The organism is Halobacterium sp. MBLA0001, from assembly GCF_049705385.1.
GTDB lineage: Archaea > Halobacteriota > Halobacteria > Halobacteriales > Halobacteriaceae > Halobacterium > Halobacterium salinarum.
Genome location: NZ_JBNAMQ010000007.1, coordinates 1,494,750 through 1,604,068, shown reverse-complemented (window position 1 = coordinate 1,604,068; position 109,319 = coordinate 1,494,750). Strand labels below are relative to the sequence as shown.

At 63.2% G+C, this 109,319-nt stretch carries 122 protein-coding genes and 2 tRNA genes (2 of these 124 cut by a window edge); 60 read left to right on the top strand and 64 right to left on the bottom strand.

Features of this window, described 5'->3' with window-relative positions:
• The 6 genes from ACOZ32_RS09570 to ACOZ32_RS09545 all read left to right on the top strand — a co-directional run.
• On the top strand, positions 1–736 hold the final stretch of the coding sequence (locus tag ACOZ32_RS09570; RefSeq protein ID WP_235158066.1) for a BCCT family transporter. It extends 899 nt beyond the left edge of the window; only the last 736 of its 1,635 coding nucleotides appear in the window; its start codon lies beyond the left edge, outside the window; it ends in the stop codon at positions 734–736.
• 56 nt (positions 737–792) lie between these two features.
• A complete protein-coding gene (locus ACOZ32_RS09565) occupies positions 793–1,728 on the top strand; it encodes a 1,4-dihydroxy-2-naphthoate polyprenyltransferase (protein ID WP_136361384.1) in 936 nt (311 codons plus the stop codon).
• Positions 1,725–2,720, top strand: a complete 996-nt coding sequence (locus tag ACOZ32_RS09560) for a mandelate racemase/muconate lactonizing enzyme family protein (RefSeq protein WP_424335182.1) — start codon at positions 1,725–1,727, stop codon at positions 2,718–2,720. The genes ACOZ32_RS09565 and ACOZ32_RS09560 overlap by 4 nt, the downstream gene beginning before the upstream one ends.
• Complete coding sequence (locus tag ACOZ32_RS09555) at positions 2,713–4,194, top strand: class I adenylate-forming enzyme family protein (protein ID WP_010902770.1); 1,482 nt, start codon at positions 2,713–2,715, stop codon at positions 4,192–4,194. Before ACOZ32_RS09560 ends, ACOZ32_RS09555 begins: the two co-directional genes overlap by 8 nt.
• A gap of 47 nt (positions 4,195–4,241) precedes the next feature.
• On the top strand, positions 4,242–4,598 hold the full coding sequence (locus ACOZ32_RS09550; protein WP_010902769.1) for a helix-turn-helix transcriptional regulator: 357 nt from the start codon (positions 4,242–4,244) through the stop codon (positions 4,596–4,598).
• Positions 4,599–4,682: 84 nt separating this feature from the next.
• The gene (locus ACOZ32_RS09545) at positions 4,683–5,894 is read left to right on the top strand and encodes an FAD-dependent oxidoreductase (RefSeq protein WP_424335181.1); all 1,212 of its coding nucleotides are present in this window, start codon (positions 4,683–4,685) and stop codon (positions 5,892–5,894) included.
• 20 nt (positions 5,895–5,914) lie between these two features.
• On the opposite strand, the gene ACOZ32_RS09540 is transcribed toward ACOZ32_RS09545, so the two are convergent.
• The gene (locus ACOZ32_RS09540; RefSeq protein WP_012289273.1) at positions 5,915–6,856 is read right to left on the bottom strand and encodes a DUF368 domain-containing protein; all 942 of its coding nucleotides are present in this window, start codon (positions 6,854–6,856) and stop codon (positions 5,915–5,917) included.
• 2 nt (positions 6,857–6,858) lie between these two features.
• Positions 6,859–10,122, bottom strand: a complete 3,264-nt coding sequence (locus ACOZ32_RS09535) for an oligosaccharyl transferase, archaeosortase A system-associated (RefSeq protein WP_424335180.1) — start codon at positions 10,120–10,122, stop codon at positions 6,859–6,861.
• A gap of 108 nt (positions 10,123–10,230) precedes the next feature.
• On the opposite strand from ACOZ32_RS09535, the gene aglG reads away from it, so the two are divergent.
• Positions 10,231–11,169, top strand: coding sequence for a glucosyl-dolichyl phosphate glucuronosyltransferase (aglG, locus tag ACOZ32_RS09530; protein ID WP_205252657.1), 939 nt, complete (start codon positions 10,231–10,233; stop codon positions 11,167–11,169).
• Here aglG and ACOZ32_RS09525 read toward each other — a convergent pair.
• Positions 11,159–12,070, bottom strand: coding sequence for a glycosyltransferase (locus ACOZ32_RS09525; RefSeq protein WP_235158072.1), 912 nt, complete (start codon positions 12,068–12,070; stop codon positions 11,159–11,161). The two genes, aglG and ACOZ32_RS09525, sit on opposite strands and share 11 nt — an antisense overlap.
• Positions 12,071–12,918: 848 nt before the next feature.
• The gene (locus ACOZ32_RS09520; RefSeq protein WP_424335064.1) at positions 12,919–14,085 is read right to left on the bottom strand and encodes an ISH3-like element ISH27-3 family transposase; all 1,167 of its coding nucleotides are present in this window, start codon (positions 14,083–14,085) and stop codon (positions 12,919–12,921) included.
• Between the two features lie 55 nt (positions 14,086–14,140).
• On the opposite strand from ACOZ32_RS09520, the gene ACOZ32_RS09515 reads away from it, so the two are divergent.
• Positions 14,141–14,590 (top strand): sulfatase-like hydrolase/transferase, encoded by a 450-nt coding sequence (locus tag ACOZ32_RS09515; RefSeq protein WP_424335261.1) that lies wholly within the window; start codon positions 14,141–14,143, stop codon positions 14,588–14,590.
• A 51-nt stretch (positions 14,591–14,641) separates the two neighbouring features.
• On the opposite strand, the gene ACOZ32_RS09510 is transcribed toward ACOZ32_RS09515, so the two are convergent.
• The 7 genes from ACOZ32_RS09510 to ACOZ32_RS09480 all read right to left on the bottom strand — a co-directional run bounded on the left by ACOZ32_RS09510 (position 14,642) and on the right by ACOZ32_RS09480 (position 22,949).
• Positions 14,642–16,075: a hypothetical protein gene (locus ACOZ32_RS09510; RefSeq protein WP_235158073.1), complete on the bottom strand. Its 1,434-nt coding sequence runs from the start codon at positions 16,073–16,075 to the stop codon at positions 14,642–14,644.
• Between the two features lie 72 nt (positions 16,076–16,147).
• Positions 16,148–17,161 (bottom strand): N-acetylneuraminate synthase family protein, encoded by a 1,014-nt coding sequence (locus tag ACOZ32_RS09505; RefSeq protein ID WP_285271046.1) that lies wholly within the window; start codon positions 17,159–17,161, stop codon positions 16,148–16,150.
• A gap of 12 nt (positions 17,162–17,173) precedes the next feature.
• Positions 17,174–18,418 carry a UDP-N-acetylglucosamine 2-epimerase gene (gene neuC / locus ACOZ32_RS09500; protein WP_424335179.1) on the bottom strand — a complete coding sequence of 415 codons (1,245 nt, stop codon included), beginning with the start codon at positions 18,416–18,418 and terminating at the stop codon, positions 17,174–17,176.
• A 28-nt stretch (positions 18,419–18,446) separates the two neighbouring features.
• Positions 18,447–19,148: a cytidylyltransferase domain-containing protein gene (locus tag ACOZ32_RS09495; protein ID WP_235158076.1), complete on the bottom strand. Its 702-nt coding sequence runs from the start codon at positions 19,146–19,148 to the stop codon at positions 18,447–18,449.
• A gap of 564 nt (positions 19,149–19,712) precedes the next feature.
• Positions 19,713–20,432, bottom strand: a complete 720-nt coding sequence (gene aglF, locus ACOZ32_RS09490) for a UTP--glucose-1-phosphate uridylyltransferase AglF (protein ID WP_235158077.1) — start codon at positions 20,430–20,432, stop codon at positions 19,713–19,715.
• A gap of 66 nt (positions 20,433–20,498) precedes the next feature.
• Positions 20,499–21,479, bottom strand: coding sequence for a sulfatase-like hydrolase/transferase (locus ACOZ32_RS09485; protein WP_235158078.1), 981 nt, complete (start codon positions 21,477–21,479; stop codon positions 20,499–20,501).
• A 42-nt stretch (positions 21,480–21,521) separates the two neighbouring features.
• A complete protein-coding gene (locus tag ACOZ32_RS09480; protein WP_268824184.1) occupies positions 21,522–22,949 on the bottom strand; it encodes an oligosaccharide flippase family protein in 1,428 nt (475 codons plus the stop codon).
• 114 nt (positions 22,950–23,063) lie between these two features.
• Between ACOZ32_RS09480 and aglJ the strand changes: the two genes are divergently transcribed.
• Positions 23,064–23,981, top strand: coding sequence for an S-layer glycoprotein N-glycosyltransferase AglJ (gene aglJ, locus ACOZ32_RS09475; protein WP_235158081.1), 918 nt, complete (start codon positions 23,064–23,066; stop codon positions 23,979–23,981).
• A 13-nt stretch (positions 23,982–23,994) separates the two neighbouring features.
• Here the strand turns inward: aglJ and ACOZ32_RS09470 are convergent, their stop codons facing one another.
• Positions 23,995–24,681 (bottom strand): hypothetical protein, encoded by a 687-nt coding sequence (locus ACOZ32_RS09470; RefSeq protein ID WP_235158082.1) that lies wholly within the window; start codon positions 24,679–24,681, stop codon positions 23,995–23,997.
• A 206-nt stretch (positions 24,682–24,887) separates the two neighbouring features.
• Between ACOZ32_RS09470 and ACOZ32_RS09465 the strand changes: the two genes are divergently transcribed.
• Positions 24,888–25,241, top strand: a complete 354-nt coding sequence (locus ACOZ32_RS09465; protein WP_235158083.1) for a TRAM domain-containing protein — start codon at positions 24,888–24,890, stop codon at positions 25,239–25,241.
• Between the two features lie 72 nt (positions 25,242–25,313).
• On the top strand, positions 25,314–26,594 hold the full coding sequence (gene aglM, locus ACOZ32_RS09460; RefSeq protein WP_424335178.1) for a UDP-glucose 6-dehydrogenase AglM: 1,281 nt from the start codon (positions 25,314–25,316) through the stop codon (positions 26,592–26,594).
• A gap of 13 nt (positions 26,595–26,607) precedes the next feature.
• Here the strand turns inward: aglM and ACOZ32_RS09455 are convergent, their stop codons facing one another.
• Positions 26,608–26,901 (bottom strand): DUF5779 family protein, encoded by a 294-nt coding sequence (locus tag ACOZ32_RS09455; RefSeq protein WP_010902748.1) that lies wholly within the window; start codon positions 26,899–26,901, stop codon positions 26,608–26,610.
• Between the two features lie 76 nt (positions 26,902–26,977).
• Between ACOZ32_RS09455 and ACOZ32_RS09450 the strand changes: the two genes are divergently transcribed.
• A complete protein-coding gene (locus ACOZ32_RS09450) occupies positions 26,978–27,124 on the top strand; it encodes a DUF7557 family protein (protein ID WP_012289271.1) in 147 nt (48 codons plus the stop codon).
• Between the two features lie 13 nt (positions 27,125–27,137).
• Here the strand turns inward: ACOZ32_RS09450 and ACOZ32_RS09445 are convergent, their stop codons facing one another.
• The 4 genes from ACOZ32_RS09445 to ACOZ32_RS09430 all read right to left on the bottom strand — a co-directional run bounded on the left by ACOZ32_RS09445 (position 27,138) and on the right by ACOZ32_RS09430 (position 29,775).
• Entirely contained in the window at positions 27,138–27,590 is a 453-nt protein-coding gene (locus tag ACOZ32_RS09445) for a DUF5799 family protein (protein WP_424335177.1), read from the bottom strand.
• 89 nt (positions 27,591–27,679) lie between these two features.
• Positions 27,680–28,075, bottom strand: coding sequence for an OsmC family protein (locus ACOZ32_RS09440; RefSeq protein ID WP_012289270.1), 396 nt, complete (start codon positions 28,073–28,075; stop codon positions 27,680–27,682).
• A 281-nt stretch (positions 28,076–28,356) separates the two neighbouring features.
• Complete coding sequence (locus ACOZ32_RS09435; protein WP_285254067.1) at positions 28,357–28,899, bottom strand: hypothetical protein; 543 nt, start codon at positions 28,897–28,899, stop codon at positions 28,357–28,359.
• A gap of 153 nt (positions 28,900–29,052) precedes the next feature.
• A complete protein-coding gene (locus ACOZ32_RS09430; protein ID WP_010902743.1) occupies positions 29,053–29,775 on the bottom strand; it encodes a metal-dependent hydrolase in 723 nt (240 codons plus the stop codon).
• A 103-nt stretch (positions 29,776–29,878) separates the two neighbouring features.
• Between ACOZ32_RS09430 and ACOZ32_RS09425 the strand changes: the two genes are divergently transcribed.
• From ACOZ32_RS09425 to ACOZ32_RS09415, 3 genes are read left to right on the top strand one after another with little or no spacing between them, the layout of a single operon-like run.
• On the top strand, positions 29,879–30,622 hold the full coding sequence (locus ACOZ32_RS09425) for a fumarylacetoacetate hydrolase family protein (protein WP_012289269.1): 744 nt from the start codon (positions 29,879–29,881) through the stop codon (positions 30,620–30,622).
• A 56-nt stretch (positions 30,623–30,678) separates the two neighbouring features.
• A complete protein-coding gene (locus ACOZ32_RS09420) occupies positions 30,679–31,197 on the top strand; it encodes a gluconate 2-dehydrogenase subunit 3 family protein (protein WP_285271049.1) in 519 nt (172 codons plus the stop codon).
• A complete protein-coding gene (locus ACOZ32_RS09415; protein ID WP_285271050.1) occupies positions 31,194–32,783 on the top strand; it encodes a GMC family oxidoreductase in 1,590 nt (529 codons plus the stop codon). The genes ACOZ32_RS09420 and ACOZ32_RS09415 overlap by 4 nt, the downstream gene beginning before the upstream one ends.
• A gap of 67 nt (positions 32,784–32,850) precedes the next feature.
• Here ACOZ32_RS09415 and ACOZ32_RS09410 read toward each other — a convergent pair whose 3' ends face one another.
• Positions 32,851–33,279 (bottom strand): hypothetical protein, encoded by a 429-nt coding sequence (locus tag ACOZ32_RS09410; RefSeq protein ID WP_012289268.1) that lies wholly within the window; start codon positions 33,277–33,279, stop codon positions 32,851–32,853.
• A 97-nt stretch (positions 33,280–33,376) separates the two neighbouring features.
• Here ACOZ32_RS09410 and hisC point away from each other — a divergent pair, with 97 nt between their 5' ends.
• From hisC to tpiA, 5 genes are read left to right on the top strand one after another with little or no spacing between them, the layout of a single operon-like run.
• A complete protein-coding gene (gene hisC / locus ACOZ32_RS09405; protein WP_424335176.1) occupies positions 33,377–34,477 on the top strand; it encodes a histidinol-phosphate transaminase in 1,101 nt (366 codons plus the stop codon).
• The gene (locus ACOZ32_RS09400; protein ID WP_010902737.1) at positions 34,474–34,983 is read left to right on the top strand and encodes an adenylate kinase family protein; all 510 of its coding nucleotides are present in this window, start codon (positions 34,474–34,476) and stop codon (positions 34,981–34,983) included. Before hisC ends, ACOZ32_RS09400 begins: the two co-directional genes overlap by 4 nt.
• Complete coding sequence (locus ACOZ32_RS09395) at positions 34,980–35,579, top strand: CDP-alcohol phosphatidyltransferase family protein (RefSeq protein WP_010902736.1); 600 nt, start codon at positions 34,980–34,982, stop codon at positions 35,577–35,579. The genes ACOZ32_RS09400 and ACOZ32_RS09395 overlap by 4 nt, the downstream gene beginning before the upstream one ends.
• Positions 35,580–35,621: 42 nt before the next feature.
• Positions 35,622–36,161 carry a multiprotein bridging factor aMBF1 gene (locus tag ACOZ32_RS09390; RefSeq protein ID WP_010902735.1) on the top strand — a complete coding sequence of 180 codons (540 nt, stop codon included), beginning with the start codon at positions 35,622–35,624 and terminating at the stop codon, positions 36,159–36,161.
• Between the two features lie 46 nt (positions 36,162–36,207).
• Entirely contained in the window at positions 36,208–36,852 is a 645-nt protein-coding gene (tpiA, locus tag ACOZ32_RS09385; protein WP_010902734.1) for a triose-phosphate isomerase, read from the top strand.
• Between the two features lie 3 nt (positions 36,853–36,855).
• On the opposite strand, the gene ACOZ32_RS09380 is transcribed toward tpiA, so the two are convergent.
• Genes ACOZ32_RS09380 through ACOZ32_RS09350 form a run of 7 tightly spaced genes read right to left on the bottom strand, consistent with a single transcriptional unit; the run spans position 36,856 to position 43,331 of the window.
• The gene (locus ACOZ32_RS09380; protein ID WP_010902733.1) at positions 36,856–37,410 is read right to left on the bottom strand and encodes a hypothetical protein; all 555 of its coding nucleotides are present in this window, start codon (positions 37,408–37,410) and stop codon (positions 36,856–36,858) included.
• A 9-nt stretch (positions 37,411–37,419) separates the two neighbouring features.
• Positions 37,420–38,265 (bottom strand): methyltransferase domain-containing protein, encoded by an 846-nt coding sequence (locus ACOZ32_RS09375; RefSeq protein WP_010902732.1) that lies wholly within the window; start codon positions 38,263–38,265, stop codon positions 37,420–37,422.
• Positions 38,262–38,669, bottom strand: a complete 408-nt coding sequence (locus tag ACOZ32_RS09370; RefSeq protein WP_285271604.1) for a 6-carboxytetrahydropterin synthase — start codon at positions 38,667–38,669, stop codon at positions 38,262–38,264. The genes ACOZ32_RS09375 and ACOZ32_RS09370 overlap by 4 nt, the downstream gene beginning before the upstream one ends.
• Positions 38,666–39,682 (bottom strand): zinc-dependent alcohol dehydrogenase, encoded by a 1,017-nt coding sequence (locus ACOZ32_RS09365; RefSeq protein ID WP_010902730.1) that lies wholly within the window; start codon positions 39,680–39,682, stop codon positions 38,666–38,668. The genes ACOZ32_RS09370 and ACOZ32_RS09365 overlap by 4 nt, the downstream gene beginning before the upstream one ends.
• A 4-nt stretch (positions 39,683–39,686) precedes the next feature.
• Positions 39,687–40,448, bottom strand: coding sequence for a GTP cyclohydrolase III (locus ACOZ32_RS09360; RefSeq protein WP_235158095.1), 762 nt, complete (start codon positions 40,446–40,448; stop codon positions 39,687–39,689).
• Positions 40,449–40,485: 37 nt separating this feature from the next.
• The gene (locus ACOZ32_RS09355; protein WP_205252636.1) at positions 40,486–41,337 is read right to left on the bottom strand and encodes a CDP-alcohol phosphatidyltransferase family protein; all 852 of its coding nucleotides are present in this window, start codon (positions 41,335–41,337) and stop codon (positions 40,486–40,488) included.
• Complete coding sequence (locus ACOZ32_RS09350; protein ID WP_424335175.1) at positions 41,334–43,331, bottom strand: aldo/keto reductase; 1,998 nt, start codon at positions 43,329–43,331, stop codon at positions 41,334–41,336. Before ACOZ32_RS09350 ends, ACOZ32_RS09355 begins: the two co-directional genes overlap by 4 nt.
• A 90-nt stretch (positions 43,332–43,421) precedes the next feature.
• On the opposite strand from ACOZ32_RS09350, the gene ACOZ32_RS09345 reads away from it, so the two are divergent.
• Both ACOZ32_RS09345 and ACOZ32_RS09340 read left to right on the top strand, forming a co-directional pair.
• Positions 43,422–44,525 (top strand): glycosyltransferase, encoded by a 1,104-nt coding sequence (locus tag ACOZ32_RS09345; RefSeq protein WP_424335174.1) that lies wholly within the window; start codon positions 43,422–43,424, stop codon positions 44,523–44,525.
• A gap of 36 nt (positions 44,526–44,561) precedes the next feature.
• Positions 44,562–44,936 (top strand): DUF7475 family protein, encoded by a 375-nt coding sequence (locus ACOZ32_RS09340; protein WP_205251714.1) that lies wholly within the window; start codon positions 44,562–44,564, stop codon positions 44,934–44,936.
• On the opposite strand, the gene dinB is transcribed toward ACOZ32_RS09340, so the two are convergent.
• Positions 44,929–46,140 (bottom strand): DNA polymerase IV, encoded by a 1,212-nt coding sequence (dinB, locus tag ACOZ32_RS09335; protein ID WP_424335173.1) that lies wholly within the window; start codon positions 46,138–46,140, stop codon positions 44,929–44,931. The genes ACOZ32_RS09340 and dinB overlap by 8 nt on opposite strands.
• Before the next feature lie 129 nt (positions 46,141–46,269).
• On the opposite strand from dinB, the gene ACOZ32_RS09330 reads away from it, so the two are divergent.
• Positions 46,270–46,953, top strand: coding sequence for a tyrosine-type recombinase/integrase (locus ACOZ32_RS09330; RefSeq protein ID WP_424335172.1), 684 nt, complete (start codon positions 46,270–46,272; stop codon positions 46,951–46,953).
• A gap of 130 nt (positions 46,954–47,083) precedes the next feature.
• Here ACOZ32_RS09330 and ACOZ32_RS09325 read toward each other — a convergent pair whose 3' ends face one another.
• On the bottom strand, positions 47,084–48,250 hold the full coding sequence (locus ACOZ32_RS09325; protein ID WP_424335064.1) for an ISH3-like element ISH27-3 family transposase: 1,167 nt from the start codon (positions 48,248–48,250) through the stop codon (positions 47,084–47,086).
• A 474-nt stretch (positions 48,251–48,724) separates the two neighbouring features.
• Positions 48,725–49,000 carry a hypothetical protein gene (locus ACOZ32_RS09320; RefSeq protein ID WP_285253960.1) on the bottom strand — a complete coding sequence of 92 codons (276 nt, stop codon included), beginning with the start codon at positions 48,998–49,000 and terminating at the stop codon, positions 48,725–48,727.
• Positions 49,001–49,851: 851 nt separating this feature from the next.
• Between ACOZ32_RS09320 and ACOZ32_RS09315 the strand changes: the two genes are divergently transcribed.
• The 8 genes from ACOZ32_RS09315 (at position 49,852) to ACOZ32_RS09280 (ending at position 53,944) form a co-directional block, all read left to right on the top strand.
• Entirely contained in the window at positions 49,852–50,025 is a 174-nt protein-coding gene (locus ACOZ32_RS09315; protein ID WP_424335171.1) for a hypothetical protein, read from the top strand.
• Positions 50,022–50,195 (top strand): hypothetical protein, encoded by a 174-nt coding sequence (locus tag ACOZ32_RS09310; RefSeq protein WP_285253546.1) that lies wholly within the window; start codon positions 50,022–50,024, stop codon positions 50,193–50,195. The genes ACOZ32_RS09315 and ACOZ32_RS09310 overlap by 4 nt, the downstream gene beginning before the upstream one ends.
• A 49-nt stretch (positions 50,196–50,244) precedes the next feature.
• Entirely contained in the window at positions 50,245–50,460 is a 216-nt protein-coding gene (locus tag ACOZ32_RS09305) for a hypothetical protein (protein ID WP_424335170.1), read from the top strand.
• Between the two features lies 1 nt (position 50,461).
• Positions 50,462–50,911 carry a hypothetical protein gene (locus ACOZ32_RS09300; RefSeq protein ID WP_424335169.1) on the top strand — a complete coding sequence of 150 codons (450 nt, stop codon included), beginning with the start codon at positions 50,462–50,464 and terminating at the stop codon, positions 50,909–50,911.
• A 359-nt stretch (positions 50,912–51,270) separates the two neighbouring features.
• The gene (locus tag ACOZ32_RS09295; RefSeq protein ID WP_424335168.1) at positions 51,271–51,588 is read left to right on the top strand and encodes a hypothetical protein; all 318 of its coding nucleotides are present in this window, start codon (positions 51,271–51,273) and stop codon (positions 51,586–51,588) included.
• A gap of 68 nt (positions 51,589–51,656) precedes the next feature.
• On the top strand, positions 51,657–52,466 hold the full coding sequence (locus ACOZ32_RS09290; protein WP_285253549.1) for a hypothetical protein: 810 nt from the start codon (positions 51,657–51,659) through the stop codon (positions 52,464–52,466).
• Positions 52,463–52,783: a hypothetical protein gene (locus ACOZ32_RS09285; protein WP_285253550.1), complete on the top strand. Its 321-nt coding sequence runs from the start codon at positions 52,463–52,465 to the stop codon at positions 52,781–52,783. The genes ACOZ32_RS09290 and ACOZ32_RS09285 overlap by 4 nt, the downstream gene beginning before the upstream one ends.
• A 411-nt stretch (positions 52,784–53,194) precedes the next feature.
• Complete coding sequence (locus ACOZ32_RS09280; RefSeq protein ID WP_285253551.1) at positions 53,195–53,944, top strand: hypothetical protein; 750 nt, start codon at positions 53,195–53,197, stop codon at positions 53,942–53,944.
• 73 nt (positions 53,945–54,017) lie between these two features.
• Here the strand turns inward: ACOZ32_RS09280 and ACOZ32_RS09275 are convergent, their stop codons facing one another.
• From ACOZ32_RS09275 to ACOZ32_RS09265, 3 genes are all read right to left on the bottom strand, one after another.
• The gene (locus tag ACOZ32_RS09275) at positions 54,018–54,647 is read right to left on the bottom strand and encodes a tyrosine-type recombinase/integrase (protein WP_285253552.1); all 630 of its coding nucleotides are present in this window, start codon (positions 54,645–54,647) and stop codon (positions 54,018–54,020) included.
• A 182-nt stretch (positions 54,648–54,829) separates the two neighbouring features.
• Positions 54,830–55,519 carry a hypothetical protein gene (locus tag ACOZ32_RS09270; RefSeq protein ID WP_285253553.1) on the bottom strand — a complete coding sequence of 230 codons (690 nt, stop codon included), beginning with the start codon at positions 55,517–55,519 and terminating at the stop codon, positions 54,830–54,832.
• A 250-nt stretch (positions 55,520–55,769) separates the two neighbouring features.
• Positions 55,770–55,979: a hypothetical protein gene (locus ACOZ32_RS09265; protein WP_424335167.1), complete on the bottom strand. Its 210-nt coding sequence runs from the start codon at positions 55,977–55,979 to the stop codon at positions 55,770–55,772.
• 89 nt (positions 55,980–56,068) lie between these two features.
• Here ACOZ32_RS09265 and ACOZ32_RS09260 point away from each other — a divergent pair, with 89 nt between their 5' ends.
• Both ACOZ32_RS09260 and htr13 read left to right on the top strand, forming a co-directional pair.
• Positions 56,069–57,397: an IS4 family transposase gene (locus tag ACOZ32_RS09260; RefSeq protein WP_285253942.1), complete on the top strand. Its 1,329-nt coding sequence runs from the start codon at positions 56,069–56,071 to the stop codon at positions 57,395–57,397.
• 257 nt (positions 57,398–57,654) lie between these two features.
• Complete coding sequence (gene htr13, locus ACOZ32_RS09255) at positions 57,655–58,926, top strand: chemotaxis signal transducer protein Htr13 (protein ID WP_205251712.1); 1,272 nt, start codon at positions 57,655–57,657, stop codon at positions 58,924–58,926.
• On the opposite strand, the gene ACOZ32_RS09250 is transcribed toward htr13, so the two are convergent.
• From ACOZ32_RS09250 to ACOZ32_RS09235, 4 genes are all read right to left on the bottom strand, one after another.
• Positions 58,923–59,168, bottom strand: a complete 246-nt coding sequence (locus ACOZ32_RS09250; protein ID WP_070807657.1) for a glutaredoxin family protein — start codon at positions 59,166–59,168, stop codon at positions 58,923–58,925. The genes htr13 and ACOZ32_RS09250 overlap by 4 nt on opposite strands.
• A 56-nt stretch (positions 59,169–59,224) precedes the next feature.
• Complete coding sequence (locus tag ACOZ32_RS09245; RefSeq protein ID WP_010902721.1) at positions 59,225–59,992, bottom strand: GTP cyclohydrolase III; 768 nt, start codon at positions 59,990–59,992, stop codon at positions 59,225–59,227.
• Between the two features lie 189 nt (positions 59,993–60,181).
• The gene (locus tag ACOZ32_RS09240; protein ID WP_424335166.1) at positions 60,182–60,766 is read right to left on the bottom strand and encodes an archaellin/type IV pilin N-terminal domain-containing protein; all 585 of its coding nucleotides are present in this window, start codon (positions 60,764–60,766) and stop codon (positions 60,182–60,184) included.
• Positions 60,767–60,777: 11 nt separating this feature from the next.
• On the bottom strand, positions 60,778–61,368 hold the full coding sequence (locus ACOZ32_RS09235; RefSeq protein WP_424335165.1) for an archaellin/type IV pilin N-terminal domain-containing protein: 591 nt from the start codon (positions 61,366–61,368) through the stop codon (positions 60,778–60,780).
• 595 nt (positions 61,369–61,963) lie between these two features.
• Between ACOZ32_RS09235 and ACOZ32_RS09230 the strand changes: the two genes are divergently transcribed.
• Positions 61,964–62,134, top strand: coding sequence for a hypothetical protein (locus ACOZ32_RS09230; protein ID WP_285271380.1), 171 nt, complete (start codon positions 61,964–61,966; stop codon positions 62,132–62,134).
• 792 nt (positions 62,135–62,926) lie between these two features.
• On the opposite strand, the gene ACOZ32_RS09225 is transcribed toward ACOZ32_RS09230, so the two are convergent.
• The gene (locus ACOZ32_RS09225; protein WP_285271381.1) at positions 62,927–63,973 is read right to left on the bottom strand and encodes a tyrosine-type recombinase/integrase; all 1,047 of its coding nucleotides are present in this window, start codon (positions 63,971–63,973) and stop codon (positions 62,927–62,929) included.
• Positions 63,974–64,385: 412 nt separating this feature from the next.
• Between ACOZ32_RS09225 and ACOZ32_RS09220 the strand changes: the two genes are divergently transcribed.
• Together ACOZ32_RS09220 and ACOZ32_RS09215 are read left to right on the top strand one after the other, a co-directional pair.
• Positions 64,386–64,754 (top strand): MarR family transcriptional regulator, encoded by a 369-nt coding sequence (locus ACOZ32_RS09220; protein WP_285253558.1) that lies wholly within the window; start codon positions 64,386–64,388, stop codon positions 64,752–64,754.
• 64 nt (positions 64,755–64,818) lie between these two features.
• Positions 64,819–64,998, top strand: a complete 180-nt coding sequence (locus tag ACOZ32_RS09215) for a hypothetical protein (protein ID WP_285253559.1) — start codon at positions 64,819–64,821, stop codon at positions 64,996–64,998.
• 51 nt (positions 64,999–65,049) lie between these two features.
• Here ACOZ32_RS09215 and ACOZ32_RS09210 read toward each other — a convergent pair whose 3' ends face one another.
• The 3 genes from ACOZ32_RS09210 to ACOZ32_RS09200 all read right to left on the bottom strand — a co-directional run bounded on the left by ACOZ32_RS09210 (position 65,050) and on the right by ACOZ32_RS09200 (position 66,852).
• Positions 65,050–65,694, bottom strand: a complete 645-nt coding sequence (locus tag ACOZ32_RS09210; protein WP_424335164.1) for a hypothetical protein — start codon at positions 65,692–65,694, stop codon at positions 65,050–65,052.
• Between the two features lie 15 nt (positions 65,695–65,709).
• Complete coding sequence (locus ACOZ32_RS09205; protein ID WP_424335163.1) at positions 65,710–66,033, bottom strand: hypothetical protein; 324 nt, start codon at positions 66,031–66,033, stop codon at positions 65,710–65,712.
• Positions 66,034–66,138: 105 nt separating this feature from the next.
• Positions 66,139–66,852 (bottom strand): recombinase family protein, encoded by a 714-nt coding sequence (locus ACOZ32_RS09200; protein ID WP_285271383.1) that lies wholly within the window; start codon positions 66,850–66,852, stop codon positions 66,139–66,141.
• Between the two features lie 497 nt (positions 66,853–67,349).
• Here ACOZ32_RS09200 and tnpC point away from each other — a divergent pair, with 497 nt between their 5' ends.
• Entirely contained in the window at positions 67,350–68,747 is a 1,398-nt protein-coding gene (gene tnpC, locus ACOZ32_RS09195) for an IS66 family transposase (protein ID WP_424335162.1), read from the top strand.
• Positions 68,748–68,762: 15 nt separating this feature from the next.
• On the opposite strand, the gene ACOZ32_RS09190 is transcribed toward tnpC, so the two are convergent.
• A complete protein-coding gene (locus ACOZ32_RS09190) occupies positions 68,763–70,295 on the bottom strand; it encodes a hypothetical protein (protein ID WP_285253562.1) in 1,533 nt (510 codons plus the stop codon).
• Positions 70,296–70,481: 186 nt separating this feature from the next.
• Between ACOZ32_RS09190 and ACOZ32_RS09185 the strand changes: the two genes are divergently transcribed.
• Positions 70,482–70,781 carry a hypothetical protein gene (locus ACOZ32_RS09185; RefSeq protein WP_285253563.1) on the top strand — a complete coding sequence of 100 codons (300 nt, stop codon included), beginning with the start codon at positions 70,482–70,484 and terminating at the stop codon, positions 70,779–70,781.
• A gap of 23 nt (positions 70,782–70,804) precedes the next feature.
• Here ACOZ32_RS09185 and ACOZ32_RS09180 read toward each other — a convergent pair whose 3' ends face one another.
• The 6 genes from ACOZ32_RS09180 to ACOZ32_RS09155 all read right to left on the bottom strand — a co-directional run bounded on the left by ACOZ32_RS09180 (position 70,805) and on the right by ACOZ32_RS09155 (position 74,145).
• Positions 70,805–71,152 carry a MarR family transcriptional regulator gene (locus ACOZ32_RS09180; RefSeq protein WP_285253564.1) on the bottom strand — a complete coding sequence of 116 codons (348 nt, stop codon included), beginning with the start codon at positions 71,150–71,152 and terminating at the stop codon, positions 70,805–70,807.
• A gap of 40 nt (positions 71,153–71,192) precedes the next feature.
• On the bottom strand, positions 71,193–71,885 hold the full coding sequence (locus ACOZ32_RS09175) for a hypothetical protein (RefSeq protein ID WP_285253565.1): 693 nt from the start codon (positions 71,883–71,885) through the stop codon (positions 71,193–71,195).
• A gap of 12 nt (positions 71,886–71,897) precedes the next feature.
• On the bottom strand, positions 71,898–72,158 hold the full coding sequence (locus tag ACOZ32_RS09170; RefSeq protein WP_285253566.1) for a hypothetical protein: 261 nt from the start codon (positions 72,156–72,158) through the stop codon (positions 71,898–71,900).
• 279 nt (positions 72,159–72,437) lie between these two features.
• On the bottom strand, positions 72,438–73,157 hold the full coding sequence (locus tag ACOZ32_RS09165) for a HEAT repeat domain-containing protein (protein WP_285253567.1): 720 nt from the start codon (positions 73,155–73,157) through the stop codon (positions 72,438–72,440).
• Positions 73,158–73,451: 294 nt separating this feature from the next.
• Positions 73,452–73,901, bottom strand: a complete 450-nt coding sequence (locus tag ACOZ32_RS09160) for a hypothetical protein (protein ID WP_285253568.1) — start codon at positions 73,899–73,901, stop codon at positions 73,452–73,454.
• A 68-nt stretch (positions 73,902–73,969) separates the two neighbouring features.
• A tRNA-Trp gene (locus tag ACOZ32_RS09155) sits at positions 73,970–74,145 on the bottom strand.
• Positions 74,146–74,254: 109 nt separating this feature from the next.
• On the opposite strand from ACOZ32_RS09155, the gene ACOZ32_RS09150 reads away from it, so the two are divergent.
• Entirely contained in the window at positions 74,255–74,467 is a 213-nt protein-coding gene (locus ACOZ32_RS09150; RefSeq protein ID WP_010902717.1) for a hypothetical protein, read from the top strand.
• A gap of 4 nt (positions 74,468–74,471) precedes the next feature.
• On the opposite strand, the gene ACOZ32_RS09145 is transcribed toward ACOZ32_RS09150, so the two are convergent.
• Together ACOZ32_RS09145 and ACOZ32_RS09140 are read right to left on the bottom strand one after the other, a co-directional pair.
• Positions 74,472–74,696: a DUF5795 family protein gene (locus ACOZ32_RS09145; protein WP_010902716.1), complete on the bottom strand. Its 225-nt coding sequence runs from the start codon at positions 74,694–74,696 to the stop codon at positions 74,472–74,474.
• Positions 74,697–74,776: 80 nt separating this feature from the next.
• Entirely contained in the window at positions 74,777–75,694 is a 918-nt protein-coding gene (locus tag ACOZ32_RS09140; RefSeq protein ID WP_136361314.1) for a DUF5794 domain-containing protein, read from the bottom strand.
• A gap of 510 nt (positions 75,695–76,204) precedes the next feature.
• Between ACOZ32_RS09140 and guaB the strand changes: the two genes are divergently transcribed.
• Positions 76,205–77,704, top strand: a complete 1,500-nt coding sequence (guaB, locus tag ACOZ32_RS09135) for an IMP dehydrogenase (protein WP_012289261.1) — start codon at positions 76,205–76,207, stop codon at positions 77,702–77,704.
• 142 nt (positions 77,705–77,846) lie between these two features.
• Here guaB and ACOZ32_RS09130 read toward each other — a convergent pair whose 3' ends face one another.
• Both ACOZ32_RS09130 and ACOZ32_RS09125 read right to left on the bottom strand, forming a co-directional pair.
• Entirely contained in the window at positions 77,847–78,056 is a 210-nt protein-coding gene (locus ACOZ32_RS09130; protein WP_010902713.1) for a DUF2061 domain-containing protein, read from the bottom strand.
• Positions 78,057–78,063: 7 nt separating this feature from the next.
• Positions 78,064–78,264 carry a hypothetical protein gene (locus ACOZ32_RS09125; protein WP_049892500.1) on the bottom strand — a complete coding sequence of 67 codons (201 nt, stop codon included), beginning with the start codon at positions 78,262–78,264 and terminating at the stop codon, positions 78,064–78,066.
• 377 nt (positions 78,265–78,641) lie between these two features.
• Here ACOZ32_RS09125 and ACOZ32_RS09120 point away from each other — a divergent pair, with 377 nt between their 5' ends.
• Both ACOZ32_RS09120 and ACOZ32_RS09115 read left to right on the top strand, forming a co-directional pair.
• Entirely contained in the window at positions 78,642–78,884 is a 243-nt protein-coding gene (locus ACOZ32_RS09120; RefSeq protein WP_227970929.1) for a hypothetical protein, read from the top strand.
• A 144-nt stretch (positions 78,885–79,028) separates the two neighbouring features.
• Complete coding sequence (locus tag ACOZ32_RS09115) at positions 79,029–80,039, top strand: aldo/keto reductase (protein ID WP_205251703.1); 1,011 nt, start codon at positions 79,029–79,031, stop codon at positions 80,037–80,039.
• Between the two features lie 6 nt (positions 80,040–80,045).
• Here the strand turns inward: ACOZ32_RS09115 and acs are convergent, their stop codons facing one another.
• From acs to ACOZ32_RS09100, 3 genes are all read right to left on the bottom strand, one after another.
• Positions 80,046–82,049 (bottom strand): acetate--CoA ligase, encoded by a 2,004-nt coding sequence (gene acs / locus ACOZ32_RS09110; RefSeq protein ID WP_424335161.1) that lies wholly within the window; start codon positions 82,047–82,049, stop codon positions 80,046–80,048.
• A 121-nt stretch (positions 82,050–82,170) separates the two neighbouring features.
• Complete coding sequence (locus ACOZ32_RS09105; RefSeq protein ID WP_424335160.1) at positions 82,171–83,976, bottom strand: bacterio-opsin activator domain-containing protein; 1,806 nt, start codon at positions 83,974–83,976, stop codon at positions 82,171–82,173.
• 128 nt (positions 83,977–84,104) lie between these two features.
• A complete protein-coding gene (locus tag ACOZ32_RS09100) occupies positions 84,105–84,293 on the bottom strand; it encodes a hypothetical protein (RefSeq protein WP_205251701.1) in 189 nt (62 codons plus the stop codon).
• Positions 84,294–84,505: 212 nt separating this feature from the next.
• Between ACOZ32_RS09100 and ACOZ32_RS09095 the strand changes: the two genes are divergently transcribed.
• Entirely contained in the window at positions 84,506–84,778 is a 273-nt protein-coding gene (locus tag ACOZ32_RS09095; protein ID WP_424335159.1) for a winged helix-turn-helix domain-containing protein, read from the top strand.
• A gap of 90 nt (positions 84,779–84,868) precedes the next feature.
• Here the strand turns inward: ACOZ32_RS09095 and ACOZ32_RS09090 are convergent, their stop codons facing one another.
• Positions 84,869–85,807, bottom strand: a complete 939-nt coding sequence (locus ACOZ32_RS09090) for a hypothetical protein (protein WP_424335158.1) — start codon at positions 85,805–85,807, stop codon at positions 84,869–84,871.
• 534 nt (positions 85,808–86,341) lie between these two features.
• On the opposite strand from ACOZ32_RS09090, the gene ACOZ32_RS09085 reads away from it, so the two are divergent.
• Entirely contained in the window at positions 86,342–87,052 is a 711-nt protein-coding gene (locus tag ACOZ32_RS09085; RefSeq protein ID WP_424335157.1) for a hypothetical protein, read from the top strand.
• Positions 87,053–87,883: 831 nt separating this feature from the next.
• Here the strand turns inward: ACOZ32_RS09085 and ACOZ32_RS09080 are convergent.
• Complete coding sequence (locus ACOZ32_RS09080) at positions 87,884–88,057, bottom strand: hypothetical protein (RefSeq protein WP_168731186.1); 174 nt, start codon at positions 88,055–88,057, stop codon at positions 87,884–87,886.
• A gap of 416 nt (positions 88,058–88,473) precedes the next feature.
• Positions 88,474–88,547, bottom strand: a tRNA-Lys gene (locus tag ACOZ32_RS09075).
• Between the two features lie 172 nt (positions 88,548–88,719).
• Here ACOZ32_RS09075 and ACOZ32_RS09070 point away from each other — a divergent pair.
• Positions 88,720–90,174: a DHH family phosphoesterase gene (locus tag ACOZ32_RS09070; RefSeq protein ID WP_205251696.1), complete on the top strand. Its 1,455-nt coding sequence runs from the start codon at positions 88,720–88,722 to the stop codon at positions 90,172–90,174.
• Positions 90,175–90,191: 17 nt separating this feature from the next.
• Here the strand turns inward: ACOZ32_RS09070 and ACOZ32_RS09065 are convergent, their stop codons facing one another.
• From ACOZ32_RS09065 to ACOZ32_RS09055, 3 genes are all read right to left on the bottom strand, one after another.
• Entirely contained in the window at positions 90,192–90,482 is a 291-nt protein-coding gene (locus ACOZ32_RS09065; RefSeq protein ID WP_010902697.1) for a PRC-barrel domain-containing protein, read from the bottom strand.
• A gap of 79 nt (positions 90,483–90,561) precedes the next feature.
• Positions 90,562–91,677, bottom strand: coding sequence for a pyridoxal phosphate-dependent aminotransferase (locus ACOZ32_RS09060; RefSeq protein ID WP_010902696.1), 1,116 nt, complete (start codon positions 91,675–91,677; stop codon positions 90,562–90,564).
• A 136-nt stretch (positions 91,678–91,813) separates the two neighbouring features.
• Positions 91,814–92,719: a DUF7544 domain-containing protein gene (locus tag ACOZ32_RS09055; protein WP_424335156.1), complete on the bottom strand. Its 906-nt coding sequence runs from the start codon at positions 92,717–92,719 to the stop codon at positions 91,814–91,816.
• A 116-nt stretch (positions 92,720–92,835) separates the two neighbouring features.
• On the opposite strand from ACOZ32_RS09055, the gene ACOZ32_RS09050 reads away from it, so the two are divergent.
• From ACOZ32_RS09050 to cheF2, 10 genes are all read left to right on the top strand, one after another.
• The gene (locus tag ACOZ32_RS09050; protein WP_136361303.1) at positions 92,836–93,429 is read left to right on the top strand and encodes a DUF7500 family protein; all 594 of its coding nucleotides are present in this window, start codon (positions 92,836–92,838) and stop codon (positions 93,427–93,429) included.
• 64 nt (positions 93,430–93,493) lie between these two features.
• Positions 93,494–94,030 (top strand): chemotaxis protein CheW, encoded by a 537-nt coding sequence (locus ACOZ32_RS09045; RefSeq protein WP_010902693.1) that lies wholly within the window; start codon positions 93,494–93,496, stop codon positions 94,028–94,030.
• Positions 94,031–94,076: 46 nt separating this feature from the next.
• Positions 94,077–94,439 carry a chemotaxis protein CheY gene (cheY, locus tag ACOZ32_RS09040; RefSeq protein ID WP_010902692.1) on the top strand — a complete coding sequence of 121 codons (363 nt, stop codon included), beginning with the start codon at positions 94,077–94,079 and terminating at the stop codon, positions 94,437–94,439.
• Complete coding sequence (gene cheB, locus ACOZ32_RS09035) at positions 94,436–95,479, top strand: protein-glutamate methylesterase CheB (RefSeq protein ID WP_136361302.1); 1,044 nt, start codon at positions 94,436–94,438, stop codon at positions 95,477–95,479. Before cheY ends, cheB begins: the two co-directional genes overlap by 4 nt.
• Before the next feature lies 1 nt (position 95,480).
• Entirely contained in the window at positions 95,481–97,487 is a 2,007-nt protein-coding gene (gene cheA / locus ACOZ32_RS09030) for a chemotaxis protein CheA (RefSeq protein WP_424335155.1), read from the top strand.
• A gap of 2 nt (positions 97,488–97,489) precedes the next feature.
• Entirely contained in the window at positions 97,490–98,077 is a 588-nt protein-coding gene (locus ACOZ32_RS09025) for a chemotaxis protein CheC (protein ID WP_010902689.1), read from the top strand.
• 1 nt (position 98,078) lies between these two features.
• Positions 98,079–99,218, top strand: a complete 1,140-nt coding sequence (locus tag ACOZ32_RS09020; protein WP_136361300.1) for a chemotaxis protein CheC — start codon at positions 98,079–98,081, stop codon at positions 99,216–99,218.
• On the top strand, positions 99,215–99,682 hold the full coding sequence (locus ACOZ32_RS09015; protein WP_136361299.1) for a chemotaxis protein CheD: 468 nt from the start codon (positions 99,215–99,217) through the stop codon (positions 99,680–99,682). The genes ACOZ32_RS09020 and ACOZ32_RS09015 overlap by 4 nt, the downstream gene beginning before the upstream one ends.
• Positions 99,679–100,485, top strand: coding sequence for a protein-glutamate O-methyltransferase CheR (gene cheR / locus ACOZ32_RS09010; protein ID WP_012289253.1), 807 nt, complete (start codon positions 99,679–99,681; stop codon positions 100,483–100,485). Before ACOZ32_RS09015 ends, cheR begins: the two co-directional genes overlap by 4 nt.
• A 66-nt stretch (positions 100,486–100,551) precedes the next feature.
• Positions 100,552–101,415, top strand: coding sequence for a chemotaxis protein CheF2 (gene cheF2, locus ACOZ32_RS09005; protein ID WP_010902685.1), 864 nt, complete (start codon positions 100,552–100,554; stop codon positions 101,413–101,415).
• 28 nt (positions 101,416–101,443) lie between these two features.
• On the opposite strand, the gene cheF1 is transcribed toward cheF2, so the two are convergent.
• The 4 genes from cheF1 to ACOZ32_RS08985 all read right to left on the bottom strand — a co-directional run bounded on the left by cheF1 (position 101,444) and on the right by ACOZ32_RS08985 (position 104,933).
• Positions 101,444–102,316, bottom strand: coding sequence for a chemotaxis protein CheF1 (gene cheF1, locus ACOZ32_RS09000; RefSeq protein WP_010902684.1), 873 nt, complete (start codon positions 102,314–102,316; stop codon positions 101,444–101,446).
• Between the two features lie 143 nt (positions 102,317–102,459).
• Positions 102,460–103,680, bottom strand: a complete 1,221-nt coding sequence (locus ACOZ32_RS08995; protein ID WP_012289252.1) for a HEAT repeat domain-containing protein — start codon at positions 103,678–103,680, stop codon at positions 102,460–102,462.
• A gap of 69 nt (positions 103,681–103,749) precedes the next feature.
• Entirely contained in the window at positions 103,750–104,331 is a 582-nt protein-coding gene (locus ACOZ32_RS08990) for an archaellin/type IV pilin N-terminal domain-containing protein (RefSeq protein ID WP_285271035.1), read from the bottom strand.
• Positions 104,332–104,342: 11 nt separating this feature from the next.
• Positions 104,343–104,933 (bottom strand): archaellin/type IV pilin N-terminal domain-containing protein, encoded by a 591-nt coding sequence (locus ACOZ32_RS08985; protein ID WP_285271036.1) that lies wholly within the window; start codon positions 104,931–104,933, stop codon positions 104,343–104,345.
• 164 nt (positions 104,934–105,097) lie between these two features.
• On the opposite strand from ACOZ32_RS08985, the gene ACOZ32_RS08980 reads away from it, so the two are divergent.
• The 3 genes from ACOZ32_RS08980 to ACOZ32_RS08970 are packed head-to-tail and all read left to right on the top strand — an operon-like array spanning position 105,098 to position 107,449.
• Positions 105,098–105,337: a DUF7385 family protein gene (locus ACOZ32_RS08980; RefSeq protein ID WP_010902679.1), complete on the top strand. Its 240-nt coding sequence runs from the start codon at positions 105,098–105,100 to the stop codon at positions 105,335–105,337.
• A gap of 55 nt (positions 105,338–105,392) precedes the next feature.
• Positions 105,393–107,303 carry a methyl-accepting chemotaxis protein gene (locus tag ACOZ32_RS08975; RefSeq protein ID WP_424335154.1) on the top strand — a complete coding sequence of 637 codons (1,911 nt, stop codon included), beginning with the start codon at positions 105,393–105,395 and terminating at the stop codon, positions 107,301–107,303.
• Positions 107,300–107,449 (top strand): hypothetical protein, encoded by a 150-nt coding sequence (locus tag ACOZ32_RS08970; RefSeq protein ID WP_424335153.1) that lies wholly within the window; start codon positions 107,300–107,302, stop codon positions 107,447–107,449. The genes ACOZ32_RS08975 and ACOZ32_RS08970 overlap by 4 nt, the downstream gene beginning before the upstream one ends.
• On the opposite strand, the gene ACOZ32_RS08965 is transcribed toward ACOZ32_RS08970, so the two are convergent.
• The gene (locus ACOZ32_RS08965; protein ID WP_424335260.1) at positions 107,446–108,720 is read right to left on the bottom strand and encodes an IS4-like element ISH8A family transposase; all 1,275 of its coding nucleotides are present in this window, start codon (positions 108,718–108,720) and stop codon (positions 107,446–107,448) included. The genes ACOZ32_RS08970 and ACOZ32_RS08965 overlap by 4 nt on opposite strands.
• 117 nt (positions 108,721–108,837) lie before the next feature.
• Between ACOZ32_RS08965 and ACOZ32_RS08960 the strand changes: the two genes are divergently transcribed.
• Positions 108,838–109,182 carry a FlaD/FlaE family flagellar protein gene (locus ACOZ32_RS08960; RefSeq protein ID WP_424335152.1) on the top strand — a complete coding sequence of 115 codons (345 nt, stop codon included), beginning with the start codon at positions 108,838–108,840 and terminating at the stop codon, positions 109,180–109,182.
• Positions 109,183–109,286: 104 nt separating this feature from the next.
• A protein-coding gene (locus ACOZ32_RS08955; RefSeq protein ID WP_424335151.1) for a FlaD/FlaE family flagellar protein crosses the window boundary here: on the top strand, positions 109,287–109,319 show its beginning. Its footprint extends 1,485 nt past the window's final position; the window shows 33 of its 1,518 coding nt (coding positions 1–33); the start codon lies at positions 109,287–109,289; the stop codon falls past the right edge of the window.

Genomic DNA, 109,319 nt, shown 5'->3' with positions numbered 1-109,319 from the left:
CGTCTGGCTGAACAACGTCGTTCGACTGATGCTGTACACCGACCCCACCGCGGCCGGCCACTGGGCGGCGAACTGGACGGGCTTCTGGTGGGCGTGGTGGGCGGCCTGGAGCATCTTCGTCGGGAGCTTCGTCGCGCGCGTCTCGAAAGGCCGGACCGTCCGCGAGATGTTCATCGTGCTCGTGGTCGCGCCCGGCGTCCTGAGCTGGGTGCAACACACCCTCATCGGCGGCTGGGTGTTGGCCCCCGACTACGTCGGCCCGGTCGGCAACGCGCTGTCCGCCAACGGCATCCCCGCGGCCATCGCCCGCGCCCTGTCGATCACGCCCTACGGGTCGGTGCTCGCGTTGCTGTTCGTGTTGGTGATCGCGGGCTACATCATCACCTCCCTGGATTCGGCGGTGTTCATGATCGCCGCCATCACGCTCGGCGACGAGGACCCCAATCCCCGCAACCGCGCCTGCTGGGGGCTGTTGCTCGCCGCGTTCGGCGTGATGAGCCTGGAGCTGTCCAGCTTCGAAGCCATCGAGGCGCTGTCGCCAGTGCTCGCGTTGCCGTTCACGCTGTTCCTGCTGGTGATCGTGTACGCCAGCTACGTCGCCGCCCGGGAGTACGCGCGTGACCGCGACGACGTTGCGGTCTCGCCCGGCGGGTTGTTGTCCTCCCGATCGTCGGCGTCGGACACCGACCCGGAAGCAGGGAGCGGCACGGACGCCGCGCCCACCGGCGACGACTGACCGCCTGGCTGCCCCAATCGCCACCCCTTAGACGACCCTCCCCGTACTGAAGGGCGATGACACAGACGGCCGACGTTTCACGGCAGCGCGCGTGGCTGATGGCGGCCCGCCCGCACACGCTGCCGGCGGCCGCCGCCCCGGTGGTTGTCGGCACCGCGCTGGCGGTCCACACCGGCGTGCTTGCGGTGTGGCCCGCGGTGGCTGCGCTCGTCGGGGCGGCGCTCATTCAGATCGCCACGAACTTCGCCAACGACTACTACGACGCCGTTCGCGGCGCGGACACCGAGGACCGAGAGGGGTTCACCCGTGTAACCGCTGGCGGCCTGATCCAGCCGGCCCGCGTGAAGCAGGCGATGTACGTGACGTTCGCGGCGGCGATCCTCGACGGCGTCTACCTCGTCTTCGTCGGCGGGGTGCCGATCCTGGTGATCGGGCTGGCCAGCGTCGCGTCCGGCATCGCGTACACGGGCGGTCCGTACCCGCTCGGCTACCACGGGCTCGGGGACGCGTTCGTCTTCCTGTTTTTCGGCGTGATCGCGGTGACGGGCACCTACTACGTGCAGGCCGCCGCCCACCTCGCCGGGGCGTTCCCCGTGGCGATCCCGCCGGGAACGGTGCCCCTCGCGGCCGTCGTGGCCAGCCTCCCGGTGGCCGCCATCTCCACGAACATCATCGTCGTGAACAACATCCGTGACAAAGACGAGGACGAGACCACCGGCAAGCGCACGCTGGCGGTGCGGTTCGGCTACCGGTTCTCCCGCCTGGAGTACGCCGGCCTGCTGGTGGTCGCGTACGCCGCGCCGCTGTGGTTTTACGCCACGGGGTACGGCGCGTCGGTGTTCCTGCCGCTGGTGACACTGCCCCTCGCGGTGTCGGTCACCAAGACCGTATTCGAGCGCACCGAGGGCGCGGCGTTGAACCCCGCGCTCTCCCGGACGGGACAGCTGCTGGCGGCGTACTCGGCGCTGTTCGCGGTGGGGGTGGCGGTGTGATTCGGGCGTTCTCGCTGGCGTTGGCGGAGCCGCTGGCGACCGCGAACGGAACCATCGGGGAGCGCACGGGGTTCCTGTTCGAGCGCGACGGCGGTGTCGGTGAAGCCACGCCGCTTGCGGGGTGGACGGAACCCCACGACGCGTGTATGGCGGCGCTCCGGGCGGCCGACGACGCCGACAGCTGGGAGCGAGCGCTCGACGCGTGCATGGACGCGCCAGCCGCCCGCCACGCGGTTTCGCTCGCCCGCATGGACGCGGACTCGTGTGCCGCCGGACGGCCGCTTGCGAGCGCGCTCAGCGACGGGGCGGCGGCCGATTCGGTGCCCGTGAACGCGACTGTCGGCGACGGGACCGCGGCCGCCACGAGCGCCGCAGTGGCGGACGCCGCGGCCGACGGCTTCGACACGGTGAAAGTGAAAGTCGGCAGCCGGTCGGTTCGGGCCGACCTCGACCGGCTGCGCGCCGCCAGTGACACCGCGCCCGCAGGGCTGTCACTGCGTGCCGACGCCAACGGCGCGTGGGACCTCGACGCGGCCCGCCAGGCCGCCGACGCCTGCGGGTCGCTGCCCATCGAGTACATCGAACAGCCCCTGGCACCCACGCGGTTGGACGCCACCCGGAGCATCGGCGGCGTCCCGATCGCGCTCGACGAAGCCCTGCACCAGCATCCGCTCGACGCCGCGTTGGCGGTGGCCGACTACGTGGTGCTCAAGCCGATGGTGCTCGGCGGCATCGACCGGGCGCGCGACGCCGCCCGGACCGCCCGACAGGCCGGCGTCGAGCCCGTCGCCTCGACCACCATCGACGGCGTCGTGGCGCGGACCGCGGCCGTCCATTTGGCCGCCAGCATCCCCGACGTGCCGGCGTGCGGGCTGGCAACCGCCGACCGGCTCGCGGACGCGCTGGCTCCGGATCCCGCGCCGGTCGCCGGCGGCCGCATCCAGGTGCCTGCCGACCCCGGGCACGGCGTGGAGGTGACCGCCGATGCGTGACGAGGTCACGCTCCAGGCGACCACCAACCCCGACCGGCCCGCGCTCGTGGACGCTGCGACCGACCGAACGTGGACGTACGATGCCCTCGACAGTGCCGTCGATGCGACCGCCGGCAGCCTGGCCGCGCTCGGCGTTACGCCCGGCGACCGGGTCGCCGTGTTGCTCGAAACCCGGCCGGCGTTCGCCACCCTCGTGTTCGCCGCCGCGCGCCTCGGAGCCGTCCTCGTGCCGCTGAACGCGCGCCTCTCGCAGCCGGAGCTCGCCACACAGGCCGACGCCGTCGCCCCCGTCGCCGTGATCTGCGGCCGCGACACGGCGACCGCCGCCGACCGCCTCGACGCGCCCGCCGTGCGCGTCGCCGACGACGCCACCGTGCGCCCGCTGTCCGGCACCGACCCGGACGCCGTCACCCCCGTCGACTCGGCGTGGGACGACACCCGGCTGCTGTTGTTCACCTCGGGCACCACCGGCGACCCCACGGCCGTCCGGCTGACGTACCGCAATCTCGCCGCCAGCGCCGCCGCGTCGGCGGCCCGCCTGGGCGTGCTCCCCGACGACCGCTGGCTGTGCCCGCTGTCGATGTACCACACCGGCGGCGTCTCGGTCGTCCTCCGGACGGCGCTCTACGGCACCACTGCGGTCCTGACCCGGACGCCCGGCTTCGACGCCGCCGCGGTCGGGGACGCCCTGGAGACCCACGACTGCACCGGTGTCTCGCTCGTCCCGCCGATGCTCGACCGGCTCGTTGAGGCCGACGCCGTCCCCGACTCGCTGCGGTTCGCACTGGTCGGTGGCGCGCCCACGCCGCCCGAGCTGGTCGAGCGTGCGTGTGCGGCCGGGGTTCCGGTCTGCCCGACGTACGGCGCGACCGAAACCGCCTCGCAGGCGGCGACCCTGCACGCCAGCGACGCCCCAGCCCACCCCGAGAGCGTCGGCCGCCCACTGCTCGGCACCACTGTCACCGTCGTCGAGCCGGACACCCACACGCCGGTGCCGGACGGACAGGCCGGGCTGCTCGCCGTGTCAGGGCCGACGGTCACGCCCGGCTACGCCGGCGAGGGGACCGCGCCGCGCTGCGAGCACGGGCTCCTCACGGGCGACCGCGGCTGGATCGACGCCGACGGCTTCCTGCACGTCGGCGGCCGGGCCAGCGACGAGATCATCACCGGCGGCGAGAACGTCCGTCCCGAAGCGGTCGCCGCGGTGCTCCGCGAGCATCCCGCCATCGAGGCTGTCGCCGTCGTCGGTGTGCCGGACGACGCGTGGGGCGACCGCGTCGGCGCGCTCGTGGTGCCCGCCGACGACACCGCGGACGTCTCCGTCGCCTCACTGCGCGCGTTCTGTGACGGGCGGCTGGCGGGCTACAAACACCCCCGCGTGGTTGCGGCCGTCGACGCGCTCCCACGGACCGCGTCGGGCACCGTCGACCGGCAGGCTGCAGTCGCCGAACTCCGCGACGACGCCGCGCCGTAGACCCGTGAACGACCAAGTTTAAACCGGTCGCGGACGGTGTGACGTACATGAGCGCCGAAGCCACGGAGGCCGACCTCTCCGAGGACGAACGCCGCGGTCTCGAACTCGTCCACGAAGAACTCGGCATCCACCAAAGCGAATTCTGGAAGGCCCTGGACGTCTCCTCCCGGAAGGGCAGCCGGATCGCCTCCACCCTCGAAGAACACGGCCTCGTCGAACGCGAGGAAACCGTCTACGGCGGGAACACCACCTACTACATCACGCCGGTTGTCGACGAACGCAACCTGGAGTTCATGCTGCTGATGGCTGGGGACATGCTGTCGCCGTTCGTCGGCGAGGAGGAAGTCGACCCACAGGGCGACGCGTTCTCCCAGTGGATCATGAACCTCGCCTACGAGGAGTAACCCGGCTGGCCGGCGTCGACACCCCCCGACACGTAGCTCTCCGCCACGACAACCCCCAAGTGCTGGCGCGCCTAACGCCGGATCGTGACCCACCAGACAGACGTGCTCGTGGTCGGCGGCGGCGCAACCGGGGTCGGCGTCGCCCGCGACCTCGCGCTCCGCGGCGTCGACGTGACCCTCGTCGACCGCGGCGGCCTCGGGAGCGGCACCACCGGCCGCTCGCACGGTCTCCTGCACAGCAGTGCCCGGTACGCCGACTCGACGCCGGCCGACGCCCGCGAATGCATCCGGGAAAACGAAGTCCTCCGGGACATCGCCGGCGCGTGCATCCGGGACACCGACGGCTTCTTCGTCCAGCACGCCCGCGACGACCCCGCCTACTTCGACACGAAAGTCGCGGCCTGCCGTGACGCCGACATCCCCGTGTCTGTCATCGACGGTGCCACTGCCAGAGCCCGCGAACCAGCCCTCACGCCCGCCGCCGAGCGCGTCGCGGTCGTTCCCGACGGCGTCGTCTTGCCGTCCCGACTGGTCGCTGCGACCGCCGCGGACGCCCGCGACCACGGCGCGACGATCCGCCTCCACGAGCCGATCACGGCGCTCACCACGGACGCCGGCCGCGTCACCGGCGCCAGAACCGCCGACGGGACGACGCTGTCGGCCACCCACGTGGTGAACGCGGCCGGCGCGTGGGCCGGCGACCTCGCCGCAACCGCCGGCGTCGACGTCGATATGCATCCCGCCAGCGGAGTCATGGTGACCGTCGAAACGCCGGAGACCGACACGGTGTTCAACCGCTGCCGGCCCGCCGCTGACGGCGACATCGTGGTGCCACACGGCTCCACCGCGGTCCTGGGCACCACCAGCGTCGACGTCGACGATGCCGACGAGTTCGCCACCCCCGACGCCGCCGTCGAGCGCGTCATCGACGAATGCAGCGCCCTGCTGCCGGCGGCCAGCGACGCCCCGATCCGGACCACCTACTGGGGCGTCCGCCCGCTGTACAGCCCAAGCGACTACGGCGACGACGCCCGCGCGATCTCCCGCGGGTTCTACGTGCTCGATCACGCCAACCGCGACGACACCGCCGGACTCACCACAGTCGTCGGCGGGAAACTCACCACCCACCGGCTGATGGCGGAGGCGACCGCGGATCTCGTGGCCGACCGGCTCGGCGTCACTGAGCCCAGCCGGACCGCGAACGAACCGCTCCCCGGCCACGACGACCCCGAACGACTCGACGCGCTCGTCGATACGTTCGATGCCGCCAGTCCGGCCGACGCCGACGCGCGCTGACGCCGCGCGGAAACGGTCGCTCAGTAATCGAGGTCGTCGGTCGTCGCGTCCAACACCAGCACCGCAGCCGCACCCACGACGCCGGCGGCCACCAGCGGCGCAACGCTTCCGACCGTCCACGCCGCCGTCGCGTCGGCGATCCTGACCGCCGGCGCCCGTAGCGCGCCCGCCATCAACGCGACCAGGAACGTCACCGTCGCCGCCCGGTACTCCGCCAGCGCCCACTGCACGACGCGCGCGAACGTCAGAACGCCGGCGAGCGCCCCCAAACTGAACGCCGCGAGCGTCGCCACCGGCGCGACGGCGTCACCCAGAGCCCCCGCAGCCACGGCGTCCACTGCGGTGCTGACGGCGCTCGTCATCGTCTCGTACTTCCCGAGGGTCAACAGGATGAGCGACCCCGAGACGCCCGGCAACACCATCGCACAGATCGCCACCGCGCCGGTGACGACCATCACCGCCAGCCCGTCGGGCAGCGTGCCCGCGGTCGCCTGCGCGCTCACCGCGAACGCGAGCGCGAACCCACCCAGCGCTGCGCCGATGCGGCCCGGCGTGTCCACGGCCACCTCACCGATCAACACGACGACCGACGCCGCGATGAGCCCGAAGAAGAACGCGAACGTCAGGCCCGGATACTGGGTGTACGCCACGTCGACGACGCTGGCCACCGTCACCACTGCGGACACCACGCCAGCGCCCAACACGGCCAGAAACGGCACGTCCAACGCGCGCAGCGTCTCGGCGACCGTTGCCCGGCCGTCCCGACTGCCCAGCCGCGGCACGAGCGCCACCACTGTTGCTACGTCAGCCACCGAGAGGCCGGCGAGCGCGCTCACCAGCCGCTCGTAGATCCCCACGATGAGCGCGATCGTGCCCCCGGAGACCCCGGGCACTGCGTCCGCAGCCCCCATCGCCGCGCCCTTCGCGTAGACGGCCAGCCACGCACGCAGTGTCGACGCCACGATCAGTGTCCGCGGTGGGTCAACTCAGCGCCAACACGCGCCGGCAGCGCGCCGGCCGTGCTGTTCGTCGTGTCGGCGTCCGTGCCGTCGCCGTCAGCCGACTCGCCGTCGGCTGTGGGCGTCGCCACTGATCCGTTCGTTGCAGTCTCGTTCCCGGCCGCCCCGCCAGTGGGGTCCAACGACACCGTCACGGGTGTCGCCCCGTCGGAGACGACCTGCGACTCGGAAACGCTGGCCGTGTCCGCGGCCACTGCACTCGCGTTGCCCGCCTGGTCTCCCGCGGTGAACGTGTACGGTCCGGTCGCACGCACCGACACGTTCGTGTGGCCGTTGGCCGGCCCGAGCTCATCGTAGCCCGTCGTGGAGTACGGCAGCCTCATCGTGAACTCGCCGTCAGCGTCCGTGTCCGCGTACTGTGTGTACGTGAACGAGGGATGTGTCCCCTCGTTCGACTCCATCTGCGTGAGGTTCAGCTCCACGGACGCCTTCACCGTGGTGTTCGCCGGGCCGGTGCCCGTGACGGCCGCCCCGTCAACGCGCTCGAACAGCTTCACCGACGTCGGATAATACTCGGTGCTCAGCTCGCCGCCGAGATACCACAGGTTCGCGGGCGCGGTGTGGTTCGCGCTCACACCGACCAGCCGGTAATGCTCCAGCGCAGCCACGTCAGCCTCCGGCAGGCTGCCCGTGCCGCCGATCTGCGCGGTCGAATCGTTGCGGACGTACGCCTTCGCGTCGGCCATCGAATCGAACTGCTTGGTGTTGTTCGTCGCCGCGTCGAAGGCCGCCGCCGTCCCCTGTCCGGTGTTGACGCTGCGGCGCCAGTCAGCCACGACCGGCTCGGCCTGCTTTGCCGACCCGTGGTAGCGGTACAGCCGCACCATCATCGACTCGTAGTACGCCTGCTTTTTGAGCAGCGGCGACTGCCGGAAGAACCGCGCGTTCGAGATCCGGTTCTCCTCCCAGTCGGCGTTGTACGCCTGCTGGTAGAAGTCACCCTGTGAGAGGTCTCGGGGCCCATCGTAGAAGACGACCGGCGCGCTGAACTTCGACTGCCCCGAACTGAGGTACGGCAGCGGCGGCATCACCATCTTCCAGTCGACCGCGACGTAGCGGTTCTTGGCGTCGTCCTCCTCGATGTCCGCGAGCACGGACTCGGACTGTTGCTCGTCGTCAGCCAACAGGAAGTTCGCCGCCGATGTTGCCCCCTGCTGGAACGGGTTCGCGTGCGGGATGGCGTGCCCCTGGACGGTCATCCAGTGGCCGTAGTCCCACCACGACAACACGCCGAACGACCCCGCCGGATAATCGAAGTCCTCGGTCTGACTGTACGTCCCGTTGTAATCAAGGGCGTCGGCGTTGTCGGCCCCGCCGTACGTCCCCTGCTTTGGCGTATGGGACTGATACCAGTCCATCGCGTCGTCCCACGCCACCACACCACCCGGACCTTGGCCCTGTCCTGCGGTGATCGCTGACTGCAAGGGCACCGGCTGGTTCTGGTTGTTCGAGAGCTTGATCGGTGACACCGGCCCCGACGCGGAGTCGTTGTTCGTGGCTTCGGCCACAGCGGGTGCCGCCACCGGCACCAACACGATCAACGCGACGATGACAACCGTCCCGACCTGGTACCAGGAGACGCCCTCGATCGCCGCCACCGGACGGTCGAGGTCGACCGCCGCAAGCACCGCCCGCAGGACGTACGCGTTCAACACGACGACCGGCACCACCAGGTAGTAGTTGAACCGCACCTGTGTGAACGCCGCCGACGTGACGAACGCCCCCCACACCACCAACAGTAGCTTGTCGGCGTCGTACTGCCCGGTCGCCGCGATCGCCGCCAGCACGACCGCGGCGATGAGGAGCGCGGTGAGCTGCCCGCCAAGGCCGACCACACCGCCGATCGCCGCCGGCACCGCCGGCGACACGGCAACGATCGCCAGCACGGCGGTCGCCCCCGCCACCCCGACGATCCGCCGCACCGACCCGCTGGTCAGGTGGGGCTTCAACAGGATCGCGCCGGCACCCACGAGCGCCGAGAAGAACGCAGTCCCGTATTCGAGGAACACCACGCCGAACATCCCCAGGCCGTACCGCCCGGTGCGGAACAGGAACGGCTGCGCCTCCCCGATCGTGCGCGTGTCCGCGGTCGAACTCAGCCCGATGTAGTTCAGGAGATTCGACTGCAACGACGACCAGAACCCCGGCGCAACCAGGGCGAGCGCACCGACGACGACCACGAGCGTGCCCGCGACCGTGGCGACGTACGCTGCCGGGCTGAGCGAGCGCTCATCGAACACCCGTGCGAGCCACGCAAGCACCACACAGCCGACCGCGACGCCCAGCGCGAACACCGGCTGGAGGAACGAGAACCCCGACACGCCGAACCCGCTCTCGCCCAGCGGTGCGAACATCAACAGTGCCGTTGTCGTCATGCTCACTGCGCCAACCACTGCGACGTGATCGGGGCTCGTTCCAGTGACGTAATCGCCGACGAGCTTCACCAGGAAGAACGCGCCGAAGATCCCGACCAACAGCACGCCCGGCGGCCACACCCACATGTACACCGCGGTCGCCACACCGGCCAGCACGCTCCACCCAACCACGTCACGGAGGCCCGTGGCGTCCCACGCGCGGAACTGCTCGAACACCGGTTTCTCGCGCTCGGCGACCGACAGCGCGACCATCAGCCCAACCACCGCGAGGGTCATGAACAGCGGCTCCGCGCCGTTGTGGTCGGCGGCCCCGGCGAGCGTCCGCTGCAGGAAATACCCCGGCAGCAGACCCAGAATGACCGCTCCAAAGAGGCCGCCGAGCCGGCCGGCAATCCGCCGCCCCATCACGTACGTCGGCACCACCAGCAGTGCCCCAAACACCGGCGGCGCGAGCAGCAGCGTCATCGCGATGGTGTGCTCCGACGGCGACCCCATCCCGACCACCAGCGCGACGGCCGCGAGGATCTGGTCGAACAGCGTCCCGAACTGTCCGGCAAGCGTGCCGTGCGGGAAGTTCGTCCACGGGTCGAACGGCATCGTCTCCGGGAAATGATGGACAGTGTACGTCACCTGCCGCAGATGATAGTAGGCGTCGTTTCCGGAGAGATACACTTCCCCGTTCTGTAGGAAGTTGTCCCACGACTGCACGCGCACCCAGAACATGAACGCGAGCACCGCACCCAGCACGGGTACGTGGTACCAGTCTTTGAGCGCGCCGAGGGCCCGGGACGGCAACCCCGCGGACAGCCCTGACGCGTCAGTCGTCTCGCTCATTGTGGAAACGGACAAAAAGAACGCGAATAAGCCTTGTGAACTCGCGGCCGGTCGGACCGGATGCCCCAAAGCACAATCCTTATTCAAGCACCGGTCACATTCCCGATGATGAAGGTTTCAGTCGTCGTCTGCACGTACTCGATGGACCGCTACGGTCCGTTCGCCGACGCCGTCGAGAGCGTGCTCGCCCAGACCCACGACGACCTCGAAGTCGTTCTCGTCGTCGACGGCAACGACGACGTCTTCGAGCGTGTCCGCGCGGACTTCGGTGACGAGGAGCACGTCGTCCTCCACTGTAACGACGAAAATCAGGGCATCTCGTACAGCCGCACGAAGGGTGCCAAAATCGCGAGCGGCGACATCGTCGCGTTCATCGACGACGACGCGACCGCCGAAGACGACTGGATCGAACAGCTCCTCGGTGTCTACGCGGAGACCGACGCCATCGCCGTCGGCGGCGACGTTGTCCCTGACTGGCAGACCCAGAAACCCGACTTCTTCCCCGCCGAGTTCTACTGGCTGGTCGGCTGCGTCGAACCCGGGTTCGCCGACGACGGCGAGGAAGTCCGGAACACGTACGGGTCGAACATCTCCTACCGGCGCGACCAGTTCCTCGACGTCGGCGGCTACGACCCCAACACGGGCCGGAAAGGCGACAAACACCTCCAGGCCCACGAGGCCCCCGTCGGCATTCGGCTGCGCGAGGAGTACGGCCGCGGAATGGTGTTCACGCGGGACGCACGGGTCCACCACAAGCTGTTCGACTACCGCGGCGAGTTCGGATGGCTCGTTTTCCGGTCGTTCTGGCAGGGGTACTCCAAGCGCGTCATGGACCTGCTGTACCCCGACGCTGAGGACAACAAGAGCAGCTATCTGACCCAGCTGCTGACGCGTTTCGTCCCGACGCGCGCCCGAAACCTGGTCCAGTCACCGTCGGTGCAGCGCCTCCAACAGCTCGTGGCGATTTTCGTGTTCACCGCAGCGGTCGGCCTCGGATACGTGTACGCGATCGCGACGCCGAACCTCGTGGCGCACGCTAACTCGTAGGCGCGGGGATGTCGTCGTTTTCCTCGCCGACGACGAACTCGTAGTAGTATCCCACGCCGCGACAGGCGAGCATCGCGATCGAGAGGAGCGCGAACGCAAGCCGAGTCAGGCTGGCATCCGGTTCGTCCCCGTCGTCGCCGCCACTCGGACCGCTCGGTGTTGGGGGGATGCCTGGTTTGCCGTAGCGCTCCGGGTAGTACCGTTGTTTTTGACAGAATCCACGCCCCACGCGGAAGTTCTTCTTCGCGAGAGATTCGAGGGACGTTCTGGCCGGATGGTAGACGGTCGCGTTCTCGGCGTAGCCCTGTTCGTAGCCGGCGTCGTGGACGCGATCGCCGAACTCCCGATCGCCACCGGAGATGAGTCGGGCGTCGAAGGGACCGACGTCCTCGAACACCTTACGACGGACAAGCAGTGCACACGTCGGCGCATAGTTCTGATCTTCGAGATACTGCTCGACCGGGAAGCCAGCACGGGCATTGTACCTGCCGACGAGGGTGTCTTCAGGAAGAGTGATTTCGACGTTACAACCAAGATAGTCTATGTCTCTCGTCTGCATCTCAACTAGTGCTTTCTCCAACCAGTCGTCACCAACTGTCTCGTCGGAATCAAGAAACGCGACCACAGTGTGGTCTTCATTGGTTTCTTTTATTCCCTTATTACGTGCAGCATATGAGCTTTGAATCTCGACTTCTCTCGATAGTACAACACTATTGGCAGGCTTGTGATTCCGTACCACCTCTTTAGTGTTGTCCGTTGAGGCGTTGTCGACAACTCTTACTTCTGTGAGAGTTGGCGTGTTGTGTTTGGTGATCGATTGGAGAGTTTGCTTAATCCCGTCTGGATCGTTGTATACTGGGATGACGATAGAAACATCTAGACTCTGAGCGTGATCTTCCATGGTTATGCCATCATTTTAGACACCACTGAGGCACTTATCGTCGTCCATGTTTCACGCCCGTGACGTCGCTAGTTAGATTAACTAGATTAGAGTTGATAAACATTTCTCTACAACTATCTGAGGATACATCGCTTACAAAAGATCAGGAAGCAAGTACGAGATGTTATATTTTACCATGCACTGTTACGTCCTAATGGGACTTGCGAACTGGATACGGAACACCTATCGAGACATGAGGCACAGAGATACAAGAGAGGCGACCCGGGACGCTACTCGAGAGTTATGGTATGGGGTATTAAGACGACTAAACCCCGTCTTCCCCTCTGGAACAGCCGTTTGGGAAAGAGACTGGGACATCCTGGTAGTCGCGGATGCATGTAGAGTTGATCTGCTGCAATCGACTGAAAAGTTCGACGGTGTCCCGCACATTCGGAGTGTCGGATCCAAGTCCCCAGAATGGATGGCTAACACGTTTACTCCTGAGTACTCCGACGAGATGCGACGCACCGCGTACATAACTGGGAACCCATACTCCAAACGATACCGCGATTCTAAATTCGGACTCTTAGACGAGTTATGGAGAAGTCATTGGCAGGAGGCGAAGATATCCACGATGCCTCCTCGCCCGTTGACTGACAGGGTGATAGGAGTTTGGCAAAACAAAGACGAGTATCAGTACCTCACAAAGCGTCCTCAGTTGAGTCAGTCTGAGGTCTGATTTCTGTTGCGGAGTGCAGTGACCGACCGCGATCTCCTCACAGATCGACGGGAAGCTGTCGCTGTCGGCGGCGCTTAGCCGCCGACGCGACAGCGTCGCCACTCAGTGCGGGGGCTGTCCCGGTCAGTGGTTAGCGGTGGAATCGGTCGTCAGGTGGTCGGTTCGCGGGGACGGCCCGACGCACCGCAAGGGCCGTCCACGCAGCCCGTCGAACCATATTCACGAACTCCTTGTACGGCCACCACCAGAGGCGACGCCCGCCTCGGCGCGGCGTCGCCACGTATTCGTAGTGGAGATACCGCCAAACATTCTGTAGCAGCAGACTCACTACGACGTACAGCAGTCTCACCGTCGCGTCTCGTGTCGTTGTCGTCGCTATCGCTTGCTCGGACAAGCGATAGCTCGATTCGATACCGAAGCGTTTGCTGTAGTGGTATCGCGCTTCGCGTGGCGTCTCGATGAACGGCGCGTCAGCGGCGTAGCCGTGACGCGCTACACCGTTCTCGTCATATCGTCCGTTCAGGTACGTACAGTCGATGTAGACGGGAAACTCGACGGTCCAGCTGTGACCGTCGAGTTTCCCTGTCAGGTTGTGTTGAATAATGCGACTCCATCCTTCCGAGAGTTCCTGCTGAATCGCCTCACCCCACTGAATGATTGGGACCACGTAGGCGTAGTTGTGCGCCTGAAGCAGCGTGAGACACTTGCTGTCGTAGAATCCGCGATCAAGGTAGACGGCCTTGACCTCGGTGTTAAGGCCGTCGAGTACACCAAGGAACTCAGCGAGGACGCTGCTGGCGGTGTCGCCGTCTTCGAGACGGCGCACCGCCAGCGTGTAGCGTTTGTTCTTCACACGCGCGTAGAGTGTGGCGTAGGCGTGGAATGCGGTGGTTCCACGCTTGGCTTCCGAGTGATAGAGGTTCTCCGTGTCGTCTTCATCACCGTAGTAGGGCCGCAGGTGGAGGTCTGCGCAGACCTCCACCTGCTCGGGAAGCAGTTCGACGATGTCTCGGCGAAGAAGCGTGTTAGCGACTCGTTCGAGCCGTTCGGGCTCGAACTTCGTCCGTAGATGATAGAGAACTGTGTTCGCCGATGGCGAGTCTTCACTGGAGTTGCACAGCGTCGAGATCGAGGTCCCGTCGGCGGTCGCGCCGACGAGGACCTCGTAGATGTCCTCTGCACCGATTTCAGCGTTGTTGGCGAGGTTGAGAGAAACTTCCTCGTCAAGGCAGTTGACGAGGAAGTTAAGGAGCTGGTCCTCGTGAATCTCACTGTCTGCTTGCTGGGTCGTAGACACACCTTCAGCAAGCAGACGTTCTAACTAAGCGGCTTTGTGATGTACTGAGTATCACATAGACCAAATTGTAGTCCACTACATGCAGCCTCATGCACCGTTCTTTGATCATGCTGAGCTCTACGATGGTTACGATCAGGGTTTCGGAGATGGCGGTACTCCGGACCAGTCCAAGGACGTATGGGATCAGATCAGATACGGGGACGCTAGTCGGAAAGAAATCTGGACCGCATACAGACACAACTTAGAGGTACTGCTTGAGGAGGTTGATTTACTGAAGCGCTCCTGTGACGCAGACATTGTCCTAACATCAGATCACGGGAACGGATTAGGTGAATCTGGAGTGTATGGCCACCCTCGCGGGATCCCTACCGGCGAAGTCCGCAACGTTCCGTGGGTTAGGATTGATGGAAAAGGGAATAGTGATTACACTCCGAAAGAAGACTTTGCTGAGCGTAGTCATAGTGCTAACGCGAGGGATAGGCTCTCTGCCCTGGGTTACAAATAGCCCCAATCTGTTGGTGAAGATCGTCGTGGTCGGTCATGTATTTGCGACTGATCACTCACTATCTCGCTCTTGATTTAGAATGGAGCGTAGTTTTTGCTTGACGTTGTTAGCTGAGTTACTCTTGAAGAATCGGCTTGGATCATACTCTGCAGTTGCTCCTTCTTTTAATTCGACATAGAATGATTCTGGAGAAGAAACAGAAGTAACAACTCCCTCATTAATCAAATCTTCAATATTATGGACGCCTCCAGTATTGACTACGTACGTGTCAAGTTCAAAGTAGAGTCCCTCGTAAACTGCCGTTGAGTAAACTCCCACTTGGATGTCTGCTTTCGCGAATAGCTCATAAAGGGAGTCGGATTCAGGCCCACGGACTTCGATTGGCGAGTTGATCAGCCACGGATACTTCGTTTCCCAGGTGGAGTACTCATCCGGGTGTAGTTTATAAATAATCGAATACTCGTCTCCTACTAGCTCGGATGTCTCTGCTGCAAATTTTGATAATTTTGCGCCAATAGTTTCTTGTGAAATAAACAGTATCTGCGGACCAATGTCTGATATAATATCTTCTTGGTCCTGGACTTTATCCGCTTCTCTCTCCAAATATGGATACCCAACGTCGTAGACGTTTTCAGAGTCCAATGGTAGATCAAACCGATTACGCCAGAACGGGCCAAAAGTAAAAAAATAGTCCGGGAACGCCACTTTTTGTCTGTTGTTCGGCAACGAATATCCAAAGTGATACTTAGAGATTGAGCCGTGCTGTAGCTCTACAACAGGAACGCCTCGCCTCTGACACGCTTCAATAAACGATTCTTTTCCATAGCTGACTACCAGAACAGCCACCTCTGGGTCTACTCGCCGCAAAAGGGCGTCGTAGAGCGGCAGGAGCGCTTGTCGCTCAGCAAGCTCATCCCGAACTGTCCCAACGAGATCAACTGCAACACCGAACTGCTCTTTGAACTCTTGCTCAGCGTTTTTCAAATAATCCACTTCTGTCTCCGGGATGGAGTAGCGGGATACCATCTTATACAGAGTACCCAGGTACTCAATGAAGTCAGTGTACCGAAGAAGAGAGGTAGACGGCGGAGTATAATGGTTCAACTTGTGGTCATACTCCACTGAGACTGCATCAAGATTGCTGCCTTCCAACACTGGATCTGTATACAAATCAAACCATGTGCCGTCATCTCGCTGCTTTCTCCGGGGATGTGCATAAAAGAGAAAGTCGTGGTCGCCAGTAACGTATGGGTTCTTCACGAGTACATTACGGAAAAGCAGGTAAAGGCCCCGAAATCGATCTTTCCAAGAGCTTCCCAGCTCTGGGCCGGCCTCCTCAAAAATGCCCAGTGAAAGACAAACGTTGTCGTAAATGTCGTTTCGGACACGCTCCCAGTATTGGACACCCGCGACTGTTCGATCAAATAATCCGAACTTTGACTCGATGTCGTTGAATGTTTCGTGGACCTCTGGAACCGTACGCATTATATCATTTAACTAGGTGTTTGGGACGCGTTGTCTGTCTGTGACGTAACCTCTCTTTCATTTTCTGAGTGTTCACTCGTCTGCCAGATCGTCCTCCCTGAGGACAGCTCCGGAAGGGAGGTTCGCATTTACAACTCGTCCAACGACCTCGTAAAATCGGTCTGCGCTTACACCAGTACCCGGACGTTTCGTAGTCAGGTCATTTTCCGTAAGCTTCTGCCCATTCTCGACATCGTGCTTTAGCACCACACTATGCCGGGCCCATGCCTTGACATCCGTTTCCTCCTCAGTGATGAACTTCTCGTGGCCTCGTGTGCTGTCAATGAGCTCGGCGTAGTTCCCTAGGGTCTCTAGTTGCTCGGGGTCGATAGAAACTTCTTGGTCTGGACCTGGGAGCCGCCGATCAATAGTGAAGTGCTTCTCGACGAAATCTGCACCCCTCGCCATCGCAATCACGGAAGCTTCCACACCTTTTGAATGGTCGGAGAAACCAACCGGTACGTTGTATCTCGACTTCATCTCCCGAATAGTGTCTATCTGGAAGTCTTCCGGGTCGGTAGGGTACTCCGAGACACAGTAGAGCAACGAGAACTCAGCACCTCGCTCTCGAAGGAAATCCACGGTATCACTGATGGTCTCGTAGTCGCTCATTCCCGTAGAGACCAACAGTGGCACGCCTACCTCTGCTGCTCGACCGAGCAGATGGTAATTCGTCAGCTCTCCAGACCCGATCTTGATCGCGGAGACGTCAAGCTCTTCCAGCCAGTCAACTGCTTCCACGGAAAATGGGGTTGACAAATACTCGACTCCAGTGCGCTTACAGTGGGACTGTAACGCTCGGTGCTCACCCCTCGAAAACGAACTACCCGAGACGTCCTCGTAGACTTCACCAGCACCGATTTTCTCCATCTCCTCTGCAACCATCTCTTCCCCGGGGAGATGTGTTTGGAATTTCACCGCGTCCGCGCCGGCGTTTGCAGCCACCTCGATAAAACGCTTCGCCAGTTCGAGATCATCGCCTGCGTTGATTCCGACCTCAGCTATTACGAACGGTGCTTCGTCGGTACCGATTTGGATTCCGTTCATGCCTAGCATGGGCTACCTCGCCGAGCTATCTTTTACTTCCGGTTGTATCCCGATCTGCTCGGGACTCATCGGATCTTTTCGTTCAAATGTGATCGAAGATAGAACATCAATTATCTTGCTGGACGCTTCTCCGGATCCGTAAATGAAGCTGGAGTCGTACTCACCGTGTTCAATCTGGGATCTGAGCGCTTCTTTGATTGCCAACATTTCACACTCAACGTCCACAACGTTCGGCCCGCGTTCTCTATTCGATTGGCGACTTCCCACGTTTACAACAGGGGTTCCGAAGTACGAACATTCTCTTATTCCGACACTTGAATTTCCGACGACACAAGCCGCGTTACTGACAAGTGTTAGGTAGTCTTCGGGTTCGAGGTTGATGAAGAACCGTACACCATCTGGAGACTCCGCCTCTCGGTACTCTCGTATGGCCTTAGAAACCTGATCTGTCCCGGCGTCCATATTTGGCCAGAACCAAAATACATTTACATCGGATTTATCCACCGCGTTAACCAGTGATCTCGTTTTTTCGTAATTACTCTGGTACTTGGTTGGTATCGGATGGTACTGTACAACGATATATGGCTCATCTACGTTAACTCGATCGCCGACTCCTCCATATTCTTCTTGGGGATCGTAGTTGTCCGCACGATTTTGTTCGATCTCTGCAGCAATGTCAATTGAGGGGCACCCGGTTCGATAAATCGTATCTGGGTGTTCACCGAGACTTCGTACGATTTTCTCGCTCCGTTCGGTCGATACGAAGTGGTAATCCGACATTTTTGTCGTTGCATGCCGGACTTTGTCGTCGACTGAACCAGTAATCTCGCCGCCCTCAAAGTGACAGACAGGAACGTTTTGGTAAGACGCTGCTAAGGTCGCTGCCATCGTCTCGAATCGGTCCCCAGTCAGTATCAACGCGTCAGCATCAGATCTGTTGATAACGCTCGAATATTCTATTAATTCAAGACCTGTTGTTTTCGCTTGAGCAACGGGAGAGCCACCGTCAAGCAGATTGGTCAATTCGTGGTCGATATCTACCCCGTCGCCCTCAAGAACCGGTCTAAGATCTCCGTAGTCGTGTACGGTTGCTCCGCCAGATAACACAACTTCCAAACTGAACTCAGGCGACCTTTGAAGTCCCAATAGTACGGTTTTGATTCGGGCGTACTGCGCCCTTGTAGTCAGAAAGGTGACTAGCTTTTTCACCATGTGTTGCTGATTTGCGCTTGTACTCATATACTTATTGTTGGTCATGGTGATACCCTCCAAACTGCAGGCGATTTCAATGCGTGACGAACGCGTCCACCAGCTCTAGTTCCCACTCTTCGTCGATTTGCAGCGACCGTCTCGGTGGCATTTTGAATGCCTCTGTTTTGCTGCTGTAGAACGTCTTATTCTCCCGCCAGGAGTCCACTGAGGACACAAATATTGCGCCGTTCGGATATAGTAGATCGTTGATATCTTGCTCACGTACGTACGAGTCGGAGAACAGCAGCGTTGGATCATATCGCTCCTCAAGATATCCTGCTCCGTTTCTTTGAACGGCATACTGGGGCGGTTCTGTAAACTCACTAACACTTAGTAGGGTATGCGCATCCGACTGGTGGAATTTACGCATTGATTGATCAATGTCAGTTGCTGACCTCAGTGGCGATGTTGGCTGCAGTAGACAAATCGAGTCGAACTCTTCGCCATGGCCTTCGAGTTGGTCGAGTGCATGTGTGACTACTGACGCGCTTGATGCGGTATCTGTTGCAAACTCTGTGGGGCGGATGAACGGAGTGTCACCACCATACTCTCGAGCTACCCTTGCTATCTCTTCGTTATCAGTAGACACGACAGTCCGTGATATGGTCTCGGACTTCTGGGCTTGTTCAATAGTGTGGGCAATGAGTGGTTTCCCTCCTACGTCGCGGATATTCTTTCGCTCTACTCGACTTGACCCTCCTCTTGCGGGAACCAATCCCAGAATATCAGCCTCCATCTTACTAAGATAGAGTACACCCCGCAATATTATTTCGGGGTTATAACCGATCTTGCGCTTAACCTACTGTGATTTCATTTGTCGTATTACGCGGCTTGTTAATGTTCTGCCCGAGCGCATCAACACGTTACACGGGAACGACAGAAGATACACCTTCGTCTAGCCGATTTCTCGCCTCCAATTGTGGGGCTTCGGAGCCGAGTTCAAGAGCTCGATTGGCGTCACTGAGCGCGGAAACGCCGACTACGGGTGCCCGACCCGACTTTGCTCACGTTTGCAGCACCTCCTGTGTGGGTTCGACATCCGTGAGCGCGGAAATCACGGGCGTTTTGAGTTATCAATGCAAGCATATCGTGATTGAGTTCGCCACCGAAGATCCCTGATCGGTGCATGACTATACGTCCTCTGCCGGAGCCGGCGACGGGTTCGACCCTATTCACCACACCGCGGCCCGCCGCCGTGACGTGCTCCACGAGTGGCCGGCCAGCCACTGGGACTAACGGCTTCGCCCGGGTTTTCCCTATTCGAGTCGCGTCTCTTCACCGACCGTGAGGACGACTGCTGTCACGCCTCGGCCTCCTGCAGCCGACTTTCTGCTTCGTCCCTGTCTTCCGGATATCCGACGTCGATCCGCCAGCCTTCCATCGGGATCGCGTCGATGGTCCGCCCGCTTTTGATCAGCAGATCGATCGCGTCTGAGAGCTCGTACTCCGCTCGATCCGACGGCTGCACGAGCTTACACGCCTGAAAGATCGCCGGAGAGAACGTGTAGAACCCCGTCATCACGAGGTTTGACGGCGGGTCGTCTGGCTTTTCGACGACTTCCTGGATTTCACCGTAATCGTTGGTGTCACACACGCCGTATCGGCTGGCCTCGTCCCAGTCGACTTCCTCGACAAGGAACGCTGCGTCCGCCCGCTCCTCTTGTTGGCGGCTCACAACGTCCTCCAGGTTCGCCCTGAAGATGTTGTCCCCGAGCATCAGCATGAAGTCCTCGTTGACGTGTTCTTCGGCTTTGAGCAGGGCGTGCGCTAGTCCGTTCTGCTCGCGCTGGTGCGCGTAGGTGATCGGAACCCCCTCGAACTCGTCGCCGTAATGGCTGATGATGTTCTGCTTCCGATAGCCAACGATGGCGACGATCTTCTCAGCACCCAACGCAACGAGCCGTTCGAAACAGTGCGTGAGGATCGGTTTCCCGGCTATCTCTACCATCCCCTTTGGTTTGTCTTCTGTCAGCGGACGGAGTCGGGTTCCTTCACCCGCAGCGAGCACGACTGCTTGCATGAATCGCGGTTACAGACGAATGTTTAAATACGTTCGTACGTGAGGCCGCCAATAAGATCGGTCGAATCAACGATAGCCGAGATCCTCAAGATGCTCCTCGACATCGATTTGATCAGTCTGAGACGACTCCACGTCGGGTTCTCTAGAGTGTTCGTCAGTCGCTGTCGTCTCCACCCAAGGGACCTTCTTTACGATCGGATAGGGGAACCCTTCCGGGTGACCATAGGCCCCACACGCACCAAATGATTCACCGTGGTCTGCAGTGATCGCGACGGTTTCGGCGTCGAGGTTCTCCAGCAGCTCCTCGATATCGTCGAGGACGAACCTGAGTGTATCCCGGTACATGTCGTAGACTACGTCTCTGTCGGCTTCACCAGTTTCGAGTTGTTCGTACCCCTCTTGCTCTAGTTCGGTCGGAGGCCTGCCCTCGCGTATCGCGTGCCCGATGTACGGTCGGTGGGGCTGCATGTAGTGGACCATCAGTCGGTCCGGGTTGTTATCCCGAGACGCCTGAATGGCGTGATCGGTCATGCTTCGCGGGAGCGCTACCCCGTACGTCTCGTCGTGATGGTCCTGCCACACCATGTCGACGGCGTCGAAGGTCGAGAGATCTTCGAGGTTCCATCGGGAGACGTCGAGCGGAGTCGTGTTGTTCTTCGGCGGAAGGCTATGGCGCTCAAATAGTTGGCTGACGTGGCCGTTCCCAGTCACGTAGTGTGTTTTCTCGATCTCTGACCGATACTCCTCTGTGAACGTGTTCGCCATCCATTCGTCTGACTGACTCCCAACCGACCACATTGTCTCCACGTCCTCAATGAATTCGTACTCGTCGGCGACCTCTCGGAGCGTGTCGATACGGCAAGCGTCGAGAATCAGGAGCACGTCCCAGTCTCGCTCGTAAACGTTGGTTCCGAGTGACATCCGTGAAGTCACTGCGTACCATATCACTAGGTACCACGTGTACACGACGTAGAGTGGGGCGCGGACGGGGTTCTCACGGAACCGTCGTCGCATCTCCGCGAGCCACTCCCGAACGTTCGTCCTCATATACCCTTTCGTAGCAGGATCGAGAGTGATGAAGTGACCGGTCTACCGTGGTCCGATCGTGGGGAACTGGAAGGGGAGGTTATCCTCAACAGTCGTGCGGAACTCTTGAGAGAGAGCGAGTAAGGACGCGAAGTAAGCACAAGCGCCGATTCCGACGAGTACGACCGCAACTGGCAGTGATTCGGCGGTATTGAGTCGGCCGACACTCACGATGGCAGCCATAATAACCGCCGACAGACACTGCTTTCCGACTTCGATAAGTGGGATGGTGACGTCGATCACCTGTTTCGCGTAGTAGTAGCCCAGTATCAAGCCCATACCCGCCGACGTTGTCGTCGCTGCTGCTGCCCCGTACCAGCCGAACTGCCACGTGAGAGTGAGGTTCAGTGTGAGGTTCACCACGACGAAGACAGCGTTGATGTTGAACGTCCGGCCCGGATAGTCGAGTGCGTTGATGGTAGAGAGGAACTGCCCCATATACCCATACAAGAGGCGGGCAAACGTGAGAACGATGAGAACGTAGTAGCCAGTGTCGAACCCGGGGCCGTAGATGGTGAGAACGAGGTCGCCGAGGAGCGCGGCGCCAACTAGCCCCGGAATAATGAAGAGCCCGGAATACGCCAAACTGACGCGGAGAAGCCCTGCGATTTCGTCTTCCGTCCCTTCGTTGGACGAGATCTCGCTCATCTCCGGGAACAGCGTCCTTGAGATGGAGATGCCGAATATGGCGAACAGTGATGCCAAATTCCACGCCACCTCGTAGACCGCAATGAAACTGTTGGAAACGAACACTGCGAGAACGATGGTGTCCATTGAGAGGAACGTTCGTCCTTTGATGGAGCCGAGCCAGGAGAACTGCGCATAGGACTTGAGACGAGAGAATTCGCGGCGAGAGGGCAGTTTCTCGGGAATCGATACGAAGTACGCACCAATGATAACCGCCACGATGGCGCCCACAATGTAACCAGCAAAGGCACCCGCAATGCCGGACCCAGACAGAACGAGCGCGACCTGTACGGCGCTCCGGCTCGTCCACTCGACTGGCGAAAGGACGCTTGAGACGTGAACAAGATGCTGCCCCTCGAGGACAGTTCGTACGAAGCCGAGAGCGAGTCGAACTGCGAGCATCAAAACGAGCACCCAGGTCACGCTGAGGCCCATGAAGTCGTTCAGGTAGGGACGTGTGATCCAGATGCAAGTGGCCACTACTGCGTACAGGCCGACTTGTGCCAGCGCCCCAGAAACGACGTAATTTCCACCGTCTGCTTCGCTGACTCGCTTCCGAACCGCCTGTGGGAGCCCGAGTTTCCCCCCGATAACGACCCAGGACAGAACCGATAGTACGACCACGTACGTGCCGTACTGCTCTTGGCCGAGCGTCCGAGTCAAAACCACTGTCGCGATGAACCCCGAGAACGACATGACGAGCTTCGAGAGAAAGTGAATGATCGACGTTCGACCGTATCTCATAGGTAACTCACGGGTTGTTCGTCGGCGTCAGGTTTGCCTCGGCTACGTATCAATACGGCGTTTCTTCGCAGTCGAAGAAAACGTTTTTGCGGTCACCCCGTCCACGCCAACGTAATGAGCGAGGAGTACGAGGAGGTGTGCGCGCTCGTTCCGACGCGGAACGAAGCGGCGACCATCGCCGACGTGATCGACGGGCTTTTCGAGGTCGGCGTGGGCCACGTCCTCGTCGTGGACGGGAACTCGGCCGACGACACGGCGGCCGTCGCGGCCGAACACGGCGCGGAAGTCGTCCAGCAGTCCGGCGACGGGAAGGGGCAGGCCGTCCGCGAGGGCGTGAGTCTGATCGAGGCGTCGTATGTGCTGCTGTTGGACGGCGACGGCACGAACCCGCCCGCGCAGGCGTCACGCCTCCTCGATCCACTCGTCGCTGGGGAAGCCGAACACGTTGTCGGCGATCGCACGGCGGACATGCGACCGGGCGCGATGAGCACCCTCAACCAGATCGGGAACCGCCTCATCAATCGCGCGTTCCACCGCATCCACGGCGAAGACTACGGCGACATTCTCTCCGGCTACCGGGCGTTCACGGCTGAATCGTTCGACCGAATGTTTCTCTCGGCGGAGGGGTTCGGTATCGAGACGGAGATGGCCGTGGAGTGTTCGCGGCACAACATCACGACCCGGGTCGTGCCGACGACCTACCGGGCGCGGCCCGACGACTCGGAAACCAACCTGCATCCAATCTCGGATGGGGCGCGCATCATCCTAACACTGTACAGTCTCGCGAAAACGTCCAACCCGCTGTTCTACTTCGGGAGCATCGGCGCGGGGTTCGGCACGCTCGGCGTGGCGCTTGCGGGATACGTGGCGTACGACTGGCTGTTGCACGGGGTCAGCCACGAGGTGATCGCACTCGTCGCGGGGGTGAGCGTGCTGTTCGGGGTGCAGTTGTTGATGTTCGGACTGCTGTCGGATCTGATTGTGACCCTGCACCGCGAGCAGACCCGCCGCATCGAGCGCCTGAACAAGTGACCGATGCCGACGCCTACGACAGCATCGAGGACAGGCTGTTCAGCCACGCCTTCGGTGCGCGACGGCGCGCGCCGTCGGCGGCGTATTCGAGGTCGCGGGCGGCGGCCTGCATGATTCCGTCACCGTGCCCGGTGAGGATGCGGTCGGGCGTGAAGTCGGTCAGCGGCGACGGCGGCGCGATCCGGAGCATCGGGTGGACGCCGACGTGCTCGCGGCCAGTCAGGAAGTAGTCGACCGTGCCGACGAGGTCCCCGACGACGAGCGTTTCGCCGTCGTAGAGCGCGGCTTCATCCCAGATCGGCCAGTCGACGGTGCGCACGAGCTCGAAGTCGGTGCCGGGCAGCGATCCGGTGATGGGTTGGGTGGGGGCGTCGATCTCGGGGTCGACGTACGAGGGCACGTAGATCGGAACGTCGTGGCGGTCGGCGACGGCTTCGGCGTCCCGGGCGTGGCGGTCCATCAGCACGACGACGCCGGTGACGGTTCCCAGCTCCGCGAGCAGCTCGTCGACACCGTCGCCGTCGACCGGATCGATCACCCAGACGTCGGCCTCGGCGTCCTCGTCGTCGGTTGACGGGACAGCGAGCGCGTGGCTCGCGCGCTGCATGGTCTCCTCTGGGTACGCGATCCAGCCGACACCGCCCTCGAAGCGGTCGATCTCCGTGATCGCGTCCGCACGCCCGGTTTGTTTGAGTGGCATACCCGTAGTACGCACACCACGGTCTTAAAACGGGGCACGCCGATGGTCGTTGCCGCATTCTAGGCAGGACGCTCGCGTTACCGCCTGCACTCGGGGTCGAAGTCGCGCTGTTCGGTCTCGCGGCCGAGTTGTCGCGGTTCGTGTCGGGGCTGAGGCGGCGGCGCTGAGTCGATGGCTTGTAGGGCGCGCGCTGGGATGCTGGCAGCATGAACACGATCATGATCGGTGCCGGGGCGGCGGCGGTGCTCTGTCTGCTCGCCGTCGGGGTTGGGTGGCGGCGTCGCAGCGGGTCGTCGGCCGGGCAGTCCCAGCGCGCACACCGGGACGCCCAGCAACGCACACCGCCGGTGTCGCTGGGCGAGACCTACGAGTTCGGGGTGACGGAGTTCACTGATCATCACTCCGGTGACCGTGTCGCCGTCGGGAAGGTCGAGGGATTCGTCGTGTTCACCACCGACGTGCCGGCCGGCGTTTCCCCCGGGGACGTGATCCAGGCGACGATCACGTCGTTCAACCGGAACGAGACGTCGGCGGACGCGATCTTCGCGGGGCGACCCTGACGACACCCCCCTGCAGTGTGGCGAATCAACTTTGTGTAGCCGCTGAGTACCGGTGCGTATGGTGACCACTGGATGGACGTGAGCATCGTTGGGAGTGGGTACGTCGGCACGACGATCGCGGCGTGTTTCGCCGAGCTCGGACACACTGTCGTGAACGTCGACGTGGACGCGGACGTCGTCGCGGCGATCAACGACGGCGACGCACCGATCCACGAGCCCGGGCTCGCCGAGCGGATCGACGCACACGCTGGGACGCGACTGCGCGCCACCACGGACTACGAGGCGGTTCGTGACACGGACGTGACGTTCCTCGCGCTCCCCACGCCGGCGCGTGAGGACGGGAGCATCGACACGTCCATCATGGAATCCGGGGCGGCGTCGCTCGGCGAGGCGCTGGCCGGAGCCGACGACCACATGGTCGTGGTCAAGAGCACGGTTGTTCCCGGGACGACCGAGGACGTGGTCGAATCCGCGCTCGTGAGCGCCGGATTCGACGACCCGTTGCTCGCGATGAATCCGGAGTTCCTGCGGATGGGGTCTGCTGTGGACGATTTCCGCCACCCGGATAAGGTGGTGTTCGGCGCGCTCCGTGACGCCGCCTACGACCAGTTGCACGCGGTCTTCGAGCCACTGCTCGCGGAGGCCGGCGATGCGACCGTGGTGGAGACGGGGCTGCGGGAGGCCGAGATGATCAAGTACGCCAACAACGCGTTTCTGGCGTCGAAGGTGAGCCTCATCAACGATCTGGGGAACATCTGCAAGGAGCTCGGGGTCGACGCCTACGAGGTTGCCGACGCGATCGCCGAGGACGACCGCATCAGCGGCCAGTTCCTCCGGTCCGGGGTCGGCTGGGGGGGAAGCTGCTTCCCGAAAGACGTTGCGGCCATCATGGCGGCTGCCAAGGACGCGGGCTACGAGCCGGCGATGTTGGAGGCCGCCGTCGAGGTCAACGACCGCCAGCCCGAACGCCTGCTTTCGCTTTTGGACGGTCACGTCGACGTTGCCGGCGAGCGCGTCGCCGTCCTGGGGCTGTCGTTCAAGCCGGGCACCGACGACATCCGCGGCACGCGCGCGGTCCCGGTCATCGACGGGCTCCAGGACCGGGGGGCTGACGTGGTCGCGTACGACCCCGTGGCGGCCGAGAAGATGGCCGAGCAGCGCCCCGAGGTCACGTACGCCGACAGCGCGGCGGGCGCACTCGCCGACGCGGTCGGGGCCGTCGTGGTCACCGACTGGGACGAGTTCGCGGCCCTCGACGACGAGTTCGACGCCATGGCCGAGCGCGTCGTCGTCGACGGCCGGCGCGTCGTGGACCCGCAGGCGGACGTGACCTACGACGGGCTCACCTGGTAGCCGGCTGGTCGTCCTACAGGCGGCCGGCGTCGACGTCCACGTCCGGCGGTGACACGACCAGGAACTCCCGGAAATGTACGAGGGAGCCGCCGGCGTCTTTGACCGTGCCCGCAAACCCCTCGGCGAGCGCGTTCAGGTCGCCATCAACGGCCAAGAAGAGTACGTTCCCACGGGTGACCTCCTCGACCCATTCTTCGTCGGGTGTGGTGCCGTCGAGCACACCCAGGGTGACATTGCCGTCGAAGTCAGCCGGGGTGTCGAGTTCGTCCTCGGCGCGCCGGAGGTCGAGGTTGAAGCCGTCACTCATGGGTGGTCGATCGGCGCGCACTGGCAAAAACCTTCCCGCCCCCGGATTTATGGTGTGTCACAGCCTACAGATGCGTATGCCGAAGGTCATACTCAGCGAGGAGACCGTGCAGCGACTCGAGGCTCTGCAGTCCGACGACGAGTCCTACGACGAACTCGTCGCGGAGCTGTTGACCGCTCACGACGCCGAAGAGTTGTCGCTGTTCGGTGCCGACGCCGAGTGATCCGGCGACCCGACTATTCGGCGTCAGCGGCCGCCTGGCGCACCGCATCGAATCGGCCTTCGTCTTCGAGATGCGCCTGGAGTTCGTCGGCGTAGGCGCTTGCGAGCGTTTCGGCCTCGGTGGCGAGTGCCTCGTGGTCCCCACCGCCGTCATCGCCGAGGCCGAGCGCGTTCTTGATGCCGTCAACGACCCCCGAACTGGTTCCGGACCCGCCACCGGCCGGCCCGCCGGGTGCCATCTGTCTGTCGACCGTCTCCATCTCCGGCAACACGTGCTCGAGGCCGGACGTGTCGGCGACGATCCGGGCGGCAGCCGGGTCGTCGGGGTCTTGGAACTCGAATTCCACGGCCGTCATCACGAGCCCCCACTGTGGGCGGGAGAGATCAGAGGCCTGCACGCGGTCGGCGAACGCGTCGTCCACGCTCATGCGAGTGCCGACGATGCGGTCCTGCCAATCGGCAGTCATACCCACGGCTACGATGGGGACGTGTTTGTATGCTGCGACGCCCGCGCAAAGAACAAGCTGGTGTGTCGGCTGCCGCTCGGATCGCGCGCTCAGAACGCGCCGGTCTCGGCGGACAGCTCCGCGTGGAGGTCCGCACGGAGCGCGCTGTGCACGTGGCAGATGTCCTCGGCGCGGTCCGCGATGGCGTCGAACGCCTCGTCGTCGAGGTCCTCCTCGACGAGCAGGTGGAACCGGATCGCGGTGAGGTCGTCGTGGTCGTCGAGGTCACCCTCCACGTCGATGTCGATGCGGCCGAGGTCGTCGAAGCCTTCCTTCTGGCCGCCGACGCGGAACGCCGGGATGAAACACGACGCGTAGTCCGCCAGCAGCGTCGCGTTCGGGTTCGGGCCGTCCTCGTCCGTGGCGTCGATGGTTAGTTCGAAGTCCCCGATTCGGGACTGAGTCGTGTAGCCGTCCGCCGAGGTGCTGGTTACTTCGATGGTCATTGCGTTTCGATGATCGCCCGCCGCCAGTGTAAGCGTTGTTCTTCCGGCGGGATCGGTTCCGAGAGCTGCGGTCGTGGCAGCGACGGATGTCCCTCGTACGTGGTCACGCGGCCCCTCCAGCAACGCTGTTCGGGGCATATGCTTCGTCGGGCGGCACAACCCCGCCGCGCTTGCCCGCTGTGATTTCTCGCGGTCGTCGAGTCCAGCCCAACGATCCACTGCCAACGACCGCGTACGGGTCGGAGCAGGCCGAGTGCCTCGGGGCTTGGCCCCGAGGCAGTTCACTGATCGGAGCTGAAATACGAACTCAAATCGTTCAGGGCGCTGTACTTGTACTGCTGGGTGTTGTCCCCTGAGGACCCGTAATAATGTGTCACCAACTCACCCGCTGCTGGATGAACACCCGCGACGACGGCACCGCTGCCACCCTCAGTGGCGTACGGGAGACACTGACGGGCATTTCCTTCGTCGAGGGTTGCCCCCAGCTGCTTGCCCGCCTCGGATCCGACAAACGCAATCAGCGATCCACCACAGACGGCATCAACGAGTTTCCGGTCGCTCAACGACGTCTCGGGGGATACGAAAACGAGACTGGCATCCGCTAGTTCGTCGACGGTGTTTGCGTCTTCTTCTACCGAGAGCGGGAACGAGTCACCCACGAACGTCGGCTTTGAATGCGTCTCAACCGCGTGTTCAGTGTCGCTCGGTTCGTTAGTTGTGGCTGCCGCCCGTTCTGACGACGGGCGAGCGATCCTCGCACAGCCGGACAGCGAGAGGGTCGTCCCTACTGCAGCCAGGGCCTTCCGACGGGTGCACGCCATCATATCATAATACAAAAGACAGGAACTAAAAACATGGCTGTGTCCGGCTGGGGAGACCAACGGAACCGTGAGGGGAGCCAATAGCGGAGTGAAGCCGATGCCGCTGTTGATTCGGTCATACACGTCAAAATACGCCGGTGGGAGTGCAGCCTGGTTTTACAGCGCGTCCGAGAGGTCGACCGTTTCGTCGCCGTCGAGCACGTGAACGTCGGCCTGGCTGCCGGTGGCGTTCACCTCGCGTTCGAAGTCCGCGGTGTCGACCTCGATGGGCGGGAAGGTGTCGTAATGCATCGGGAACGCGACATCAACGTCCAGCCAGTCGACGGCGACAGCGGCCTGCATCGGCCCCATTGTGAAGTGGTCGCCGACCGGGACGGCGGCGGCGTCCGGGTCGAGGTAGGGACCGATAACGTCTTTCATCTCGGATTGGAGGCTGGTGTCGCCGGCGTGGTAGAACGTCGTGGCGTCGCCGTCGCCGGTCTGCGTGGGCGCGGCGTCCGAGATGACGTAGCCGACGGGCGTTCCGCCGGAGTATTCGTAGCCGGTTTCCAGGCCGTTGGTGTGGTCGGCCCGCACCATCGTCACGAACGCGTCGCCGAGCTCGACGGTCCCCCCGAGGTTCATGCCGGTGGTGTCTTCGACGCCGGTTTCGTCGGCCACGTAGCCGGTCACTTCGGGGGTGCCGACGGTGTGGGTGTCGGCGAACGCGCCGACGTGTGCGATGTGGTCGGCGTGGCCGTGTGTGAGCAGGACGTGGTCGACAGCGACCTCGCTGGGGGCGGTGTCAGTGTGGGGGTTGTCGAAGAAGGGGTCGACGAGGAGATCGGTGGTGCCGACTGTTACGCGCCACGTCGAGTGTCCGAACCAAGTAAGCTCCATAACATCCCCCTGTACGCCGGAACGGTCCTTAAATGTGCGCGCTGCGGTGTTCGGGGCTGCCGGTGCCACAACCCTGAAGCGACCACCGCCGGAACACGGGAGCGTGCACCGAATGCGCTTTCGCACGCCGGCCGGCGCTGTGCGGGTCGGCGAGTACGACCCCGATGCGGAGGTCGTCGCCGCCGCCGGGCGTGCGTTCGACCGAGCGAGTGTGGACGTGTTGCCGCCGTGTGACCCGTCGAAGGTCGTCTGCGTGGGCCGCAACTACGCGGCGCACGCCGACGAGCGGGACGCCGACGTTCCGGACCGCCCGCTGCTGTTTTTGAAGCCACCCACTGCGGTCGCGGGTCACGGCGACGCCACGCCGCTCCCGCCGAACACACGCGTCGAACACGAGGCGGAGCTCGCGGTCGTCATCGGCACCCAGGCCCGCAACCTCGACGCCGGGGCTGCGATGGCGGCCGTCGAGGGGTACACTGTCGCCAACGACGTGTCCAACCGCACCGACCAGGACCGCGAGCAGAACTGGGTCCGCGGCAAGGCGTTCGACGGATCGTGTCCGCTCGGGCCGGTGGTCGCAACTCCCGATGAGGTGCCCGACGATGCGACCGTGGCGTTGGACGTCAACGGCGAGCGCCGCCAGTCCGGGTCGATCTCGCAGTTCGTCTTCGACGTGCCCACGCTGCTGGCCGAGATCACGGCGTTCGTGACGCTGCAGCCGGGCGACGTGGTATTGACTGGGACGCCGCCGGGCGTGGGCGAGCTCACCGACGGCGACCGCGTTGCGGCGTCCGTCGAGGGCGTCGGCACGCTCGAACACACGGTTGTGCGCGAGCCGCCCGCGTAGTGGGCGGCGTGCCGGGAACGCAATCCTGAAGTTTAGGCTCGCCTAATACACGGTGAATGGAGCTAACGCGCCGAGACGTGCTCGCGGCGCTGGCCGCTGGTGGCGTCGCAGCCGGCGCAGGTGTCACCCTTTCGAACGACTCCGGTGGTCCCCTCATCGACGACCACGTGGGCGACACGCTCGTCGCCGTCGCCGCCGTCGTCTACCCGAGCCAACTCGACGGCGTCGAGTCGTTCGTCAGGGAGTACAGCGGCGCCCGTGTGCGCGAGCACCGCTCGTACGCCAGCGGCGTCGCCGACGCCGTCGACGCGCTTGACGCGTACTGCCAGTCGTGGGCAGACGCCGACTTCGCGGCCTTGGACCCGGAGCGCGCCGACGACCTGCTGTCCGGGTTCGGCGTCGACACCGCTGACCCGGACCCCGACGGGAGCGACCGCGAGCGCGTCCGATACTACCTCGTGAACGAACTCCTGTACGCGCTGTTCACCACGCCCACCGGCGGCGAGCTCGTCGGCATCGAGAACCCGCCGGGACACCCCGGTGGCACTGCGTCCTACCAGCGAGGCCCACAATGAACCGGCGACCGTCCTCGAACGCCGACGTGTGTGTCATTGGGGCCGGGCCGGCCGGAGGGCTGATCGCCGACCGCCTTGCCAGCGACGGCCACAGCGTGGTCGTCCTGGAAGCCGGACCCCGGTTCGACGCCGCCGACCGCGAGCGCCGCATGGAGCGCTCGATCCGCCCCGCACACGGCCCGGCGTCGGTGTGGGAAATGGGCGGCCCGCGGGACGCCTACGCGTCCACCGGCGACCGATACTACCCGCTGAACGCGGCGCGCGTGAAAGGCGTCGGTGGGTCGACGCTGCACTGGCAGGGCATGGTGATGCGCCTCCACGAGCAGGACTTCCGCCTGGCGTCGGCCACCGGCGTCGGCGCGGACTGGCCGTTCGACTACGACACCCTCAAGCCGTATTACGCCGCCGCGGAGTCAGCGCTGGGGGTGTCGGGGGCGAGCGACAACCCCTTCGCGCCGCCCCGCGAGCAGCCACACCCTCAGCCGGCGTTCCCGCCGAGCTACTCTGATTCGCTGTTCGCCGACGCCTGTGAGTCCCTGGGCATCGCGACGCATTCGGTGCCGAACGCGCGACTGTCCGCCGGCCGCGAGACGCGGCGCGCGTGTGTCGGGTACGGGACCTGCCAGCCGGTCTGCCCGTCGGGCGCGAAATACGATGCGACCGTTCACGTCGACCGTGCCACCGACGCCGGCGCGCGCGTCATCGACGAGGCACCGGTCCAGCGCCTCGAACACGACGCCGCTGGGGATCGCGTGACTGGGGCCGTGTACGCGACCCCCGACGGCACCACCCACCGCCAGTCTGCCACCGAGTTCGTGCTCGCGGCGGGCGGGATCGAGACGCCGCGGCTGTTGTTGCTGTCCGACAGCGACCGCTACCCCGACGGGTTGGCGAACTCCTCGGGGCTGGTCGGCCGGTACTTCATGGACCACCTGTTCGCGGGCGCCGGCGGCACCCTCGACGAGCCGACTCGCCAGAACCACGTGGGCTTCAACACGACCGAGAGCCACCAGTACTACGACCGGCCGGACGGCTCGCGGGGCGCGATCAAACTGGAGTTCCTGAACTACGCCGGCCCCAGCCCGGCCGAGATGGCGCTGTCGGGCGACGACTGGGGGGACGCGATGTGCGACCGCATCCGGGACGCCTCCGGCACGCACATCGCGGTCGGCGGACTCGTCGAACAGCAACCCAGGCCGGAGAACCGGGTTCGACTCCACCCCGAGCGCACTGACGTCCACGGCAACCCGGTTCCGGACGTGGTGTGGTCGCTGTCGGCGTACGAGCGCCGCACCATCGAGCGCGCCAACGAGATCCAGCGCGAGATCCTCACCGAACTCGGGGCCGACATCGAGTGGACGGTCGGCCCCGAGGACACCGGGCCGGCGTTCCACCACATGGGCACGACGCGGATGGGCACCGACCCCGCCGAGAGCGTGGTGGACCCGCGGTTGCGCACGCACGACCTTTCGAATCTCAGCGTGGCGTCGTCCAGCGTGTTCCCGACGGCGGGCGCGATGAACCCGACGCTGACGATCGCGGCGCTGGCGTTGAAGGCTGCCGATCACATCGCCGCCCGCCTGTGAGCGCGCGGCGGCCGGCGACCACACCGCAGAAACACGACTGCAGGCCGATGCTCCTCTGGTGGCGGCCTCAGAGGTAGGGGTAGCCGACGATCCAGCCGGCGTCGAGCAGCAACGCGACCGCGAGGACCGCCCCGCCGTAGAGGAACGTGGTGGCGTCGTCGCCGCGCTCGATGCGGCTGCCCGCGACCTCAGTGAGCCCGGTCAGCAGGAACCACAGCACGACCATGCCGATGACGGCGTGGCCGGTGCCCGTGCTCGTGAGCTTGCCGCCGTCGGTGTAGCCGGCGATCGTGAACATGTAGCCGCCCGTCAGAACCAGCAGGGTCGCGGAGCCCCGGGAGATGTACTTCAGCGTTCCGGCGATGGTTTCCCGGACGCTCGTGGAGATGTTGTCAGCGATCCGCGGCACCGTCAGTGCCGTAAACAACACGCTGCCGGTTAGCAGCCCGGCGAACACCATGTGAACAGCATAGACGACTGTCTCGATAACTGCCATAGCGGACTGCATGCGGACCACACACCTAAACCCGATGATACCCGAGCGCCGGCCGCGTGAGGGCATGCTTAAGGATGGGCCGGCCGTCACCCCGAGCATGGAACTACGGGACCTCTCCGACCACGTCGAATACCGCGCTGGTCGGGGTATCGAGGAGGTCGCCCGGGAGCTCGGCCGTGACCCCTCGGAGTTCGTGAAGCTCTCGTCGAACGAGAACCCCCACGGGCCGAGCCCGAAGGCAACCATCGCCATTCGGGAGGCGGCAACCGGGGTCCACCGCTATCCGAAAGCGGTGCACGCCGACCTGACGGGCGCGCTCGCGGACCGCTGGGACGTGGACGACGACCAGGTGTGGGTGGCCAACGGCGGGGATGGCGCGCTCGACTACCTGGCGCGGGCAACCCTCGATCCCGGCGACAGCGTGTTGGTGCCGTCGCCGGGGTTCACCTACTACGGGATGAGCGCGCGCTTCCACCATGGGAACGTCGCGGAGTACGACGTCACCGAGGGCGCGGACGGCTTCGAGATGACCGCCGACGCGGTGGTAGACGCCTACGACGGCGAGCGCGTGGTCTACCTGACGACGCCGCACAACCCGACGGGCGCGCGGTTCACGCTCGACGAGATCGTGGCGGTGGCCGACCGCACGGACGAGGACACGCTCGTGCTCGTTGACGAGGCGTACGGCGAGTTCACGGAGACGCCGTCGGCGGTCACGCTGTTCGACGGCCAGCCGGCGGGCGGGCACGCGCCACGGGACGACATCGCGGTGTTGCGGACGTTCTCGAAGGCGTACGGGCTGGCGGGCATCCGCCTGGGGTACGCCGTCGTGCCGGACTCGTGGGCGGACGCCTACGCCCGGGTTCAGACGCCGTTCGCCGCCAGCGTCATCGCGTGTCAGGCCGGGGTTGCGGCGCTGGACGACGACGACCACGTCGAGGCCACCACCGACAGCGTCGCGTGGGGCCGCGACTACATCCACGACGAGCTCGCGGCCCGCACCTACGAGAGCCACGGGAACTTCGTGCTCGCGAACGTGGGTGACGCCAGCCGGGTCGCCGAGGCCGCGAAGCGCGAGGGCGTGCTGGTGCGGGACTGCACCAGCTTCGGGCTGCCCGAGCACGTCCGCATCACGACCGGCACGCGGTCGGAGACCGAGCGCGCGGTGGCGGTGCTCAACGAGGTGTGTGACACATGAGAGTGGCGGTCACCGGAACCCCCGGGACGGGCAAGACGACCGCCACCGGCCGGCTGGACACCGCGCTGGATGTCGCACACCTGAACGACCTCGTCGGCACCGAAGGGCTCTACGACGGCGTGGACGCCGACCGCGGCAGCAAGATCGTGGACGTCGATGCCGTTCGCGACCATTTCGCGGGCCGCGAGGACGTGCTCGTCGAATCGCATCTCGCACACCGCCTCGACGACCTCGACGCCGTGGTGGTGTTGCGGTGTGCGCCGGAGACGCTTGCCACCCGGCTCCAGGATCGGGGTGACTCACCGGAGAAAGCCGCCGAGAACGCCGACAGCGAGGCGCTGGCGATCATCCTCTCGGAGGCAGTCCGCGGCCACGGTGCCGACGCGGTCTACGAGATCGACACCACCGACCGCAGCCCCGACGCGGTCGCGGCGGCCATCCAAGCGGTCCTCGACGGGGACCGCGAGCCGTCGGCGGGCACCGTGGACTACACCGACTACGTATGACCCTCGATCAGTTCCGGCCGCTTGCGAACCGGCTGCTCGATCCCTGGGTGCGGGCCGCAAAGACCGTCGGTGCAACGCCAAACACGGTCAGCGTTGCGGCGTTCGGGCTGGCCGTGGTGGCCGCCGCCGCGTTCTACGTCGGCACCCCAGCCGCGTACGCCGTGGGCGCGGTCTGCGTGTTCTTCAACGGGTGGCTCGACCTGCTCGACGGCGCACTCGCGCGGGAGGTCGGGACCGCCTCGGAGGCGGGTGACCTCCTCGATCACGTGCTCGATCGGTACGCCGACGTGGTGGTGGTCACCGGGGCCGCAGCCGGCGTTGACGCCTTCGGCCTCGGGCTCGCGGCGGTGACCGGCGTGTTGCTCACGTCGTATCTCGGCACGCAGGCTCAGGCCGTCGGGTTGGACCGCGTGTACGGCGGCCTGCTGGGGCGGGCCGACCGGCTCGCACTCGTCGGCGTGACCGCCGGTGTCGCCGCCATCACGCCGACTGTCGCCGGCTACTCGCCGGTCGTGGCGTTGCTCGTCGTGTTCGCTGTCGTGGGCCATCTCACCGCCATCCAGCGGTTCGTCTCCGCGTGGCGGCAACTCGCATAGGCGGGCGTGCGTTTTAACCGTCGGCCACGGCTACCACCACGCATGGCCCAGTGCGAGATGTGTGGAACGGAGGTCTCGAGCCCGAAGACGGTGAAAGTCGAGGGCGCGGAGATCGACGTCTGTGACGACTGCGCCGAGTTCGGCACGGAAGTCACGACCCAGTCCTCCTCGTCCACCAGCACGAAGTATTCGACGTCGTCCTCGTCCAGTCAGTCCGCCGGCTCCAGCGGCGGGTCCTCGGGCACCAACAGCGGCGGGCGGCGCCGCAGAGACATGTTCGACGAGATGGACGAGTTGGCCGGGGATTACGACACCCGGATCCGGTCGGCCCGCGAGCAGGCCGGCCTCAGCCAGGAGGAGCTCGCCGACGAACTCAACGAGAAGGCGAGCGTCATCCGGAAGCTCGAACACGGGGACAGTCTGCCCAGCGACGACGTGCGCGAGGAACTCGAAGACTACCTCGGGATCCTGCTCACCGAGTCGGGCGCCGAGGACGCCAGCGACACCGACTGGTCGTCGGGCGGCGACAGCGCCGGGCTGACCCTCGGCGACAAGGTCCGCCGCAAAAGCGACGACAGCTAGCGCTGCGATAGCTACTTTTTTCCGGTGTGGAGCCCCCTCGTCGTGTATGTTCGTTCTCGTCAACCTCAAGGCGTACCCCTGTGATCCGGTCGCCATCGCGGAGGCGGCTGCCGACGTCGCTGAGACGACCCCAGCCACGATCGCGGTCGCACCCCAGCCCGCGGACATCGGTCGCGTCGCGGACACGGGTGCCACCACGTACGCCCAACACGTCAGCCCGACCGAGCACGGCAGCCACACCGGCAGCGTGCTCGCGGAGTCGGTCGCGGACAACGGCGCTGTGGGCACGCTGCTGAACCACTCCGAGCACCGCCGCCGGCTCGCCGACATCGACGGCAGCGTCGCGGCCGCCGAGCGCGCCGGCCTCGACACGGTGGTGTGCGCGAACAACCCCGCACAGGTCGCCGCCGCCGCCGCGCTCGGCCCCGACGCGGTGGCCGTCGAGCCACCGGCGCTGATCGGCACCGGCACGCCGGTCTCGCAGGCCGATCCGGACATCGTCTCCGACGCCGTCGCCGCGGCGGAAGCGGTCGATCCGAGCGTGGACGTCTACTGCGGCGCGGGCATCACCACCGGCGAGGACGTCGTGTCGGCCGGCGACCTCGGCGCCAGCGGCGTCCTGCTCGCCAGCGGGGTGGCGAAGGCCGACGACCCGCGCGCGGCGCTGGCGGACCTCGTCGCGCCGCTGTAGCGGTCAGACGACGCGCTCGAAGTACGGGACGAGGCGGCGACGCAACAGGCTGTACACCGCGCCGAGCGCGAGCAGCGCCGCCAGCAGCCACCGCACCACGCCGTCGTAGACGACCAGCGCCGGCGCCGCCGCCGCGGCCGCGACCGCGAGGTCGGCCGGCGACCCGTCGTAGGGGATGACGTATCGGGCGCGCCACCACCGGCCGGCGTGGTGGTCGTATACGGCCGCCGTCGTGGTGCGCTCCCAGGGCCGCAGTTCGTCGCCCGCACCGAGCACGTCGCTGGTGCTGTGGACGGCTGCGGCGGCCGCGCCGACTCCGACGAACACGGTGAGCGCGGTCGGCGTGACCGCGGCGATCACGGCCGCGGGAACCGCACCCACCCAGCCGAGCACCGGGTAGTGCAGCGTCCGCCGGTGGGTGCCCACCAGGAGGTCGATGTCGGGTGCGCCGCCGCCGACGAGCGCGCCCGCGGCGGCGGGCACCCCGAGGGCCGGCTGTGCGGCCGCGACCGGCGCGGCAAGCAGGAACCCGACCGCGATGTGGGTGAGCACCATCATGGCGGCGTCTCAGGCGCGCCACAGCAGGTCGTAGCCGTGCGCGACGTACGTGAGATCGCCGGCCGCGAGCTGCTGGCGGCGCGTGGCCAGCCAGTCGGTCGCGTCCGGGACGGCGTCCGCGATGAACGACAGGATGCACGCCAGGAAGTACTGCTCGTCGGCGCGGTACTCGCCGTCCACGGGGCGCACGATCCAGTCGGAGGCGCCCACGGCGAGCAGTGTCTCCGCCGGGCGCTCGCGGAGCACGTCGAGCAGCCGGCGGCCGGCGCGGCTGGTCCGGCCGTCGGCCGCGTCGATGGCGTCGTGGTAGGCCGCACGCACGCGGTCGTCGGCCGGATGCGATGGCTGCAACACGGTCACGCCGTCGAAGGTCAGCGGGGCGTACGCGAGCCCGCCGGGCGCCAGGGCGTCGGCGAACGCGTCCAGGGCGTCCGCCGGCGGCACGAGATCGAGAAACGACTGCGCCACCAGGAGGTCGGCGGTGGCGTCGGTGAGTCGCGCGAGCGCGTCCCCGGTGTCGAACCTGATCGGCGCGTCTCCGACCCGGCAGCCGTCCGGCGTGGCCGCGATTCGGGTTTCGGCGGGCATGCGCCGCCGCAACACCCGCGGCACGACGGCGTTCGCGAACGCGACGACGCGCTCGGCAGCGTCGACGCCCAGGTAGGCGGCGGGCGTGACCTCCCAGTCGGCGTACAGCATCGGGACCGTCGGCCCGGTGCCACAGCCGGCTTCGACCACACGAGGGTGGCTGGGGAGGGCTGCCCGCAGGCGGTCGCGGACGCGCCGATCACGGGCGCGCTCGTCGACGCTCTGTTTCGCCGTGAGATAGCGCGTCTGCGCGTGCGTCTGGGTCATTCGAGTGCGCGCTCGTGGCTCGCCCACGCGAGGTCGTCCTCCCAGAGCTGGACGGTCAGCCGCGTCGGCGCGGCCGCCCCGAGGCCGTCCGCGATCCGGTCGCCGATCAGCTCCGCGAACCGTTCGAGGCTCGGGTTGGCGTCGCCGAACTCGGCGTGATCGTTCAGCAGGGTGTCCTGGTATCGGGCTTCGATGTCGTCGAGAACGGCGTCGACGGCGTCGATGTCGACGAGGTAGCCGTGCTCGTCGAGCTCCCCGCCGGCGAAGGTCACGTCGGCCGTGAACCGGTGGCTGTGCACCTCGCCCTCCGGCCCGGGGTTCGGAACCGTGAGGTAGTGCTGTGCGATGAACTCGCGGCGGACGGTGAGCGCGCGGGTGGCGTCGGTGTGAGTGGTGGGCGTCATTGGTAGGTGAGGATGATGTGGCGGGCTTCGTCGGGGTGGTCGTCGAGGAGGGCGTAGGCGTCGGCGGCCCGATCGAGGGGGAGTTCGTGCGTGATCAGCGCGTCCGCGTCCATGGCGTCCAGGCGGTCGAACGCCACGTCGAAGCGGCGGTCGGTGTCCCAGCGCCCCCGCAACTCGGGGCTGAGCGTGCTGACCTGGCTGGACACGATGTCCACGCGGTCGCGGTGAAACGACCCACCGAGATCGATGGGCGCGCGCTTCGCGCCGTACCACGACCCCACGATCACGCGGCTGTCGTAGCCCGCGGCCGCGATGGCGTCGTCGAGGGTCTCCGGGCGGCCCGAGAGTTCGAACACGACGTCCGCGCCGGCGGGCTCGGCGTCGGCGAACGGCGGCGCGTCCGCGATGGCAGTCGACCCGGGGTCGATGGTGCGGTCGGCACCGACCGCGGCGGCGGTGGCGCGGCGGGACGCCAGGGGCTCCACGACGACGACCTCCGACAGCGGGAACGACGCCAGCAGCTGCGTCGTGGCGAGGCCGACCGCGCCCGCACCGAACACCACGGCGCGCTCGCCGATCCGGGGTTGCGCGTCGAGCACGAGGTTCGTCGCCGTTTCAACCGTCGGCAGGAGCGTCGCCGCCTGCGTGGCGATGTCGTCGGGGAGTTCGACGACCGCGTCGGGCGTCGTCCGGAAGCGCGTGGCGTGGGGTTCGAACGCGAACACGCGGCGGTCGAGCCACTCGGTGCTGTCCGGGCCGGTGGCGGTGACCGTGCCGACGCTGGCGTATCCGTACGCGAGCGGGTAGTCGAACTCGCCGTCGAGGGCGTCGATGGTGGCGTCCACGGGCAGGGACTCGGGGAACTCGCCGCGGTAGACCAACAGCTCCGATCCGGCGCTGATGCCCGAGGCCTGCGTCTCCACCACGACCTCGTCGTCGACGGGGTCGCTGACCGTCCCCGTGCGCACCGCGACGGAGCCGGGGCCGGTGAAGTACAGTGTGCGTGCGTCCATCACGCTAGTCGTCGGCGGTGGTCCACGGGCCGTGCACCCGGGCACCGGTCGCACGACACGTTTCGAGGGCGTGTTTGGCGTCGGCTCCGGCGTCGTGGGGGGTGTCCCCGTGCCCGACGCCGACCTGGAAGTCGACGCCGGCTGCCTCACGGACGTGGGCGGTCGCGTCGTCGACGATCCCCGCGTCGATCCCGGGACACACCGCGATGGCGTTGTCCCCGCCCACGAACTGCGTGACCGCGTCGTGGGTGTCGTAGAGGTACTCCGCCAGCGTCGTCACTGCGCCCTGGATCTCGGTGCCGGCCCGCACCGGTGACACGGTGTCGGTGTACGTGCCGGTGGCGTCGACAACGTCGAAGTGTGCGATCGTCACCGCACCGGGTGTGCCGGCGAACCCGGGCGGCGAACGGTGGGACAGGGCTTCCCGTCGGTTCTCGTCCTGCGCGCTGCCGGCGTCCCGCAGCGCCGTTCCGGCGGCGTCGAGGGCGTCCGCCGGCGTTCGAGCAGTCCCAATGCCGACGCTCACAGTCACCGGATACCGGTTCCGGATGCGCTCCTGGAGGCGTTCGAACGCCGCCGGCGCGATGCCGGTCGCGGCCCCAACCATGTTGTCGAAGCGGCCCGCGAACGCGTAGCCGTCCCGCCCACCCAGGAAATCCGCGACGTCGGCGAACAGCCGGGCCTGGAGCGCCTGTAGGTCCGTTTCCCGGCGGGGCGCAGGCTCCGTCGTCCACGGCCCGTAGTCGTCGATCTGCACAGCCGCCATACGAGACCCGGTAGTCTGTGACTGGCTCACGCGGCGTTCATCGGAGCGAGCCGCCTTCAGCGTTGCCCCCAGTTTCGCTCGTGTCCTCAACCGCGTCGCCCTCGTCGCGGACGCCGAAATATCCCGCCACGGCACAGTAATCACGGCCGAACACGACCAGCGATGGAACCAACACGATCCCGGCGATCGGCGTGACGACCGCCGCCGGGAGCACGGGCACCAGCGCCACCGTGATGAACAGCATCTGCATGCCGGCCAGCAGCCGGCGGCTCCGGCTCGGTGGCAGGTCACCCACGTGGCGACCCCGGCGGCGGCGCACCCAGCACGCGAGCTTGAAGACGTATCGCGCCAGGGACAGCGACAGATACCAGACCGGCAGCCGCCCCCAGGCCACCGCCACCAGCGGCGCGCACAGGAACCCCAGGGTGTCAGTCGCCAGGTCGAGGCGCGCCCCCAGGACGGTCCGCCGGCCGACGCGGCGGGCGAGCGCGCCGTCGACGGTGTCGAGCACGACCCCGCTCCCGTACCACGCCGCGGGCAGCCAGCGCCACCAACTCCCCACCGGCGGACTCACCGCCACGAACCCGAACACGGCCGCGTACAGCCAGCCCCGCGTCGCCGTGACCGCGTTCGCCACGCCGACCGTCCCGCGCACGGGCTGGCCGCCGTCCGCGGACGCGACCCCCGACGGCCGGTGGTTGGCGTCGAGGTGTCGACCCAGGAACCCCACCACGTACGCCAGCGGCACGGCCGCCGCCACCACCCACCGCAGCGCGCCGGCGTGGCCGAGCGCGGCGCTGAGACCCCACGCCGTGCCGACACCGCCGACCGCGAACCCGGCGACGAGCAGCCAGTACTGCGCTCGCAGCGCCCTCGGAACGCGTGTCATCGCTGGAACGCCGGATCAGCGAGCCCGGCCATCCGGTCGCGTTGGTCGTCGGTGAGCGGGTGGCGGGGTGCCGCGAGGTTCGCCACCACGTGCTCGCGCGTGGTCGTCGACGGGATCGGCACCACGCCACGCGTACAGTGCCACGCCAGCACCGCCGTCGCCGGCGACACGCCGTGCTCGTCGGCGACCGCGTGCACGACCGGCTCGTCGAGCAGCCCCGGTGCCGACAGCGGCGAGTGTGCAACCACGCGAACGCCGTGCCGGTGACACCACGACACGAGCGCGTCCCGCGGCCGGTAGGGATGACACTCCACTTGCACGAGCGCCGGCCGGACGCGCGCCGCGTCGGTGAGCCCCGCCAACTGCGGGAGCGTGACGTTGCACACGCCCAGGCTGCGCGCGAGCCCGTCGTCGTGGAGCGCCTCCATGCGCCGCCAGGTCTCGACGAGGCCGTGGGGCGCACGCGCCGGCGTGCCGTCGGCGGCGGTCGGCATCGTCAGTCGCTCTTGCTCCTCGACGGGGCGCTCCGAGAGCCGCGTGAGCGCGCCGCGGTGCGCCCACGCGCCCGGCCAGTGCAGCGCGTAGCAGTCGAACGCTGCGACGCCGAGTTCGTCCAGCGACCCGGTGCACGCCTCCCGGAGGTCGCCGGGCCCGTGGTTCGTCCGCCACGGCTTCCCGACGAGGAACACGGACTCCCGGTCGGGGCCGCCGGGCGCGGCCACCAGATCGCCCAGTCGCCACTCGTTGCCGTACAGCTCCGCCGTGTCGAACAGCCGGTAGCCGGCATCGACCGCCGCCCCCATGGCCGGCGTGACGTACGTGCCGTCCCGGTAGCGCGAGCAGCCGAACCCCACGGGCGGCAGGCGAAGCGCGCGCCCGCCGGGCTGGAACCCGCTGGGGGCTGCGGCAACCGGCGCGGGCCGCCGCTGCCCGGGGCGCGCCAGTGACACGCCGGGCTCGGGAACCGCAACGGGGCCGCCGTCGGTGGCGGCGCACTCGATGGCGTTGCACACCGCCACGACGTGTGCGCCGCGGCGCGCGCTCGCCCGCGCCGACGACCCACAGCCGCCAGCGACCCGGTCGGCGAGGCGTTCCGGGCCGGCGGCGTACGCGCGGCTACAGCGGGGCTGGGGCTGGGGGGCGACAGTCGGCTCCCGGTCGCCGCCCCGCACGGTCACCGCGTCCCGGGGAGCGCCGAGCGCGCCCGTGTCACGGAGGTACAGCGTGCCGTCGTCGCCGTGCAGTTCCAGCCCATAGAACTCCCGGCTGCGGTGGTCGACGTAGAAGCTCGCGCGCAGCGACACCACCGGGCCGTCCGAGAACGACAGCGTCGCCTCCACGTGGGGGAGCCCGTCGGGAGCGTCGTCGCCGTCGCGCTGCGCTGGCGGCCACGCCGCGACCGCGTCGGCGGTCCTGACCTCGGTGACGCGTCCGAACCACGCCACCAGCAGGGCCAGCGGATAGACCGCGCCGTCGTACAGCGGCCCGACATCCAGGAACGACGCCGGGCGGTCGTGCCACTCGTCGACGCGCCCGACGTTCGCCGTTGCGGCCGCGAACTGGACGCCGCCCAGCCGACCGTCGGCCGCCAGCGCCCGGGCGTGGCGCTGGGCGTCACACCCGGGCGTGATCGGCGCACACCCCAGGCCGAGATCGTGGCGCTCGGCGGCCGCCACCAGGTCGGCGGCGCGGGCCGCGTCCATCGCCAGCGGCTTCTCGGAGAACACGTGTCGGCCGGCGGCCAGGCACGCCTCGGTGACGTCGGCGTGGGCGGCGTGGCTGGTGAGGTTGATGACCATCGGTGCGGGGTCAGCGGCCAGCGCGTCGGCCAGGTCGGTGTACACGGCCGGACCGCTGGGGTGGGCGGCCGCCAGCGCGTCGGCGCGCTCGGGGTGTAGATCACAGACGCCGGTCACGCGCAGCGCTGTCGACGCCGCGAGTCCGTCTGCGTACGCTTCGGCGACCGAGCCGGCACCGACGAGCAGGCAGTCCACAGTCGTTCGTTTGACGCGGGGTGTACAAAGCAGTGAGTGGTATCCTGTCACGTGGTGGGGTTGAAGTGACGACGCGACACACCACCACGCATGGCACGCGTCGCCGTGTTACACAACACGCTCGACTTCCGGGGCGGCGCCGACGCCGTCTGCGTCCACACGTGCGCCGCGCTGGCGGCCGCCCACGACGTGGCGCTGTTCACGATCTCCGAAACCACCCCTGACGCCGTCGGCGCGCAGTTCGATGTCGATGTGTCCGTGCCGGTCGTGGCACCCCCGGGCGCGTCCAACGTCGCGGCCGCACTCTCCGCGGCCGCACCCACCGTCGGCCCGCAGCTCGCGGCGCGCTCGGTCCTGCTGCGGGCGTTCTTCCGGAGACACGCGTCGGCCTATGACGTCGCAGTGAGCACCGCCAACGAGCTCGCAGTGCCGCTGCCGTCCGTCCAGTACGTCCACTTCCCCCAGTTCCGCTGCGACACCACGCCGACCGCCGACCCCGGGCGACTGAACGGCGTCTGGTCCCGGCTCGCCGCGCCCGCCGCCGATCGCCCGGACACCCGCTACCTCGCGAACTCCGCGTGGACCGCCGACGCCTTCGAAGCCAGCTACGACCGCCGACCGACCGTCTGTCACCCGCCGGTCGATCCCATCGACGGCGCGCCCTGGGGCGCCCGCGCGGACCGCATCGTGGTGCTCGGGCGGATCGCCCCCGACAAGCGAACCCTGGACGCCATCGACGTGATCGACGCGCTGCGCGCCCGCGGCCACGACCTCACGTGCATGATCGTCGGCGCCGCCCCCGCAGCCTACCGCGACTACGTCGCCGACGTGCGGGCGGCCGCGGACTCACGGCCGTACGTCACCGTCGAAACCGACGTTCCACGCGGCCGCATCACCGAACTCCTGGGACGCAGCCGGTACGGCCTCAACCTCAAGCCCATCGAACACTTCGGCATGGCGGTCGCGGAGTACGTCGCCAGCGGCATGCTCGCGTTCGCCCCCGACAGCGGCGGGCAGGTCGACGTTCTCGACGGCGACGACGACGTGCTCTTCGAGGGCGTGGCCGGCGCTGTCGACGCGATCGCGGCCGCCATCGACGACGGACTGCAGCCGTCACTCCCCAGGGACCGCTTCGGCCGTGACCGCTTCGCGGACGCGATCCGCCGGCAGGTCGCGGCCGTCTGCCCCGACTGACCCCAGATTCAAGACCGTCGCTGCCAACCAGCACGTATGACAGCAGCCAGCACATCGCGTTCGGGGATCGGGCTCGCAACTGACTCGCTGACGCCGCTGCACTGGCTGGGCATCGTACTCGCAGTGGCCACCGGCGTGCTCCACCTCGTCTTGGGGGTCTCCCTCGGCCTGCCCGGGCTCGGCGGCTCGTTGTTCGTCGCCGGGGTCGGCTACCTCGGCGGCACCGCCGCGATCCTGGTTGGCGTCCGCCGACGGCTCGTGTACCTGCTCGGCATCCCGTTCACCATCGGGCAGATCGCCGCCTGGTACGTCGTCAACGCGCCGTCGTTTTCGGCGCTCGGCATCGCCGACAAGATCGTGCAGGTGGCGCTCATCGCGGTGCTCGCGGTGCTCTACGCGCGCGCTACGTGAACTCGTCGAGGGTCGTTTGGCCGCCACACGCCCCACGGCCTGCGCCACCACACGCGCCGCCTCTGTGACCGCCGCCGTCGCCGGTCTCGTCGCCGCTGAACCCCGCCAACGTGGCCTGCTCGCGCTCGGAGAACACCAGATTCGACACCCGGACGCCGACCTTCCGGACGGCCGCCCCCTCGAACTCGTCGAGCAACGACTGCGACACCGCCTCCAGGAGCGCCGGGTCGTCGACCGGCCCCGGCAGTGACTCGGCGCGCGTCTGCACGTCGTAGGGCGGCGTCACGACCTTCACGCCGATGGTGCGGTAGGACGCGTTCGTCCGGCTGGCGCGGTCCGCGACGGCCCCGCCCAGCGCCGCCGCCTGCTCGCGCACCCGATCGAAGGACTCGGTCGCACCGTCGAACGAGGACTCCCGCGACAGGCTCTTGGGCTTCCCGCGGGGCTCGACGGGACGGCTGTCCGCCCCGCGGGCGCGGCGGTGGAACTCGCGACCACGCTCGCCGAACGCCGCCTCCAACACGTACGGGTCGGCGTCCGCCAACCCCCCCACTGTCTCGATGCCGCGCTCCCGCAGCGCACGCGCGTGCACCGGCCCCACACCGTGCAGGTCCGCGACATCGAGGGGCGCAAGGAACGACTGGACTGACTCCGGCGGCACGACCACCAGCCCGTCGGGCTTCTCGTGGTCGCTGGCGAGTTTCGCCGTGCTCATGTCCGGCGCGATCCCGACGCTGGCGGGGACGCCAACCGAGCGCGCGATGCGCTGCTTGATGTGCCGGCCGAACCCCGCCGCCACGTCCCAGGCGGTCCGATCGGTCACGTCCAGATACGCCTCGTCGATGCTGACCTCCCGCACCGGATCGCCGAGCCCGTGCAGGATCTCGGACACCGACTCGCTCACCGACTCGTAATACGCCATGTCCACCGGCCGGTAATACCCCGCAGCCGACGCATCCGGCGCGTCCGCCTTCCGGGGCAGGCGCTCCAGCGCCGCCGAGATCGCCTGCGCGCTCTCGACGCCGTACTCGCGGGCCTCGTAGCTCGCGGTCGCCACCGCACCGACCGTCTGCTCCGGCTCGTACCCCATCCCGACGACGACGGGCGCACCACGCAACGCGGGCTCACGCCGGCGCTCACAGGACGCGTAAAAACAGTCCATGTCCACGTGGACGACGATGCGCTCCTCGCGGGCTGCACTCACGTTGTGAGTGTATTCGTCCAAAGTCACGGCGAATCGCCCCGCTTTGGCGTGACCCACGGCGGTGTGTCCACTCGCGGCGTGCGCAGACACGTATTGGACCGAACGGCGTTCGGGCTTCGGAAATCAACGATGACCGAACTCGAACCCATCACTCCGAGTGAAGCGTTAGAACTGTATTGTGAAGACATTGACGGGGAGTTATCGCCCAATTCAGTCCGCGCGAAACGGTATCAACTCGGGAAGTTCGTAGACTGGTGCGAAGGCGTAGACGCGGACGAAACGCGGGTGGAGAATCTAAACAAAATCACGGGGCGAGATTTTACTCGGTTCAAGAACTGGCGTAGTGAGGGCATCAACAAGGTGACGTTGCGGACGAACCTCTCCGCCCTACGGTCGTTTATGCGGTTCTGCGTCTCTATTGATGCGGTCCCACACGCAATCCCCGAGAAAATCAACGTCCCGAATCTCGACAGCGGTGAGAACCACAACGACGAACATATAGACGAATCCGAAGCGCGAGCGATACTCGACTACCTCAGTCAGTTCGAGTACGCTAGCATGGACCACGTATTATTCAAACTCCAGTGGACCACCGCTATGCGGATGAGCGGGCTTCACAGTCTCGACGTAGGTGGCTTTGACGCGGAGGACGGGACGCTATCCGTCAGTCACCGCCCCGACCAAGGAACGCGCTTGAAAAACTGTGAGGACGGTGAGCGTGTCGTCACGCTTGACGCGGAGACGGCGGGTGTCGTCAGTGACTATATTCAGTACCTCACAAAGCGTCCTCAGTTGAGTCAGTCTGAGGTCTGATTTCTGTTGCGGAGTGCAGTGACCGACCGCGATCTCCTCACAGATCGACGGGAAGCTGTCGCTGTCGGCGGCGCTTAGCCGCCGACGCGACAGCGTCGCCACTCAGTGCGGGGGCTGTCCCGGTCAGTGGTTAGCGGTGGAATCGGTCGTCAGGTGGTCGGTTCGCGGGGACGGCCCGACGCACCGCAAGGGCCGTCCACGCAGCCCGTCGAACCATATTCACGAACTCCTTGTACGGCCACCACCAGAGGCGACGCCCGCCTCGGCGCGGCGTCGCCACGTATTCGTAGTGGAGATACCGCCAAACATTCTGTAGCAGCAGACTCACTACGACGTACAGCAGTCTCACCGTCGCGTCTCGTGTCGTTGTCGTCGCTATCGCTTGCTCGGACAAGCGATAGCTCGATTCGATACCGAAGCGTTTGCTGTAGTGGTATCGCGCTTCGCGTGGCGTCTCGATGAACGGCGCGTCAGCGGCGTAGCCGTGACGCGCTACACCGTTCTCGTCATATCGTCCGTTCAGGTACGTACAGTCGATGTAGACGGGAAACTCGACGGTCCAGCTGTGACCGTCGAGTTTCCCTGTCAGGTTGTGTTGAATAATGCGACTCCATCCTTCCGAGAGTTCCTGCTGAATCGCCTCACCCCACTGAATGATTGGGACCACGTAGGCGTAGTTGTGCGCCTGAAGCAGCGTGAGACACTTGCTGTCGTAGAATCCGCGATCAAGGTAGACGGCCTTGACCTCGGTGTTAAGGCCGTCGAGTACACCAAGGAACTCAGCGAGGACGCTGCTGGCGGTGTCGCCGTCTTCGAGACGGCGCACCGCCAGCGTGTAGCGTTTGTTCTTCACACGCGCGTAGAGTGTGGCGTAGGCGTGGAATGCGGTGGTTCCACGCTTGGCTTCCGAGTGATAGAGGTTCTCCGTGTCGTCTTCATCACCGTAGTAGGGCCGCAGGTGGAGGTCTGCGCAGACCTCCACCTGCTCGGGAAGCAGTTCGACGATGTCTCGGCGAAGAAGCGTGTTAGCGACTCGTTCGAGCCGTTCGGGCTCGAACTTCGTCCGTAGATGATAGAGAACTGTGTTCGCCGATGGCGAGTCTTCACTGGAGTTGCACAGCGTCGAGATCGAGGTCCCGTCGGCGGTCGCGCCGACGAGGACCTCGTAGATGTCCTCTGCACCGATTTCAGCGTTGTTGGCGAGGTTGAGAGAAACTTCCTCGTCAAGGCAGTTGACGAGGAAGTTAAGGAGCTGGTCCTCGTGAATCTCACTGTCTGCTTGCTGGGTCGTAGACACACCTTCAGCAAGCAGACGTTCTAACTAAGCGGCTTTGTGATGTACTGATATTGAGTATCAACGTGTCGCTATTGACGACGACTACGGTCGCCGCCCACTGTTCAGTTCCAAGTACGGGCGCATGAGTAAACAGAACCTCAACAAGCGTATCTATCGCGTGACTGCGCCGTGCTATACCTCACGCGGATGTCCCGCAGATAAGGACCCGCTTGAGTGCGAGCATACGGGGTCGTATGATAACTACGTCACTTGCCCGTACAATACGCGCCCCCATGCGATTAGGGGTGGGAGTATAACGTATTGGCTACGGAACGACGTTCCGAAGAAAGCCGTTGGCGACCGCGTGAACGCTTCGATGAAAACGCTCGACCGCCACTATGACGAGCGGAGTGAGGAGGAAAAGGCGGAACAGCGGAGGGATTTCTTCGACGGGTCAAACTAACTTCGCGCGCCGCCTACTGACTACAGTTCTTTCTACTCCGCTATATCTCGAATCTCGTCTTCCGTTCCTTCTGTGACGAATACCTCACCGTCGGGACCCATTTTGTCGGTCCCGTATTCGTTCCGAACGGTGGTTAGGTCCTCCGCAGTCAGTTTATCAGTGTCACCCCAGTAGACTTGATACCCGTCGTCGGTTTCAACGATGGTGAACCGATTATCGTAGTCGTCGCCTTCGAGATATGCGCGGACGGCGTTGACCGCCTCACTTGCGCGCTCATTTTCGGGCGATAAGTGACGAAAGTCAACCATACGGACGCCTCTCAACGAGGGAGGAAATAATCAACGCCCGTCACACTTTGGGGTTTAAGTGGGACCTTTTGCGCCCGTTAGTATAGGGCGCGAGATTTGTCACTGATGACCGCCCATCGTTGTCTTCCTTATTTCTGTGGGGCGACTGCTCATAGGTCGGTGGCGTGGGACCCACCGATTTCCTCACGCTTTTTCAATAATTCAAAGTCAGATAGCAACGGCTACCCAGTTTTGAATACAGTAAAAGAATTAGCGTAAGAAAACGAACGCCCATTTGTAGGCGGGCGTGGTAATCCGCGCCACGCTAATGACCTACAAATCCCTTTCTTCAACGGACAAGTCCTCGAACCGTCCGTTCGGGTTCCGCCTCGTTGTGGTCCCGCAACCTCACGGTGGTTCTCCCACTATCTCACCGCCACCACTCTCCTACTCCCCCTATACTACTAACGTTGAAGGTGGGTACATAAAGGGAGGGGGGTAGTGTGGGGAGGACCGCGGGCCGTCGTTCACTCTGACTACGGTAGAAATGGGGCGGGCGTTGAGCGCAACAACAATTTGCCCGAGTATTTGCTGTCCAATATCCAGAAAATCACCAGACGGCGGCTGGATTAAATTCACATAGATATTCGGGATATGCCCATGAATCATAGCCTTACCTTCTCGTCTGGTTTGATTCGTTCAGTTCTCAAAATCCCACTCGTCAGTACCCTTAGAGTGAAGGCGGGGCGTTGAACGCTACGACGAACCTCAAAACACGGGAACCGCTGTACCGCCCGAAATCGGGCGTCTCCTAATGTGTCAGTATGTTCTATGTGAGGGGAGAAGTTGAACGCCCCGTTCAACGAGAAGATATGACCGACGAAACCAGAGAACACGCTATTCGCGTGAACGAAACGGACGCACAGATGTTGAAGACCGCGAAAACCGAGTTTGAGGCGGATGTCCCACTCGGTTTCGTTGCGCGGGTTGGGGCGCGAAAGATTATCGAGGACAGCGACGACAGCGACGAGGTAACTATCGCATGAGTGAGAACACTTGTTTCGAGGACGAGTGTCGCGTTTGGTATCCGCCGTTTCCCGATACGGAGGGATGGCGCTACTGTAAACAGCATTATCCCGCCCCGAACGACGGTGAGTTTACTCACGTCCCTGACGAGGAACGGCGCAACGAACTTCTTGAGATGTACGATGAGTAGCGAAATCCGAGTTATTGACCGACAAGTTAGCGCGTTCGACCGAGTTGAAGTGTCTGAATCAGCGACGCCGACCTACGACCGCGACGACGGACGCCTTCGAGCGGCGTATCCCGCTAACAGCGACGACGAGCAGGATTACGTGTTTAGCATTTACCGCTACGGTGACGCGGACACGTTCGAGGTGGCGGACGGCGCGAAGGTTCTTGACTACGGTGAAGGCGTCGCCCACGTTCTGACGCCCGCGGACGCCTACGAGGGTGAGTAAGATGTACGACATTGAGAACGCCCGACAGCGCGACGGTGACGCCGCGGAGGACCGTAGCGACCGAGTAGATGAGATACTGTCCCGCCCACGCCTCGGCTACGGTGAAAGCGACCCGTTGCCCGAATCGTTCGAGGACTACGACGGCTATCCTGAACAGCCCGACGACTTGACGACGCCAGACGCCCGCCAGTTCGTCACTGAACTGTTCGCGTCTCCGCTCGTCACTTCGATTGACGACGCAATTGAGGAGACGACGCCCGCGGCAAACGACCGAATGATTCGCCGTGAGTGGCGTGAGGCGTTCATCAAGGCGGTCGAACTGTTTGGGGGAGAAAGCCCCGAAGGTGACGACGAGCGCGACGAGAACGACGCTGATAGCCGTCTCGCGGAACTGACGGGTGACTACCCCGACGACAGAGGGTGTCATAGAAGAGTTCTCATGGTTTGCTGAATCAGCTCTAACGAATTGAAAGCGCCGTACACTTGGTGCACGCTATTTTTAGCTTGTCGTAGCTATGGCAAAAGAGAAATTCGGAGTCGCTGTTGACGAGGAAATTGTGCGAGAAGTGGACGAACTGGTCGCTGAGTGTGACGATCTCGGAGCCAGCCGCTCCGAGATCGTCGAGGCCATCCTCACAGCGTTCGTTCAATCTGAGTCAAACCACGCTGAGCGAGTGAGAGAGATCATAATTCGGAAACGAAAGGGCACTCTCTAAGCATCTCAACATACCGTGCACCAAGTGCACGACTTTCTAAGCTAGTAACTCTCTATAACAGTCAGAAACTCTATCATAGTGTGTGAAGACTTCTATGACACCCTCCGACGACATGGTGACGCCCTCGAACCCGCTCGTCGTCTCCGCGCTGTATGCGGGACACGGGCTTTCGAGTGAAGAAATCGCGGAGATATTCAGCGACGACGGGCGGAACGTCAAGCCCGACGAGATTCGCGCCACGCTCCGCAACGCGGGACTGATTACGGCGACTGAGAGTGAGGACAGCGAGCCGTCACACCGCCTCGGTGGAACGAGCATGAGTTTCCGTGACAGCGGGAATACGGGCGTCAATATCAACAGTGAAGCGGTCGCCCGCGACCCCTCTATCTCGGTCGAACGCGCCGACGAATAGACAACTGACTAGCCGATTCTGAACGACGCCCCGCCTTCCCATCGGGGCGTCCCTTTCGATTCAAATTCATGAGCAGTACCCCGACCGACATCAACAGTAGTACCGAGCAGCGACCGAACCCGTGGCTTGACGACGGACTAGACCGTAGTCCCGCCAGCGCGTCACCGTTCGCCCGACCGAACGAGAACAGCGGGACAAAAGTCCGCGGACGGGAGTACGACGCGAGTACGACCGACGGACGGAAACTCTCGACCCGTGACAGCGCGAAACGTGGCGACGAGAGTGGGCGGAAACTCGGGTCGCAAATCAGCAAGAGCGATTGCGACACCGAACAGTGGGAACGTCTCCGCAAACGCGACGAGGAAATCCTGACGTTCGACAGCGACCGTTACGACGCGGAGGGCGACGACTACTTAGACCTACACCGCGGCGCTGGTGTCGAGACGAACGGGAACGACCGCATACGGAGTATGACACTTATGGCAGTCGTCTCGAACGTCGCGGAGGAACTGAACGCCGACGGCGCGACGGAAAACGAAGCGCGGACTCTCGTCGCCTCACTTGACGAAAGCGAAACGAACGGGCGAAAGTTCGAGGCGACCGCGACGGCGGCGCTTGTCCTCGCCAGAGACGAGTTTGTGGCGACGAGAATCCACAACATTAGCGCCGAAAGCGCGGAGATTCAGCAGATACAGAGTACGCTTGAACGCGCCACGTCGCCCGCTGAACGATTCCGCGTTCTGAACAACCTACACCACGTCACCGACGACGAACGCATACAGCGCGCCCTACAGCGCCGTCTTGACGCGGAGAACGTCGCGGACGAACACGGGTTCGTTCTCAAGACCGCGGTCGAAAATGTCGAGTGGTCGAAATGACGGAATACTCCGCGGAGGACCACAAATACGACTGTGACGTTCCGAGCGACGAAATCACGAAACTGTTAGTCGAATTAGATAACCCGTGGAAATCAAAACGAGTCCTCCAATATTTCCACGAGGAACTGAAATATTCGACCCGAGAGATAGCCGACCTGTTTGGTGTCGCCCGACAGACACTTCAAAATGTGGTCCGACCAATGGATGGGTTCGCGTTCCACCAACGGAATGGGAGAATGACGGCGATGGACTTGGAGCAACGCGAACTTGGAGACTACGACGACAAAGAGGACACGGGGCTTTCCGACTTCTTGTGACGTAAGTCCCACCACCCCTCCCTTTATGTACCCACCTTCAACGTTAGTAGTATAGGGGGAGTAGGAGAGTGGTGGCGGTGAGATAGTGGGAGAACCACCGTGAGGTTGCGGGACCACAACGAGGCGGAACCCGAACGGACGGTTCGAGGACTTGTCCGTTGGAGAAAGGGACTTTGCTGGCGATTTATCGGCGTGGGGAGAATTACCACACCCATCCATAAACGGGTGTTCAGTCTGTCCTACGCCGATTCTCTCCTATTTACGTGACCTTTGGCGTACTATTGATATGACGACTTCTTTCGAGCGAATCGTTCAGATAGTCCGCTGTCCGTCCGCGACGTGGCGGACTGGCGTTGAACGACTCACGTACAACGTAGATGGGGGAGAATGGGATTGCGAGAACGGTCAAAAATGCACGGAGTCGTCGTTTTCTACGGCGATTTGTCCGACAATTACGTGATGGATATGAACAGGTGTCCGACTTGTGGCGACCGATTCGAGGAACTTGGAACACATTTCCGTTACCACGGCGACCACCGTCCCGAACTATCCGACCGCCAGCGCGGAATCGTAGACTATCTGATACTCCGCGGGGCGACCGTCCGCCGTGAAACGCGAAATTCCAGATTAGAGGTATATTCAACGTCAGAGGCGTGGATTCGGGGCGTTTCGGGAACCCTTGGGTGGATTGCGGGCGACCCTCGGGTTCAGCAATCCGCCAGCGACGTAGCCGACCGTTCGAGTCGTCGGTACAACACCGACGTAGCGGTGTCCGACTGTAGCGACTTGTGGGCGTTCACGACGGTCCCACACCCGTCTTTGGACTACGAGGGACCAACGGACGTTGACCACCTCGAACCTCTCACACTCCGCTTACTCGTCGCTACGGTCGGGACGTGGGTTGGGGTACTGTTCGGGTCGCTCCACATTGACGTTCGAGGGTGGGACGTGTCTGGCGACCACCTCCGCGGGCTACTCTCGAACCGTGGCGTTGCGACCGCGGAATACGACGGTGACGGCTACGCGGAGGACAGCCCGACGTGTCGCTATCACTACGACGACGACGTGGTGGTGGTCCCACACTACGACGCGCTCGAACTACTCAACGGCGTTGGGCTGTCGCTGTCGGACGTTGCCGAACCTATCAAATTCCAAAAATAGCGGTTAATGCGCGTAGTCCGAATGCGGACAGCGAGGGACCGAAGGGACCGCCTCCCCACGCGGTCGCTGTCGCTTACACTCGGTCCAAGTGGTCGTAGACGCGTTCCGTCGTCTGAATCGAACGGTGGCGAAGGCGATTCCGAACGTCGTACAAGGTGTTTCCGCCCGCTCGGTTCATCATCCTATAAGCGACACTGTGGCGTAGTGCGTGCGGGCTAACGTCCGTAGGGTCGCCAAGCCCTTCAACGGTGTAGGGTTCTATGTCGGCGTCAGTGGCGGCGTCTCGAACGACGTTGCGAACACTCTCGGTAGTCATGCGGTCGGACTGACGGGAGGGAAAGAGCGCGTCAGAGTCTTTCCAGCGATTCGAGAGATACGTCCGTAGGGTGCGAAGCGTCTCACCCGCTAGTTCAATCTCGGTGTAGGTTGGGCTGTTATCGTTCGGGTAGTCCTTCTGAATGTCCGCGGGTAACATGAGTACGCCGTCCTCGAAGTCAATCATACTCACGTCGACGGCGACCGCCTCACCAACGCGAAGCCCCGTATCCGCCAAGAGGGCTATCAGCGCGTCGTTTCGCGTGGCGAGGTAGTCCGCACTGTTCTCCACTGTGGCGTTCCGCATGGCGTCTATCTGTTCGGGCTTGAGCCAAACACGGGCTTTCGGGTCGGACTCTTGAGTTTGGGAATCTGTTGAGGCGGGCATTTGGGTCACGTCCGTACATAAACGAATACGCTCCATCTCCTAGTGAGTTTGGGTTTCTGCAAACAGACTCCAAAACTCAATGATGCCCGCCCGTCGTCTTTAGATTCGGGACGGGTCCCATACTCCACTGGGGAGGGGGTGGATTGTCGCGGGCGGCTTATTTAGATTAATTCAGAATTCTTCTATTGGTGTCGCCAGTAAAAGGCAAAAATGGGGAATCCAGCAGATAGTGATAACATCAATATGCTTCCTGTGGTAGACCCAAGACCCAATTGTGAATAAATGACATTTCCTACAATTCCCCCTATAACGAGTATCCCGAGATACATACTAACTTTCCGAGAACGTGCCGACTGTCGCTTGCTCCACAGATACACCCCAGTTAATGAACCTATGATTAATCCAGAAGAAGTCCCGCCAAAAACCAAAGTGAAATAGAACAACCCAATAAATCCGCCGACGATTACTGATAGAGGATAGCCAATAGCCCCGAGAAAGACATCACCCGATGACTGGGGTGGAGAGAAGTCCCACGAGTTTTTGTCAACTTCTGCTGTCGGATTCGTCCGAACAGCATCCAACGCATCTAAAAATTGGCGCTTGTATTTCTGTGGAGAAGCAGTTATGTTTGTCCAGATGGATTTTTCGGCACTCACCTCTATAGGAATTTCTCCCTCGTCAGTCGGGTCAGAGAAGTCAACGTATATGTTCTCCCCATAACTCCACAGGACTCTCGGAAAAGAGATACCCGTCTTACCAACTATCTGGCGACGGCTTTCCTCAATACTCTTGATGCCCTCAGTTCTCCAAAAGGCTTCCTTGACTACTTCTTGTGCCTGCTCTAAAGTGCAGTCAAGTAATAATCGTGTCACATTCCACCGTCTACCCCCTAGCTTCAAATACATTCTGGTGGTGTCGGTCCATCTCGTACCCCCATCTCTTGGTCAAAGTCTACTCACGTTGCGACGGGGAAAGATTCTAGGCGGTCGAAACGGTAGACACACATGAAGCCCAGTACGGCGTTGGTCTAAGACAGGAACACGCACGCCGCGCATGGACTCATACCCTCGTGTTGTAGATTACGACGGTAGAAAACACCAGACGTAGCGGGGATAACGCTCGTCAGACTGAACCGACAGGCATGGGGAAGCAGTCCATGTCCACGTGGACGACGATGCGCTCCTCGCGGGCTGGGGCCCCGGGCAGTCGCTCACCGGCCGACATCACCGGTGGTTCACCGTCCGCACGGAAAAGCGACCGGACGGTGCGGCCGCCGCCCGCGTGCACTCTCCTCGTTCCGGCGAGCAGCCACGCGTTGCGACCATTTATCATGCAGTGCTCCCATCCGTTCTAGTTTAGCGCATCGAGGCACCTGGAGAGGCCGAGCTAGAATCGTCAGTAACTAGGAGTGTGAGAATCCGGTGGAGAGTGTGTACAACCCACCGGATTCAGTAGTTGTGAACCGAATTCAAAGAGCCTTTCCATCTGATGAGTTGCGCGAGCGGGCTCGCGCAACGAATCTCATCCAGCGAGAGCGAAAGCTCGACATCGTCGCGTTGTTTTACACGCTCTCACTCGGCTTTGCTGCCGGATCTGATCGATCCATTCAGGCGTTTCTCGAACGCTACGTCGAAATGGCTGACTGTGACGAACTCTCGTATGCGACGTTTCACGGCTGGTTCAAACCAGGGTTCGTCGCACTCCTTCGAGAGATTCTCGATGATGCCATCGAGAATCTCGACACGGGCCAAACCGAGCTTACCGGACGCCTCGAACGATTTCGAGACGTCCTCATCGTCGACGCTACGATCATCTCGCTCTATCAAGACGCCAGAGACGTCTACGCGCTCGATGACGACCGAGCCGGGGCGAAGCTCCATCTCACCGAATCGCTCTCAACGGGGCTTCCGACACGATTCCAGACAACCGACGCGAGCACCCATGAACGGAGCCAGCTACCCACCGGCGAGTGGGTAGCTGGCGCCCTCATTCTGTTCGATCTTGGCTACTACGATTTCTGGCTGTTCGACCGCATTGACGCCAATGACGGCTGGTTCGTCTCTCGCGTCAAAGAAAACGCAGACTTCGAGATCGTTGAAGAACTCCGTACGTGGCGAGGGAACAGCATTCCGCTGGAGGGCCAGTCGCTGCAGGCCGTCCTCGACGACCTGCAGCGACGGGAAATCGACGTGCAAATCACGCTCTCGTTTGACCGTAAACGAGGGTCGGGCGCCAGCACGACCCGAACCTTCCGATTGGTCGGGGTTCGCAACGATGACAGCGGCGAGTACCATCTGTACCTGACGAATCTGGACAGAGACGACTACCGCGCGCCCGATATCGCACAGCTCTATCGGGCGCGCTGGGAGATCGAACTGCTGTTCAAAGAACTGAAATCGCGGTTTGGCCTCGACGAGATCAACACGACTGACGCCTACATCATTGAGGCACTGATCATCATGGCAGCACTCTCGTTGCTGATGAGTCGGGCTATTGTCGACGAACTCCAGAAACTGGACGCAAAACAACGAGACTGCGCCGACGACGCCGGGGCGTCGTCGACGCGGCTTCCTCGACGACGCTGTTCACACGCGGTCGAACGGCACGCACATCTGATCCAGTTGTACCTAATGCTTGATCTGGGGTACGAGCTACCGGATCTCGATTCGTTGTTGCTGTGGTCGTCACGAGATCCAAATCCACACCGTCCGAGGTTACGTGAACAGGTAGAGTCAGGCGAGTTCTGGTAACGAACTCGCCTGACGAGACGGGCTGGTTCGCCCGGACTGATCAGCGACCGCTCTGGAACGGCAGCGCACTCACGACCGCGAGTGCGCCGCCTTCGACGGGAGACATGACTAAGAACCGGCAGGGTTGCTGGAACAGCTACTATCTCGGCATGATAACGGTCAGACTCGACGCAATTTCGACGTGATCACCGTCTCAGTCAGTCGCTAAGCTAGAACGGATGGCAGTGCTCCCATTAGATGTGGGCATAGGCAGTCCAATGACCGGGCCCGACAACTCACTCACCGATCCCTCGGCGTCACCGTCGACGCCGGTCGCGTCGCTGCGACCGACAGCCGAACAGCTGCTTCCACAGCAGCGCGACCAACTGCACGCGTTCATCGAGCGCGTGCTGGCCGACCACCCAGACCACATCGTGGACTGTTGTGTGGAGTATTACACCAACACGCTCCCGAACGGAACGGCCGCGTACGGCGATCTGCTGGCGCTGCTGGCGGCCACCAGCGCCGACGCCGACGCGTTCACCGCGGCGGTAACGGCCATCCAATCCCCGCTGCTCTCCGGTGACGGTCCGACCGACGGGCCGCCCGCCCAGGAGTCCGTCACCGCCCACGCCCGCGTTGTCGCGGAAGACATGAGCGCGCTCCGCGGCCGTGTCGCCCCCGACGACGCCACAGCCACGGGCTCCGAGGCCACCGCCGACGAGGCCGCTGCGGTCGCCGAGCTCATCGAACGCGCCCGGGAGATGAACCAGAACATGGAGGAGATCGACCGGCTGGCGGCCCAGCAGTCGGACAACACGGACAACCTCAAGGCGGAGATCAGCGACATCAGCTCGGCGATCGAACAGATCGCCGCGTCGGCCACCGAGGTCAACGACCGCAGCGACGAGGCCCAGTCACTCGCGACCGACGGCTACGAGCGCGCGGTCGCGGTCGTCGAGCAGGTCGAAGCCATCCACGACGGCGTCACCGAGGTGCGACACCAAACCGCCACGCTGCAGGATCACACCGAGGCCATCGACGACATCGTGGAAGTCATCAACGACATCGCCGACCAGACCAACCTGCTGGCGCTGAACGCGTCCATCGAGGCGGCGCGCGCCGACGCCGGCGGCGAGGGGTTCGCGGTCGTCGCCGACGAGGTCAAATCGCTGGCCGAGGAGAGCAAAACTCAGGCCGAAGAGATCGAAGAACGCGTCGAGAACATCCAGGTCGAAACCCGGAACGCGGCGGACACGCTCGTCGAACTGGAGACCGAGACCGAGGACAGCCTCGAAGCGAGCACGTCCTCGCTTGACACCTTCGAGGAGATCAAAGACCTGGTCACGGGGGTGTCCACGTCCCTGGACGAAATCAAATCCGGGACCGAACGCCAGACCGAGAGCAGCGAGGAGCTCACGATGATGATCGACGAGGCGGCCCGAAAGGCGGACACGATCTCCGACGAGGTGGCGTCGATGGCCGACGCCAACCACGCACAACTCCAGAAGCTCGAAGCCTACCAGTCGGAATCCGACCAGTCGCGCTAGGCGTACTGGGTTTCGAGGTGGGTGATGATCTCCTGGGTGTCAGCCAGGAACGACGGCTCCATGTGGTCGTCGATGACGACCGGAACACCGGTCTGTCCGGTCACGTCTTCGACGGTCGTGCGGTCGGTGTGGGCGTCAGGCACGAGTGTCTCCTCGTACGCCACGTCGAGTGCGTCGAGTTTCGAGCGAACCTTCTGGGAGTACGGGCAGTCTTCCCGGGCGTAGAACGTGACCTGTGACATACCCATCGGTACGGTCGACACGCGCATAAGTGTCCCTCCAGAAGCGGACCCCGCCCCTACTGGCGGCCGGATCGCTCGACGATCGTGTCGTGTTCGCGGGCGACCTCTAGGGCGTGTTTGGCCCCCATACCGGCGTCGTGTGCCGACGCGCCGCGGCCGACGCCCACGCGAAGCGCAACGTCGGCCGTGTCCTGGACGTGTGCGATCGCGTCCTCGTAGTCGCCGTCCGAGAGCCCGGGGCAGACGGCGATGATGTTGTCGCCGCCGACGAAAAACGACAGCGAGTCGTGGGCGTCGTGCATGTGGCGCATGAGCGCGGCGTAGCCGGCCTCGATATGCGTGAACGACGCGAACGCGTCGAGTTCGTCGGTGTACGTGCCGGTGGCGTCGATCACGTCGAAGTGCGCGATCTGGACGTCGTCGTCGGTGCGCTCGGCGTCGGGGATCGGCTGTCCGAGCAGTGTCTCGCGGCGGTCGGCGTCCTGTGCGCTGCCCTGCTGCTGGAGTGCCCCGGTGGCCCCAACGAGTGCGTCGGCCGGCGTGCTGCCGGTGCCGATCGAGAGGCTCGCCGTGATCGGGTACCGGTTCCGGATCGACTCCTGGACGCGTGCGTGCGCTTCGAGATCCAGGCCGTTCGTGACCGCGATCATGTTGTCGAAGCGCGTGAAGAAAACGTATCCGTCACGCGTCCCGATCGCCTGCGAGAGATCCGCGTACAGTCGCGACTGCAGCGTCTGGAGGTCCACCTCACGCCGTGGCGACGGTGTCACGGTCCACGGCCCGTAGTTGTCCAACTGGACGAGTGTTACCTGCGTGTTCGTCACGATACTGCATCCTCCACGCGGCCGGAGTATATCAGTTTTGGATCGCGTTCCATATCTGTCGGACGTCGATCAGTCCCGTTCACCGCCAGCACGTGCCACAGTCAACCACGCACCTGACACACCGCCGGCTACCAACGGGTGCCAGCTACACACGAAAGAAACCGCGATTCGGAGAATCTACCGCGCGTCTTACAGCGTGACAGCGTTTTTGTCCTTGAGCGATTCAGGGACGTTCGCCCAGTAGGTGGTTTTCGAGCCGTACTGCGTGGTCACCGTCAACTGCACCTCGTCACCAGCGCCGAGCTTGGAGCTGATGCCGCCGGCGTACATGATGACCTTGATGCGGTCGGACTGCTGGACCAGCACGTTGTCGTTGTTCCCCTTGATCAAGGTGGTGTTGAACTCCTCACCCAGCGTCGTCGTGTCGGCTGCGTTGGCGTGCGTTAGGGTGGTGGCTTTGTCCGGGCCGATCCACTGGATCGTGGATTTGCTGAGGTTGATGTTGTCGGCTCCGGCGGCCTGGCGCACAGTGAGGTTCACGTAGTCGACTTCCTCGCTGTTGACGTTGCCGTACGCGGAGACGATGTTGATGCGGTTGGAGACCTGTGCGGAGGCTTCCTCACCGGTTGCCGACCCCTTCGATTGGAGGAAGCCAGCGGTGTTGATGAGGACGCCAGCGGCGATCGCGGCGACCAGCACCATCGCGATGAACACGATGAGCGTGCCGATCCCCACTTGACCGCGCTCGTCCTCATCCGTGATGAACTCGAACATGAGCGTGTGTGTTATAGTGTGACTGCGTTTTTGTCCTTGAGCGACTCAGGAACGTTCGCCCAGTAGGTGGTTTTCGAGCCGTACTGCGTGGTCACTGTCAGCTGGACCTCTTCGCCAGCCTTCAGTCCATTGGTGGTGATCGAGGCTGCATCCATGACGATCTTGATGCGGTCGGACTGCTCGACCAACACGTCCGCGTTGTTGCCCTTGATGGACTCAGTGGTGAAGTTCTCGGCGTCGGCAGTGCTACCGTCGTAGGTCAGGGTGGTGGCGGTGTCCGGGCCGATCCACTGGATCGTGGATTTGCTGAGGTTGATGTTGTCAGCCCCAGCGGCCTGGCGCACCGTCAGGTTCGCGTAATCGACCGTATCGGTCCCACTAGCGGTCTTGACGTTGCCGTACGCGGAGACGATGTTGATGCGGTTGGAGACCTGTGTGGAGGCTTCCTCACCGGTCGCAGAGCCTTTTGACTGGAGGAAGCCGGCAGTGTTGATGAGGACGCCGGCGGCGATCGCGGCGACCAGCACCATCGCGATGAACACGATGAGCGTGCCGATCCCCACCTGGCCGCGCTCGTCCTCGTCTGTGATGAATTCGAACATGATCTTGTTGAGGGTCCCGCGTGGGTAACCGACGCGAGTGTTTGACGTGAGTGACAGCCAACTAATAAACGTTTGTCCCAATTATCTACGGTGAAAACTACGGTAAAACGGCGTTACCCGGGAATGAGTACAGTACAACGGTTGACCACAACGACAATACTTGCGGATTGATAACGCGATTTCCGGTCGGCGATGATCCACTCCGACATGTTCATGTGACTAGGTTTCACATGCGGTCCGTGATTCATCCGGCAGCCGTCTGTGAGCGGCGCTCAGTCGTTGGTCTATCCGGCTGCCACCCGGACCGCGAGTAGTGCACCCGCCGCGACCGGCACGCGAACACGCTGTTCTGCCGGCTCACTGTGCGTTCGTGTCCGGGACCGTGCTCGCCCGGATCCGCACACGAGACCACGCTCGCTCGTGTGCGTATTCGCGCTCGGTCGGCCCCGTACACCCGCTGAACTGCCGCGTCCGTGATAGGAAGAGGGGATACACCCCCGATTTTCGAGCGTCGAGTCAACGAAATTCGTTCGGTTATCGGGGGTCGTGTGTCCGAGTCGAGTCTGCGAACCCGCACTGACGGCGACTCTACATCGTGAGGACACTGTTGAAGCGGCCGCGGACCGTTCCAATTGCACAAGACCACGCCGTGCTGGTCTCCTGTGAGGTCGTCGGTGATGTCCATGATGGCGTCGAAGAGGTACTGGTGCATCTCTACCCGCCGCTCTGTCTCCGAGATGAGTTGGCCGAGATCATTTCGACGTGATGGGGTAGCGTTGGTCTCTTGGAACCGAGTGCAGCTGTTTCGGTCGATAACTGATGTTGATTAGATCGTCTTCGCCACCCAATGACTACCACTACGAGACATGCGCACTCGTTGCGTCGTCTCACCTCCCTCATAAATATTCACGGTCGCAACGACAACGCCACTCCGTGGCTCACTGGCATTCAAAGAAGCGACCTTCGCAGTGTTTGCCTATGCACTCTCAACGGCCTGCTCAACCGCTTCCTCGTAATCTTCTGATTGTCTAGTAGTCATACTGAAAACATTAAATCCGGGTTATAAGAGGGGTGCCTACTTCCAGGCCTGGTATCAAATTTTTGTGCCCCAGGGGGCGGCTGCGGAACCGTGGGGAGTGGTTTGGAATTGTGGCCTTAACCACACCCCTAGCGCGGAATCTAACCCTCTGGGCTGGATTCGCCGAGCGCGTTGCCGGGTCCCGGGAAAGAACCTCCCAGAATTCTTCTAGCGGGCCTGCGGGCCGCCATCTGCGGATTCGTCGTGCTCACCGAGCGGGGAGAGACCGGAGTGCTCGGGCGAGTGCCCCTTCAGAAAGTGCTTCCAACGGTTCTCGATTGCGTAAAATGCAGCCGCACGGGCACGTGGTGAGCGTGTAGACACACGGGCCACAGGCGTAGACACTTGTGGACGGACTCATACGGACACTTCTGCAGAGCCGATCCGAGCTAGATGACGCGATCAGGAGTCAGCAAGAGCTTTTGAAACAGTACGTCGTAGAATGGGGCCGGAGGGTTCCCACCTGTTCGTTTGGGCAGGTCATTCGTCTCCAACCTCGCTATCAACGTCAGTCGGGTCCTCATGTTTGCAGATGTCGATGCCGTCGAAGTCGGTGATTCTTCGCCGAAGCTCCGCGTCAAGATCCGGCTGATCGTAGTACCGTCGAATCACGCCGGGTGTCGTTCCGGCGCGATTGGCGACCTTCTCCACTGACCGCCCGATGTTTAGCTGCCATGTTATGGATCCGTGCCGGGCTGGATGCGGGCTCGACGAAGAGGGGCACTGAGACGCCTTCGTCTGCTGATGTGCCCACTCACAGTTATGCCGCTCACGAGAATGCGGACACCGCTCTGAGATGCAAGGGACGGTAGCCCGATACATCCAGTTGGTGATCGTGCTTTCGGACGGACGCCCTTGCCGACTGCTGAAAAGCGGCTTTCGTCCGTGTTCGTCACGTTTACTGTACCGATCACGAGCGATGTATTCGTCGACCGCAGCGGCCGGTTCGGGACTTAGGACGACCTTCCTCGCGTGTTTACGTCCGAGCTTCAGCCTAGTTCCAGTATCGGGACGGTTGGCGAACGCAAGGATTCGTTCATCCGGATTCCAATCTGAGAGGTCTAGCGCTCGAATTCCTTTCCGCCGAGCTCCAACGTGCGCGATTACCTCGAGGAGTGCGTGTCGACGTGTCCCCCGCCATTCTGTGGAGTTACGGTAGACTACGAGGAGTTCGCGGATGTCATCGGGATCGAGGATGTCGTCACGACTGTACTCGTGGTCTTCTAGTTTCAGCGTCTCGATTGATACGTGTAGACCAGATTCAACGAGCCCCTGCGATTCGAGCCATTTCAGCCAGCGACGGGCCTGTTTTTGCTTACTCTCAACAGTCACTTTCGCGTAGTGACTGCCATCGTCGAGTTCGTAGGCGAGCAGCCAGTCAGTGTAGTTACCGACATTCCAGCGGGTTAAATCAGAGACTGTCTCTATCCCGACGTCCTCAGCGTAACTGAGAAACGTGTCGAGAGACTTCTGGTATGTCCGCTCGGTTTCTCCTTTCCAGTTCGGCCGTTCGTGAGATGAACTCATCAATCGCCCGTTCAATGGTGTAGTCGGGCTTTTCGCGCGGGTTACTCATCGGGACCTCCTCCGTCGTCGCGCGCAGTCGCTGCAGATCGGGGCGATTACTGTCGCGTCGAGTCCGTCCGCTGGGGCTCCGCAGACGGGACACTCGCCTCCGCTAGTGGTTAGTGCGTCCGGTGCGTCGTGCCGTTGAGGGCGTGCTAACGCCCTCGTGGTGGCGTCTGTCATAGTTCGCGTGGTTGACGCCACCGTTTTCGGGCCCGCTCCAACGGGCCCGTTCTTCGCGCGTCCGAGAGAGTCATCAACGACCGTTCCGGCGGCTATTCTCCTGTACATACTCTGATGACTTATAGTTTGTTCCTATTCATATATTCATAGACAAGCACTATTATGTACAACCCCGACTAAAATTGCTACTATGACTATCCGCAAGAGCGGCAAATGGCAGTCTGTCTGGGATGACCGTATTTTAGAGGTGATATATTATGATCAAATCTATCGAGTCGGGGCGATTGCTGACCATGACTTGATAAGAGTCGGTCAGCCACAGGTCTCGCGTCGTTGTAAAAAGATGGCCGAATACGGTTTGCTCAGAGACCAAGGCAACGGTGTGTATGCAATTCACCCTCGAGGCATCGATTATTTACACGGCCAATACGACGCGGCCGGGGGTCCTCCCAGCAATAACGACTATGAGGGGGAGCGAGAGGAGCGACAAACTCTTGATAAAACCCCTGAAAACGCGGCTAAAGACGTTGCCGAGTCCCTCAACGACGACAATAAGTAAGTAAACTAGGTCCCACGTCTAACCACGTATGCCAGTTGAGACAACTACTAGCTTAGACGGACTGATGATTGACATCGACGAAGAAGAAGGCGTTGTTGTCAAAGGAATGGACGGGGGTAAAGAGCGTCTAAGAGCCGAACTGAATACAGAAGACTCGTTGGAATCTGCGGTGGAGTCCCTACGAGAATGCGCGGATGAGCTCGAGGAGACCGGATCCAGCCGTTTCTGGGTCAAAGAAGAGTAGCCGTCGCAGAAATGATACCAGTAGTCGCCAGTACGGTTTCTGAGGATTTCACTAGAACCGACCTTTATCGCTCCGTAACTTGTTGACGATATTTAGTATCGGCTCCATCAAATTATTGAGGATGGACTCACTTCCAAACTCATTCTGGAGGTCATCTAGCAGTACAAAAATAAAGAATACCGTCCCAATCAGCAAGACCCCCTCATACAGGAATAGCATCGTCCCGTCAATCATCAACCATGAAAGCGAGTCTGGAAGATCAGAAGTGATGGCAGTTAACGGCAATATCACACCTACGATAGTCAACGCAGACACCTTTTTGAGAAATATTCCAATACCTGATTCGAACGTGATTATCGTATTTTGCCGAAGTGAGTCAAGCCGCTGGAAATCTCTGTTCAATTCACCAATTACATACTGATAGGACTGAAGATTCTTTCCTGACGGGGGATTCCAGTTGTAGTGGCGCTTTAGCCACTCATGAAGTGATTCTCTCGGTCTATCAGGGTTAAGAACGTGAGCGGTGTATGGACTATCGGCTTCTATCTCAAGATCAGCGTAGAGATACTCAATGAATTTCGATCGTTGGTCCATGTTCGTTTTGAGCCATCCGATCGACTCCCGCAAAGTATCAAAACCGTCCTCTGAGAGCAAATAATGACGCTCTGGGTCCGGAGATGGGTGAATATCCTCCATCAGGACGTAACTGACTCAGGCCATGTGTGCCCAGTATAAGGTGACAACAGGCCTGGATGATTCCCTCGCTATCTTCAGGTTCAATTCGTCGAATGAGAGTGTATGTACATGATAGAGGCTCGGAATGTTGATGCTATGCGCGAATTCACCTGCCATGGGCGAGATAACATCACCAAACTTTTCTTCGAACTCTTGAGTCTCCTCACGCAAGTCCTCGGTACGTCTCTCCCTCCTTTGCCGTTCAAGCTGATACTGAATTAGGCGTGCAGAGACAAGAAGACCAACAATTGCAGCCGTCCCCTGAGAGAGAGTGGAAAAGAACCAAGCCGGATTCACCATAGGCAGACGTTATTCGTACACGAAATGAATCTGACGACTCCGTAACAGACTATATCGACTTGATCCCGTCTACAGTCTGTAACTTTTCATTGCTCGCACCTGAACTCATAGACCATATAATTTGCCGCGTTCAAGCGCTCTACCTACAGTTCGTCGGCTTGTATCGAGTTCAAATGATGCTTTGCGCTTGCTCATTTCGCCCTTACTCACCATTTCGAGAACTGTGGTGACGCGATCGTAGCTGTCCGACTCTACAAGCCGACCATCGTCTTTCTCAAAGCCAAGCGGCGCGGGCCCGTGGTGATACTCGTCATTTTCCACCCGGGCTGCGATTCCCTCTCGGGTCCGTTGCTGAGCCATCTTCGCCTCTAGTTCAGCGAATACACCGAGGAGCTGCAGCACGGCGCGCTGGAAAGGATCGTCGTCGTCCGGTCGTATCTGTAAGCCCTCGTCGATGATGTGTAATTCCGTTTCGGCCGCTTCGAACCGCTCAACCGTCCGGTCCAAGTCCCGAATACTCCGTGAAATCCGGCTCACCGACTTACACACGACGACATCTAACTCCTCGAGGGAGTTGACCATTTCTTGGTATCCACTCCGCTCCGTGTCTGTTCCTGTACTCTTATCGGTCCAAGCGACGATGTCATTGAGCGGACGCTTGAGTCTGTCGGTCACGTATTTCGTGGCTGCCTCTCGCTGCCGGTCGACGGACTGATCCTCTGTGCTCACGCGAAGATAGACTCCGATCATCGTACGGTAGACGCGCAGGTAGGTGGGTATTTGAAGAGCCGCCCTTACGCACAGGGTGGGCGAGAACATTCGTTCCTGTCGGGGATTGACCATAGGGCCCGCATGGTGGGGGAGGGGGTCAGCCCCGGTTACACGCGCGCGTAGATGTTTACCAACGGTGGGGTGGGCACACAATTGGTAATTCCAAGGGTCAGTGACTCTCGTTGGTAAACGCAGGGGGTAGCTGTCGCGCTGATTACCAACGATAGGGGGTCCGACCGGAAACTGTTGGTAACAGTAGTTGCTATCGCGGTTTCTTTATTCAGAGCGGTTCTGAAACTGAGGCGGCTGAATCGGCAAGTGGGAATGCGTATCTTACAGGTGGTTTTCTGAGAGCCTGACAGTAGATCGTTACTCGGTCTCAGACCTCGGACTCTTTCAAGAACTGTACGTGTTTAGTCCCAGAACGATTTCGGTAGGCTCTCGTAGGAGTCGTCCAACTAGTGCAGTAGATCGATGCAGCAGGCGAACGAGTGCATCTTTGAGGGATGGTCTCCGTCCCGGAGACCATCCCGTCTCGCCTGCTCATGACGTCGTCCGAGCCGTCCAAAGAAGAACTTCTTACGCAGTTTGCTGAGCTCAAGCAAGAAGTCGAGGAACTACGGAAGGAGAATCAACGCCTCAGAGCCAAGCTCCGGTGGTACGAAGGGCCGCATACACCACCGAGCAAGGACCAATCAGACCAAGAGGAGTCGTCCTCGTCCGATGGAGACGAGGACGACGAACAGCCACGTACTGACGGTGGCACGCCTGGCCGAAAAGCTGGACACGAGCCAGAATGGCGTGATGCCCCTGACCCTAACGAAGAAATCGAGGTCACGTGTGACTGCTGTCCAGAGTGTGGTGAACAATTCGACGAGTCGGCGGGCGTCAGCCCCCGACTCGTCGAGGAACTCCCAGATCCACAGCCGCCCGAAGTCACACAGTACAATCGTCACCACTACGAGTGCCATTCATGTGGGACCGAGACTGTCGCCTCACACCCCGACTGCCCCGATGAGGGGCAGTTCGGGGTGAACGTCATCGCACAGTCAGCGCTTTCGCGGTACGATCACCGGCTTCCCTACCGCAAGATCGGTGACCGCTTCGAGCAACTACACGGACTGGAGCTGTCCGCCGCATCAACGTGGCACGCGACCGAGCGCGCTGCGCGCGCCGGTCGCTGCGAATACGAACAGATCCGCCGACAGATCCAGCACGCTGACGTTGTCCACGTTGACGAGACCGGAATCAAACGGGACGGTGAACAGGCGTGGCTGTGGACGTTCACCACGGACGAGCACACGCTGTACGCGGTCAGAGAGAGTCGTGGGAGTGATGTTCCCGCGGAAGTCCTCGGTGAGGACTTCGCGGGAACGGTCATCTGTGATGGGTGGACGGCGTATCCAGCCTTCAGCGAGACGCTTCAGCGGTGCTGGGCACACATTCTCCGGGAAGCTGAAGAAGCAGCCGAACAGCAGGATGAAGGGAAACCGATCTACCGTGCTCTGAGACAGCTGTACGTCGCTCTCCAGGCCCGGCTGGAGAGCGACGTGACAGTGCGCGAGCGGGCAGAACTACAGCGTGTCGCGCGAAGGGAGCTTGAGTCGCTGATTGAGCGGTCGGTTCCCGACGGACCAGTGGCAACACTGCTCGGGAAAATCGAAGGAGGTCTCGACCACTGGCTCACCTTCGTCGGTGAGCCAGGGGTCTCCCCGACGAACAACGCTGCGGAAAACGCGCTGCGTGAGCCGGTGGTTCTCCGGAAGCTCATCGGAACGCTCCGTAATGACCGCGGTATGTTCGTTCACGAGACGCTGCTGTCCCTGCTGGCGACGTGGCGCCAGCAGGGACGCAATCCCTACGAGGAACTCAGGCGAGTCGTCCAGGACAACGAGATGCTTTCACGAGCTCAGGCTGTGCCGGCTGTTGCATCCTCGAGGTAAACACGTACCAAGAACTTATCGTGGTGTAAGCTCGTCTGCGTTGAAGGCGTTAACCAGCCGGTTGATGATGGTTGGATCGACGTAGGTCAGGTTGGCCACTTGGCCCTCAATGTAGGGTGGACTGCTGAGATCGTTCAGGGTGTCGAATAGGACTAAGATATCGAGGTAGTCGTCGATGTCATCGTATTCGAGGCCGGTTTCTCCCCGGACTACTACCGGTGCGGCGTCAGGATCATCGGGGATAGCAAGTCCGAGACGGCCCAAAATGTAGTTCTGGAATGTATCTTTGTCGACTTTGGAGTCTTCGTTTTTGATCACGAGCATTGTGAGGTCGCCAGTGTCCTCTTTCACTGGTTGTATCTGGCTCTCTACCTTGTTGAGGATCTGTTTTTGTAGATAGGATTTTTTAGGCCAGTAGCCGGTGTCTTGGGGGTTCGTTCCCATCTTGTATCGGCGTGCAACTTGGTAGGAGGTCTGTGGGCGTGGTATTGTGACTTCGCCCCAGATTGGCTTTAACGACGTGGAGATGTGGACATCTGGTTGTTTGCCGCTGGGGGCCTGTTTCTCGATGTCGACGTTGGAGGTTCTGAACTCTCTGCGGAGTTCGCTGATTACTTCTATTTCGGCTATCGTACTGTCGTATTCTGGTCTTCCCAGGAGTTTCTTTCTTAGAGTGCCTAAGGGGTCGTTGCTTTGGCCGTTTGCGGCTATTGGTTCGAGACAGTGACCGTAGTAGGTGAGCTTCTGTACTGTTTTCGGGTTCTTATTTGGGTCCTGTTCTTGCCTGAGCAGGTTTGTTAGAGGGTGTTGGTTGTGCTCTTGGAGGTTAGGGATACATGGCTTGTTGTGGGTGAGTAGATGTTCGAGGTTCGGGTAGTGGGAGAGGTTCTGCTTGACCTTGTTGTAATTAATAGTGTTCTTGTTGTCCCATTCGAGGTCGTCGAGTAGTAGAGATATTTTGAGTAGACGATCGTGTTTGTGTCGGCCTTGGTATGCGTCGGTGGGATCTAGGCCTTCGTTGTTTGCTATGTCTTCGAGTTCAGTTTGGAGGATCTGTAGTTCTGTGTCAAAGTCGCCCTTGGAAGCCCGGTCTTCGAGGTAGCATTCGATTGTCCGTTTGAGGGCTCGGAAGAAAAAGTAGCTGTAGGTGTTGTACCAGCCCGTCATCTGGCTGGCCATTTCGTTTTCCTGTCCTCTGTAGAGGTGTGGGATGAGAGGGGCTAGGTAGTGTGCTTTCTCGAGATCTTGGTTCTGTATTTTCTGTTCGGTGAACCGGTTGACTGCGTTGATATCGTGGGCTCCTATAGCCTGGAGTCCGCGTCCAAGGTCGGAGCTGGCCAATATATTAGCCTCTTTTGAGATTAGGTAGGCGGTTTCCAGGGATTTGGCGTGTTCCTGCTGGACGCAGTTCTCGAAGACATCGGACACGTAATGGAGCCCTCCAGGTGGTGGATGTCCGATATTTTGGATTAAACTCTGTATCTTGTCTAGCTTCTGGTAACAGCTGAGGTTGTTGTCCTGCTGGATTTCAAGGAAGTCAAAGGCCATAGATCACCTTGGTGATTGTTACTGATTTGTTAAAATGTTTAGCGAGAGGCCACTGGTTTCACTAAACGCTGTACTGACCGGGCGTTTCACCTCATCTATTGAATAAAGGAACCGTATTGGCAGCTACTGGTAAACTGCGGCTGGCCGCTTATGTACCGAGAATCAGTCGGGTGAGGTATGTCCCATATGACCGACCGAACCGGGGAGTCAGACCAAGAGGCGCTCGAACGGCTCCGTAATGGCCGATACCACCATCTAAGCGATGATCGGCCGATGATAGCGGACGGACTTGAGAGCGACCTCGTGCAGATCAAGCGCCTCAAATTGGTAACAGCGGCCGACGAGATATTCTCAATCGAGATTGAGAGTGTCTCCGCCGGGGATTTACCAACAGAACCAGCCGTCGTCGTTCCGGAGTGTGACTCTGATACCGAGATCTATCTCCGTCGGAGCGCTCCGACTCCCGAATTGGTGGCGGTTGAGTGACCCACCCCTAGTTTGGAGTGAGCTTACCAATCCTCGCTGTGGTCGAGACTCTGCACTTCGTTTTCCCAGCCGTCCTCACTGTATGCGTCAGCAGGCGCGTTTTCGAATAGTTTAACAGCTGCGTCCAGCGACTCAAGTCGCTTCTTGAGCGTCTCAGCGTCCTCTGGCGGGACGTAGTAGATGCTGTCAGACCGTTCGACAAGGTCCTTCTCGAAGAGGCATTCCAACGTTTTCGACACATTCGATTCACCGATCTCGGTCTGCTCTGCGATCACGTTGGGGGTGAATCCGTACCCACGGTGCGCAACAAGAAAACTGAGCGCCCGGTACTCGTTCGTATCAGGCTTTACCGGGAACGGATTCTCCGACATCGTTACCGGCCTATTCGTCGGTCAATACATCAACCCCACGCTAGTCCTGCCACTCAGGCTCTTTGTCGACAGACGCCTCTCCACCGCTGAGTGACTGTTGACCGTCTATCTCCTCCGTCTCTCTCGTGAGCTTGGCGTCTTGGTACTCCTCCTCAAGGTGGCGATCGTCGCGGTCGTCGGCAAAACGCTCAGATGCGCCTTGCGTGCTTTGCCCCTCGCGGTCGGACGTCCTTGAGGCCGCGTCACCGACCTCAAGCTGGCCCTGCCGGTCACGATCGTCGACGAGATCCGGACCATCGGCGTCCGCATGGCGCTCACCCTGGGGGTCGAGGACTCCGGCCTCCTCGGCGTCGCGGATTCGCTCCTCGAGATCGTCGACGTCGACCTCCTCTCGAATCCACTCATGGATAGCGCGCTCGAGGAGATCGTGCTCATCATCCCACTCGTTGCGATCGCTCTCAGCCATCAGTCGGCTCAGAGTTACCAACTCGTCAACTGAGAGATTCTCAATCGGTGGGATATCGCACGGCGCGGGTGGCATATCTGCGACTGTAAGCTTACCTACGTCGACCGGCTCAGGTTCATTCGTGGGTTCCTCGGCGTTGATGTTACCAACGTCTGTCTCGTTGGCTTTACCGAGATACTCCCATCTGTGTTCTCCATTACCAACGTATTCGACTCGGTAGGCGTACGGGCCTGCGCCATTGATTCGTTTGGTTTGGATGCTTGCCATCGTTATCAGGCATTAGTCGCCCACTGCGGGGCTTACGTCCGCAGATTTTCGTTCGCCGTTTATCGACCGGGCGAAGTCTTCGGCGTCCCTCGAGCAGCGCTCAAGCTGCTCGATTTCCTCGTTGGACCAGCCAAGATCTCGGAGTTCGTCGCAGGCTTCGTTGTGGCCCTCTTCGCAGGCTTCTCGGGCACGCTTCTCAAGCTGGCTCTGTGCCTTGTTGTAGGCGTCTGCATGCCGCTTGGCTTGTGCGCCCTCTCGCTCCTCGTGGTCCATCCGCTGGCCGTTTTCGTCGCGCCGTGCTCGCTCTGCGACGTCCGATGTTCGTCGACGGTTAGCTCCGGATCGTAGTGCGCAGTCCAGTCGTCGCCACCCTCGCTGGTAATCGGTGTCTCCGTAGCGCCAGGAACCGAGACCAATGCCGAATTTGACGCTGTTACGGTGATTTTGTGTCGGTCCATAGCGATGAATCGGCCGAGATCTTCTAGCCCATTCATAATTATAGCGAGCCAACCTGGGCGTTTAAATCGCTGGTTGGTAATGACGTGAGGTTAATCAGGCAGTCAATCTCTGTAGGGACTCGTGAGCTTGCTGGCGTACATCTGGCGAGGTGTCTTCCGAGAGATATTTTAGCATCTTTGCAGATTGCTTACAGGGAAGATTCTGAAGAGCATAGGCAGTCGATTGTCGAACGTCAGCATCTTCGTCTTTGGCAACTGGGGTTAGTGCTTTCGCAAAACTAGACGGGTCATCTGATTTGGCGCCAATATTACCTAGCGCGATGGCTAAATCAGCTTGAACATCCGAATCTGGATAGTTCAACATATCACGCAACGACTCGGCATGCGGACCAAACTCTTCCCCGTAGTCGCGTGTGAACCACTTAATTACGGCGGCGGATAGCTTTTGTATTTCTGTGTTCTTATGCTGGACTTGATCGACAAGTAAATTTACGATTTCGGATGTCTCCTTATCTGAGCGTTTGATAACCTTCCCGGGCGCACCTTCACACACAGGGAGAATTGTCTGGAGGGCCTTTTTCTGGGTTTCATCCTGGTAGTCATCAAGATAATTGACTGCCTTCGTAGCCGTGCTTTGTGAAGGATTTTTTGATAAATCACTAGCCTTTTTATATCGTTTGAAATCGCGCCCGCCTCTGATGAATCCCACAAAAAATAATCCCCACAACAACAGAGAGGCACCTATCATGACAGCATTTATTCCTTTTGGTGCATCAATAGAGAAAATCAACAATATAAGCCCGGTCAAGAACACAGTTATAACACCTCCTCTGGACCGCCTCGCCTTCTTTGAGTTCTGTTGAGGATGACTTGTATCTTGAAATATAATTATGCCAGGGAGCCAAAAGAAGGGGATACCTCGTGGACCGTGGAGTTTCATCCTAAATCGATGTTTCCGGACGAAAGATACGATCCTACTACCGATTCCTCTAGCTTTCGAAATCATATCTGGCGATACCGGGCTCAAAGTATATAATTATATCTTGAAACGAAGCAAGTGAGATTCAATTGACTTTGAGTAGGGGACACCCCTCTCACTCCCCCGAACCTATCTGTAGATATCCATCGTTGCTTGGTGGTTTTTCTCCGGAGAGTGTTCGCTAGTAACCTGTTGGAGCATATCCCACGCAGCCGCATCCGTACGCCAAAGCCGTTTACCGCCGTCGACAGGATGGACCACATCCCGGCGCTTAGCTTGCTCGAGGATCGGCTTACCAACAGCCACCTCCGACCACCGCCACCGATAGCTCGGGTCCAGAAGCCTCGGGAACTCCCGCTGATGAGTCCGGAACCAGTGAGGATCGCGGTAGCACGGCCAGCAGAGAACCGGCGCGTCGATCCCGTGACCGCGACACTCGAGATCGGGGATTTCGTCGTCGGCGAGGATCGGCTCCAGGTCGTTACCCTCGGCACTGTCGGTGTGGGGATCGGCCGAGACGGCCATGTCGGCGTAGTGTCGCGCCAGCCGGCGGACGGGCTCGAGCGACTCATCGCCCACCTCCGCAAAAAGTGATTTCGGTTAGATAGCCGCTGCTACGGAATAACACGGTACTTTGAAGCTGAATATGGGGCCGGAGGGATTTGAACCCCCGATCGACTGATATCTCCGGTGCGCCTCGGAACTCCAGAGGGTCGTCACAGCGGACCGATGATCAGTCGGCCGCTCGGTATACCAGTCTGGAGCGTCGTCCCGGGCGCGGGCCTCTGGAGTCAGTCGCCATGCCTGGCTTGGCCACAGCCCCGTGCGTTCCATCATACGGCGAATCTCCTCAAGAGGGTTTCGATTCGGGGGCCGCCCGGACCGCCACGCAGCGAGTGGGTTTTGTGGATCGCGCGGCATCGCTTGGGTGTATGCCAGAGTATCCGATTGTCGTGCGGGAGCTCGGCGGCGAGAACCGACTGGGCGTCGAGGACGCCGACGACTTCGAGGGGGATCTACGGGACGTTGTCGTCGAGGGCTACGACCGCGTGGCGGTTCCGGAGTACGAGGACGGCGACCGCGTCGGCACGGTCGTTGCGGCGTCCACCACGGAGATCGAAACCGTGCGCTGGACGACCGACTGAGCGGCTACGACTCTCGGGCGCTCCAGTCGCAGTCCTGGCATTTGTACCCGGTGATGAACTCCGTGACCGACGGCATATAGCCGACGGTCAGCACGTCGCTGCCGCACTCCGGACAGTCGCGGTCGGCGTCACTGATCGGCTCGGCGTCCATCACCGACGTGCCTTCGACGAGTTCCGCGAGTTTCTTTGGGGTGACCATGCGACCCTGCACGACGCGGTTGTCAGCCATACATGTACGCCTGACTGTGCGCACATGAAAGCGTGTCGTCGCCGGGCACACGATGACTGCGATGCGGTGTGGTCCGAGGGCTACAGCCAGGGCGCGCGCTCCTCGGCGGTGTCCTCGCCGGGGTAGCCGTACGCGGCCTCGTCGGGCTCGTGGCCGTTCCCGCCGTCAGTTGCGGGGGGCGTGGCGCGGGCGTCGGGGCCGTCGTCGGCCGGGACCGTGATGCCGTCCGGGCCGCCCTCGCCGTCAGGGGCGGCCTCGGCGTCGTCGCTGGCCGCCTGGTCGGGGTCGAACGCCAGCAGGCCCGCCACCGCGAACACCATCAGCGGCGCTTGTGACGGCACCAGGTTGAACACGGACAGCGCGAGCGTGGCGAGCGCGACGGCGGAGCCGAACCGGAACCGGTCGATGTCGACGACGCGGCGCAGGGCCGGCCCGAGCGCGACGACGACGAGCGCGAACGTGACTGCAACGCCGCCGGCGGCGGCGGCGTGCAACAGCAGCCCGTTCTCGTACTGCGTGACGAGCCTGGCGTTGGCCGGGCTCGCGCTGGCGAGAAAGCCCAGGCCGATGATGACACTGGGCGACGGCAGGTACTCCCCGATGGTGGCGCTGGCGGTTTTCGCGGCGATCGCGAGGATGACGAGCGCCGCGAAGCGCTCGAAGGTGTGGATGTCGACGACCGTGTCGACCGTCGGCGCGAGCGCCGCTTCGGCGGTCGCGATGACGATGAGCGGGACGCCGACGATCAGCACGCTGGTGGCTTGTTCGCGGCGGGTGCCGTCCATCTCCGCGAGGATGACTGCCAGGGTGGCGCTGCCGCCGAACACGAGCAGGCCCGTCTGGAGGACGCCGGCCCACGTGTCGAGTGCGCCGGCGAGCACGAGCGCCGCGAAGATCCCATCGACGAGCGGCAACAGCGTTACCGTCGCGAGAAGCTTGGTCGCGCCGCCTACCTGTTGCTCCAGCCGGAGCGCAACGGGGTGACGTGAGCTGCTCATATGCTATCTTCTCAACGTGGGGGTGTGGTCGGAGCGACGATACAGACGGGCGGTCGTGCGTGCGCCTGTATTTGTTGCTGGCGGGAATCCGAGCCAGCGCCCACGTCGGTGGTCCATCGTCCCAAGGGTAAATTTCGGTACGTCCGGGGAAACGGCAGTGTGGTTGCCGGTCGTACGCTTCGTGTTGGGACTGATGGAGTCCATACGTGCAGTAAATTCGTTTGAATGCATAAAGATTGCGTGACAAAGAGACGCATATGGTAAGGAACCGATACCGGTCTTTAAGTCGGGGCTTTGGGTTATCTACCCACGGTGGTAGTTTATCGAGAATACAACGATGCTTTAGAACGTCTATGAAGAACTGGTGGGAGAACGCCCGTCGAACTGTACACGTGTTGTTCCCCCGACGGGAATGCACAACCATGCATGGTGGTCTCCCCCACGTATCTCCGCCGGGTCACGTTCGCCCAATCTCGCAACGCTTTTGCGGTCTCACACCGACCGTTTGACATGGCGAACGATTCCTCAACGGACGGCAGATTCTCCGAGAAGCTTCGCGTCCCGGAAGCGCTCACGTTCGACGACGTGCTGTTGCGCCCGGCCGAGAGCCGCGTCGAACCGGACGACGCCGACGTCGCCACGCGCGTCTCCACGAACGTCGAACTCGAAGTCCCCGTACTGTCGGCCGCCATGGACACGGTCACCGAGTCCCGGCTTGCGATCGCGATGGCACGCGAGGGCGGCCTGGGCGTCCTCCACCAGAACATGGACACGGACCGAGTCGTCGCGGAGGTCGAACGCGTCAAGCGCGCCGACGAACTCGTCATCGACCGCGAGAACGTCGTCACGGCCGCCCCCGAGCAGACCGTCGAGGCCGTCGACGAGATGATGGACCGCAGCGACGTCTCCGGTGCCCCGGTCGTCGACGACGACGACACGGTACGCGGCATCATCTCCGCGACGGACATCCGGCCGTATCTCGAAGTCGGCGAGTCGGATGCCGTTCGGGAGGCGATGACCGACGAGGTCATCACCGCCCCCGAAGACATCACCGCACGCGACGCGCTCGAACTCATGTACGAGCACAAAATCGAGCGCGTTCCGATCGTCAACGACGAGCAGCACCTCGTCGGCCTGGTCACCATGCAGGGCATCCTCGAACGCCGCGAACACGGCAGCGCCGCCCGCGACCAGAACGGCCGCCTCCGCGTCGGCGTCGCCGTCGGTCCCTTCGACACGGAGCGCGCGACCGCGGTCGACGAGGCGGGCGCGGACGTGCTGTTCATCGACTGTGCGCACGCACACAACCTGAACGTCATCGACTCCGCCCGCGAGATCAAAGCCAGCGTCGACGCCGACGTGGTCGTCGGCAACGTCGGCACCCGCGAAGCCGCCGAAGCGGTCGTGGACTTCGCCGACGGCATCAAGGTCGGGATCGGGCCGGGGTCGATCTGCACCACCCGCGTCGTCACCGGGTCCGGCATGCCACAGATCACGGCCGTCTCACAGGTCGCCGACGTCGCCGCGCCGGCCGGCGTGCCCGTGATCGCCGACGGCGGAATCCGGTACTCCGGCGACGCCGCGAAAGCCATCGCCGCGGGTGCCGACGCCGTGATGCTCGGATCGTACTTCGCCGGCACCGACGAGGCACCCGGCCGCGTCATCACGATGAACGGCAAGAAGTACAAGCAGTACCGCGGCATGGGCTCGGTCGGGGCGATGCAGTCCGGTGGCAGCGACCGCTACCTCAAAGACGACGACGAGGACGAGGAGTACGTCCCCGAGGGCGTCGAGGCTGCAACCCCCTACAAGGGGTCGCTGGCGTCGGAACTCCACCAGCTCGTCGGCGGCATCCAGTCCGGCATGGGGTACGTCGGGGCCGAGTCGATCCCGGCGTTCAAGGCTGACGCCGAGTTCGTGCGCGTCTCCGCGGCGGGACAGACCGAGGGCCACCCTCACGACGTGATGATCACGGACGAAGCGCCGAACTACAGCCCACAAGGCGAGTAGCGGCCTCCGCGATCGATCGCGCGGGATTTTGGACCGCTGGGGGTCGGACGGCAGGTCGGTCACGCAGCTTACGTGCGCGAGCGCACGGTGCGTAGTCCGGGAGAGGTCGGTGCGGGGTTGCCACCACTCACAGGCCGCCTTGTCAGGCGGCCTGCCGTCCCCACGAGATGGTGCTCCAGAGGCGCTCCCAGAGGTAGTACAGTACGGTCTTTCCGACGGCAGCAGAAACCCCGATCTTCGCCGCGGAGCCGAACTCACCGGTGTAGAGGAACGCGATGGTGAACACCAGCGTCGTGGCGAACACGCGGTACGACGCTGCCTTCACCGCCGACCGGTAGCGTGAGTCTGCCATCGGGGGCTCACTCCACGTACCCGAGTTCGGCGAGTTTCTGCCCGAGTTCGCGGGCCTCCTGTTCGGTGATCTCGCCGTCGTCCTCCATCTCGCGGACGACGAGGTGTTTCACGAACTCCTTCGGGGAGGCGAACGGTTCGTCCTCGATGTAGGTTTCGACGTCGCTGACGAAGTCCTTCCTCAGAGAGATGGTGGTGTAGTCGGACACGACCGGAGCGTCTCGCGCACTCACATTAATCGTTGTTATATGTAATTAAACGCGGGCTGGCGGCAGCCAGCGCGTCACGACGTGGGTTTCGAGACCCATTGGCTACCGGATCCGGACGGCGGTGCACACGTCTCCGTGGACGTACTGGGGTGTCTCCATGCGGGGGTTGCCGCCACCGTGGTACGACGAACTCCCCCGGCTGGTCGCAGACCGCCGTTCGATGTCGGCGTCGCTCGGTTGCCTCGGCGAGTCGGGGTCTGCCAGTGAGTGAAAGGTGATGCCACGCGCACTCCGCCCAGTGCGGGAACCGGGACCAGCAAGTCACTGATCACCGGCTTTCCCAAAGTTATATGCCTATTGCGTCAAACATGTTACGTATGTCGTCCTCCACGAAACTAGTCGAATGGATCGGTCGGGTGTCGGCCGGCGCGTTGGGATGGGTGCTCGTATTCATGGGTACCTTCGGCGCCCTGTTCGGCCTCGTCCAGCTGTTCTTCGGCCCGGAATGGCGGGGGCCGGTCGGCTCGCTGGTCGTGCTCGCGGTATCGCTGCTCGTGGTCGCCATGGGGATCTACGGGAACCCCACGTACCGGGAGCGCATTCACGCCACGCTCGGTTGACGTCCGCCCCGGATTGAGTTTTGCGCCGGTTCGTCCCACAGTTTGGACTGCCCACCGGCGGGTGCCCGCGTCCGGCCGCCAGGCCGCCGCGGGTTGCCGATTGTTGAACGCATATGGGCGTGGTCGTGCTACTCGGAGCCGACCATGCCACCCACGGACGACCAGCCGCTCGGCTTCGTGCAGCTCGGCGACACCGGACTCCAGACGAGTGCCCTCCAGTTCGGGACGTGGCGGTTCGGCAAGCGAACGGAGTCCGGCGACCTCGAAATCAGCGAGCAACGCGCCCACGACCTCCTCGATACGTACGCCGACGCGGGCGGCCGGTATATCGACACCGCCGACGTGTACGGCGGCGGCGACAGCGAACGCTGGATCGGCGACTGGCTGTCGGACCGCGACCGTGACCGGTACACCATCGCCTCCAAGATCTACTGGCAGGTGCGCGACGGCGACCCCAACAGTCGGGGGACGAACCGCAAAACCATCCGCAACCGCATCACCGCGCTGCTCGATCGCCTCGGCACGGAGTACCTCGACGTGTTGTACATCCACCGCTGGGACGGCGACACCACGGCCCGCGAGCTCATGCGGACGCTCAACGACCTGGTCGCCGACGGGCTCGTCCATTACCTGGGCGCGTCGACGCTCCAGCCGAACGCCTGGCGGATCGCGCGGGCCAACGAGCTCGCGCGCGCCGAGGGCTGGGAGCCGTTCAGCGTGCTCCAGCCGCGGTACAACCTGGTTGACCGCGAGATCGAAGGCGACTACCTCACGTTCGCCCGCGAGCAGGGGCTTGCGGTCTGCCCGTGGAGCCCGCTGGCACAGGGCTTTCTCACCGGGAAGTACAGCCGGGACGACGGCCTCACCGGCGAGTCGAAGGCCAGCGACTCCAGCCGGTGGGCGGACACCTACCTCACGGACGCGAACTTCGACGCCCACGACGTCCTGGACGCGGTCGCGGACGAGGTCGAGGCGTCGCCGCCCCAGGTCGCGCTGGCGTGGCTGCTGCACCGCGACGGCATCACGGCCCCTATCGTCGGCGCGCGCACCCCCGACCAGCTGTCGGAGAACATCGACGCGGCGACCATCGACCTGACCGACGACCAGATGGCGCGGCTCACGGACGCGGTCGCCGGACCGTACGCGGACCTCTGAATCGGGTCAGTCGCCGGCCAACTGGTCCTGAATCGTCTCCACCACGTCGGGGTTCCGGAGCGTCGAGGTGTCCCCGAGGTCGGCGTCGTTTGCGATGTCCTCCAGGAGCCGGCGCATGATCTTCCCCGACCGCGTCTTCGGGAGTTCCGGCGCGAACACGACTGCTTCCGGGCGCGCGATGGGGCCGATGGCGTCCTCCACGCTGGCCACGATGCGCTCACGGAGGGCGTCGCTGGCGTCGTGGTCGTCCGTGGTGAGCACGTACGCGTACACGGCTTCGCCTTTCAGGTCGTGGTCGCCGCCGACGACCGCCGCCTCCGCAACCCCCGGCACGTCGACGATGGCCGATTCGATCTCCATCGTGCCCAGGCGGTGCCCGGAGACGTTCACCACGTCGTCGACGCGCCCCAGGACCGTGATGTAGCCGTCGTCGTCGACTTTCGCGCCGTCCTCCGGGAAGTACACCCAGTCCGCGGGGTCGCTGCTGTCGGTGTCGGAGTATACCCGCCAGTACTCGTCGATGAACCGCTCGTCGTTCTCGTAGAGGGTTTGGAGCATCCCCGGCCACGGCTTCTGGATGGTCAGGTGGCCCGCCCGCCCGCCCGCCACGTCGTCGCCGTCGGTGTCGATGACGCGCGCGTCGACGCCCGGCAGTGGGCGGCCCGCCGACCCCGGCTTCATCGTGGAGACGCCGGGCAGCCCCGTGACCATCATGCCGCCGGTCTCGGTCTGCCACCACGTGTCCACGATCGGGCACGACTCGTCGCCGATGTGGGTGTAATACCACGTCCAAGCGCGTGGGTTGATCGGCTCCCCGACGGTTCCGAGCAGCCGCAGGCTGGAGAGGTCGTGGGCGTCGGGGTACTCCACCCCCCATTTCATGAACGACCGGATCGCCGTCGGCGCGGTGTACAGTTGGGTTGCCTCGTAGGACTCGACGAGCTCCCACAGGCGGTCCTTGTCGGGGTGGTCCGGGGCGCCCTCGTAGAGCATCGTCGTGGTGCCAAGCGCCAGGGGCCCGTAGACGATGTAGGAGTGGCCGGTGATCCAGCCGATGTCCGCCGAGCAGAAGTAGGTGTCAGACGGCTTGATGTCCAGGACCGCCTGCGAGGTCCAGGCGGCCCACGAGAGGTAGCCACCCGTGGAGTGGGTGACGCCTTTGGGCTGGCCGGTGGTGCCCGACGTGTACATCAAGAACAGCATGTCGGTGGCGTCGCGCTCGACCGGCGAGACGCTGGCACCGTCGTGGGCGGCGACGACGGCGTCGTAGTCGTGGTGTGCGGCCGGGCGGTCGTGGTCGAAGCCGTCGCCGTTCGCGCCGAGGCGGTCGACGACGACCACGTCACTGACCGCGTGTGACACCCCGGCCAGGCCGTCGAGCGTTTTCGCGTAGTGATCGAGGGGGTCGCCGCGCCGGTAGTAGCCGTCACAGGTGACGAGATACTCCGAGTCGGCGGCGTTCATTCGCGTGCTGAGCGCGTCCGCGGAGAAGCCCGCGAACACCACCGAGTGTGGCGCGCCGAGGCGCGCGCAGGCCAGCATCGCGATCGGCAACTCGGGCACCATCGGCATGTACAGCGTGACGATGTCGTCCTCGCCGACACCCATCTCGCGCAGCCCGGCGGCGAACTCGTTGACCTCCCGATGGAGCTGGGCGTACGTGTACGTGCGGTTGGCTTCGTCGGCCGGCTCGCCCACCCACTCGATGGCGGCCTCGTCGCCGCGCTCGTCGAGGTGGCGGTCCAGACAGTTCGCGCTCGCGTTCAGGCCGCCGCCCGGGAACCACTCGTAGAACGGCGGGTTCGAATCGTCGAGGACCTGATCGTACGGCGTCTCCCAGTCCAGCAGGTCGGCCGCGTCAGTCCAGCATTCGGGCCAGGTCGCATCGAACTCGTCGTAGATACCCGGGTCGGAGACGTTCGCCTGCTCGACGAACGACTCGGGCGGCGTGAACTCGTCCTGGTCGGTGAGTCGCGCCTCCAGCTCCGGGGTGTCGGTGTCGTTGCTCATGTCCCAGTTGCACCCAAACCAACCATCCTGTTAAGCACGAACGCTAATTATCCTAATTGTCCATTCGGGATCGGGTGCTCGGAACCGCCCCACGACGGTGGGGTGTGTGGACACACCTGGGTTACTGTCGCGTGTCCGGCCAGGGCGTGTCCGGGTCGCAGCCACCATCGCTGTCGATGACCGTCGCCAGCAGCTTCTGCTGGGCGCGCCGCAAGTGGTTGTGCAGCGTGGGGGCTGTCACGCCCATGTCGGCCGCGAGGTCCTCGGCGGTCGACTCCCGGGGCCACTCGAAGTAGCCGGCGTGAAACGCCGCCCGCAGGACCGCCGCCTGCTTGTCGGTGAGCGCGTCGTGCAGCGACGCCCCGTCGCGCTGCCCCGTCTCGTCGCCGCGGGCGCGCTCGCGCTTGGCCGCCAGCGACACGCCGGGGAACGCCGTGGCGAGGGCATCGAGGAGCGCACGCACGTCCGTCTCGGGGGCCACGCCGGCGACGACGCGCTCCCCACCGGGGCCGGCGCTGAGATCCCGGATCGTCCCGCCGTGGCTGACGACCGCCATCGCGAGATCAGCGCCCGGGGCCACCCCGACCGCGAGCACCGCCTCGCCGCCCTGGTCGCGGACCACGCGCACGCTCACGACGCCGTCGTGGTCGTGCAGCCAGTCACGGACGCCGTCCGCGGGTGCGCCGGCGACCCGCACGAAGAACACGAGTGTCTGCCGGTCACCGGGCACGACACCCTCCAGGGAGAGGTCACACCCCTGTTCGATCGCGGTGCGCGCGAACACCGACCCCGCCCGGACCTCGAACGCGACTTCGAGAACGGTGTCCGTCAGCAGGCGGTGGCGCTGCTCGGCCAGCGCGACCGCCCGGCCCACGCGACGCCCCAGGTCCGTGATGAGGGTGCGCTCGCGCTGGCTGAACCGTGCTGTTGACGCCCCCACGGCCAGGACGCCGTGGGCCGCCTCGGGTCCGGCAACCGGAACGACGCCCATCGCCTGAACGCCCGCCGCCGCGGCGTGCTCGCGCAGCGCCGCGACCGCCGGGGCAGCGCTCGCGGCCGGCGTGAACAGCCCTGTCCCGTCGTCGAGGGCGGCTTGCACGAGCGTCGCGCCCGGGGCGGCGCTCGCGTCGTCGCGGATCGCACAGTCGCCGCCCGCGGTCGCGGCAACGGTCACGTCGTCGCGGGTCGTCGGCCGCGCCAGCCACGCCATCTCGTAGGCGTCGCTGGCGGCCAAGGCCTCGCAGACGGCCGTCTCGACGGCCCCCCGAGTGCTCGCATCCGATAGGGCGTCCCCCGCCGCGAGGACGGCGCTGTGCGCTTCATCCACCCGGTCGTGTGCCCGCTGCTCGCTGCGGCCCGTCGGCGCTCGCGTCGTGCCTGCGAACGCCCGGGCGATGGCGTCCCGGTCGACGCCGTCCACCGCGGCGTACTGATCGAGGCTGGCGAGCCGCGACCAGCCACCGACTGCCGCCACGACACGCGGGTCGACGCCCGCCCCCGTGAGCAGCCGCCTGGCGAAAAACGAGCGCAGGTCCTGGGCGGCGACGCCGTCCAAGCCGGCCGTGTCGGTGCGCCCGGCGACCGCGTTGACCAGCGTTTGGACGCGGCGCGCCGACACGTCGACCAGCGGGTCGTCATCGGCCAGGCCCGCGGCGTCGGCGCGCCGCCGGATGTCGCGCTCAACCGCGGGCGGGAGGTAGGCGTCGCGGTCGCTGCCGCCGTCGGCACCGGGCACGGCCAGGAAATAGTGTGTGACACCGTCGTGGTCGTGGGGCGCGACGTCACACGGGCGGACGCGCAGTATCTCGGCGGACGTCAGCCCGACCTCGCCGGCCAGCCCCACCACCACCGCCTCCCGGGGGGTTTCGGTTGCGCCGCGCAGCTCCCGGTAGTCGGCGTCGGTCACGCGACCGTCAGCCCCACGCATACTTCGTGATTATTTCGAATCCCGAACCATCAACCTTGCGTGGTCGTCCGCGCCGACTGCGCCGGGCTGACGGGGGCGCGAGCCCGGCGACGCAGCCCGCTGGCGGGCGGCGTCGCGGCGTGGCGGCGTCAGTCGTCGTCTCGCCCGGCGATGAGGGCGTCGATGTGCGCGGGGCTGATCGAACACCCGCACGGGCTGGCGGTGGCGTCGGTCGGCCCGTGCTGTGTGACCGCCTGCACCCCCCGCCCGCAGTTCGGACAGTCGAAATGCTGTGCGCCGTCGGAACGCTCTTCAGCGTTGTCGGTGGACTCTAGCATGGCTTCTGTAGCTGCGGTACAGGAGCCCGCGCGAGCCTGCTGTTGGTGCAGCGAGGCTCGCACTCTTTCGACACTTTGACTCCTGTACCTAGTCGTTGTGTCTGTCTGCCACTTATTCCTTACCAATAGTTTTGTTTGTACCTCAAACACAAATATACGGGCGTTACAGGCCATGAAAATAGTAATACGCCCATAGATGACTGAAATTCAGTATGCCGAAGCCCCAGTTAGCGTCGTGGATGACGCCCGTGGATAGGGACATCCTCGAACAACTGCAGAACAAGGGGGCCGAGGAACTGATTCTCAACCCCACCGCGATAGCGGCCAACATTGATTGGGGCAGTCAAACCGTCCGCGAACACATGATGGTTCTTCGGGAATACGGATTAGTCGAGTACTTCGACGAAGACCGCGCGCTCTATCAACTCTCCGAGCGGGGGAGCGAGTGGCTCAATGGCGACCTCAATACCGCGGAACTCGAATAGTACTTAGGATAGAATCAAGCAACCATAGCCAAACGGGCATTCGATGATGGAGTGAGTGACTGCTGTTCTTAGATTACTATGTGAGTGTTTTCACCACCAGCCCCTACCCATTGGTGAATCCATTCCATTGGAGTTCTGATATATGTTCTCAAAGCTGAAATCCTCACTCAAATCTGCCATCTTTACATCAATTATCTCTTCCTCGCACCCTTTACCCAGAACATTTTTATATGTATATTTTAATTTATATCCTACAAAATCGTACCCCTGATCCGATAGGAAGTCGTAAGCATTTTCGAAACTAGTTGGCATGGCGTCCCCAGGATGAGCGTACGGGCCGCTGTACTCCATCATTTGTATTTCGGCAGTAAATTTTTCTTTTTCGTTTGCTCTAATTACAGGCTCACTTCGAGATCTTTCTTTGTCATTCGTTCCTGCATATTGGAGCGAGGTGATTCTCGCAGTCATTCCCCTTCGGCAATCCACCCTCTGACCTTGCCTGTTATCTACTCGAATCACACTTTCTGTTGTTTCTTCGATCTCAGACAAGGGAATGGGGTGGCCTCTGCTAACTTTGACGCCATCGTTTAGTGTGACAGATTCCAATACAAAAAAACTAATTTCCAGATCGAGCCCACGTACTATGCCAGTCCCACTGTTTTTACACGTAATGTCAATTTTGTTTTCATTAATATCGCCCTCAGAAAACGATACACTCGGAATTGGCTCGAATTGAGCTTCCAGTAGGTCCTTTTGAGTATCAAGAATCTGAGTTTGCTTCTCCATCGACGACTCTTGACCGGCCTCTGATTCCCGTATATCGCGGTAGATCAGGATTAAGGTTAGGGTTAGTAGTGTATTCACCGCCAAGCTGACCACGTCTATTGCCGTACTCATCGTTGAAGTAGTTGTGATGAGACGGTTCACAAGGAGACTTAGAAAGAATGTTAGAAGAACTACAATAATTGTCGTTAGGATTATAAATAATGCCATACGTGGGTATTTTTCCCAGTCTTCAGGCTCAAACATACTTCTGGCAACTCAGGGAATGAACATATATCCATCTCATACCGCATACCGTTGAGTCCAAGTCAAATAGCCGAGCGCGTCGAGGACGCGAGTGCGGCAGTCACTGGCGCGCACGAACCCGACGGTCTCCCAGCCAACATTTTTAGTACCCACAACGGCCATCAGGCACCGACCTCCGCCGTCGTGAGAAACACTTCGGGCTCGTACGTGATTCGGGCAGTTCCGAGAACTCGTTTTGAAAGCGGCTGTCAGAAATGTTGCCCTCGCTATCTACTGGTTCAGCGCAGATGTCCGTATTCAGGTTCTCGTTGACCTGTGACTCCCTTCTATTGGTGCTCTCTGTATCCTCCTGGCCACCCTCACGCTTGGTCCCGCGAATTCCGTGAACGCGTGGTGGCCGTCACAGTCTCCCCCCTCGAACAGGCGCTCAAACAGTGCTCCCCGTCGCCATCGGCGTCAACAGCCCAGATCGATGACGAACCGATCCTGTTATTGACCAAAATCCATACAAACGCTAGACCAATACCTGTCGATATGACCGACCGCCCTCCTCGAATCGCGCTCGTTATACTCGCACTGTGTTTACTCACGGTTCCATTCTGGGCACCCCTGTTGGACGTCACAGGAACCGAGCACGAGTACAGTGCCACACAGCTCACTATTGAAAACGACCGAGTACAGGTTCGACAAGACTCACCGAGGCTCAAACAGATCAACGGACTCGATTGCTTCAGGGAGCGGTCCCCGACTCGGACCTGTGGGTTTGAATCCGCACTGCTCACTGAGCGCTCACGTTCCGCATCGTATCCCGGTGTCCGGCATGTCGACGGAGACCCGTCGCTTGCTGCCCGAGATCGGTATCTTGCGTTCCCCGGTGACGGACGTGTCTTCGAACGCGTCACAGGCTGGAACGAGTCGGCGCAATCATATCGTCTCAGCGTAGAGCGAGTGAACGCCTCACAGGCGGTAGCGGACGTTTCGCACCCCGTTGATCAGTACTCGCCAGCAGTCCAGCGGGCGGTTGAAACCGGGGCGAGCCAGTCTCAGACGGATCTACGAGAAGCGGTTGTGGCCGACGCTAACGGGCGCTATTATGCGGTGTACACCTCGGGCACGACGTCGCTGCTCTCCGAAGCGCCAGGTTCGGAGCGTGTGCTTGAGTTCTTGGCGGTCATCACCGGTGCCGTGCTGTTGTTCAGGGCGGGCGCGATGGGGAACGAGCCAGCGTCCGGGGACGGCGATTAAGCAGCTGTTCCGATCATCTAGCGTGGGTCGGTTAGTCCTGCTCTGTTGAATCCGGCGATAACACGGGGATCGCGATCGACAGAGACGCGATTGTCTCGATATCCCCCGACGAGGAATTGGATCGATTTACTCGTGATCTCGATCATCACGCTCTCTGCGAAGGCTCCATCTCGGAACTCACAGCGCTCCTGAGAGAGCACAGAGCAACCTCATCCCAACATCGTCTGCGGATTCAACAGAGCAGAGTGGAGTGAATCTATCGAGTGATGATCTGGCCTCGTTTTACCATTCTACACGGCTACGTTCGTCCACGTGAACACACGCCCGCCCTCGCGATGTACCCTCGCTGTCGGCCCGCTCTACGCGCTCTCCGACTGCCAAGACCGCCGTGGGGTCCTTTCGAGCGTTCGCGTTCATCGTCCTCGCGATCCCGGTGATCGCGGATGTCGCCAGCTACCTCACGTGGTGAATCGTTGTCGACGCTCTAATCGGGCACGGCCGCCAGACTCTCCGGCGTCGTCGCGGCCTTCGGCGGCCATCAGGCACCGACCTCTGTCGTCGTGGGGTTCTGGACGCGCACGGAGTCGACCGAGCAGCCATAGGGATTGGCGGAATAGATCACCCCCGTCGACAGCGATCTTCTCCAACGACTCCGGGACGAGAGGACCCACGAGCGACGACTAACACCGGTGATGATAGCCGAACACGTCGACAAAAGCCGTGGCGTCTACCACCTCTCGGGCCGGGGGAGAGACTGGCTCACTGGCGACGTAGACACCGAAAAACCAGCCGCAGGCGATTAGCTCGCTGAGACGGCCATGTGGTGCGCTCTCACGCCGATGTGGTGTACACCTCGGCCCAGAGAAATGCAGCACCGATGCCAACGTACAGAAGCCCCGACGCCGAGTATCCGAGGTTGCTGTTCCACGCAAACGAGGCAACCTGGATGAGACCAACAGCGATCAGTGCCAGCCCGAGGACTGTCTTGGCTCGCTGACTCACCATGCAGGCCGGAGCACCGCACCCCGGATTAATCTACTGCCTGTCAACAGCACGACCGCATCGCTCGTTCCCGAGTCGCCGACGCCGATGAGGTCAGCCGCGAGTCGCTACCGGCAACGCGACAAGGTCGTGTCTCGAAACGCGTTATCACGGACGCACGTGGGAAACGCGATGTGGGTATTGAACAGGCTTGGCGTGGTGATCAGAGCGTCACAGCACCGACTCACCACTCCGTCGCGGTTCTCGATCCCGAGCTGTCCTGTGGTCCACCCTGTAATGTGGCTCGGTCAGGCCGGGCGCGCCGGGACACCGCGACGCCGAGTGGTACGGGACATGCTCTCTGGGCGGGTGGCGCGGTGGTCCAACCGGTACGAGCCAGCAGGCGCTACCAACCAACGCTGTGTTCGGCTTCGAGAAAGCGGGCCGGGCGCGATTTGAACACGCGACCGACGGATTAAGAGTCCGTCGCTCTGCCAGACTGAGCTACCGGCCCGAACGCATCCCCATATTACCGGCTGGCACTCAAATACGTTCTGATTCGCGGCAACTGACCGACGGTAGTTGACATACGCGGTGGGCCCGACGGCTGCGCTGCCTACTCGCGGACGTGTCGTCGGCTAGCGGTCGGAACGCGTAAGTGACGGCCGCCGCAATCCCGTGACAACATGAGCAGCCGGGCCACCATCTCCTCGATGTCCACCTACGCGATCCTTGGCTGTGGCAGCGTGGGCCACGCTGTCGCCGAGGAGTTGGTCGAACGTGGCAAAGACGTTCTCATCGTTGACAAGGACGAATCCCGCGTGGAAGCGCTGCGCGATCAGGATCTGAACGCGCAGGTGGCAAACGTCCGCGACCAGGAGGTTGCGGAGCTGATCGACACGCGGGATGTCGTGTTGGTGATGGCGTCGGACGTGGACGCAAACGAGGCCGCCGTCGAGAACATCCGCGCCCGAAACGACGACCAGTTCGTCGTGGTGCGGGCGAGCGACCCGGTGACGAGCGACGAGCTCACCGAGCTCGGCGCTGACGTGGTCATCAATCCGTCGTCGGTGATCTCCGACGCGGCGCTGCGCGCCCTGGAGTCCGGGGAGCTCGAATACAAGGCCCGCCAGCTCGCGGACGTCGTGTCGGGGACCGAGAGCGGGTTCGCGATCATCACCCACGACAGCCCCGACCCCGACTCCATCGCGGCCGCCGCGGCGCTGCAGGCCGTCGCCGGCCATCTCGGCGTGGACGCCGAAATCCTCTATTTCGGGGACATCGGCCATCAGGAGAACCGGGCGTTCGTGAACCTCCTGGACATCGAACTCACGCCGTACAGCGACGTCGACATCGACAACTACGACACGATCGCGCTGGTCGACCCCGCGAAAGCCGGGGCGGTGTCGATCGACCGTGATGTCGACATCTTCATCGACCACTACGAGCTCGAAGACGAGTCGCTCACCGCCGAGTTCGCCGACGTGCGGCCGAGCGTCTCCGCGACCTCGACGATCCTCACCAAGTACATCCAGGAGTTCGACCTGTCGGTCAGCCAGACGGTCGCGACGGCGCTGCTCTACGGGATTCGCGCGGAAACGCTCGATTTCCGCCGGGACACGACGCCGGCCGACCTGACCGCGGCCGCCTACCTCTACCCGTTCGCGGATCACGACACGCTCGAACAGGTCGAGTCCCCGAACATGAGCCCGGAGACGCTCGACGTGCTCGCGGAGGCGATCGCGAGCCGCGAGGTCCAGGGCAGCCACCTGGTGTCGAACGCGGGGTTCATCAGCGACCGGGACGCGCTCTCGCAGGCCGCCTCACAGCTCCTGAACCTCGAAGGCATCACGACGACCGCGGTGTTCGGGATCGTCGACGACACGATCTACCTGGACGCGCAGTCCAAGGACATCCGGCTGAACATCGGCCGGGTGTTGGCCGACGCGTTCGTTGACATCGGCGACTCCGCGGGCCACTCCACGCAGGCCAGCGCGGAGATCCCGCTGGGCATTTTCACCGGCATCGAGACGACCGAGGAGAACCGTGAGACGCTGCTGGATCTCACCGAGGAAGCCGTCACGAGGAAGCTCTTCGACGCCATGGGCGTCGAATCGGAGAGCTCGAACAACGGCAACTAGCCCGCAGACCGCCCGGTTCAGACTGCGATCTCGCTGTCCGCATCGTCGCCCTCGTAGCGCTCGACAACGTCGTTGATGAGGATGATGTCGCCGACCGCACGCACCCACCGGTAGGGAACGATCACGCCTTTCTGCCCGGTCATCTGTGCGGCGAACAGGTCGGCGTTGAGCTCCGTGAGTGCGAGCCCCGTGACGGCCTCCGCGTTGAGGTTCAACTGGATGTCTTCGACTTCGCCGACGAACACGCCGTTGTTCGAGTACACCTCGCGACCGACCAGCGAGGTGATCTCGTCTGCGTCTGCGTCCATGCTACCTGGGTAATGCGGGAGGCCCTTAAGTCTTCAAGCCGCGGCCGACCGGCGTCAGACGGCTGTCCGTCGGGCGATCCTACGGGCCGTCCGCGAGCACGCCCGCCAGTGCGTCCAGGGCCGCGACGGCGTGGTCCGGTGTGCGGCCGAGGCTGACACGGATCCGGCCGGGATCGTCGAAGAACCGGCCCGGAACGACCAACACGCCCTCCGACCAGGCCGCCGCCGCGACCGCGTCCCCGTCCGCCTCGCGCGGGTCGAGGAACGCGTACGGCGCGCCCTCGTGGACGGTGCCGGCGACGAGGTCGTCGTGGGCGTCGCGGAACGACGCGAGCAGGCCGTGGTTTTCGGCCACGAGGGAGCGCGCGCGGTCGGCGAGCGCGTCGCGGTTGTGCAGCGCCCGCATCCCCAGCGCGCGGTTCGACGCGGCGGGCCCCGGGATGTGCCGGAGCACCGACCGAGCGCGATCGACGAACTCGGCGTCGGCGATGAGCCAGCCCACACCGCTGTCGTGCAGCCCGAAGAACTTCGTCAGTGACCCGGTCACGACTGCGGAGTCGATCCCGACCGCGGTCGGCCCGCCGAAGGGGCCGTCGCTCGCCGTCTCGGTGAACGGCGCGTACACTTCGTCGACGAGCAGCCGCGCGCCCACCTCTCGGGCGCGGGCCGCCGCGTCGGCGAGCGCGTCCACGTCAGCGAGGCGACCGCTGGGGTTGTGCCGGTTCGTCACGGTGACCACCTGGGTGTCCTCGGTCGCGGCGGCCGCGATCCGGGCCGGCGAAATCCGGTAGTCGTCGTCGGCCGGCCGGAGGACGCGGTTGGTCTGCCCACCGACGGCCCGGGGGGCCGCCACCAGCGGCTCGTAGCCGGGCTTCTCGACGAGCGCCGTGGGCGTTCCGCCGTCACCGTTCTCGTCAGTGCCGGCCGTCGGGTAGAGCGCCGCCGCCGTCGCGACGAAGTTCGCCGTCGATGCGCCCGGAGTCACCAACACCTGTTCCGGGTGGACGCCGTACTCGCCTGCGATCTGGGTTTCGAGGGTTGCGCCGGCGGGCGGATCTGACAGCCCCGCGAGCGGCTCCGGAACCACCGCGGGCTGGCGGTCGCGGTCGCCGCGCAGGGCGCTCGACCCGAGGTCGTACAACGCGACCTCGGGCCGGCCGGAAAGCCAGTCGATGTACTCCAGCCGTGGGAACATACCAGTGGGGTCTGTGCTGGCGGGTGAAATGCCTTGTCGGTCGCGCTGCGGGACTCCCGGATCCTGGCCGTTGCCGTCGGTGCCACAGTCCCGCACCGACAGTCCGGCCGGTCCCTCCGTGAGCGCCCGCTTGCGATCACCTGAGCGCGAACGCGACCGCCGAGCGGTCCAACACCAACAGGGAGTGATACCGCAGGAACGTCATCGAGACCACGCTGACGGCGGCGACCGCTACCACGCCCACGACCCCTGTCACAGCGAGCACGGCTGCGCCGCCCCCCGAAACCGCGCCCGCGAGCAGCGCGCCCGCCCCGAACGGCACCACGATGACAGCCACACAGAACCCCACCGCGATGCTCGCGCCGAACAGCAACACCGCTTTCACCAATACGTAGACCGCGAACTCCTGCCAGTCGGCGCGCACAACCGGTGAGAGCCGTCGCCACCCCTCGCGCACACCGCAGCCGTCGGCGGCCATCAGCGGCACCACGAACGCCGTCGTGAACTCCGACGCGAGCGCCGCGCCGACACCGACCACCACACCCAGGGGCAGCGTCACCACCAGCGCCAGCAGCCACCACGCCTGGTCGAACGCCAGCGCCGCGCCGATGGGGCTGGCAACGAGCGCACTCGCCACCAGCCCACACCCGACGATCACGATCCGAAACGCGAGCAGCCGAAGCCCGGCGGCGAGGTGGGCGCGGAAGGGGGCCGCGATGCGGACGACCTGGGAGCGCGCGGCAGCAACCAGCACGAACTCCATCACCGCGCCGAGGGCGGCTGCCACGGTAGCGACCACCACCACAGTAACGCCGATGGCGGCCACGGCCAGACGGATCTCCGCGGTGGTCACTGCCTGCGCCACGTTGATTACGGCGTTGGGGGGCGCGTCCACGGAGACGGTCGGCGTCTGGGGAGCCGACAGGCCCGCGAACAGCGTGATCACGGCGAGCCGGCTCCACACACCGAGATCCAACGGCGTCAGCAACGCCCGGGTCTCTGCGAGTGCGTCGTCGAGTGCACCGACGGCGTCCCATGTCATGGGTCGTGAGTCGGTGGCCGGGATGAAATGTGTGCTGCCGGCGGGTGCCCGACCAATGACAGCACCCCGTCACGATTGCGACAAGACTTTAGCCCACAGGTTGCCAACTGAACAGCATGGTATCCGGTGGCGACCAGGACGACGACGACCGCGTGCTCTCCCCCGACGAGCTTGCCATCGAGGAGCAGGACGAGGTCGCGGCCATCGGCGAGGACCGGTACGTCATCGGGCCGGACGGACCGCCGAGCGCGCCCGCCGACGGCGCAGCCGAGGGTGGCGCCCCACAGCGAGAGCAGCCCCCACAGGGTGACCGCGGTGGCGGGAACACGACGGAACAGCCCCCCGAGCCACAGATCACCGGCCGGGACGTCAAAGAGTGGCTGGCCGAGGAGTTAGACACCCACGACAGCAAGTACGCCTACCACATCGCCTCGAAGTACGGCGACGACATCTCCCACCAGCAACTCGCAACCGACGACGTCGGTGCCGCGTTCGACGGGTTGCTCGTGTGGTACGCGCGCCAGCTCGCCGGCTCGACGTCGATCGATCGCGCGCTGGGCATCCTTCTGGGGGAGTCGAGCGTGCAGGTGAAATATCCCACCAAGCGACTGATCGCGTACCTGGAGGCCAACGACCTCGGTCCCGACGACTCGATCAAGGATCTGGTGCAGACCGTCGACGACGACGACGGCCTCAAATTCCCCCGGTAGCGCTCCCGTCGTGGTGTGATGCGCGAAACAGTTTTGAGGCTGCTGCCCCCTGAGTAAATCAGTGATGAACCTCGAAGACGCCGACCGGGTGGTCGAGGAGGCCGCACACGTCGTCGAGTTCAAACTCGGCGACGAGGTGTGTGCGATCGACATCGCGGCCGTCGACAGCATCGTCGAGTCGAAGCAAGTGACGCGTGTGCCCCGGGCGCCGGACGCCGTCGAGGGGGTCATGGACTTGCGGGGTGAAACCACGGCGATCGTCGATCCGCGGGAGTTCCTCGCGATCCACGGGGACCACGACTCGGACAACATTCTGGTGCTCGATCGCGCCGACGACAAACAGAAGATCGGGCTCCGTGTGGCGGAAGTCACTGAGGTGTCGGGCTACGCAGAGCACCAGATCGACCGGGGCAGCCGCCTCGACCGCATCGGCACGTCGGCCATCGAAAGCGAGCTCGTCCGCGGCGTCATCCGAAAAGGGGCGACGCCGCCGGGCGAGGCGGACGCCGCCGAGGAGGACGTGGCGCTCGTGCTGTGGTTGGACATCGACAAGCTCATCGGTTCGGTGTCGGCAGACGAGACCATCGACAATCAGGTCTGATAATCGGTCAGTTGGGTTTATTAGCCCCTTGGCACAACGAGAGGGCATGGCGAAGCAGGTCTTACTGGTCGACGACTCCGAGTTTATGCGGAATCTCCTCCGGGAGATTCTTGAGGAGGAGTTCGAGATCGCTGACGAGGCCGAGAACGGGGTTGAGGCCGTAGAGATGTACAAAGAGTACGATCCGGATCTCGTGATGATGGACATCGTGATGCCCATCCGAGACGGCATCGAGGCCACGTCCGAGATCAAGGAGTTCGACGCCGGGGCACACATCATCATGTGCACCAGCATCGGCCAAGAGGAGAAGATGAAAAAGGCGGTGAAAGCCGGTGCTGACGGCTACATCACGAAGCCGTTCCAGAAACCGAGTGTGATGGACGCTATTTCGGACGTGCTCACCGCATGACAGAGGCACTGGTGGTCGACGACTCGCATTTCATGCGCACGGTCATCAGCGACATCCTCGAGGACGGCGGGGTCGACGTCGTCGGGACCGCCGAGAACGGCGCACGCGCCCTGGACGCGGTTACGGACGTCCAGCCGGATGTCATCACGATGGACGTCGAGATGCCCGAAATGGACGGGATCGAGGCGACCGCGGAGATCATGCGCGAGCAGCCGACGCCGATCCTGATGGTGTCCGCGCTCACGACCGAGGACGCCGACGCCACCCTGGAGGCAATGGAGAAAGGCGCGATCGACACGTTCGCGAAGCCAGGGGGCACGATTTCCACGGAGCTGTCGGGGCACAGCGAGGAGTTGGTGGCGGCGGTCGAGCGCGTCGCGAGCGCGGACCCAACCGCCGGCCACGACGTCGAGATGGAGCCGGCGTCGCCGCCGGACGCGACCACCAGCGAGTACGCGAACAATCCGACGCTGCTGATCGGCGCGTCGACCGGCGGGCCGAACGTCGTCGAGTCGATCCTCGCGTCGCTCCCGGCGGAGGCTGACTTCCGGGTGTTGATCGTCCAGCATATGCCCGACCAGTTCACGTCCCGGTTCGCCGACCGGCTGGACGCGGCGAGCCAGTACGACATCACCGAGGCGGAGGACGGCTCACGGATCGGTGGCGGCGAGGGGCTGGTCGCGCGCGGCGACTACCACATGCGCGTCTCGGGGTACTCGAACGGCCGACTGCGGGTGCGATTGGACCAAAGCGAGCGCCTGCACAGCGTCCGGCCGGCGATCGACGTGACGTTCAAGAGTGCTGCCGAGCGCGTTACCGACCCGCTCGTGTCGGTCGTACTGACCGGAATGGGCAGCGACGGAGCGGACGGCGTGCGTGCCGTGAAAGACGCCGGTGGCGCGACGCTCGCGCAGAACGAAGCCACGAGCGCCGTGTTCGGGATCCCCGAGCGCGCCATCGAGACGGGATGCGTTGACGACGTGTTGCCGGTCGATCAGCTAACTGAAGCGATCGCGGATTCGATACGGAGGACGACGTGACATGGACGACTACCTCGAAGCGTTCGTTCGTGAAGGCGAAGAACACGTAACCAGCCTCAACAACGCCCTGCTGGAGCTGGAGTCGGACCCGGGCAACGAGGAGGCGATGGACGAAATATTCCGGACCGCCCACACGCTGAAGGGGAACTTCGGCGCGATGGGCTTCGAGGACGCAAGCGATCTCGCCCACGCCGTCGAGGATTTGCTCGACGAGATGCGGCAGGGCAACCTCGAAGTGACCTCCGACAGGATGGACCGCATCTTCGAGGGGATCGACGGCATCGAAGCCTGCCTCGACGAGATCCAGGCCACCGGTGACGTGGACCGAGACGTCACCGGCACCATCGAGTCGGTGCGGGCTGTGCTGGATGAGGTCGACGAGGACGGTGGCAGCGACACCACCACCAGCAGCGGCGACGCCGGCAGCCCGGCCGGCGACGGTGACGTGGACGCGACGCGGGTCGTCGAGGCGGACACCATCGACGCCGCCGAGGACCCCGTCTACCACATCCACATCGACATGGGCGACTCCCAGATGAAAGGCGTCGACGGGATGTTCGTACTCGAGGAGGCCACGGAGGCCTTCGATCTGCTCGGGGCCGAGCCGTCGCCGGACGCGATCAACGACGGCGAGTACGGTGACGGCTTCGAACTGGTCGTCGCGACGCCCAGCGACGAGGTCAGCGACACCGTGGCGGCGTTCCCCAAGCTGTCGGACGCAACGGTCACCGCCGTCGGCGACGACGAGCACGCCCCAGACGCCGACAGCGGGACCGAGGCGGACGCCAGCGCCGACGACGATGCGGACGATGCCGGGACGACCGCCGACAGCGGGAGTTCCAGCGGCGGGTCCTCGGCGATCGACAACACGGACACGGAGATCCAGTCGGTTCGCGTGGACGTCGATCAGCTCGACGAGCTCCACGGGCTGGTCGAGCAGTTGGTCACCACCCGCATCAAGCTCCGGCGGGGCATGGAGGAGAGCGACCGCGAGGTGCTCGACGAGCTGGACGAGCTGGACAAGATCACCTCCAGCCTCCAGGACACCGTGATGGACATGCGGTTGGTCCCGATGAAGAAGATCGTCGGGAAGTTCCCCCGTCTCGTTCGGGATCTGGCCCGCGAGCAGGACAAGGACATCGACTTCGTCGTGGAGGGCGACGACGTCGAACTCGACCGCACGATCCTCACGGAGATCAGCGATCCGCTGATGCATCTGTTGCGGAACGCGGTCGATCACGGGATCGAGAAGCCGGCGGTGCGCGAGGACAACGGCAAGGACCGCGAGGGGACGATCACGCTGTCCGCCGAGCGCGACCGCGATCACGTGCTCATCCAAGTCCGAGACGACGGCGCCGGCATCGACCACGACACGATGCGGGAGAAAGCCATCGAGAAAGGCGTGAAAACCCGCGAGGAGGTCCAGGACATGCCCGACGACGACGTCGAGGATCTGGTCTTCCATCCCGGGTTCTCGACGAACGACGAGGTGACCGACGTCTCCGGGCGCGGGGTCGGGATGGACGTGGTCAGGGATACGGTGACGCGACTCGATGGGAGCGTCTCCGTCGACAGCACGCCCGGCGAGGGAACGACGTTCACGATGACGCTGCCGGTGACTGTCGCCATCGTGAAGGTGCTGTTCGTGGAGAGCGGTGGCGAGGAGTACGGCATTCCGATCAAGACAGTCGACGAGATCTCGCGGATGAAGTCCGTGAAATCAGTCGACGGCGAAGAGGTCATCACCTACGACGAGACGGTGTACCCGCTGGTTCGACTCGGCGACGCGTTGAACGTCCCCGACGAGACGCGGAACGGCGACGGCATGCTCGTCCGGATCCGTGATTCGGAGCGACAGGTCGCCGTGCATTGCGACGACGTTCGCGGCCAAGAAGAGGTCGTCGTCAAGCCCTTCGAAGGCATCCTCTCCGGGATTCCCGGGCTGTCCGGGGCGGCCGTCCTCGGCGAGGGTGACGTGGTGACCATCCTGGACGTGGCTACGCTGTAATCATGAGCACAATGATCGACATTCGGCGGTTACAGACCGTCAACGAACTCGCCCGGGAAGGAGCGTCGACGGTCGCCGAGAACATGAGCCAGCTGACCGGCGTCGAGACCCAGATGCAGATCACGAAGATCAACGTCATCGACGTCGAGGACCTCGGCGCACACCTGGGAGCCGCCAAGCAGGTGGGCGTGAGCGTGCCGCTCAAAGAACAGCCCTACGGGTCGGTGCTCGTGTTGTTCGACGACGAGAGCGCACGCCGTGTCGCCGGAACGATGATGGGCGGCATCGAGAGCGAGGGCGGCGGCTACAGCGACATGGAGCGGTCCGCGATCCGTGAGGTCGGGAACATCATGACAAGCGGGTTCATCGACGGCTGGGCGAACGTGCTCGGCCGCACCATCGACATCTCCACGCCACAGCTCATCCGGGCGTCCGGCGAGGACATTGCGAGTCATTGTGTCGACCCCGGCGAACACGAGATCGCGATGGTGTTCGACGCGGAGCTACACGCCCCAGACGCGAACGTCGAGGCGAAAATCTACTCGTTCCCCGACATCGAGGCGTTCGTCTCGATGATCAACAGTATCTAAAATGCGTGTCGATCTCGACGCCGTTGCGTCGTTCAGCCGCACGGGCGACGAAGGCGGTCAGCGCGCGGCGGACTCTCTGGAGACGCTTACGGGTATTCCTGCCAACTGCCAGCTCACGCGAACCGCGCTCGTCGACGCCGACGGACTGTCGGTGTTCCTGGGGGACTCCTGGGAGCGCATCAGCGTCGAGTTCGACGGCGCACTCACCGGTCGTGCAGTGCTGTCGTTTGACGAAGCGTTCGCCAACCACGTCGAAGACGAACTCGGCGTCGGAGCTGCCGCGCTGCCCGAAGTCGCGAACATCCTCACCAGCGGGTTCGTCGACGTCTGGGCGGCCGACGACGAGGACACCATCGAGATCGAGCCGCCCGACCGCCTCGAAGACGAGCACCGCGTCGTCCAGGACGCTGCGGTCATCGACGACTGTGCGTTCGTCTTCGAGAGCCAGATCGTGTTGTCCTCGACGCAGGGCACCTGCCGGTTTGCGGTCCTCCCGGACGTCGAGTCGTTCGGGTCGTACGTCACCGAGCCGGACGCGGAGTTCGCGCTCTCGGATCTCGCCAACCACATCCAGGTGGCGTCAGTGAGCGCCGAAGCCGTCTCCTCACACCTGGAGATGATGACCGGGACGGACGCGACGCTCGTGGAGTCACACGTGGACTTCGTGCCCGTCGAGCGGGTGCCATCGCTGCTCGACGACGCCGCCTACGAGGGCGCGATCTTCGAAAGCGAGGGGGTCGTCGACAGCGTCATCGCGATCCTGTTCGACGAGACCGAGCCCGGTGCGGTCGCGGAGCTACTGCTCGGGGACGCCGATGCCGGCGCGGAAATGGCCGAAAGTGCCGTCTCGGAGCTGGGCAACATCACCGCCAGTGGGTTCATCGACCAGTGGGCGAACGCACTGGACACCACGATCGACATCTCGACGCCGTCCCACGTCCGTGACGCCGGTCGTGCCGTCCTTGACACCGTCGCGGCAGCCTACGGCGAGCGCGCGGACACCATCGCAGTGGTGAACGCCACGATCACACTCGGGCCGGACGTGACGTGTCGGGTCTGCACGTTCCCCAGCCCCGAAGACGCCGATCAACTCGCGGACATCGCTGACAACCTCGCCGCCGACGCGAGTGAGGAGTCGTGACGATCCGCGTTGGCGTGGCGGACTGGCGTGTCACGGACGACGACGACGCGGTGTTGGTCACGAGCGGGCTGGGATCGTGTGTCGCCATCGCGGTGCGTGATGCGCGCAGCGGTGCCGGCGGACTGTTGCACGCGATGCTGCCGGAAGCCGACGGCCCCGTGGACACGCCCGCGAAATACGTCGATTCGGGTCTCGACGAGATGGTGTCGGCGCTGCTCCGCCTGGGCGCGAGCCCGAGCAGCCTCACGGCGAAACTCGCCGGCGGGTCGACGATGCTCGACCTCTCGATCGGGGACAGCGTCGGCTCCCGGAACGTGTCGGCCGCCGAACGCGCGCTGGCCGACGCGGACATCGAGTTGCTCGCGTCCGAAACCGGCGGGGACAGCGGACGGTCGGTGTCCTTTAGTCCGAGCAGTGGGGATGTTACCATAGACCGAGTTGATGCCGAGGTGCACGTAATTTGACTGACTTCCAAACCCTGCTTGAGTTCATCGAGACCGAGACCGGCTTCGCAACCAGCTACTACGACGAGTCGTACCTCGACCGGCGCGTGTCCGCGCGGATGCGCCGCCGCGGCGTCGAGGAGTACGCCGGCTACCTGACGCTGCTCGAGGAGGACGACGACGACGAACGCGCCGAGTTGCTCGACACCCTCTCGGTGAACGTCACTGAGTTCTTCCGCGACGAGAAAGTGTGGACCGCGCTCCGGGACGTGCTCTTGGAGCTCGCGGATACCGTGCGCTCGATCGACATCTGGAGTGCGGCCTGCGCGGACGGCCGCGAGCCGTACTCGCTTGCGATGCTCGCGTTGGACGCCGGCCTCGACCCCCGGAACGTCTCCATTCTGGCCACCGACATCGACGAGGACGCGCTGGCGAGAGCACGCGCGGGACGATACGAAAGCACGCGCACCGCCGACATCAGCGACCAACTGGGGTTCTTAGACAACCCCCAGGAGTACGTCGACCGCGAGGGCGATCGCGCGTTCGTCGTCAACGACCGCGTCAAGGACCTCGTGACCTTCGAGCGCCACGACCTGATCACTGGCGACCCCAAATCGGGGTTCGATCTGGTGGCGTGTCGGAACGTCTGCATCTACATCGACAAGCAGTACAAGCTTCCGATCCTCGACACGGTCAGCAAATCCCTCCGTGAGGGCGGCCACCTCGTGCTCGGACAGACGGAGACGCTGCCCGGCGAGGTCAAAGAACGCTTCGAGGCGGAGGACCCACGCATCCGAATCTACAGTCGGGTCGCTGACACGTGACCGGCGCGGCAGAGGAGTAACGCTTATTCACCCGCCTCCACGACGTATAATTGAGTATACGGGGGTATGTCGGAATCAGCAATCGCAGACTTCGTCTCGTCGTTTATCCCGGATACAGCGACGCACGTCGAACCGGTGCGTGGCAGAGTCGTCATGAGCAAGCGCCGGATCGTGCTTGCCGCCGACGACGAGAAGACAACGATCCCCCTCAACGGTGTGTTCGACGTCCAACACGAGACCGCGCCCGGCGACCTCGCGCGGTTCTTCGAGGACACAGTCACGATCGCCTACGAACACGACGAGGACCGTCACGTCGCGGTCATTGAGGGCGGTGGCAGCACCGTCGACCGGTTCGTCACTCTCGTGTTCAAGGCGCTGGTCCACGGCACGACCGTCTACGCCAAACACCCGGCGCGTCGCGGCGGTCGGATCACCGACCAACCCTTCGAGAAGGGGAATCTCGCGCTCTCGCCGGGTGACCTCACGATCACCGGCGACGCCGACACCACCATCGACCTCTCGACGGTGTCGCATTTCGAGCGCGTCGACCGTGAGGTCAACGGCTCGAACAAACAACTCCTGTCCGTGCGACACATGGGATCGACCGGCCCGATCACGACCGAACTCGCGCTCAGCTCCGGCCGGAAGATGAACCTGCTCGGGCGCTACATCCGCCTCCAGTACACCCACCTCAAACAGGAGTTGGCGGACGTCACCCTCACCAGCGAGGAAATCGAGGCCCTGGTCGCGATCTACTCCAGCGGCCCGAACGCCAGTCTCGCGGCCGTGCTGGGCGTCGACGCCTCGCGTGTCACGATGTTACTCAACGACCTCATCGAGAAAGAACTGGTCACCGACGACGACGGCATCGCGCTCACGTCGCTGGGGCGGGCGGCGGTCAGCGAACACATCGAGGACGTCAACCTCTGAGTGGCGTCCGAGAGGAGCAGCCCCACGATCACTCCTCGTTGATCGCTTCGCTGGCGATGTTGCGGCCCCGTGTTTTCATCGTGACCTCGCGGCGCTTGCGCACCTCCTCGAGGACGTCGACCTCGATGAGGCGCTCGAAGATCGACTCGACCTCGTCCACGTCCATCCCCAGGAAGTCCGGGATCTCGAACGACGACACCCCGGAATACAGCGCCATCAGCACCCGCTTTTCCGTTTCCGAGAGCTCGACTGACCCCTGGCTTTTCTCGGCTTCCTTGGTCAGCAGTGACTCCAGTATCGACGCCGTGTGCGAGTCGGTGGCGAAATACGTCTGCACGCTCGTGTCCCGGTTGACGGTGTGTTCGACTTTCAACACCGGCTTCGTGTCACCGTTCACCTCCAGGGACGCGGCCTCCGCCGATCCGACGTCGTCCAACTCAACGGAGACGAACGACCCGTTCGACATCGCAACGCTCAGCTCCGATTCGTCGACCTTGATGCGGGCACGCTCGAACTGCTCGTCGGTCACCACACCGCCCTCGACGGCGGGATGCTTCACCTGTAGCTCCGTCTGGTCCAGCAGCGCCCCGTAGAGCTTGCTCTCGAAGGTTTCCGTGTTGTCACCCAGCGAGACCAACATCACGCTCTCGTTGGTCATCCTGATGCTCACGTAGTTCCCGACCTTCGCGACGGTCTGGTTCACGTCGTGCCGGCCGCTCAGCCCCTGGACTTCCGACAACGGGAGGTTCCGCTTCCCCTCGCTGCCGGCCAGCACGATCCGCTTGTTGGACAACAGGATGCGACCTTTCGACCACTGGGCGTCTTTCATCCGCCGGCCGTCTTTGACGGCCTGCAGGAACTTCCCGGACCCGTCGGCTATCTTGTACTCTGACTCGCTCATTCCTCACCTACGATCGGCGCTTCGGGCGCGGCCCACACCTGCCCCGTCTGATACCGCGCACCCGGACTCATTCACACATCCCTTTTCTGCAAACGTATTTAATGCTTTGCGTGCAATTCTCGTGACTGAAACCGCCACCAGTGCTACGTTTTTCCGCCCAGCTTCGAGATCGCCGAGAACGCCCGCCGCCGCACCTCTTCGCTGTCCGTTTCGTCAACCAGTCGCTCCAACCGCTGGCGGGATCGATCCCCGCCGACCTTCCCGAGCGCGAACGCCGCCATCGCAACCGCGTCCTCGCCGTACTCCTGTGTCTCGACGACCTCAAGCAGTGACGTCTCCACGGACGCGCCACCGATCTCTGCCAGCCCCGTGGCCGCGAACTGCGCGATCAGATCGTCGTCTTCGCCCAGCAGCTCCCGGAGCGCCTCGATCGCGTCCATCTTCGTGCGCTGATCACCGGCGACCCGCCCCAGCATCCACGTGGCGTTCCGGCGCTGGTGTAGCTGCGTTCCCTCGTCGATGATCTCGATCAGCGACTTGATGATACTCGGGTCGGAGCGCGCCGACATCCGGTCGACGATCGTTTCGCGCAGCTCGTGGCTCTGATCCGGTGGCACGTTCGACAAGATCTCGATCAACGAGAAGACGGCCGCCCGCCGCACCAGGTCGCTTTCGTCACCCAGCCGCTCCACGAGCGCGTCCACCGGCTCGGCGGTCTCGAACCGCCCCAGCGAACTCACGGCTGTCCGCCGCATCGCCTCGCTGTCGTCTTCGACCACCGACAACAACCCATCAAGGGCCTGTTCAGTCGTCAGTCGTCCGAGTGACTCGGCGGCTTCCCGGCGAACTTTCAACGGCTCTCCGTGCAGGCAGTCGACGAGAATCCCCGTCACTGCGGGCTGTTCGATCCGTCCCAGTGCCCGCGCGACCCGCGCCCGAACACCGACGTGCTCCTCGGTCTGTAGCTGCTTCGCAAGCGGCCGCGCGGTGTCCTCGACGCCGAGCAATCCCAAGACGTTCGCGGCCGCCATCCGCAGCTCCGGCGTCTCCGACTCCAGGTTCTCCACGAACGCTTCGGCCTGCGCCCACGTCGCTCCACTGTCGGGCACTTCCTGGTCTAACCCACGCATCAGCGCGTCGACCGCCTCTTGCTGTGTTAACGCGTCAATGGCGGCCGCACGCACCGACTCGTCGTCGTCGCTCATCGCGTCAACGAGCGCCTGGATCCCCTCCGGTTCCGGCTCGTCTAAGTTCCCGAGGATCTCCGCCGCGCGCCGACGAACCGTTTCCTTCTCGCTTTCCTGCAGCAGCTCCACGAGTTTCTCGACATCCCCGGAGCGCTCCAGCCCGTACAGCGATGGCACGCCTAGACAGACGACACGCGACTACAAAATGATATCGTTCAGCAGGGGCGGCGGTGCGAAACGCGCGCCTTACAGCTTGACGGCGTTTTTGTCCTTGAGCGACTCAGGGACGTGCGCCCAGTAGGTGGTTTTCGAGCCGTACTGCGTGGTCACCGTCAACTGCACTTCCTCACCGGAGCCGAGGGTGGAGCTGACGCCGCTGGCGTACATGATGACCTTGATGCGGTCGGACTGCTCGACCAGCACGTCAGCGTTGTTCCCCTTGATGGATTCGGTGGTGAAGTTTTCACCCAGCGAACTCGGGCTGTTCGACGAGTACGTCAGGGTGGTGGCTCTGTCCGGGCCGATCCACTGGATCGTGGATTTCGTGAGGTTGATGTTGTCGGCTCCGGCGGCCTGGCGCACGGTGAGGTTCACGTAGTCGACTTTCTCGCTGTTGACGTTGCCGTACGCGGAGACGATGTTGATGCGGTTGGAGACCTGTGCGGAGGCTTCCTCACCGGTTGCCGACCCCTTGGATTGGAGGTAGCCGGCAGTGTTGATGAGGACGCCGGCGGCGATCGCGGCGACCAGCACCATCGCGATGAACACGATGAGCGTGCCGATCCCCACTTGACCGCGCTCGTCCTCGTCAGTGATGAACTCGAACATGAGCGTGTGTGTTATAGTGTGACTGCGTTTTTGTCCTTGAGCGACTCAGGAACGTTCGCCCAGTAGGTGGTTTTCGAGCCGTACTGCGTGGTCACTGTCAGCTGGACCTCTTCGCCAGCCTTCAGTCCATTGGTGGTGATCTCGGCCGCGTCCATGACGATCTCGATGCGGTCGGACTGATCAACCAGCACGTCCGCGTTGTCGCCCTTGATCGAATTCGTCGTGAATTCGGTGTCGTTTGCGGTAGTCCCGTCGTAGGTCAGGGTGGTGGCGGTGTCCGGGCCGATCCACTGGATCGTGGACTTGCTGAGGTTGATGTTGTCAGCCCCAGCGGCCTGGCGCACCGTCAGGTTCGCGTAATCGACAACCTCAGTCGATCCGGACGTGTTGACGTTGCCGTACGCGGAGACGATGTTGATGCGGTTGGAGACCTGTGCGGAGGCTTCCTCACCAGTTGCCGACCCCTTCGATTGGAGGAAGCCAGCGGTGTTGATGAGGACGCCGGCGGCGATCGCGGCGACCAGCACCATCGCGATGAACACGATGAGCGTGCCGATCCCCACTTGACCGCGCTCGTCTTCGTCAGTGATGAACTCGAACATGAGTGTGTTGTTGTCCCGCCCCCTCTCCCGATCGAGACTGCTGGGGCTTACCCATACAGATCGGCCATCGATACAAAAGTGTAGGGCTGTGGTTATCACTGGTGAAAACCAATAATTTGCGCCGTACCGAACCGTTAACGGCGAGTCAGCTCGTCCTCGTATCTATGGATCAGATGGATTTTTCAGCGATCCGCCATCGGGTAAAACTATTAGAGGACACCGGCCGATCGCGGCTGTTCGAGAACCGGGATGCGGTCGCGTGCCCGGTCTGTGGCCAGCCGTTCGACCAGGCGCTCGTGTCACGGAACGACACTGAACAACTCGCTCCGGATGCGGGGCTGTCGCTGTGCCTGCACAGGGGAACCGACCGAATGGTCGTGTTCACGCACGCGGACGATTCTTAGAACTGATACACGGTGGGGAACTATTTTGTATGTGGTTCTCCCGACCTACTGACGAATGCTGCGCATCTTTCGCAAACTGCTCGGTCGCGGCGCTGGGACGCCGGCGACGGACGGCGGCACGGCAGCGAGTGCCGTGTCCTTCGAGGACGCCGACGACGCAATGGCGGGCCTTCAGGAGCGCTACAGCGTCGACCAGCGGGATCTCGATCCGACGCTTCCGGCGGACGCCGCCGACCACTTCGACGGACTGTTAGACGAGACAGCGCCGACACCGGAGTCGTACCTCCCGGTGTACACCGCGGCCGATGTCTCAGCGGAGGCATTCGTCGACGCGTACACGACGCCCGCCGACGCGGTTGTCGACGCGGTGTTCCAGCAGCTCCGTGAGGGCGGCGTCGACGGTGCAGCCGTTGACCACGCCGAGCGCCAGCTCAAAACCGGGATGCATGCGGTCGTTGAGGACGCAGCCACGGGTGTTGCTGCGTACGAAACGGCGGCTGGGCCGGCCGGCGACTCGTCCGACGGCGGCACCGAAGAGGAGCTGAACGTCGACGACGACGCGCTCTTGGACAGCATCGGCATGCCGGTGTTCATGCTGGACGCCACCGGCAGCGTCGTCGCGTGGAACGAGACCATCGAGGAGCTCACCGGCTGCAGCAAAGCCGACGCGATGGGGATGGACCACGCCAGCGAAGCCTTCTACCCCGATGACCGGCGCGTCAAAACGCTCGCCGACAAGGTCATCGAGTCGCCGCGGTCGGCGGCCGCGGAGTTCGACATCGAGCGCTCCGAAGAGAAGGCCCAGCTGTACGCCGACACGAGCGTCATGACCGACCAGGGCGGCACCGATAGGCACATTCGGTTCAAGGCCAGCCCGATCTTCGACGACGACGGGGAGCTGCTGGCCGTGGCCGAAACGATCGAAGACCGCACCGAAGACGTGCGTCGCGCGGACGCCGTCGAGGAGCTGGTCGACGAACTCAGCACGACCATCGATGCGCTGTCCAGCGGGCAGCTCTCGAAACGGGCGTCGTTCGAGCACGAGGGGATAATCAACGAGCAACTCGTGTCGGTTGTGTCGGCGCTCAACGGGATGGCCGACCAATTCGAACGGCTCGTCGGGCAGGTGGACGGCCAGACACAGGAACTGGCCGACACCATCGAGCGCGCCACCGCCGACGCGACCGACATCGCCGACACGGTCAGTTCCCAAAACGAGATGTTGTCGTCGGCCGCCAACGAGATGGAGAACTTCTCGGCGAGCATGCAGGAGGTCGCGGCAAGCTCCGATCAGGTTGCGTCGGCCGCCGAACAGGCCCAGGACGCGGCTGAAAGCGGGTTGGAGGCCAGCGAGGGGGCGAACCAGGCCACCAACGAGGTCATCGACATCAGCGACGACCTCATGGAGAGCGTGTCCAAACTGGAGTCGAGAATGGACGAGATCGAGGACGTCGTTGAGGTGATCGCGGAGGTCGCCGACCAAACGAACCTACTGGCGCTGAACGCGAACATCGAGGCGGCGCGGGCCGGAGAGGCCGGCAGCGGGTTCGCCGTGGTCGCCGATGAAGTCAAGGAGCTGGCAAACGAAACCCGCGAACACACCGAGCGCATCGCGGGCAGCATCAGTGATGTCCAACAGCAGGCCAACGAGACCGTGCTCGCCGTCGAGGAGTCCCACGAGCAGATCCACCGGGCCGGCGACGAGATCGACGACGCGCTCACCGCGCTCGAGGAGATCGCGACCTCCGTGGACGAGGCTGCGACCGGCATCACAGAGGTTGCGCGCGCGAACGACGAACAGGCATCGACGGTCGAGGACGTGATCGTCACGATCGAGGACGTCCAACAGCAGGCCGAGGCGGCGGCGGCGGCGTCCGATCGGATCGTGTCCGCGACCCAAGAACAGTCGACGGCTGTCTCGCAACTGAGCGAGCGCGTCGACAAACTGACCACGGATAGCCAATGACATTGAACCCACGCGAGTACGACCCGGAAGAGTTGCGCAGTGCCGCCCGCGCGGGCGGCGACGAGAACATCCGAGAGCTCAAAGAGCGCCTGAAAGAACACGAGCAGACCACCGAGGAGGCGGTGCGCTCATCCGTCTTTAGTTAAGCCTCACACCTCGGTTGTGTAGTGGTAGCGAGCGTCTCTTGTAAGATTGGTCGTTGCTTGTGGATCTTTTGAGCGTCTTCGATCAGCCGGTCGAGCAGCGGCGGTGGTGAATAGCCGAGGAACTCACCGAGTTCGTGGAGAATGAGCTGGGCGTGCGACCGGAAGGTCGCCGCCCAGCGCTCTGTCGGAAACACAAGCTCATCATCCGCCTGCTCAGTGACTAGATCCAACAGATCGCGGCTTACAAGCAGCGACAGCAGCGCTGCGTACAATAAGATCCTCACCACGTGTTCGTCACTCGTGTCGAACTCGTCCAATTCGTACTGCGTCTTCAGCTCCCGGAACAGCAACTCAACTTCCCACCGACAGCGGTAGATCTCCGCTAAATCCGCCGGAAAGAACTCCTTCCTCGCTAAATTCGTCATGTACAGGTGGTAGTCGTCGGCGTCCTCGTCGCGGACGCCGACGACGCGAAATCGCTTCGTATCTAGTGACCGCGTCCCATTGTACGGCCCTCGTTTGAATTCGACTTCGACTTCTACATCGATGTACTTCCGATCGAGATCGTCGAGAACAGCTCGGAGCTGCTTGCCCTCTAAGGGAATGGCGCGACCGCGCCATTCCCGTAACTCCCTCGTAATCAGCGGATTCGCGTTATCCTTCAGCCGACTCACGAAGTAGCCGTCGTTTTCGTCGATCAGCGCAAACCGGCGGTACTTGAAGTAGGCGAGATCGAACAACACGAGGCGATTCTCAAGCCACGGCCCTGTTTTGAACAAGGTGCTGTCGTGCGTTTTCTCGTTAGCAGTATCGAGCCGTTCAATCGTCTGCTCTGTGGCATTGTGGAGCAGGTGGAGCTTCGCTCCAGCCTGCTCCTCGTGGCGGGCTTCGAACTGATCTGAGAGAAATTCGTGTAACCGCAACACCGTTCCATCAGCGATCATCACGTCTCTAAATCGGTCGATATCAGCGTCAACAGCGTTAGGAACAGCGACCTCGTCGAGACCATGCTCGACGAGGTCGCGGAAGTACTCCGCAAGCGTCGGTGTCAACCGCTGATAGAATCCACCCGGAGAGATCGTCTCATCGGCAGTCGAGTTGTAACAGCGTCTAAACCCGGCGAGTGTTCGGCTTTCGCCTGCGGCGAAGCCGAACACGAATGCCCAAACGAAGGCAGGGATCTGGAGCTTGCGGTCACGTTCGACCACGCCGAGTTCCTCGGCGTGCTCTTCGAGGAACTCAGAGGGAAACAGTGTAGTGAGCCGACGCATAATCCGAGATGAGGAGTCCTTGTCGTGCACAGACTGGACTTCCTCATTCCTTCCGAAAGGTGCCTCGATAAGCCGCCGCTATCACGCGGTTTCTCGCTTAACTAAAGACGGATGGCGGTGCGCTCGGCACAGCTGAAACAGCTGTTGTTCATGCATTCGAGCGCGTCGGTGGAGAGCCTCGAACGCCCGTACTTGGAGACGATGCCGGGGCAGTACGCCGCGGAGATCACGCTGTTCGAGTGGTTGGACTTCCTGCTGGAGCGTGGCGGGGTCAAGCGCGCACTGAAGGCGATCGAGTATTACGAGACCGTGGGCTGGGTGAGCGCGGACGCCGCCGAGCGGCTCCAGGGGCACGTGCGTGGGTTTTCGGGGCCGGCGGACGACGACTCACACAGTGACCTAGAGATGTCCGATCACGTCCTGAGCCTGGTGTATATCGCGCGACTTTCATCGATGCAGTGACAGGATCGAAAACCGAGTCACTGGGCGGCGACTCGGGGTCCGATTTATCTGATTGAGAACTGGGGGAGAACATTAATTACCTGCGGCTCTCGTTATCTATTCCGATGACGATTATCGACCTCACCCCGACTGCCGTG

What these genes read in the sequence shown, in the direction of transcription:
- cheY (WP_010902692.1), top strand. Translation starts at nt 94,077, where the DNA reads ATGGCGAAGCAGGTCTTACTGGTCGACGACTCCGAGTTTATGCGGAAT.
- acs (WP_424335161.1), bottom strand. Translation starts at nt 82,049, where the DNA reads ATGAGCAACGACACCGACACCCCGGAGCTGGAGGCGCGACTCACCGAC.
- ACOZ32_RS08990 (WP_285271035.1), bottom strand. Translation starts at nt 104,331, where the DNA reads ATGTTCGAGTTCATCACTGACGAGGACGAGCGCGGTCAAGTGGGGATC.
- ACOZ32_RS09210 (WP_424335164.1), bottom strand. Translation starts at nt 65,694, where the DNA reads ATGGAGGATATTCACCCATCTCCGGACCCAGAGCGTCATTATTTGCTC.
- ACOZ32_RS09070 (WP_205251696.1), top strand. Translation starts at nt 88,720, where the DNA reads ATGAGCAGCCGGGCCACCATCTCCTCGATGTCCACCTACGCGATCCTT.
- ACOZ32_RS09480 (WP_268824184.1), bottom strand. Translation starts at nt 22,949, where the DNA reads ATGAGATACGGTCGAACGTCGATCATTCACTTTCTCTCGAAGCTCGTC.
- cheA (WP_424335155.1), top strand. Translation starts at nt 95,481, where the DNA reads ATGGACGACTACCTCGAAGCGTTCGTTCGTGAAGGCGAAGAACACGTA.
- neuC (WP_424335179.1), bottom strand. Translation starts at nt 18,418, where the DNA reads ATGACCAACAATAAGTATATGAGTACAAGCGCAAATCAGCAACACATG.
- ACOZ32_RS09115 (WP_205251703.1), top strand. Translation starts at nt 79,029, where the DNA reads ATGCCACCCACGGACGACCAGCCGCTCGGCTTCGTGCAGCTCGGCGAC.
- ACOZ32_RS08985 (WP_285271036.1), bottom strand. Translation starts at nt 104,933, where the DNA reads ATGTTCGAGTTCATCACTGACGAAGACGAGCGCGGTCAAGTGGGGATC.
- ACOZ32_RS08970 (WP_424335153.1), top strand. Translation starts at nt 107,300, where the DNA reads ATGACATTGAACCCACGCGAGTACGACCCGGAAGAGTTGCGCAGTGCC.
- ACOZ32_RS09390 (WP_010902735.1), top strand. Translation starts at nt 35,622, where the DNA reads ATGGCCCAGTGCGAGATGTGTGGAACGGAGGTCTCGAGCCCGAAGACG.
- ACOZ32_RS09275 (WP_285253552.1), bottom strand. Translation starts at nt 54,647, where the DNA reads ATGCCCGCCTCAACAGATTCCCAAACTCAAGAGTCCGACCCGAAAGCC.
- ACOZ32_RS09310 (WP_285253546.1), top strand. Translation starts at nt 50,022, where the DNA reads ATGAGTGAGAACACTTGTTTCGAGGACGAGTGTCGCGTTTGGTATCCG.
- ACOZ32_RS09365 (WP_010902730.1), bottom strand. Translation starts at nt 39,682, where the DNA reads ATGGACGCACGCACACTGTACTTCACCGGCCCCGGCTCCGTCGCGGTG.
- ACOZ32_RS09435 (WP_285254067.1), bottom strand. Translation starts at nt 28,899, where the DNA reads ATGATGGCGTGCACCCGTCGGAAGGCCCTGGCTGCAGTAGGGACGACC.
- ACOZ32_RS09430 (WP_010902743.1), bottom strand. Translation starts at nt 29,775, where the DNA reads ATGGAGCTTACTTGGTTCGGACACTCGACGTGGCGCGTAACAGTCGGC.
- ACOZ32_RS09320 (WP_285253960.1), bottom strand. Translation starts at nt 49,000, where the DNA reads ATGGTTGACTTTCGTCACTTATCGCCCGAAAATGAGCGCGCAAGTGAG.
- ACOZ32_RS09200 (WP_285271383.1), bottom strand. Translation starts at nt 66,852, where the DNA reads ATGTTCTCGCCCACCCTGTGCGTAAGGGCGGCTCTTCAAATACCCACC.
- ACOZ32_RS09420 (WP_285271049.1), top strand. Translation starts at nt 30,679, where the DNA reads ATGGAGCTAACGCGCCGAGACGTGCTCGCGGCGCTGGCCGCTGGTGGC.
- aglF (WP_235158077.1), bottom strand. Translation starts at nt 20,432, where the DNA reads ATGCAAGCAGTCGTGCTCGCTGCGGGTGAAGGAACCCGACTCCGTCCG.
- ACOZ32_RS09280 (WP_285253551.1), top strand. Translation starts at nt 53,195, where the DNA reads ATGCACGGAGTCGTCGTTTTCTACGGCGATTTGTCCGACAATTACGTG.
- ACOZ32_RS09395 (WP_010902736.1), top strand. Translation starts at nt 34,980, where the DNA reads ATGACCCTCGATCAGTTCCGGCCGCTTGCGAACCGGCTGCTCGATCCC.
- ACOZ32_RS09470 (WP_235158082.1), bottom strand. Translation starts at nt 24,681, where the DNA reads ATGCCACTCAAACAAACCGGGCGTGCGGACGCGATCACGGAGATCGAC.
- htr13 (WP_205251712.1), top strand. Translation starts at nt 57,655, where the DNA reads ATGACCGGGCCCGACAACTCACTCACCGATCCCTCGGCGTCACCGTCG.
- cheF2 (WP_010902685.1), top strand. Translation starts at nt 100,552, where the DNA reads ATGTCGGAATCAGCAATCGCAGACTTCGTCTCGTCGTTTATCCCGGAT.
- ACOZ32_RS09355 (WP_205252636.1), bottom strand. Translation starts at nt 41,337, where the DNA reads ATGACACGCGTTCCGAGGGCGCTGCGAGCGCAGTACTGGCTGCTCGTC.
- ACOZ32_RS09215 (WP_285253559.1), top strand. Translation starts at nt 64,819, where the DNA reads ATGATTGACATCGACGAAGAAGAAGGCGTTGTTGTCAAAGGAATGGAC.
- ACOZ32_RS09045 (WP_010902693.1), top strand. Translation starts at nt 93,494, where the DNA reads ATGAACCTCGAAGACGCCGACCGGGTGGTCGAGGAGGCCGCACACGTC.
- ACOZ32_RS09150 (WP_010902717.1), top strand. Translation starts at nt 74,255, where the DNA reads ATGCCAGAGTATCCGATTGTCGTGCGGGAGCTCGGCGGCGAGAACCGA.
- ACOZ32_RS09565 (WP_136361384.1), top strand. Translation starts at nt 793, where the DNA reads ATGACACAGACGGCCGACGTTTCACGGCAGCGCGCGTGGCTGATGGCG.
- ACOZ32_RS09495 (WP_235158076.1), bottom strand. Translation starts at nt 19,148, where the DNA reads ATGGAGGCTGATATTCTGGGATTGGTTCCCGCAAGAGGAGGGTCAAGT.
- ACOZ32_RS09190 (WP_285253562.1), bottom strand. Translation starts at nt 70,295, where the DNA reads ATGGCCTTTGACTTCCTTGAAATCCAGCAGGACAACAACCTCAGCTGT.
- ACOZ32_RS09205 (WP_424335163.1), bottom strand. Translation starts at nt 66,033, where the DNA reads ATGGTGAATCCGGCTTGGTTCTTTTCCACTCTCTCTCAGGGGACGGCT.
- ACOZ32_RS09050 (WP_136361303.1), top strand. Translation starts at nt 92,836, where the DNA reads ATGGTATCCGGTGGCGACCAGGACGACGACGACCGCGTGCTCTCCCCC.
- ACOZ32_RS09120 (WP_227970929.1), top strand. Translation starts at nt 78,642, where the DNA reads ATGTCGTCCTCCACGAAACTAGTCGAATGGATCGGTCGGGTGTCGGCC.
- aglM (WP_424335178.1), top strand. Translation starts at nt 25,314, where the DNA reads ATGGACGTGAGCATCGTTGGGAGTGGGTACGTCGGCACGACGATCGCG.
- cheB (WP_136361302.1), top strand. Translation starts at nt 94,436, where the DNA reads ATGACAGAGGCACTGGTGGTCGACGACTCGCATTTCATGCGCACGGTC.
- ACOZ32_RS09105 (WP_424335160.1), bottom strand. Translation starts at nt 83,976, where the DNA reads ATGCGTGGGGCTGACGGTCGCGTGACCGACGCCGACTACCGGGAGCTG.
- ACOZ32_RS09485 (WP_235158078.1), bottom strand. Translation starts at nt 21,479, where the DNA reads ATGAGGACGAACGTTCGGGAGTGGCTCGCGGAGATGCGACGACGGTTC.
- hisC (WP_424335176.1), top strand. Translation starts at nt 33,377, where the DNA reads ATGGAACTACGGGACCTCTCCGACCACGTCGAATACCGCGCTGGTCGG.
- ACOZ32_RS09285 (WP_285253550.1), top strand. Translation starts at nt 52,463, where the DNA reads ATGACGGAATACTCCGCGGAGGACCACAAATACGACTGTGACGTTCCG.
- ACOZ32_RS09440 (WP_012289270.1), bottom strand. Translation starts at nt 28,075, where the DNA reads ATGACCATCGAAGTAACCAGCACCTCGGCGGACGGCTACACGACTCAG.
- ACOZ32_RS09465 (WP_235158083.1), top strand. Translation starts at nt 24,888, where the DNA reads ATGAACACGATCATGATCGGTGCCGGGGCGGCGGCGGTGCTCTGTCTG.
- ACOZ32_RS09360 (WP_235158095.1), bottom strand. Translation starts at nt 40,448, where the DNA reads ATGGCGGCTGTGCAGATCGACGACTACGGGCCGTGGACGACGGAGCCT.
- ACOZ32_RS09185 (WP_285253563.1), top strand. Translation starts at nt 70,482, where the DNA reads ATGACCGACCGAACCGGGGAGTCAGACCAAGAGGCGCTCGAACGGCTC.
- ACOZ32_RS08980 (WP_010902679.1), top strand. Translation starts at nt 105,098, where the DNA reads ATGGATCAGATGGATTTTTCAGCGATCCGCCATCGGGTAAAACTATTA.
- ACOZ32_RS09455 (WP_010902748.1), bottom strand. Translation starts at nt 26,901, where the DNA reads ATGAGTGACGGCTTCAACCTCGACCTCCGGCGCGCCGAGGACGAACTC.
- ACOZ32_RS09525 (WP_235158072.1), bottom strand. Translation starts at nt 12,070, where the DNA reads ATGGAAGATCACGCTCAGAGTCTAGATGTTTCTATCGTCATCCCAGTA.
- ACOZ32_RS09065 (WP_010902697.1), bottom strand. Translation starts at nt 90,482, where the DNA reads ATGGACGCAGACGCAGACGAGATCACCTCGCTGGTCGGTCGCGAGGTG.
- tpiA (WP_010902734.1), top strand. Translation starts at nt 36,208, where the DNA reads ATGTTCGTTCTCGTCAACCTCAAGGCGTACCCCTGTGATCCGGTCGCC.
- ACOZ32_RS09175 (WP_285253565.1), bottom strand. Translation starts at nt 71,885, where the DNA reads ATGGCAAGCATCCAAACCAAACGAATCAATGGCGCAGGCCCGTACGCC.
- ACOZ32_RS09445 (WP_424335177.1), bottom strand. Translation starts at nt 27,590, where the DNA reads ATGACTGCCGATTGGCAGGACCGCATCGTCGGCACTCGCATGAGCGTG.
- ACOZ32_RS09315 (WP_424335171.1), top strand. Translation starts at nt 49,852, where the DNA reads ATGACCGACGAAACCAGAGAACACGCTATTCGCGTGAACGAAACGGAC.
- ACOZ32_RS09370 (WP_285271604.1), bottom strand. Translation starts at nt 38,669, where the DNA reads ATGACGCCCACCACTCACACCGACGCCACCCGCGCGCTCACCGTCCGC.
- ACOZ32_RS09170 (WP_285253566.1), bottom strand. Translation starts at nt 72,158, where the DNA reads ATGGACCACGAGGAGCGAGAGGGCGCACAAGCCAAGCGGCATGCAGAC.
- ACOZ32_RS09415 (WP_285271050.1), top strand. Translation starts at nt 31,194, where the DNA reads ATGAACCGGCGACCGTCCTCGAACGCCGACGTGTGTGTCATTGGGGCC.
- ACOZ32_RS09505 (WP_285271046.1), bottom strand. Translation starts at nt 17,161, where the DNA reads ATGAACGGAATCCAAATCGGTACCGACGAAGCACCGTTCGTAATAGCT.
- ACOZ32_RS09235 (WP_424335165.1), bottom strand. Translation starts at nt 61,368, where the DNA reads ATGTTCGAATTCATCACAGACGAGGACGAGCGCGGCCAGGTGGGGATC.
- ACOZ32_RS09025 (WP_010902689.1), top strand. Translation starts at nt 97,490, where the DNA reads ATGAGCACAATGATCGACATTCGGCGGTTACAGACCGTCAACGAACTC.
- ACOZ32_RS09400 (WP_010902737.1), top strand. Translation starts at nt 34,474, where the DNA reads ATGAGAGTGGCGGTCACCGGAACCCCCGGGACGGGCAAGACGACCGCC.
- ACOZ32_RS09300 (WP_424335169.1), top strand. Translation starts at nt 50,462, where the DNA reads ATGTACGACATTGAGAACGCCCGACAGCGCGACGGTGACGCCGCGGAG.
- ACOZ32_RS09550 (WP_010902769.1), top strand. Translation starts at nt 4,242, where the DNA reads ATGAGCGCCGAAGCCACGGAGGCCGACCTCTCCGAGGACGAACGCCGC.
- aglG (WP_205252657.1), top strand. Translation starts at nt 10,231, where the DNA reads ATGAAGGTTTCAGTCGTCGTCTGCACGTACTCGATGGACCGCTACGGT.
- ACOZ32_RS09020 (WP_136361300.1), top strand. Translation starts at nt 98,079, where the DNA reads ATGCGTGTCGATCTCGACGCCGTTGCGTCGTTCAGCCGCACGGGCGAC.
- ACOZ32_RS09290 (WP_285253549.1), top strand. Translation starts at nt 51,657, where the DNA reads ATGAGCAGTACCCCGACCGACATCAACAGTAGTACCGAGCAGCGACCG.
- cheF1 (WP_010902684.1), bottom strand. Translation starts at nt 102,316, where the DNA reads ATGAGCGAGTCAGAGTACAAGATAGCCGACGGGTCCGGGAAGTTCCTG.
- ACOZ32_RS09055 (WP_424335156.1), bottom strand. Translation starts at nt 92,719, where the DNA reads ATGACATGGGACGCCGTCGGTGCACTCGACGACGCACTCGCAGAGACC.
- ACOZ32_RS09265 (WP_424335167.1), bottom strand. Translation starts at nt 55,979, where the DNA reads ATGATAAATGGTCGCAACGCGTGGCTGCTCGCCGGAACGAGGAGAGTG.
- ACOZ32_RS09080 (WP_168731186.1), bottom strand. Translation starts at nt 88,057, where the DNA reads ATGGTGAGTCAGCGAGCCAAGACAGTCCTCGGGCTGGCACTGATCGCT.
- ACOZ32_RS09510 (WP_235158073.1), bottom strand. Translation starts at nt 16,075, where the DNA reads ATGCGTACGGTTCCAGAGGTCCACGAAACATTCAACGACATCGAGTCA.
- ACOZ32_RS08975 (WP_424335154.1), top strand. Translation starts at nt 105,393, where the DNA reads ATGCTGCGCATCTTTCGCAAACTGCTCGGTCGCGGCGCTGGGACGCCG.
- ACOZ32_RS09220 (WP_285253558.1), top strand. Translation starts at nt 64,386, where the DNA reads ATGACTATCCGCAAGAGCGGCAAATGGCAGTCTGTCTGGGATGACCGT.
- ACOZ32_RS09180 (WP_285253564.1), bottom strand. Translation starts at nt 71,152, where the DNA reads ATGTCGGAGAATCCGTTCCCGGTAAAGCCTGATACGAACGAGTACCGG.
- ACOZ32_RS09100 (WP_205251701.1), bottom strand. Translation starts at nt 84,293, where the DNA reads ATGCTAGAGTCCACCGACAACGCTGAAGAGCGTTCCGACGGCGCACAG.
- ACOZ32_RS09225 (WP_285271381.1), bottom strand. Translation starts at nt 63,973, where the DNA reads ATGAGTTCATCTCACGAACGGCCGAACTGGAAAGGAGAAACCGAGCGG.
- ACOZ32_RS09145 (WP_010902716.1), bottom strand. Translation starts at nt 74,696, where the DNA reads ATGGCTGACAACCGCGTCGTGCAGGGTCGCATGGTCACCCCAAAGAAA.
- aglJ (WP_235158081.1), top strand. Translation starts at nt 23,064, where the DNA reads ATGAGCGAGGAGTACGAGGAGGTGTGCGCGCTCGTTCCGACGCGGAAC.
- ACOZ32_RS09295 (WP_424335168.1), top strand. Translation starts at nt 51,271, where the DNA reads ATGACACCCTCCGACGACATGGTGACGCCCTCGAACCCGCTCGTCGTC.
- ACOZ32_RS09240 (WP_424335166.1), bottom strand. Translation starts at nt 60,766, where the DNA reads ATGTTCGAGTTCATCACGGATGAGGACGAGCGCGGTCAAGTGGGGATC.
- ACOZ32_RS09410 (WP_012289268.1), bottom strand. Translation starts at nt 33,279, where the DNA reads ATGGCAGTTATCGAGACAGTCGTCTATGCTGTTCACATGGTGTTCGCC.
- ACOZ32_RS09140 (WP_136361314.1), bottom strand. Translation starts at nt 75,694, where the DNA reads ATGAGCAGCTCACGTCACCCCGTTGCGCTCCGGCTGGAGCAACAGGTA.
- guaB (WP_012289261.1), top strand. Translation starts at nt 76,205, where the DNA reads ATGGCGAACGATTCCTCAACGGACGGCAGATTCTCCGAGAAGCTTCGC.
- ACOZ32_RS09345 (WP_424335174.1), top strand. Translation starts at nt 43,422, where the DNA reads ATGGCACGCGTCGCCGTGTTACACAACACGCTCGACTTCCGGGGCGGC.
- ACOZ32_RS08965 (WP_424335260.1), bottom strand. Translation starts at nt 108,720, where the DNA reads ATGCGTCGGCTCACTACACTGTTTCCCTCTGAGTTCCTCGAAGAGCAC.
- ACOZ32_RS09130 (WP_010902713.1), bottom strand. Translation starts at nt 78,056, where the DNA reads ATGGCAGACTCACGCTACCGGTCGGCGGTGAAGGCAGCGTCGTACCGC.
- ACOZ32_RS09340 (WP_205251714.1), top strand. Translation starts at nt 44,562, where the DNA reads ATGACAGCAGCCAGCACATCGCGTTCGGGGATCGGGCTCGCAACTGAC.
- ACOZ32_RS09380 (WP_010902733.1), bottom strand. Translation starts at nt 37,410, where the DNA reads ATGATGGTGCTCACCCACATCGCGGTCGGGTTCCTGCTTGCCGCGCCG.
- tnpC (WP_424335162.1), top strand. Translation starts at nt 67,350, where the DNA reads ATGACGTCGTCCGAGCCGTCCAAAGAAGAACTTCTTACGCAGTTTGCT.
- ACOZ32_RS09450 (WP_012289271.1), top strand. Translation starts at nt 26,978, where the DNA reads ATGCCGAAGGTCATACTCAGCGAGGAGACCGTGCAGCGACTCGAGGCT.
- ACOZ32_RS09250 (WP_070807657.1), bottom strand. Translation starts at nt 59,168, where the DNA reads ATGTCACAGGTCACGTTCTACGCCCGGGAAGACTGCCCGTACTCCCAG.
- ACOZ32_RS09085 (WP_424335157.1), top strand. Translation starts at nt 86,342, where the DNA reads ATGACCGACCGCCCTCCTCGAATCGCGCTCGTTATACTCGCACTGTGT.
- ACOZ32_RS09535 (WP_424335180.1), bottom strand. Translation starts at nt 10,122, where the DNA reads ATGAGCGAGACGACTGACGCGTCAGGGCTGTCCGCGGGGTTGCCGTCC.
- ACOZ32_RS09330 (WP_424335172.1), top strand. Translation starts at nt 46,270, where the DNA reads ATGACCGAACTCGAACCCATCACTCCGAGTGAAGCGTTAGAACTGTAT.
- ACOZ32_RS09095 (WP_424335159.1), top strand. Translation starts at nt 84,506, where the DNA reads ATGCCGAAGCCCCAGTTAGCGTCGTGGATGACGCCCGTGGATAGGGAC.
- ACOZ32_RS09060 (WP_010902696.1), bottom strand. Translation starts at nt 91,677, where the DNA reads ATGTTCCCACGGCTGGAGTACATCGACTGGCTTTCCGGCCGGCCCGAG.
- ACOZ32_RS09090 (WP_424335158.1), bottom strand. Translation starts at nt 85,807, where the DNA reads ATGTTTGAGCCTGAAGACTGGGAAAAATACCCACGTATGGCATTATTT.
- ACOZ32_RS09555 (WP_010902770.1), top strand. Translation starts at nt 2,713, where the DNA reads ATGCGTGACGAGGTCACGCTCCAGGCGACCACCAACCCCGACCGGCCC.
- ACOZ32_RS09375 (WP_010902732.1), bottom strand. Translation starts at nt 38,265, where the DNA reads ATGACCCAGACGCACGCGCAGACGCGCTATCTCACGGCGAAACAGAGC.